94 protein-coding genes (1 of these 94 running past the window's edge) are annotated in these 115,343 nt (G+C 45.2%); 35 read left to right on the top strand and 59 right to left on the bottom strand.

Annotated elements, in window-relative coordinates; genetic code table 11:
• From AAC033_RS01970 to AAC033_RS02010, 9 genes are all read right to left on the bottom strand, one after another.
• Positions 1-455 (bottom strand): DUF5777 family beta-barrel protein (locus AAC033_RS01970; RefSeq protein WP_339734813.1); only part of this gene is annotated, 455 nt, incomplete at its 3' end.
• A 22-nt stretch (positions 456-477) separates the two neighbouring features.
• Positions 478-855 carry a cytochrome c gene (locus AAC033_RS01975; RefSeq protein ID WP_339734815.1) on the bottom strand — a complete coding sequence of 126 codons (378 nt, stop codon included), beginning with the start codon at positions 853-855 and terminating at the stop codon, positions 478-480.
• A gap of 79 nt (positions 856-934) precedes the next feature.
• Positions 935-1,960, bottom strand: a complete 1,026-nt coding sequence (locus AAC033_RS01980; protein ID WP_339734817.1) for a hypothetical protein — start codon at positions 1,958-1,960, stop codon at positions 935-937.
• Positions 1,961-2,099: 139 nt separating this feature from the next.
• A complete protein-coding gene (locus AAC033_RS01985; RefSeq protein ID WP_339734819.1) occupies positions 2,100-2,771 on the bottom strand; it encodes a Crp/Fnr family transcriptional regulator in 672 nt (223 codons plus the stop codon).
• 381 nt (positions 2,772-3,152) lie between these two features.
• Positions 3,153-3,362, bottom strand: coding sequence for a zinc ribbon domain-containing protein (locus tag AAC033_RS01990; protein WP_339734821.1), 210 nt, complete (start codon positions 3,360-3,362; stop codon positions 3,153-3,155).
• A 58-nt stretch (positions 3,363-3,420) separates the two neighbouring features.
• Entirely contained in the window at positions 3,421-3,591 is a 171-nt protein-coding gene (locus tag AAC033_RS01995) for a DNA-binding protein (RefSeq protein WP_339734823.1), read from the bottom strand.
• Between the two features lie 105 nt (positions 3,592-3,696).
• Positions 3,697-4,542: an SPFH domain-containing protein gene (locus AAC033_RS02000; RefSeq protein WP_339734825.1), complete on the bottom strand. Its 846-nt coding sequence runs from the start codon at positions 4,540-4,542 to the stop codon at positions 3,697-3,699.
• Positions 4,543-4,637: 95 nt separating this feature from the next.
• The gene (locus AAC033_RS02005) at positions 4,638-4,874 is read right to left on the bottom strand and encodes a hypothetical protein (RefSeq protein ID WP_339734827.1); all 237 of its coding nucleotides are present in this window, start codon (positions 4,872-4,874) and stop codon (positions 4,638-4,640) included.
• Positions 4,875-4,937: 63 nt separating this feature from the next.
• Positions 4,938-5,531, bottom strand: a complete 594-nt coding sequence (locus tag AAC033_RS02010; protein WP_339734829.1) for a sigma-70 family RNA polymerase sigma factor — start codon at positions 5,529-5,531, stop codon at positions 4,938-4,940.
• Positions 5,532-5,692: 161 nt separating this feature from the next.
• Here AAC033_RS02010 and uvrA point away from each other — a divergent pair, with 161 nt between their 5' ends.
• Both uvrA and AAC033_RS02020 read left to right on the top strand, forming a co-directional pair.
• The gene (gene uvrA / locus AAC033_RS02015; protein WP_339734831.1) at positions 5,693-8,494 is read left to right on the top strand and encodes an excinuclease ABC subunit UvrA; all 2,802 of its coding nucleotides are present in this window, start codon (positions 5,693-5,695) and stop codon (positions 8,492-8,494) included.
• Between the two features lie 164 nt (positions 8,495-8,658).
• Entirely contained in the window at positions 8,659-10,440 is a 1,782-nt protein-coding gene (locus AAC033_RS02020; protein ID WP_339734833.1) for a hypothetical protein, read from the top strand.
• Between the two features lie 165 nt (positions 10,441-10,605).
• On the opposite strand, the gene AAC033_RS02025 is transcribed toward AAC033_RS02020, so the two are convergent.
• Positions 10,606-11,940: an MATE family efflux transporter gene (locus AAC033_RS02025; protein WP_339734835.1), complete on the bottom strand. Its 1,335-nt coding sequence runs from the start codon at positions 11,938-11,940 to the stop codon at positions 10,606-10,608.
• Positions 11,941-12,049: 109 nt separating this feature from the next.
• Here AAC033_RS02025 and AAC033_RS02030 point away from each other — a divergent pair, with 109 nt between their 5' ends.
• From AAC033_RS02030 to AAC033_RS02040, 3 genes are all read left to right on the top strand, one after another.
• On the top strand, positions 12,050-12,598 hold the full coding sequence (locus AAC033_RS02030; RefSeq protein ID WP_339734837.1) for a HEAT repeat domain-containing protein: 549 nt from the start codon (positions 12,050-12,052) through the stop codon (positions 12,596-12,598).
• An 18-nt stretch (positions 12,599-12,616) separates the two neighbouring features.
• On the top strand, positions 12,617-13,579 hold the full coding sequence (locus tag AAC033_RS02035; protein WP_339734839.1) for a hypothetical protein: 963 nt from the start codon (positions 12,617-12,619) through the stop codon (positions 13,577-13,579).
• A 111-nt stretch (positions 13,580-13,690) separates the two neighbouring features.
• The gene (locus AAC033_RS02040) at positions 13,691-14,665 is read left to right on the top strand and encodes a type IX secretion system membrane protein PorP/SprF (protein WP_339734841.1); all 975 of its coding nucleotides are present in this window, start codon (positions 13,691-13,693) and stop codon (positions 14,663-14,665) included.
• Positions 14,666-14,784: 119 nt separating this feature from the next.
• On the opposite strand, the gene AAC033_RS02045 is transcribed toward AAC033_RS02040, so the two are convergent.
• From AAC033_RS02045 to AAC033_RS02080, 8 genes are all read right to left on the bottom strand, one after another.
• Entirely contained in the window at positions 14,785-15,438 is a 654-nt protein-coding gene (locus tag AAC033_RS02045; protein ID WP_339734843.1) for a class I SAM-dependent methyltransferase, read from the bottom strand.
• Positions 15,439-15,610: 172 nt separating this feature from the next.
• The gene (locus tag AAC033_RS02050; RefSeq protein WP_339734845.1) at positions 15,611-17,074 is read right to left on the bottom strand and encodes a TRAP transporter large permease; all 1,464 of its coding nucleotides are present in this window, start codon (positions 17,072-17,074) and stop codon (positions 15,611-15,613) included.
• A gap of 4 nt (positions 17,075-17,078) precedes the next feature.
• Positions 17,079-17,558, bottom strand: coding sequence for a TRAP transporter small permease (locus AAC033_RS02055; RefSeq protein WP_339734847.1), 480 nt, complete (start codon positions 17,556-17,558; stop codon positions 17,079-17,081).
• A gap of 12 nt (positions 17,559-17,570) precedes the next feature.
• Positions 17,571-18,539 (bottom strand): TRAP transporter substrate-binding protein, encoded by a 969-nt coding sequence (locus tag AAC033_RS02060; RefSeq protein WP_339734849.1) that lies wholly within the window; start codon positions 18,537-18,539, stop codon positions 17,571-17,573.
• Between the two features lie 35 nt (positions 18,540-18,574).
• Positions 18,575-19,246 carry a bifunctional 4-hydroxy-2-oxoglutarate aldolase/2-dehydro-3-deoxy-phosphogluconate aldolase gene (locus AAC033_RS02065; protein ID WP_339734851.1) on the bottom strand — a complete coding sequence of 224 codons (672 nt, stop codon included), beginning with the start codon at positions 19,244-19,246 and terminating at the stop codon, positions 18,575-18,577.
• Positions 19,247-19,274: 28 nt separating this feature from the next.
• Positions 19,275-20,312, bottom strand: a complete 1,038-nt coding sequence (locus AAC033_RS02070) for a sugar kinase (RefSeq protein ID WP_339734853.1) — start codon at positions 20,310-20,312, stop codon at positions 19,275-19,277.
• A gap of 109 nt (positions 20,313-20,421) precedes the next feature.
• Positions 20,422-21,822 (bottom strand): glucuronate isomerase, encoded by a 1,401-nt coding sequence (gene uxaC / locus AAC033_RS02075; protein WP_339734855.1) that lies wholly within the window; start codon positions 21,820-21,822, stop codon positions 20,422-20,424.
• Between the two features lie 34 nt (positions 21,823-21,856).
• Positions 21,857-23,104, bottom strand: coding sequence for a tagaturonate epimerase family protein (locus tag AAC033_RS02080; protein WP_339734857.1), 1,248 nt, complete (start codon positions 23,102-23,104; stop codon positions 21,857-21,859).
• A gap of 258 nt (positions 23,105-23,362) precedes the next feature.
• Here AAC033_RS02080 and AAC033_RS02085 point away from each other — a divergent pair, with 258 nt between their 5' ends.
• From AAC033_RS02085 to AAC033_RS02125, 9 genes are all read left to right on the top strand, one after another.
• Positions 23,363-24,421, top strand: a complete 1,059-nt coding sequence (locus tag AAC033_RS02085; protein WP_339735038.1) for a substrate-binding domain-containing protein — start codon at positions 23,363-23,365, stop codon at positions 24,419-24,421.
• Positions 24,408-25,259 carry an SDR family oxidoreductase gene (locus AAC033_RS02090; protein ID WP_339734859.1) on the top strand — a complete coding sequence of 284 codons (852 nt, stop codon included), beginning with the start codon at positions 24,408-24,410 and terminating at the stop codon, positions 25,257-25,259. Before AAC033_RS02085 ends, AAC033_RS02090 begins: the two co-directional genes overlap by 14 nt.
• A gap of 100 nt (positions 25,260-25,359) precedes the next feature.
• A complete protein-coding gene (locus AAC033_RS02095) occupies positions 25,360-26,442 on the top strand; it encodes a PfkB family carbohydrate kinase (protein WP_339734861.1) in 1,083 nt (360 codons plus the stop codon).
• A gap of 81 nt (positions 26,443-26,523) precedes the next feature.
• Complete coding sequence (locus AAC033_RS02100; protein ID WP_339734863.1) at positions 26,524-27,813, top strand: lactate racemase domain-containing protein; 1,290 nt, start codon at positions 26,524-26,526, stop codon at positions 27,811-27,813.
• 163 nt (positions 27,814-27,976) lie between these two features.
• Complete coding sequence (locus AAC033_RS02105) at positions 27,977-29,014, top strand: Gfo/Idh/MocA family oxidoreductase (RefSeq protein ID WP_339734865.1); 1,038 nt, start codon at positions 27,977-27,979, stop codon at positions 29,012-29,014.
• A 72-nt stretch (positions 29,015-29,086) separates the two neighbouring features.
• Positions 29,087-30,211 (top strand): 4-phosphoerythronate dehydrogenase PdxB, encoded by a 1,125-nt coding sequence (pdxB, locus tag AAC033_RS02110; protein WP_339734867.1) that lies wholly within the window; start codon positions 29,087-29,089, stop codon positions 30,209-30,211.
• 127 nt (positions 30,212-30,338) lie between these two features.
• Complete coding sequence (gnd, locus tag AAC033_RS02115) at positions 30,339-31,793, top strand: decarboxylating NADP(+)-dependent phosphogluconate dehydrogenase (protein WP_339734869.1); 1,455 nt, start codon at positions 30,339-30,341, stop codon at positions 31,791-31,793.
• A 282-nt stretch (positions 31,794-32,075) separates the two neighbouring features.
• Positions 32,076-33,572: an IMP dehydrogenase gene (locus tag AAC033_RS02120; RefSeq protein ID WP_339734871.1), complete on the top strand. Its 1,497-nt coding sequence runs from the start codon at positions 32,076-32,078 to the stop codon at positions 33,570-33,572.
• Positions 33,573-33,718: 146 nt separating this feature from the next.
• Positions 33,719-35,260, top strand: coding sequence for an SLC13 family permease (locus tag AAC033_RS02125; RefSeq protein WP_339734873.1), 1,542 nt, complete (start codon positions 33,719-33,721; stop codon positions 35,258-35,260).
• Between the two features lie 5 nt (positions 35,261-35,265).
• Here AAC033_RS02125 and AAC033_RS02130 read toward each other — a convergent pair whose 3' ends face one another.
• Positions 35,266-36,006 (bottom strand): flavin reductase, encoded by a 741-nt coding sequence (locus tag AAC033_RS02130; protein WP_339734875.1) that lies wholly within the window; start codon positions 36,004-36,006, stop codon positions 35,266-35,268.
• A gap of 328 nt (positions 36,007-36,334) precedes the next feature.
• Here AAC033_RS02130 and AAC033_RS02135 point away from each other — a divergent pair, with 328 nt between their 5' ends.
• Both AAC033_RS02135 and rplS read left to right on the top strand, forming a co-directional pair.
• The gene (locus tag AAC033_RS02135) at positions 36,335-38,017 is read left to right on the top strand and encodes a C69 family dipeptidase (protein WP_339734877.1); all 1,683 of its coding nucleotides are present in this window, start codon (positions 36,335-36,337) and stop codon (positions 38,015-38,017) included.
• Positions 38,018-38,124: 107 nt separating this feature from the next.
• Positions 38,125-38,472: a 50S ribosomal protein L19 gene (gene rplS / locus AAC033_RS02140; RefSeq protein ID WP_339734879.1), complete on the top strand. Its 348-nt coding sequence runs from the start codon at positions 38,125-38,127 to the stop codon at positions 38,470-38,472.
• 214 nt (positions 38,473-38,686) lie between these two features.
• On the opposite strand, the gene AAC033_RS02145 is transcribed toward rplS, so the two are convergent.
• Complete coding sequence (locus tag AAC033_RS02145) at positions 38,687-39,106, bottom strand: STAS/SEC14 domain-containing protein (RefSeq protein WP_339734881.1); 420 nt, start codon at positions 39,104-39,106, stop codon at positions 38,687-38,689.
• Positions 39,107-39,277: 171 nt separating this feature from the next.
• Between AAC033_RS02145 and AAC033_RS02150 the strand changes: the two genes are divergently transcribed.
• Together AAC033_RS02150 and AAC033_RS02155 are read left to right on the top strand one after the other, a co-directional pair.
• Positions 39,278-40,201 carry a YitT family protein gene (locus AAC033_RS02150; RefSeq protein WP_339734883.1) on the top strand — a complete coding sequence of 308 codons (924 nt, stop codon included), beginning with the start codon at positions 39,278-39,280 and terminating at the stop codon, positions 40,199-40,201.
• Positions 40,202-40,286: 85 nt separating this feature from the next.
• Complete coding sequence (locus AAC033_RS02155) at positions 40,287-42,575, top strand: patatin-like phospholipase family protein (protein WP_339734885.1); 2,289 nt, start codon at positions 40,287-40,289, stop codon at positions 42,573-42,575.
• Between the two features lie 17 nt (positions 42,576-42,592).
• On the opposite strand, the gene AAC033_RS02160 is transcribed toward AAC033_RS02155, so the two are convergent.
• Complete coding sequence (locus tag AAC033_RS02160; RefSeq protein WP_339734886.1) at positions 42,593-44,008, bottom strand: glycoside hydrolase family 16 protein; 1,416 nt, start codon at positions 44,006-44,008, stop codon at positions 42,593-42,595.
• Between the two features lie 125 nt (positions 44,009-44,133).
• Here AAC033_RS02160 and AAC033_RS02165 point away from each other — a divergent pair, with 125 nt between their 5' ends.
• The 5 genes from AAC033_RS02165 (at position 44,134) to AAC033_RS02185 (ending at position 51,078) form a co-directional block, all read left to right on the top strand.
• Positions 44,134-45,237 carry a gamma-glutamyl-gamma-aminobutyrate hydrolase family protein gene (locus AAC033_RS02165; protein ID WP_339734888.1) on the top strand — a complete coding sequence of 368 codons (1,104 nt, stop codon included), beginning with the start codon at positions 44,134-44,136 and terminating at the stop codon, positions 45,235-45,237.
• Positions 45,238-45,301: 64 nt separating this feature from the next.
• The gene (locus AAC033_RS02170) at positions 45,302-46,876 is read left to right on the top strand and encodes a peptide chain release factor 3 (protein ID WP_339734890.1); all 1,575 of its coding nucleotides are present in this window, start codon (positions 45,302-45,304) and stop codon (positions 46,874-46,876) included.
• 80 nt (positions 46,877-46,956) lie between these two features.
• Positions 46,957-47,538, top strand: a complete 582-nt coding sequence (locus tag AAC033_RS02175; protein ID WP_339734892.1) for a DUF2179 domain-containing protein — start codon at positions 46,957-46,959, stop codon at positions 47,536-47,538.
• 181 nt (positions 47,539-47,719) lie between these two features.
• Positions 47,720-48,889 carry a phosphoglycerate dehydrogenase gene (locus AAC033_RS02180; RefSeq protein WP_339734894.1) on the top strand — a complete coding sequence of 390 codons (1,170 nt, stop codon included), beginning with the start codon at positions 47,720-47,722 and terminating at the stop codon, positions 48,887-48,889.
• 164 nt (positions 48,890-49,053) lie between these two features.
• Positions 49,054-51,078 carry a transketolase gene (locus tag AAC033_RS02185; protein ID WP_339734896.1) on the top strand — a complete coding sequence of 675 codons (2,025 nt, stop codon included), beginning with the start codon at positions 49,054-49,056 and terminating at the stop codon, positions 51,076-51,078.
• A gap of 107 nt (positions 51,079-51,185) precedes the next feature.
• Here the strand turns inward: AAC033_RS02185 and AAC033_RS02190 are convergent, their stop codons facing one another.
• From AAC033_RS02190 to AAC033_RS02205, 4 genes are all read right to left on the bottom strand, one after another.
• The gene (locus tag AAC033_RS02190; protein WP_339734898.1) at positions 51,186-52,193 is read right to left on the bottom strand and encodes an NAD(P)-dependent alcohol dehydrogenase; all 1,008 of its coding nucleotides are present in this window, start codon (positions 52,191-52,193) and stop codon (positions 51,186-51,188) included.
• 16 nt (positions 52,194-52,209) lie between these two features.
• Entirely contained in the window at positions 52,210-52,599 is a 390-nt protein-coding gene (locus AAC033_RS02195; RefSeq protein WP_339734900.1) for a nuclear transport factor 2 family protein, read from the bottom strand.
• Between the two features lie 489 nt (positions 52,600-53,088).
• Positions 53,089-53,856 (bottom strand): SGNH/GDSL hydrolase family protein, encoded by a 768-nt coding sequence (locus tag AAC033_RS02200; RefSeq protein WP_339734901.1) that lies wholly within the window; start codon positions 53,854-53,856, stop codon positions 53,089-53,091.
• Positions 53,825-54,394, bottom strand: coding sequence for an AAA family ATPase (locus tag AAC033_RS02205; protein ID WP_339734903.1), 570 nt, complete (start codon positions 54,392-54,394; stop codon positions 53,825-53,827). Before AAC033_RS02205 ends, AAC033_RS02200 begins: the two co-directional genes overlap by 32 nt.
• Before the next feature lie 1,076 nt (positions 54,395-55,470).
• Between AAC033_RS02205 and AAC033_RS02210 the strand changes: the two genes are divergently transcribed.
• Together AAC033_RS02210 and AAC033_RS02215 are read left to right on the top strand one after the other, a co-directional pair.
• Positions 55,471-56,988, top strand: a complete 1,518-nt coding sequence (locus AAC033_RS02210; protein WP_339734905.1) for a tagaturonate reductase — start codon at positions 55,471-55,473, stop codon at positions 56,986-56,988.
• A gap of 17 nt (positions 56,989-57,005) precedes the next feature.
• Entirely contained in the window at positions 57,006-58,493 is a 1,488-nt protein-coding gene (locus tag AAC033_RS02215) for an altronate dehydratase family protein (RefSeq protein ID WP_339734907.1), read from the top strand.
• 208 nt (positions 58,494-58,701) lie between these two features.
• On the opposite strand, the gene AAC033_RS02220 is transcribed toward AAC033_RS02215, so the two are convergent.
• Positions 58,702-59,892: an FprA family A-type flavoprotein gene (locus AAC033_RS02220; protein ID WP_339734909.1), complete on the bottom strand. Its 1,191-nt coding sequence runs from the start codon at positions 59,890-59,892 to the stop codon at positions 58,702-58,704.
• Between the two features lie 157 nt (positions 59,893-60,049).
• Here AAC033_RS02220 and mltG point away from each other — a divergent pair, with 157 nt between their 5' ends.
• From mltG to AAC033_RS02240, 4 genes are all read left to right on the top strand, one after another.
• Complete coding sequence (gene mltG / locus AAC033_RS02225) at positions 60,050-61,111, top strand: endolytic transglycosylase MltG (protein ID WP_339734911.1); 1,062 nt, start codon at positions 60,050-60,052, stop codon at positions 61,109-61,111.
• A 113-nt stretch (positions 61,112-61,224) separates the two neighbouring features.
• Entirely contained in the window at positions 61,225-61,743 is a 519-nt protein-coding gene (locus AAC033_RS02230) for a hypothetical protein (RefSeq protein WP_339734913.1), read from the top strand.
• 74 nt (positions 61,744-61,817) lie between these two features.
• Complete coding sequence (locus tag AAC033_RS02235; RefSeq protein ID WP_339734915.1) at positions 61,818-62,477, top strand: HAD family phosphatase; 660 nt, start codon at positions 61,818-61,820, stop codon at positions 62,475-62,477.
• A gap of 72 nt (positions 62,478-62,549) precedes the next feature.
• Positions 62,550-63,092 (top strand): hypothetical protein, encoded by a 543-nt coding sequence (locus tag AAC033_RS02240; protein WP_339734917.1) that lies wholly within the window; start codon positions 62,550-62,552, stop codon positions 63,090-63,092.
• A 22-nt stretch (positions 63,093-63,114) separates the two neighbouring features.
• Here the strand turns inward: AAC033_RS02240 and AAC033_RS02245 are convergent, their stop codons facing one another.
• The 10 genes from AAC033_RS02245 to pta all read right to left on the bottom strand — a co-directional run bounded on the left by AAC033_RS02245 (position 63,115) and on the right by pta (position 77,596).
• On the bottom strand, positions 63,115-63,978 hold the full coding sequence (locus AAC033_RS02245) for an alpha/beta hydrolase-fold protein (protein WP_339734920.1): 864 nt from the start codon (positions 63,976-63,978) through the stop codon (positions 63,115-63,117).
• Positions 63,979-64,241: 263 nt separating this feature from the next.
• Complete coding sequence (gene rhaB / locus AAC033_RS02250; protein ID WP_339734922.1) at positions 64,242-65,714, bottom strand: rhamnulokinase; 1,473 nt, start codon at positions 65,712-65,714, stop codon at positions 64,242-64,244.
• A gap of 100 nt (positions 65,715-65,814) precedes the next feature.
• Positions 65,815-67,089 (bottom strand): hypothetical protein, encoded by a 1,275-nt coding sequence (locus tag AAC033_RS02255; protein WP_339734924.1) that lies wholly within the window; start codon positions 67,087-67,089, stop codon positions 65,815-65,817.
• Between the two features lie 233 nt (positions 67,090-67,322).
• Positions 67,323-69,485, bottom strand: a complete 2,163-nt coding sequence (locus AAC033_RS02260) for a cation:proton antiporter (RefSeq protein ID WP_339734926.1) — start codon at positions 69,483-69,485, stop codon at positions 67,323-67,325.
• A gap of 168 nt (positions 69,486-69,653) precedes the next feature.
• Positions 69,654-71,768, bottom strand: coding sequence for an amino acid permease (locus tag AAC033_RS02265; RefSeq protein WP_339734928.1), 2,115 nt, complete (start codon positions 71,766-71,768; stop codon positions 69,654-69,656).
• 411 nt (positions 71,769-72,179) lie between these two features.
• Complete coding sequence (buk, locus tag AAC033_RS02270) at positions 72,180-73,271, bottom strand: butyrate kinase (protein ID WP_339734930.1); 1,092 nt, start codon at positions 73,269-73,271, stop codon at positions 72,180-72,182.
• A gap of 1 nt (position 73,272) precedes the next feature.
• The gene (locus AAC033_RS02275; RefSeq protein WP_339734932.1) at positions 73,273-74,178 is read right to left on the bottom strand and encodes a phosphate acyltransferase; all 906 of its coding nucleotides are present in this window, start codon (positions 74,176-74,178) and stop codon (positions 73,273-73,275) included.
• Positions 74,179-74,362: 184 nt separating this feature from the next.
• Positions 74,363-75,571 carry an acetate kinase gene (locus AAC033_RS02280; RefSeq protein WP_339734936.1) on the bottom strand — a complete coding sequence of 403 codons (1,209 nt, stop codon included), beginning with the start codon at positions 75,569-75,571 and terminating at the stop codon, positions 74,363-74,365.
• 28 nt (positions 75,572-75,599) lie between these two features.
• Positions 75,600-76,580 (bottom strand): 3-hydroxyacyl-CoA dehydrogenase family protein, encoded by a 981-nt coding sequence (locus AAC033_RS02285; protein WP_339734938.1) that lies wholly within the window; start codon positions 76,578-76,580, stop codon positions 75,600-75,602.
• 11 nt (positions 76,581-76,591) lie between these two features.
• The gene (pta, locus tag AAC033_RS02290) at positions 76,592-77,596 is read right to left on the bottom strand and encodes a phosphate acetyltransferase (RefSeq protein WP_339734940.1); all 1,005 of its coding nucleotides are present in this window, start codon (positions 77,594-77,596) and stop codon (positions 76,592-76,594) included.
• Between the two features lie 488 nt (positions 77,597-78,084).
• Between pta and AAC033_RS02295 the strand changes: the two genes are divergently transcribed.
• Positions 78,085-81,006, top strand: a complete 2,922-nt coding sequence (locus AAC033_RS02295; protein ID WP_339734942.1) for an FAD-linked oxidase C-terminal domain-containing protein — start codon at positions 78,085-78,087, stop codon at positions 81,004-81,006.
• A gap of 463 nt (positions 81,007-81,469) precedes the next feature.
• Here AAC033_RS02295 and AAC033_RS02300 read toward each other — a convergent pair whose 3' ends face one another.
• From AAC033_RS02300 to AAC033_RS02345, 10 genes are all read right to left on the bottom strand, one after another.
• On the bottom strand, positions 81,470-82,165 hold the full coding sequence (locus tag AAC033_RS02300; RefSeq protein ID WP_339734944.1) for a hypothetical protein: 696 nt from the start codon (positions 82,163-82,165) through the stop codon (positions 81,470-81,472).
• A gap of 12 nt (positions 82,166-82,177) precedes the next feature.
• Positions 82,178-84,949, bottom strand: a complete 2,772-nt coding sequence (locus AAC033_RS02305) for a phosphoenolpyruvate carboxylase (protein WP_339734946.1) — start codon at positions 84,947-84,949, stop codon at positions 82,178-82,180.
• A gap of 304 nt (positions 84,950-85,253) precedes the next feature.
• Positions 85,254-85,787 carry a CHRD domain-containing protein gene (locus AAC033_RS02310; RefSeq protein WP_339734948.1) on the bottom strand — a complete coding sequence of 178 codons (534 nt, stop codon included), beginning with the start codon at positions 85,785-85,787 and terminating at the stop codon, positions 85,254-85,256.
• Positions 85,788-85,942: 155 nt separating this feature from the next.
• Positions 85,943-86,731 (bottom strand): uroporphyrinogen-III C-methyltransferase, encoded by a 789-nt coding sequence (gene cobA / locus AAC033_RS02315; RefSeq protein ID WP_339734949.1) that lies wholly within the window; start codon positions 86,729-86,731, stop codon positions 85,943-85,945.
• A 58-nt stretch (positions 86,732-86,789) separates the two neighbouring features.
• Positions 86,790-87,617 (bottom strand): SDR family oxidoreductase, encoded by an 828-nt coding sequence (locus AAC033_RS02320; protein WP_339734951.1) that lies wholly within the window; start codon positions 87,615-87,617, stop codon positions 86,790-86,792.
• 11 nt (positions 87,618-87,628) lie between these two features.
• Positions 87,629-88,369: a uroporphyrinogen-III synthase gene (locus tag AAC033_RS02325; protein ID WP_339734953.1), complete on the bottom strand. Its 741-nt coding sequence runs from the start codon at positions 88,367-88,369 to the stop codon at positions 87,629-87,631.
• A 4-nt stretch (positions 88,370-88,373) separates the two neighbouring features.
• Entirely contained in the window at positions 88,374-90,071 is a 1,698-nt protein-coding gene (gene cysI, locus AAC033_RS02330) for an assimilatory sulfite reductase (NADPH) hemoprotein subunit (protein WP_339734955.1), read from the bottom strand.
• Positions 90,072-90,191: 120 nt separating this feature from the next.
• Entirely contained in the window at positions 90,192-91,988 is a 1,797-nt protein-coding gene (locus tag AAC033_RS02335) for an assimilatory sulfite reductase (NADPH) flavoprotein subunit (protein WP_339734958.1), read from the bottom strand.
• A gap of 5 nt (positions 91,989-91,993) precedes the next feature.
• On the bottom strand, positions 91,994-92,452 hold the full coding sequence (locus AAC033_RS02340; RefSeq protein ID WP_339734961.1) for a bifunctional precorrin-2 dehydrogenase/sirohydrochlorin ferrochelatase: 459 nt from the start codon (positions 92,450-92,452) through the stop codon (positions 91,994-91,996).
• Between the two features lie 5 nt (positions 92,453-92,457).
• Complete coding sequence (locus tag AAC033_RS02345) at positions 92,458-92,688, bottom strand: DUF2061 domain-containing protein (RefSeq protein WP_339734963.1); 231 nt, start codon at positions 92,686-92,688, stop codon at positions 92,458-92,460.
• 596 nt (positions 92,689-93,284) lie between these two features.
• Here AAC033_RS02345 and AAC033_RS02350 point away from each other — a divergent pair.
• The 5 genes from AAC033_RS02350 to AAC033_RS02370 all read left to right on the top strand — a co-directional run bounded on the left by AAC033_RS02350 (position 93,285) and on the right by AAC033_RS02370 (position 102,668).
• Entirely contained in the window at positions 93,285-93,704 is a 420-nt protein-coding gene (locus AAC033_RS02350) for a hypothetical protein (RefSeq protein ID WP_339734965.1), read from the top strand.
• Between the two features lie 72 nt (positions 93,705-93,776).
• Positions 93,777-94,982 carry an efflux RND transporter periplasmic adaptor subunit gene (locus AAC033_RS02355; protein ID WP_339734968.1) on the top strand — a complete coding sequence of 402 codons (1,206 nt, stop codon included), beginning with the start codon at positions 93,777-93,779 and terminating at the stop codon, positions 94,980-94,982.
• Between the two features lie 12 nt (positions 94,983-94,994).
• Positions 94,995-98,093, top strand: coding sequence for an efflux RND transporter permease subunit (locus AAC033_RS02360; protein ID WP_339734970.1), 3,099 nt, complete (start codon positions 94,995-94,997; stop codon positions 98,091-98,093).
• Positions 98,090-99,262 carry a TolC family protein gene (locus AAC033_RS02365; protein WP_339734972.1) on the top strand — a complete coding sequence of 391 codons (1,173 nt, stop codon included), beginning with the start codon at positions 98,090-98,092 and terminating at the stop codon, positions 99,260-99,262. Before AAC033_RS02360 ends, AAC033_RS02365 begins: the two co-directional genes overlap by 4 nt.
• 127 nt (positions 99,263-99,389) lie before the next feature.
• Positions 99,390-102,668 carry a PAS domain S-box protein gene (locus tag AAC033_RS02370; RefSeq protein ID WP_339734974.1) on the top strand — a complete coding sequence of 1,093 codons (3,279 nt, stop codon included), beginning with the start codon at positions 99,390-99,392 and terminating at the stop codon, positions 102,666-102,668.
• 224 nt (positions 102,669-102,892) lie between these two features.
• Here AAC033_RS02370 and dinB read toward each other — a convergent pair whose 3' ends face one another.
• From dinB to AAC033_RS02435, 13 genes are all read right to left on the bottom strand, one after another.
• Positions 102,893-103,966 (bottom strand): DNA polymerase IV, encoded by a 1,074-nt coding sequence (gene dinB / locus AAC033_RS02375; RefSeq protein ID WP_339734976.1) that lies wholly within the window; start codon positions 103,964-103,966, stop codon positions 102,893-102,895.
• Positions 103,967-104,107: 141 nt separating this feature from the next.
• Positions 104,108-105,163, bottom strand: coding sequence for a VOC family protein (locus AAC033_RS02380; protein ID WP_339734978.1), 1,056 nt, complete (start codon positions 105,161-105,163; stop codon positions 104,108-104,110).
• 31 nt (positions 105,164-105,194) lie between these two features.
• Positions 105,195-105,989, bottom strand: a complete 795-nt coding sequence (locus AAC033_RS02385; protein ID WP_339734980.1) for an SDR family oxidoreductase — start codon at positions 105,987-105,989, stop codon at positions 105,195-105,197.
• A gap of 42 nt (positions 105,990-106,031) precedes the next feature.
• A complete protein-coding gene (locus AAC033_RS02390) occupies positions 106,032-106,619 on the bottom strand; it encodes a CDP-alcohol phosphatidyltransferase family protein (RefSeq protein WP_339734982.1) in 588 nt (195 codons plus the stop codon).
• 78 nt (positions 106,620-106,697) lie between these two features.
• Positions 106,698-107,807: an SDR family oxidoreductase gene (locus tag AAC033_RS02395; protein ID WP_339734984.1), complete on the bottom strand. Its 1,110-nt coding sequence runs from the start codon at positions 107,805-107,807 to the stop codon at positions 106,698-106,700.
• A 67-nt stretch (positions 107,808-107,874) separates the two neighbouring features.
• Positions 107,875-108,549: a phosphatidate cytidylyltransferase gene (locus AAC033_RS02400; RefSeq protein ID WP_339734986.1), complete on the bottom strand. Its 675-nt coding sequence runs from the start codon at positions 108,547-108,549 to the stop codon at positions 107,875-107,877.
• A gap of 10 nt (positions 108,550-108,559) precedes the next feature.
• Positions 108,560-109,288, bottom strand: a complete 729-nt coding sequence (locus AAC033_RS02405) for a phosphatidate cytidylyltransferase (protein ID WP_339734988.1) — start codon at positions 109,286-109,288, stop codon at positions 108,560-108,562.
• Between the two features lie 19 nt (positions 109,289-109,307).
• Entirely contained in the window at positions 109,308-110,105 is a 798-nt protein-coding gene (locus AAC033_RS02410; protein ID WP_339734990.1) for a sulfite exporter TauE/SafE family protein, read from the bottom strand.
• Between the two features lie 11 nt (positions 110,106-110,116).
• Entirely contained in the window at positions 110,117-110,722 is a 606-nt protein-coding gene (locus AAC033_RS02415; protein WP_339734992.1) for a DUF6134 family protein, read from the bottom strand.
• Between the two features lie 64 nt (positions 110,723-110,786).
• Positions 110,787-112,223, bottom strand: a complete 1,437-nt coding sequence (locus AAC033_RS02420; RefSeq protein WP_339734994.1) for an arylsulfatase — start codon at positions 112,221-112,223, stop codon at positions 110,787-110,789.
• 206 nt (positions 112,224-112,429) lie between these two features.
• Entirely contained in the window at positions 112,430-114,106 is a 1,677-nt protein-coding gene (gene ilvD, locus AAC033_RS02425) for a dihydroxy-acid dehydratase (RefSeq protein WP_339734996.1), read from the bottom strand.
• Between the two features lie 81 nt (positions 114,107-114,187).
• Complete coding sequence (locus tag AAC033_RS02430) at positions 114,188-114,769, bottom strand: indolepyruvate oxidoreductase subunit beta (protein WP_339734998.1); 582 nt, start codon at positions 114,767-114,769, stop codon at positions 114,188-114,190.
• 11 nt (positions 114,770-114,780) lie between these two features.
• A protein-coding gene (locus tag AAC033_RS02435) for a thiamine pyrophosphate-dependent enzyme (protein ID WP_339735000.1) crosses the window boundary here: on the bottom strand, positions 114,781-115,343 show its end. 1,048 nt of this gene lie beyond the right edge of the window; the window shows 563 of its 1,611 coding nt (coding positions 1,049-1,611); the start codon falls outside the window, past its right edge; the stop codon is at positions 114,781-114,783.

Raw genomic sequence — 115,343 nt, forward strand, 5'->3', positions numbered from 1 at the left:
TTATATAGCTGAAGATCGTCCCGGTTCATTCCGTCAATGGCAGCATTGGCATAGACGGTAACAAAAACAGGCACTTGATTCTTTCTTGTTTGCTCAAAAATGGTCCACTTGGCATTGAAATCATTGTACATATTTTTTCTGGAAATTCCCCAGCCAATCTGTACGTTGTTAGCCACTACGTAGTTCAGTCCAAGCCTGATATTTCCGGCCGGAGCGTAAATTCCCCAAAGGTCAGAACTCCCATTATCAATAGAGCCAAATTTATGCTGAATGACCATTTCCAAGGTTTTCACCGTTGGAATTTGTGAGGTCTGCTGATCGATCAGCATTCCGCTCTCCCAGGCAAACCGAACTGGTTTATCCTTTTCTACCACTTCGGCTGATTCGTCATCCTGAGCAAACAAATTAGTGCAAACAAACAGACCTAAGAGGATATATAATATTGTCTTCTTCATAGTAGATTTCTTTTTATTTTCACTAATTATTTTGTGCGCCCTGCTGTATCCATACTAAAATATATTGTCCCTGGGTACCGGTGTATTGGGCATGTGTATGCGTCGAAGCTCCGGACTTAACAAATGAGTAGATCAGGCTCGATTCCGGGTTGTCCCGGTTGATATATTTTGCAGTATTGATGCTTTGGTAGGCATTGGCTGCGGATAAATCAGGTGCTCTTCCTCCCGCATTATGGCAGCTGGCGCAATTTGCAGTGAAGATTGGAAGCACGTCTGTCGCAAAACTTAGATCCTCCTCAATCGGTATATCTGGAATTTCCTCCGGAGCAACAAAATCATACTCGCAAGCACCAACGGCCAGAACAAGGAAAAGCCCCAGTAATATTTTAAAATTTTTCATATTGCGTGGTGTTTAGCTTATAAACGATTAAAAAAAAGCTTCCTCGTCAGAAGCTTTTCTTTAATTATATTTTCTCTGTTTATTGCAATTTTTCGATTGTATTGCGAAGTAGTGCTTCAGTATAGGCTGGATTGTGAACACCTTGACTATGATCATCATAGATATGCAAGTAGTTCCAAGCAGCACCCAACACATCAACAGATACATCAACACCTTCAACGACCTCTCCGTCTGCAAAAGCTCCTTCAGCTGCAAGTAACACTTCCAACTCTGTAACCAAACCGGCAATTTCAGTTAATTTACCGTTTACGTCAAAGTTGGTAGCACCACTGTGACACTGCGTACAAGCGCTGATCATTGGCGTAGTAAACTCGTGGTTGGAATCGCTCATATGACAAGAAACGCAACCAAGCTCAGCATGCGCGCTTGCGCTACTGCCCGATTCAGGATATGCTGTAGTACCTGCAAATTCGCGACCACCTGTTCCTACCAGCATATTGGTTTGAGAAGAATAGTGCGGACCATAATGGCTAGGAATAGTAGCAATACCATCACCGTCAGCATCGATATCTGTATAAGCTTTTCTTGACTGGTGGCAGTTTACACACGCATTGGAACCACTAGCCAAGCTTACTTCAATCGTATTGTCTGCCATCAAAGTAACCGCTTCATCAGTTCTTAAGAAAACAGGATTCCCTTCCCCATCTTCAAAAACTGGCGTTTCACCATGGGTGTGACACGTTTTACAGTCAATTGGTGATCCTGAAATATCAGAACCTCCATTCAGCCATGCAACAAATCCAACTCCTGAGTGACAGTTAGCACAGCCAGACCTGGTACCTGCATACCCTAGTGAGCTTCCTGCAGCATGACCTGAAGTCGCCCATTGGGCATCAAATCCATCCATTGTCGCCGTGTTGTGGCAATCAATACAAAATGCTACACCATCGGCACCATCAGCACCATCAGCACCGTCAACACCATCTATTCCGTCAGCACCATCAGCACCGTCCAATCCCGGAGGGCCTTCTTTTACACACGCGGGGATAATAAACAATACCAGCGAGGCTACAAACAACAACTTGGTTATTTCTCTGAGTTTCATACGCTTAAAAATTTAGTACATTCATTTAATCTGGAATCGCTTCCAACTCTTTAGTTTGAGCGTAAAAGTATAATTGAAAGGACTAATTTCTAAGACTTGCGGGGTGACATATTTCGAGAGAAAAATTGACAAATGTCAATCATCCATTTTTACTGATTTTTATCAGTTCCGGCTCGTTCAGAATCTCGATTTCATTTCGACTTTGCCTGAGAATTCCCGAGACCTCTAACTCCTTCATATTCCGAATGAAACTCTCTTTTGTCATGCCCGACATCTCTGCGAATTCCTGCTTGCTGAGTTTGTAATGGAATGGATTTGCCTGATAGATTTTGTTTTTTAAGTACAACAAGGTATCGGCTACCCGACCAGGCATATATTTTTGGGTTAAACCGATCAAAGTATTGAGCATCTCAATATTTTGCTTGTTGTTGTATTTTAGCAGTTCGTAGGCAAATTTACTATTGCGGGCCAAGATGGTATGTAAACGGGTAGAATCGATAAAGCAACATTCAACCGTCGTCAAGGCGGATACCGTAAAATGCCGAATATCGTCACTAATTACACCACCGGCAGTCACCAGACTATGGGTCGAAATCAACTTCAAAATTACGTTCTTCCCATTCGCACCTTCAGCCACCACTTTGGCCAAGCCCTCCTTCATACACACAAAATGCGTTGTCGAAGTGTTCTGCTTAATGATGGTTTCACCGGGATTAAAAACAACATTGCGCTTGCAATTCATTAAATAATCCATATCTTCCTTCGACAAACATTCAAATATGCTGGACTCCGCCTCGGGCAAACAACGCATGCAGCACGATTTAGCGCAGTTAATACAATCTTCTATTTGTGATTCTTTAAACATCCCTGTCAAAACTCGCTAATTAAAGAATAGTATATTTTCGCATAAATATATATATTAATATTCGCATGCATCATATTTTCATATCCTATTTTAATACTCGGATATAAGTCGGCATTTTTAAACCGCTTTAATATACTGACAATAGGTTAATTAAAAAAGAGATGAACTAAAAAAAATGTTGTAGAATATCCTCATTGGTTGCTTTTGACAAAAACTGAGCGCACGAGTACACTTTCGAGGTTTTTTGAAGACGCCAAGACCGGATAAATCCATCTTTTCGCTAATAAAAAAATCAGGAATTAACTGCGTGAACAAATCATAAAATCGCTAGTTCGTGATAAAATCCAGCACGCTGCTTGCTCCTGACGAGCGTATACCTTTATATAGCTCGGTATATCCACAGGCGCTGCACGAAACAGCGGTGAAGCGCCTGTTCTGAATATTAAAGTACTTGGTGAAACCTGATCCGGTCGTTCTTATTTCATCGATCTCGGCTTGTCTGACATTACACTTGGGACATACATAAACTTTTCTCATGAGCGTATCGGTTGGTTATTCAAAACAATTAATTCTAAATGAACAATAATTGATCAACTCACTTGCTGCCTGGTGTCTTTTTAGACTTCCGCCCGGCATCTTTCAAAGCTTTATTAATCAACCATTCAAGCTGCCCGTTAATGCTCCGAAAATCGTCGGCAGCCCAACGCTCCAGCGCTTCATAGTCATCCGGATTTAAACGCAATACAAATGATTTTTTCTTTGTCATCATATTCTCTTTCCAATCATTCTCAACTCTATCCAATCTTCCGGAGTATCATCACTCAGATTCTCCACACGAGCCACCCCACGGCGATCGTCGTTCAGCCTCGACTTAATAAATACTTCCAGTATTAACAACCGGGGTGGCTTCTTTATCTCCACAAAGCACCACCATCAAATTACTGACCATCGTGGCTTTCTTATCTTCGTCCAGCTCTACAATTCCCTTTTTGCCCAATTCATCCAAAGCCATCTCAACCATACCAACGGCTCCTTCCACAATCTTAAAACGGGCAGCAACGATGGCCGTTGCTTGCTGGCGTTTCAGCATAGCCTGTGCAATTTCCTGTGCATACGCCAGGTAATTGATCCGGGCTTCTATCACCTCAATGCCGGCGATTGCCAAACGTTCAGTTACCTCACGCTCAAGTTCCTCATTTACTTCCTCACCCCCACTACGCAATGTGATCTCGGCCTCATGATCTTCAAAATTATCATATGGGTAGAGTCCAGCTAACTTCCTGATCGCCGCCTCCGTTTGAATGGTTACAAAATGTTCAAAATCATTCACATCAAAAGCCGCTTTAAAAGTATCGCGCACACGCCAAACCAGCACAACCCCAATCCTTATCGGATTTCCAATTTTGTCGTTGACCTTAATTGGTTCACTGTCCAGGTTTCGCGCTCTCAGTGAAATCTTTCTCCTTATAAAAAAAGGATTCACCCAACGAAATCCATTCTTCTTGATCGTCCCGCGATAATCCCCAAAAAGAACCAAAACCGCACTTTCGTTTGGATTGACAATGGTAAATCCTTTGGCAAAAAACACGAAAACAATTATCAGTGAAACAGCGGGAATAGGTTTTTCGCTATAAAATCCGAACACCATAAGCACGAGCAGAATAATTTCCACAACAACAAAAACATAGCCTGAACCGGCACGATAAATTTTTTCCATTGCTTTGTAATTTAAATTGATATCATATTGATATCACTAAATTACATAAAAAAAGCATCCGGGTCAAGATGCTTTACAACTCATTTTTAAAAATCTTAGTTTTTAATCACTTCGATGTGAGCCGTCAGATTCGAGTCTAAAACCTCATACGATCTGGAGAAATTAAGAATTTCCTGAACTGACTTTTCAGAAGGCGAAAACAATAACTCGCTCAACTCAGAATCCATACTAACTTCCTTCTCACGACTTAAATCAATTTCTAGAGGAGCAAATTGATCAGATGGATGAGCATGAATAAAATAGATTAAGGTATAATTTTTCATCATAGGCATTGTGTGTAGTTTTTAATTCAAATAAAAAACGCCTGCGACGAAAGTTTATTGCCTGCCAAAGACTTAAATTTTTGTCAGGTTCATCCTATTTTTCTCAATCAGCTTACGTAAATTAATTAGGGCATAACGCATCCTCCCTAAAGCGGTATTGATACTCACTTCGGTTTGCCTTGATATTTCCTTGAAACTCAAGCCCATATAGTGGCGCATAATAATTACCTGTCGTTGATCTTCAGGCAATAAATCAATTAATTTACGAACATCCTCCGTAATTTGATCATACACCAGCTTGTCTTCGATGTTATCCTCAGCAAATTTTTGGGAGTTGAAAAGGTCTATTTCGGTATCGTCGTTCGATGTGGTATTTAACAGCTTTTCCTTGCGGAAATGATCAATGATGAGGTTGTGGGCAATACGTAAGACCCAGGAAACAAATTTTCCATTTTCGGTGTATTTCCCATTCTTGAGCGAACGAATAACTTTTATAAATGTGTCCTGGAAAATATCTTCGGCAAGCTGATGATTTTTAACGATCAGAACAATGTAGGTAAATACTCTGTTTTTATGCCGTCCGACAAGCTCTTCAAGAGCAGCCTGATCGCCTTGTATGAATTTCTGAACGAGCAAATTATCGTTCAATGTTTCAGTTTTGAACATTACTTTCTATTTAGTTTTCTTATATAAACAAAAGTAAAATTCTTCTATAGGCAATCAGATTTTATGTATGAGTAAAACAATTTGTTAATTTTGCACGGGGTAAAAATGACTGTTTTTTGGTTAAAAAACAAATTTCCATCCGCTAAAATGAAGACAGATCCATGACAAGCAATAAAATACCAGCATCAGAAATACACATTAAGGGAGCCAGAGTACACAATCTGCAAAGCATTGAGCTCAAGATACCGCGTAACAAACTTATGGTAATTACTGGATTATCCGGATCGGGAAAATCATCCCTGGCATTTGATACGCTATATGCCGAAGGCCAGCGTCGTTACGTGGAAAGTCTCTCATCCTATGCCCGGCAGTTTCTTGGGCGAATCAACAAACCCGAGGTTGACTTCATTAAGGGAATTCCGCCAGCCATCGCAATTGAGCAGAAGGTAAACACACGCAATCCCAGATCTACAGTGGGGACTTCAACCGAAATTTACGACTATCTTAAATTATTGTATGCACGCATCGGCAAAACAATTTCTCCCGTTTCGGGACAAGAAGTAAAACGCCACCGCGTAACGGATGTCGTCAACTACATGACCTCCTTTCCGGCCGAAACAAGGATACTTATTGGTGCTCCACTAACGGCCAAGAATGGTCGGTCGGTTCTTGCAGAAGCGGAATTACTGCTTCAGCAAGGTTTTTCGCGAATTGAGACTCCGAATGGCATTCAACGCATTGATCAATTACTGGCGGATAAAAATACGGATTTCTGCTCCGGAAAGTGTAATATCGTCATTGACCGCTTGCAAGCCAGTCAGGACGAAGATAATGTAAGCCGGATGGCTGATTCGGTTGAAACCGCTTTTTTTGAAGGACACGGCTCCTGCATCATCAAAATTTATGAGGGAGAAAATGTAAAAGAGCAGACTTTTTCAAGCCTTTTTGAAGCAGACGGAATGGAATTTGAAGAACCGACCGAGCACCTGTTCAGCTTCAACAACCCGGTGGGCGCTTGCCAAACATGCGAAGGCTATGGCAAAGTTATCGGGATTGACGAAGATCTGGTCATTCCGGATAAGTCACTTTCCGTTTACCAGGATGCTGTGGCTTGCTGGAAAGGTGATAGCATGCAGAAGTGGAAACTCGAACTCATCCAGCATGCCTCAAAATTTGACTTCCCGATACACAAATCTTATTACGAGCTGAGCGAAGAACAACGCCATCTGCTTTGGGAAGGAAATCGTTATTTTGAAGGCCTCGATTCCTTTTTTAAGATGTTGGAATCAAACAGTTATAAAATACAGTACCGGGTGATGCTTTCGCGTTACCGCGGAAAAACAAATTGCCCCGATTGCCGCGGAACCCGCCTGAAAAAAGAAGCCGGCTATGTTAAAGTTGGGGGACAATCCATTCAGGATTTGGTTTTACTGCCGGTGAATGAGCTGAAAGATTTCTTTAAGCAGCTTGAACTTAATGAGCACGAACAGAAATTAGCCAAACGTATTTTAATTGAAATCAGTAATCGACTCGATTTTCTATACGATGTTGGCTTGGGCTACCTGACCCTCAACCGACTCTCCTCTACCCTTTCGGGCGGTGAGTCGCAACGCATTAACCTGGCTACATCGTTGGGTTCAAGCCTGGTTGGCTCGTTATACATACTGGACGAACCCAGCATTGGGCTCCATCCCAAAGACACGGAACGGCTGATCAGCGTATTGCGGAAACTGCAGCGAATTGGGAATACGGTTTTGGTGGTGGAGCACGATGAGGAAATTATTCGTGCTGCCGACGAGATTATCGATATTGGCCCCAAAGCCGGAATTCATGGCGGAAAGTTGGTTTTCCAGGGAGATCATAAGCAATTGCTGTTGGCAAAAAACAGTCTGACTGCCGACTACCTGAATGGTACAAAAAAAATAGAACTACCCGAACGACGCAGAAAATGGAATAACTTCATTGAAATAAAGGGCGCCCGCGAAAACAACCTGAAAAACATCACCGTCAAGTTTCCGCTTAACACCATGACCGTGGTAACGGGCGTGAGCGGATCGGGAAAATCGACCTTAGTGAGCCGGATTTTATATCCTGCAGTTGCCAAGCTCTTTGGCGGATATGGCGAAAAAACAGGGCAGCATGACACCATTACAGGCGATTTCAAACGGCTGACATCGGTGGAATTTGTGGATCAAAACCCAATCGGAAAATCGTCGCGTTCCAACCCGGTGACCTACCTGAAAGCCTACGACGAGATTCGCAAGCTATTCGCCGAGCAACAGGCATCGAAGTATCAGGGATTCAAACCCTCACACTTTTCATTCAATGTTGATGGCGGGCGATGCGAAGAGTGCCAAGGTGAAGGCGAAATAAAAGTGGAAATGCAGTTTATGGCCGACATTCATCTGCAGTGCGAGAGCTGCCACGGCAAGCGTTTTAAGGATGAAATTCTTGAAGTCCAATTCAAAGGGAAAAATATTCATGACATCCTGGAGATGACTGTCAACCAATCCATCGATTTTTTCGGACAATTCAAAGGCAGCACCGAGAAAAAAATCGCCAAAAAGCTGCAACCCCTGCAAGATGTTGGGCTGGGCTATGTCAAGCTGGGGCAAAGTTCGTCTACCTTGTCGGGCGGGGAAAGCCAGCGGGTAAAACTGGCGGCTTTTCTTGCCAAGGAAAAAGATTCACCGGCCCTGTTCATTTTTGATGAACCGACTACCGGGCTTCACTTCCACGACATCAAGAAGTTGTTGGATTCATTCAATGCCTTGATCGCGCGCGGACATAGCATTATCATCATCGAGCACAACCTGGAAATTATAAAATCAGCCGACTGGATTATTGACCTGGGACCCGAAGGCGGTAAAAATGGCGGACATGTTTTGTTTGAAGGAACTCCCGAAGACATGGTGAGCAAGTCAGATTCATTCACCGCAAAAGCATTGTCGGAGAAACTATAGATCTCAAACATCACGGTAATCCTTGATTTTCTTTCAAACGAGATAAAAATCGATATCTTTACACGCAAATAAACGCGAGAACAAGGGTAGTTTAAACTGCAGGTTTCACAAATAAAAAATAGTCTGCAAATCAAAACGTTCCGATAACAATAAATACGCATTAAATGAGTTTAAACAAACACACATTCAGCATTCCGGTCATGGGATTGGGATATACCATAGACACTCCCGTCCGGGTAGCGCACTTTGGCATTTCATCAGTCATCTCGTTAGTTGATGATATTTTGATGGAAAAAATGCGCGAATTCTACAGCCAAAAGTTTGACATTCCATACCAAACAATTACAAACAAGGCAGAAGACTTTCGGGCGAAACGCATTACAGCTTACCTGAATTTGGTAGACGAGCTGGTGAACCGGAAATACGACGAACTGGTCAATAGCCTGCACAAAAAGGAAAGTGAACTGGAGAAATATTTTGAGCTGCTTCCCGACTCCAAACAAATTCGTGAGAAGTTTAACCATCTGATGGAAAACAAAAGCCTGACCGATGTCAAAAACTGGCTGCGTACCACATTGCGTCCGGGGAGTATTGATGTCAACATCATGACCAAGCTGGACAAAGCGAACTACCTGAACCGCGAGCAACTGCCTGCCGAATACAATGACGCACATGCCGCCTTGCGAGGATTTGCCAACAGCAAATTAAGCTCATCGCTGGTACTTTCAGCCGGAATGAACCCTCGACTATACAGCTACCTTGAAAATTTCAGCGATTTTTATCCGGATGAGAACGGCCAGCTTCGCAAAAAAATCACCTTAAAGGTGAGCGATTTTCGATCGGCTTTGATACAGGGACGCTTTCTGGCAAAGAAAGGAATCTGGATTTCGGAATACCGTGTTGAATCGGGCCTGAACTGTGGCGGACACGCTTTTGCCACCCAGGGATACTTGCTCGGCCCGATCTTGAAAGAGTTTAAAGAAAAACGGCAAGAGCTGATTGACGCTACCTTCGAAGTTTACCAAAGCGGACTAAAAGAAAAAGGACTGGCAGAATTGAGCCAGACCCCTGAGATAAGAATAACCGCACAAGGTGGTGTTGGAACCAATGAGGAACACCAACTTCTGCTTGAAGAGTACAACCTGGACAGCATTGGTTGGGGCAGCCCGTTTATGCTGGTTCCGGAGGCTTGCAACATTGACGAAGAAAGCCTGAACCTGCTCAAAAATGCCGGAGAAGATGATCTTTATTTGAGCGATGCTTCACCCCTTGGCGTTCCGTTCAATAATGTTAGAGGCGCCAGCCAGCAAAAGGCCATTCAGAACTACCTTGCTGAAGGAAAACCTGGTTTTCCCTGTACAAAAAAATACTTGGTCTTTAACACAGAATATACCGAGATACCGATCTGTACCGCATCAAAACAATATCTGAAAAAGAAATTAAACGAAGTGGAAGAATCGGAAATGGGCACGGATGAAAAGCAATACCAAAAAAGTAAGCTGACTGAAAAGGAATGCCTTTGCGAAGGGCTGACCAATTCAACCTACCTGGCTAACGGCCTTGAAACCGATAGCAAACGCACTGGCGTTAGTATTTGTCCCGGACCAAACATTGCCTATTTCAAACAAGTGGTGTCCTTGAAGGAAATGGTTGACCACATCTACGGAAAAATCAACCTGCTGAAGGGAGTAAAACGGCCAAATTTGTTTCTGAAGGAATTGCACATGTATGTGGAGTACCTTGAAAACAGGCTAAGGGAAGCTCGCGAAACCCAGGACAATAAACAACTGGCTTATTTGCGAAAATTCCAGGCCAACCTGAACGAGGGAATTAACTATTACCGGCAGTTTTTCGAAAAATATGAACACAAGCTTCAGGAAATGAAACGCGATGTTTTCAGCGAGCTGGAAGCTTTCACCCAAAAGCTGGAGAAAAACAAAATTTAAGCGAGGCCTCTTGGCTGGCAAACGACACACTGCAATGTCCGTTGAACGAGATTCGACGGACATTATTTTTTGTTTTAGCGGCTCACCAGGATAACTCCGAAGGAGTGGAATTTACATCACCCCGTGCGAGACTCCGAGATCAGCGGAAAAAGCCCAAGCGACAATTTAAGCCAGACGTTTCCATTCCTTTGAAATAAAATACGTGACAATCAAGGCCGAACAGGTATCGGCAATGGGCATGGAAATCCAGATTCCTTTTAAATCCAGAAAATCGGGCAGAATATACAATAGCGGAATTAAGACAATGACCTGCCTGAGCAACGTTAAAAGGGTAGCAATTTGTGCCCTCCCAACCGACTGGAAAAAGTTGCCCACCACCACCTGAAAACCAACCAACGGGAGGGCCAGCATAGCCAGCCTTAAGCCTTGCTTCCCGATGGCCAGCAGTTCAGGATCCGAAGAATTGAAAAGCCCGACAATTGCTTCGGGAAAGGCCTGAACCAGGACAAAAGCAACCAACGATATAACCGTAGCCGAAATCATAGCCAGGCGTAAGGTTTCTTTTACCCGGCTGCCTTCATTGGCACCATAGTTAAAGCCGATAATGGGCTGAGTCGCCATGTTAATCGCCACAATCGACATCACAATCAACGTGATGACCGAATTGATAATCCCCATCGCTCCAACCGCCAAATCGCCACCAAACCGAATCAGCTTGGTGTTGATCAACGCCTGCACTGCTGAGTTGGCGGTTTGCATAAAGAACGGCGCCATTCCGATGGCTAGAATCTCTTTCACAATGGGAATCTCCAGCCGAAAATATTTTGGCCGCAGTTTAACAATCGAACGACTACTCCGGAAATGCAGAAGCACCCAAACCGATAGGGCAATCATAGAGATTACGGTGGCATAGGCAGCACCTTTCACTCCCAAATCAAAAACAAAAATAAACAGGGGGTCAAGAATCATGTTCAGACCGGCACTCAGAATCATGGAATACATCGCAATTCGCGCATTTCCCTCGCTTCTGATGACATTATTTAATGAGAAGCCCACCACCTGAAAAACCGTTCCAAGCAAGATAATATTCAGATAGTCGTTGGCATATTCTATGGTTTCGGGCGTGGCCCCAAACATCTTCAGCATGGGCATTTTAATTACGAAACCAATCAGGGTGATTAAACCTGAAGCCAGGATCATCAATAAAAAGCTGTTACCCAACACGCGTTCGGCTTTATCCATATCACGTCGACCCATATTGATCGACACCAGCACGCCGGCGCCAATGCCGATCAGCATGCCAAACGCCATCATAATCAGCATGACCGGAAATATAACTGATACCGCACTCAGCGCCACGGCACTCACCCCCTGACCGATGAAAATCCGATCGACAATGTTATACAAGGCATTCACAAATACCCCGATGAAGGCTGGTATAAAATATTTCAGCATCAGACGCGGGATACTTCCCTCGCCCAACTCCTTGGTTTTATCCATCAAAAAAAAATTGTCTGCAAATGTACTTATTCGATTCAACAAATCGGCCATGGCCTCGTTCTCATTATTCTTTTGGAAATATTAAATTTGCAGCTTAAAGTAAAAGCACATGAGTACAGAGAAATCAAAAAAGATCAGCATACGCACCGTTGAACGTTTAAATTCAACCAATACAGATACGGCGGTCCAAGCCATTGAGGAACTCAAAGAAACGGGAAACGTCCATTATATTCCAGTATTGGTTGAACTACTCCATACAACAGACAGTCCTGAGGTTAAATCGCAAATCCGCATGCTTCTGGCTGAAATTAAGCAAAGCGATGCCATTCCCTTGTTCATTCAAGCCATTGAGAATAAAAAATATGCCAACGAATTGCAACCACTTGTTTCGGCCTGCTGGGAAAATGGCTTGGATTACAGCATGCACCTTTCCTTGTTTATTGACTTGGTAATTGAGCAGGAATTGCTGGTAGCCTTTGAAGCTTACACCGTGATCACTAACATGTCAGGACGAATTTCGAAAGAAATTGTTGAAAAGGAAAGCCGCAAACTGAAGGATGCCATGCTGCAGACCAACGATCAGAAGAAAGAACTGATGCACGATTTGTTGCACTTTCTTCCTGCTTTTGAAAGAGGCATTGAGCCCCAGTCATACTAATCATTAAAACGAAATTCTGTGAGTCGATTCGGAATGATCTTGATCTTTCTTGTGTTAGTAAGCCTCAGTCAACCTGTCAAGGCTCAAGAGTTTATCGACATTCAACGCTACACCACACCTATTTTGCTTAACCCATCGTTTGTTGGCTCAACCCGTGGCGACCGATTGATGGTGGCTCTGCAAAGCACCCGGCGCAAAGACACGCAAGCCTTATTGAAGTTGGCCAGTCATGACTTTTTTGTCCGGAAGAAGTCGCTCGGATTGGGTTTTTTGGGCGGAATTCGAATGGACTATACGCAAGACGTAGTCGCCCCTTTTGCAGAAGCCTCCATCGCCAAGTATTTTCCGATGGTCAACCGCCAGTATTTGGTTCCATCCGTCACATTGGGCTTTCAACAACCCTTGCAAGAACTGAGCATGTTTGTTTCTGAACGAATCCGACAATCAGGGAGTTCGGTGCCATTGGGCGGTTTTTTTGGAACCACCGAACTGGTTGCCGGAGCCGGAATCTTATTTTCAGACTACCATGGCTCCGTGGGCATTTCGGGCAAAGCCAGATGGTCGTACAAAAAAAATCCGCAGACCGATGAGTTCAATACATACGTGTATGACCTGTTACTTCATGCAGAAAAGATTTTCACCTGGCGCCAACGGGGACTTTTGTCACGAAGCTACTTGATTCGTCCCCGCGCAGTGCTGCATTACAGCAATGAGTTTGCACAAGCATTTGCCGAAGTGACGATTCAACGCAAGCAGCTTGAAGCCGGCCTCGGATTTCTTTCAAATTTCGATACCGGAAACAACCAACTCTCGCTCAACCTGGGTTACGACTTCGACGTCCTGAAAGTAAATTACCTGGGAGCAATTTTAAACCGGTCAGGCCAATTCAGCCACCCCATGCACAGTTTGATAATCTCTGTCATTTTTCCTGAACTAACCCGTTATGGCAAGGCGGTTCCTGCATTAATCCGCAATTTATAGACCGAATCAATTGCTGTTCTGCAACACGAAAAGGCGTTCCATCTGCCAGTTTCAAACTTAAATGTTACTTTTACCGGTCGTTAAAAAGGATGACTCAAATCTGAACTTCGTGTGAAAAAGGCTTTCTTTATTTTCATTCTTATAAGTTGTTGCATGCTGACCAATGGCCAGGATGCGGAGTATTCGCAGTTTTATGCCAACCCACTCTATCTAAATCCAGGATTTACAGGAACCTCAGCAACACCCCGGCTGGTTCTAAACTACCGCAACCAGTGGCCTCAAAAAGGGAACACCTATGTCAATTACAGCTTGTCGTACGATCAGTATTTTGAAAAGATGAAAGGAGGATTGGGGGCACAATTTCAAAACAGCACGGAGCTGAACGGATTGATTGAAACCTCATCGGGATATCTGTTCTATTCGCACCATGCAAAAGTCAACGAGCGGCTGTTTTTCGATCTCGGCCTTCAACTTGGAATGACCTACAAGAAACTGGATTACGGGCGGCTTATTTTTCCAGACATGATTGATCAGCTCACAGGCATTACCATTCCCGGTAATGAAGAGCAGCAAGAAAACGCAAGCCTGCTTTATCCCGATTTCGGAATAGGTGCGCTGGGTCAATACGATGCTTTCTTTTTCGGATTCAGCCTAATGCATTTAACCCAGCCCGACGAGTCGGTTTTTGTTGGCGATCAGAAAGGCCGCTTGCCCATGAAGATAACAATCCATGCCGGATCGCGAACCCACAAACTGCACCGGGGCTTATTGTCGCGCGAGTTTACCCTTTCGCCCAACATCATTTACCAACAACAGGGAACATTCAAGCAGATCAACCTGGGCTTGTACATGTTAGAAAAGTCGCTGGCCGGCGGACTTTGGTACCGTCAAAACCTGGGCGTACAACCTGACGCCGTGATTGCTATGATTGGGGTGATGAAAAACCGATTCAAAATAGGCTACAGCTACGACTATACACTGTCTAAATTGTCCAACTACTCCAGCGGGTCACACGAGTTCTCACTAACCTTTTTAATTGGCGAGAAACACAACAACCGCGATGCCCTCTTGATTCCGTCGCTGTAGGCGACGACGTGATGGAGTTATCGCTTGTCATTGATGGTGATTAGCCCTTCATCAGAACAGTTTGCCGGATGCTTGACACACAAGTACTTGGATTTTTGGAATTTGATACCTTCACACCCCTATTCTGCTTTTTTATAACTGATGGCCATACCGGCACCCCGGTCGTCAAGTGTAGTTTTGTAGTTCCCCAGTTGGCTGACGTACTCATAAAAGTTGTAGTTGTTGTGCTGGCTTACATTGTGGGTAACAAAACAGGCTCCCACTTCCAGCTTCGGATCCAGGTCTTTAAAATAGTTGATGTACCAGCTTTTGTCGGCATCGCTAAAAACAAAGTCGAACGGGCCTTCCAGAGCCGGGACGAGTTCATGCGCATCAGCAAGGCGCACATCGACAAAATCCAATACGCCAGCTTTCTTAAAATTCGCCAGCGCTTCGAGATACCTTCTTTTATTGATTTCAATGGTGATCAGTTTACCACCTGTTTTACTCAGCGCCCAGGCGATCCATATACCCGAATGACCTGTCGATGTGCCGATTTCAACGGCACGCGTGTAGTTATTCTCGATAATAATATCGTACAGAAGCTGGCCGTCCGATTCCGGCACATTCATGTCGCGCCAGTTGTTTTTGCTGCTTTCCAGAAAACTCTTCACACGCTGATCCAGCTTCTCCTGATTCCCGTTTTCCTGCGCACAGGCGGGCAGGGTTCCACTCACAAACAGCATTACCAAGCTGATAGAAAACAGGCATAAGACACTTCTGGAGCTTTTCATAACATTCCGCATTTCGGGGAATAATATTACGAAATACTTACATGACTAACAAGCTGATATTTTTTTGTTTCTTCAAAAAGCGACCAAGGCGTTGCTATTTTCATTCAGAAAGAAAAAAGCCAGAACTGTTCCGTGTGACAATTCTGGCTTTTCAACTTTATCTTTCACTAAATCAAAATCCAAATTTAGCAGGTAACCACAAGCTCAGTTGTGGCAAATAAGTCACCAGAAGCAACACGATTACCATCGCTAAAAACATGGGGATAAGCGGCTTGATTACCTTATCGATGCTTAAGCCTGCGACACTGCAACCGATAAAGAGCACAGATCCGACCGGTGGTGTACAAAGTCCCACACTTAGGTTGAGCACCATAATGATACCGAAGTGAATGGGATCAACCCCCATCGCCGTTACAATCGGCAGGAAAATAGGTGTGAAGATCAATACAGCCGGAGTCATGTCCATAAACACACCTACAAAAAGGAGAATCAGGTTAATCAGCAATAAGATGATAAACGGATTGCTTGAAATAGACAATAAGCCCTCACTAACATTTTGTGGAATATTTTCATACGCCATAATCCAAGACAATCCCAAGCAAGTGGCAACCAGCAGTAACACAATTCCGGTTGTTTTTACCGAACGCAGAATGATCAATGGCAGATCGCCAAAAGAAACCTGTCGATAGATAAAGGCCAGAATGACAGAATATAAAACAGCAATGGCTGAAGCCTCAGTCGCCGTAAAATAGCCGGCCACAATACCTCCAATCACGATGATCAACATGAGCAAGCTGGGAATGGCATCCAGAAGTTTCTTCGATCCATCCAATGCTTTCGCCTTGTTGTTTTTGGTCTTGATAAAGGCAAAAATAGCAAAGGCGATTAAAAAGAGGATAAATAGGACTCGATTGACAATCGGGTTAAACGTTGCGCGGGCCATCGAAATGCCCTGAAACGCCAAGACCAGTGCGACACCAATCAGTGCGGCAATTCCCAAAGCTTTTACGGCTGCCTTGGTCCCTTTACGCTTATATATCAGCATGGTGACCGCAGTAATGATAATTCCAAGCCCGGTAAGGATACCGGGAACGTAACCGGCCAGGAACAGCGCGGTAATGGATACACCACCACTAGCCAAAGAGTAAACAATCAGGATGTTACTGGGAGGAATGGATAAACCTGTGGTTGCCGACGTAATATTCACTGCCGCGCTGAAGTTGTCGGCATAACCCTCTTTCTTCATCTCAGGCCCCATAATACTACCGATGGCCGATGCTGATGCGGCTGCCGAACCGGAAATGGCTCCAAAAAGCATATTCGCCAGCACATTTACAATTGCCACTCCCCCGGGAATCCCGCCAACAAGCACACGGGCAAAGTCGATCAGGCGGATGGCAATTCCCCCGCTATTCATGATGTTTCCCGCCAAAATAAAGAACGGAATAGCCAGTAAGGCAAAACTATCCAGACCCGTGGCCATACGCTGCGAGAATGTTGTCAGGGCCGGGATCACATCAATACTGACCAACATGGTCAAAATTCCGGAAATCCCAATACTGAATGCAATGGGCACGCCGATGACCAGCAAAACAATAAAACTGAAAATGAGCACAAATATTTCAAGAAATTCCATAAGCTTATTTTTTCCGGTTTTCTTTAACCATGTTGTACATATTATCCACATCGAAATAAGCGATCAAAACACCGCTCAACGGCAATACCAGGTAAACAATTCCCAAAGGCATCCCCAAAGCAGCCGACTTAACCGACAGGTAAAACCGGGTATAAACCAGCCATGAACCACCAATAATCATCACCGTAATGGCAAACACAACAATAATGGCACTAATGATCATTTCGAGCTTAAATTTTCGTTGGGGCGAACTCTTTTGAATAAGCAGGTCAATGGCGAGGTGTTCGCGCTTGCCGGCAACATAAGCCGCGCCAAGTAAGCCCACCCAGATCAGTAAAAAACCTGCTAATTCATCGGTAAAACTGCTGGGTGAATTCATGATATACCGGCTAATAACCTGCCAGAGCACATCAACAACCAGGATACTCATCAAAAAGACCAGGATCCATTCCAGCGATTTGTCTATAAAATTTCGTACAGTCATGTTAATTTGATTTTATTCAACGGCTTGTATTCGTTTGATGTAGGAATAGATGACTGGTTTGTCCTTGTAACTTTCCAGCAAGGGTTGCACCTTTTCAATGAATGGGGCTTTGTCAGGATAGTTAATTTGAACACCTGCTTTTTGGACTTCTTCCAGCGATTCTATTTCGGATTCGGCCCAAAGTTTACGTTGCAACACAGCCGACTCATCCGCCGCCTGCTGAATCCACTCCCTCTCCTGCTCGCTCAATTTATCCCAAATAATTTGGCTGAACACCAACACATCGGGAATGGTAGTATGCTCATCAAGCGAGTAGAACTTACAAACTTCGTAATGCCGCGAAGTATAAAGGCTGGGCGGATTGTTTTCGGCGCCGTCAACCACACCACTTTGCAAGGCGGTGTACAATTCGCCCCACGAAATTGGAGTTGGCGAACCACCCAATGCTTTGGTCATTTCAACGGCTGTTATACTTCGCATCACCCGGATTTTCAATCCTGCTAAATCATCTGGATGGGTGATCGGTTTCGATTTGGTGTAGAAGCTGCGCGAACCGGCATCGTAGTATGTCAACCCACGAATCCATTTATTCTCGGTACTCAACAGGAGATCCTGCCCAATTTCACCATCCATAATCTTAAAAGCGTGTTCTTTTGACTTGAAGATGTAAGGCAGTCCAAAAACCTTGTAGTCGTCGGTAAAACTTTCCATTACGGCGGCCGACACTTTGGTAATCGCCAGGCTGCCGATTTGAAGCAATTCGACACATTGTTGCTCCGACCCCAACTGCTCGGCAGGATAAATATCGATGATCAACTTTCCTTCAGAAAGCTCAGCAGTACGTTCGGCCATAAATTCCATTGCGTGATGTACCGGATGGTCAACAGGTAATCCATGTGCCAGCTTCAGTTCTCTTTTGTCCTTTAGTGGACCAACGCAAGAGAACGTAGTCAGCAAAAGAATCCCACATAAAAATTTCACAAGTTTGCTATTATAAACCATATAATTGTCGTTGGTTATTTTTTGTATTTCTCAATGATGCCCAAGGCTTCTTGACATTTTTTTGTAATATAATCAAAATTACCTTGCTCCAAAATTTCTTTCGGGAACAATTGTGACCCCATGCCCACACAGTGAACTCCGGCTTTAAACCACTGGCTTAAGTTTTCCTCGTCGGGCGAAACACCGCCTGTTGGCATAATGCTCGCATAGGGCATTGGGCCCATCACTCCTTTTACGAAATCGGGGCCGCCAACCGATGAACCCGGGAAAATCTTGACCACTTCACAACCCAACTCGTGTGCGCGGCCAATTTCTGTCACTGAACCACAACCAGGGCTCCAAGCAATCTTGCGTTTGTTACAAACCTTAGCCATTCCTTCATCAATTAACGGCGAGACAATGAAGTTTGCACCAATAGAAATGTATAAAGCGGTGGTTGCCTCATCAACAATGGATCCCACGCCCATAATCATTTCCGGACACTCCTTAGCCGTCCATTTGGTCAGCTCGCCAAAAACCTCAGCAGCAAAATCGCCGCGGTTGGTGAATTCAAATACACGGACACCTCCTTCATAACATGCCTTTACTACTTGTTTGCATAATTCAACATCTGCATGATAAAAAACCGGAACCAGTCCGGTATTTTTCATTGTTTGTGCTACTTCTATTCTTGTAAATCGGGCCATAATTTCATTTCAAATTCCAAGTTTCAATTTATCGGGCTACACGGCCGGATGCATCTCCGCCCATCAGTTTTTTCACTTCATCAACCGTTACCTGGTTGTAGTCACCATAAATGGTGTGCTTCAAACACGAAGCAGCCACGGCAAACTCCAGGGCGTTCTGATCATTGTCAGGATAGGTCAGCAGGCCATAGATTAGTCCACCCATAAACGAATCACCACCGCCTACACGGTCAACAATGTGCGTAATCTGATACTGACGAGATTCATACAACCGTTTACCATCCCAAAGTACGCCGGCCCAGCTGTTGTGGTTGGCATTCACCGACCCGCGCAAGGTAGTAATTACCTTTTTACACCTGGGAAAACGGGCCATGATTTGTTTTGAAACGGATTCGTAAGCCGCACCTTCCACATGTCCACCGGTGACATCAACGCCTTCAGGATGAATATCCAAAACCATGGCGGCATCTTCTTCATTTCCTAAAACAACATCCGTTCCGGCAACCAAATCCGGCATCACCTCACCTGCAGTTTTACCATACTTCCACAGGTTCTTACGGTAGTTCAGATCGCAGGAAACGGTAACTCCTTTTTCATTGGCTTTTTTGATGGCTTCCAAACACACCTCGGCAGCTCCCTGCGAGATGGCTGGTGTAATTCCGGTCCAGTGAAACCATCCGGCTCCTTCAAATACCTCGTCCCAATCAATCATACCAGGTTTAATTTCAGCGATGGCCGAGTGTGCCCGGTCGTAAACGACTTTACTACCACGGCTCACAGCACCTGTTTCAAGAAAATAAATCCCGACACGGTCGCCGCCAGTTATAATCTTGTCGACGCCTACTCCATAGCTTTTCAAATCCATTTTGCAAGCTCGGGCAATGTCATTCTCCGGTAGTCGGGTCACAAAGTCCACCGGAATTCCGTAGTTGGCCAAAGAGACGGCCACGTTAGCCTCTCCTCCACCGAAAGTTGCTGTTAAACTATTTGATTGGTTAAATCTCAAGTATCCTGGTGTTGCCAGGCGCAACATAATCTCTCCAAACGTTACAACTTTTTTATTCATGTTCTAATTCTGTTTTTAGTTTCAGTGCAATCGATTGCAAAAATAGAAATCTTTACAATAAGAATCAATTCAAATAACATCGATCGGAACTAATTTTGAACCTCATGCTCTAAAACTTAAAATAATTTTTGGCGTTGTTGTAGCAAATGTTTTCCACCATCTCTCCGAGCAACTTCATGTCATTTGGTATTTCGCCATTTTCCACATCGTTGCCCAATAAGTTGCATAAGGCGCGACGGAAATATTCGTGGCGAGTATACGACAAGAAGCTACGCGAATCCGTTAACATGCCAACAAAGCGGCTCAGCAGGCCCAAGTTCGACAAAGCGTTCATTTGCTTCTCCATGCCATCCTTTTGATCGAGAAACCACCAACCGGAGCCATATTGCATTTTTCCGGGCACCGAGCCATCCTGAAAATTACCAATCATGGTCGCGTATAATTCATTATCGCGCGGATTCAGATTGTACAAAATGGTTTTCGACAATCTGTTTTCCATATCCAAACGGTTGAGTAATTTGGCCAGTGGTGCGGCAACGGGCACATCGCCAATTGAATCGAAGCCGGTATCGGGTCCCAGTTTCTTGAAAAGCCGGGTATTATTATTACGCTGTGCCCCAATGTGGAACTGTTGTGTCCAGCCCCGCGAGTGATCCATGATACCAAATTCATATAACATGCAGGATTTGAATTTTATGATTTCCTCATTGCTCAGTGCTTTCTGCAAGCGGATCTTATCAAAAATGGCATTGATCTCCTCCTCCGTATAATCTTCGGCAAAAGCTGTATCCAAACCGTGGTCAGACAGCCGACAACCATTATCGTGAAAAAACTGGTGACGCTTATCTAAAGCTACCATAAAGGCATCGAAACTATCAATTTCCACATTAGCTACTTCACCTAACTGGTAGACATAATCATTAAAAGTCTCTGTATTTTCAACCATCATGGCTTTGTCGGGGCGCCAGGCCGGCAACACGGCCACTTCAAATCCATCTTTTTTAATGGACTGATGGTACTCCAACGAATCAACCGGATCGTCTGTGGTGCAAATCGTATCGACATTGGCCATGCGAATAATATCGCGGCATGAATAATTGCCTGATGTTAGCTTTTCGTTACATGCATCCCAAATTTCCTTTGCGGTTTCCGGGCTTAAAACCTTATCGATTCCGAAGAATTTTTTCAACTCCAGGTGAGTCCAGTGATAAAGCGGATTACGCAAAGTATGGGGCACAGTTTCGGCCCACTTTTCGAACTTTTCCCAATCACTGGCGTCGCCCGTACAATAGCGCTCGTCTACCCCATTGGTACGCATGGCACGCCATTTATAATGGTCGCCGTACAACCAAATTTGTGTGATATTTTCAAACGACTTGTTTTCAGCGATTTCTTTCGGTGAAATATGACAGTGATAGTCAAATATTGGCATTTTGGCCGCGTGTTCGTGGTATAGTTTCTGAGCTGTTTCTGTATGTAACAGAAAATTCTCATCCATAAATTTCTTCATCAGTCTCCGTATTTTTCTCTTAAAAATTAAACTCTTATAAATTAAATAAGCGTTTCAAGTGTCTTTCATAAATATTCTCTTCAACGCAGGAGCCCACTACATCGGCATTTTTTTCAAGCAGTGAATAATACCGCTCGCCCATTTCGGCAGCAACTTTGTATCCCACATGAATCAACTGTCTAAAATTCAGATTATAATCCGGATGTCCCGGGATGTGGCGCAAGGTGTTGGCAAACTTTTCGCCCGACCAGCCATTCACTTCCTCTGCGGATGGCAAGAGGGTATCGTCAATATCAATCACGTCGGCGTAAGGCCCGCACAATTCGTCTTTTCGGCTCAGGGCGCTGGCATAAACTTCCTTGGCAGCCTCTAGCGCTTCGCCGCCGGCCAGAGCCAAACCAATCACTTCCTCAAGCCAGGTTGTTCCGGCTGTTTTTACATGAAGCCCCTTGTCGTGTTTCTTGATGATCTCGGCCATAATTGGGTAAATCGAGAACTTGTCGCTTCCCGAGTGCACACTCAGTTTCAAATCGGCCGGCAAACCAAATTCCTTTATCGCGTGTGCGATGACTAACACATCTTCTTCAAACTCTTTGGCAAACTGCCCCAAATCACCTACGTAGTCCACACCTTTATTAAAACGTCCCGTGAACTTTGGTGCAATGGTTTGCGCAGGCACACCCCTATCGGCCAACATTTTCAGAATAAAAAACAAATCAACTGGTGTTTGCGGAGTGTCCACTTCATCCATCGACACTTCGGTAATAAAATTACCTTTCCCTTTTTTCTCAACCAAGTACTGATAAATGCTGGCTGCCTGCTCTGTTGCAGCCAGAAACTTAACGGCGATTTCAATCAGCAACTCATCATCTACCTGAATTGGCTCAGAAATTCCCGGAATTTGAAGGGCGCCTTTGTATTTTTCACAAGAAGACAAAAAGGCTTCAATAGCCTCTTTCGAACTCTCATTACCGATAAAAGCCGCAACATCCAACGTGAAAAAATCGGATGCCTCCACAAAAGGAGCTACCGTTGTAAGATTGATGTGATCGGCATCAACAAAATAGCGGTCATTCCAACCCAACGCTTTTACAGCTGCATCAGCTTCTGTTCGAACATCATTTGGCGTTGTCTTTACAATCCCATGCTCCCGGTTCGACTTGTTCCAAACCGGACTCACATCAACACCTGACTTGTTCGCCTTAATAATAGCTCTCAACTGGGCTTCTCCTTGGTGTGAAAAACGGTCACCCACACCAAAACTATATTTGCTTAATTCCATGTTAGATATTTATTTGTTTTATTAATACAATCCAAATTAACGAAGGACACGGCCACTTCCGTGTTCGCACACGAAAGTAGAACATTTCTTTTGCAAATCCATAGAAAAAATCAAAAATCGATCGAAAAATGTTATAAAATAGTTTTTCCCGTGTTCGCACACGAGTCTAAAAAAAATTCCATAGCTTTGTTGGTCTAAGATTTTTTAAACTAAAAGAAAAAAGCTATCAAACCGATAAGAAGAATACGAATTAAGGACATTGCAGAGAAAGCAAATGTCTCGATTGGCACGGTTGATCGGGTGATTCATAAGCGAGGCGAGGTTTCACCTGCCACACGCGAAAAGATCATGCAAATTATTGAAGAGCTCGATTACCAGCCCAATATTCTGGCCAGCACGCTAGCTTCCAAGAAAGTTTATTCGCTGGGAGTTCTGATTCCTGAGCCTCAAACGGAAGAAGCATACTGGAGCAAGCCGCTGATTGGAATCAGACAGGCTTTTAACGAGATTCAGCAATACGGTATAGAAATTAAAATCTACCAGTTTAAGCAAACCGATCCCTTTTTTTTCAAGGAGAAAGCCCACGAACTTTTACAGGAGCAGCACGATGGTGTCGTTTTAGCACCGTTCTTCTCGCGCGAATCCAAGGCGTTTATTAAAAGCCTGGAAGAGCGCGAAATTCCGTTTGTGTTTATTGACTCAAACATTCAGGATAGCAGCAAGATCAGCTACATTGGCCAGAATTCGTTTCAAAGTGGCATGCTGGCGGCCAAATTGCTTGACTTTTCGGTGCCTGTTGACGCTTCAGTTTTAATCATTCATTTTGCCAAGGAAATGGACAACCAGAACCACTTGGTACAAAGAGAACTAGGCTTTTACGATTATTTCAAAAGAAAAGAAAAACCTTCAAAACGGCATATCACGACCATCGAGATCAATGACCCGGCCAGTGATGATTATTTTGCTCCGATTGAAGCCGGGATCAAAAAAGCTGGCGATGTGAAAGGAATTTTCGTGACCAATTCCCAGGTTTACAAAGTGGCCGAATACCTGGAAAAGAACGACTTGCATGACATCAGGCTGATTGGACACGACCTGATTCCAACCAACAGGGAGTATGTACGTAAAAATATAGTGGACTTCCTGATTTGTCAGCGTCCTGAAGAACAGGGCCATCAATCGATTATCACCTTGTTTCAACATCTCATTCTGAAGAAGACAGTAGCTTCAGAAAATTATACTTCAATTGATATTGTAACCAAAGAGAACCTGGATTTTTACCAGGAGTTTAATTCAAATAATTATGGAACCAATTAGTTTTAAAGATTTAAGCGGCAAAGTATGTGTCATTACCGGAGGAGCCGGCGTTATAGGACTTGAAATGGTGAAAGCCATGGCTTCAGTGGGTGTTAAAATTGCTATTGCCGATATTCAAAAAGATAGGGCTGAGCAAGTTGCCGCAGAAATAGCCGCCGAATTCAACGCTCAGGTTATCGGGGTTGAAGGCAATGTTCTGGATAGGGAATCGCTTGAAAAAGCCAATGAAGAGATTAAGGAAAAACTTGGCCCGGTTGAAATCCTGATCAACGGCGCTGGAGGAAACCATCCGTCAGCCACGACTAAAGTCGAACAAATACTAGAGGAAAATCTTGACAATTTGGAAGACACGTTTTATGGACTTGAAATGGACGGTTTCGACAAGGTTTTTGCCTTGAATTTCAAAGGTACGCTGCTGCCGTCGATGGTGTTCACCAAGGACATGCTGAAAAACAAAAAAGGGGTAATTTTGAATATTTCATCGATGAACTCTTACAAACCCCTGACAAAAATTCCAGCTTATTCGGCAGCCAAAGCATCGGTCAATAATTTCACTGAATGGCTTTCAGTACATCTTGCTAAAATGGGCATTCGCGTAAACGCCATTGCCCCCGGCTTTTTCATCACCAATCAAAACCGCTTTTTGGTAACCGATGAAAAAACAGGCAACTTCTCCCCTCGCGGACAAAAAATCGTAGACAATACACCTATGGGGAAATTTGGCGAACCTGAAGACTTGCAAGGAGCTACCTTGTTCCTGATCTCAGACATCTCCAGCTTCATCACTGGAATCGTGCTTCCTGTTGATGGCGGCTACAGCGCCTTTGGAGGGGTGTAATTTGGGCACTAGTCCATGGTCATTAATTATGAGTCATTTCTGATCAGCTAATGACTGATTATCCGGTCATCTAATATCCAGTAATCTAATTATCTAAAATATGAGTTTCGAATTAAAGAAAGATTGTAACTATTCCTTGTTGGTACCAACAAGTATGGGGGTACGTATTACCCCGATAAACGGGCAACCCGTGCATAGCAGCGACACGTTTAAAATGCAGGCAACAAGTGCTGAAACCAATGTAGCCAGCATTTCTTCGTACCTCGGACTTCCGGTGAAAGTGTTGACCACTTTTGTAAAAGGAAGTCCCATTGCACAATTTATCAAGAGCAACCTGAAAAGCCGCCACATGGACTATGAAGGCCCTGAAGTGGCCCAGGACGATCCTTGGGGATATCGCCACCAGTTTAACATTGCCGACAGCGGTTATGGCTCGCGTGGGCCCCGTGTACACAACGACCGGGCTGGCGAAGTTGGCCGCACGTTGAATGTCAAAGATTTTGATCTGGAGCGTATTTTCGGAGAAGAAGGCGTACAGATCGTACACCTTTCAGGATTGATTGCTGCTCTCTCTCCTGAAACCAGTACATTTTGTCTCGAAATAGCCCGGGCGGCGAAGAAGCACGGCACGCGCATTTCATTCGATTTGAATTACCGGGCTTCATTCTGGAAAGGCCGTGATCAAGAATTGCGTGACAACTTTACGGAGATTGCTTCCGTATCAGATATACTGATTGGTAACGAGGAAGATTTCCAGCTTTGCTTGGGAATCAAAGGCCCTGAGGCAGGAGGTAAAGGCATTGAAGCGGAGATCGACGGTTTTAAAGGCATGATTGGTCGCGTCAAAGAAGCCTTCCCCAACGCCTCTGTATTTGCCACCACCTTGCGTGAGGTTGTCAGCGTGAATGAGCATTTATGGGGCGCCATAATGCTGGAAGGCGAAAACAACTGGCAAGTCATTCAACCAAGAACAATTAACGTTCTCGACCGCATTGGCGGGGGCGATGGCTTTGTTGGCGGTTTGCTTTACGGAATCCTGAAAGGCTGGGATGCTGAAAAATGGCCACAATTTGGTTGGGCAACCGGCGCAATGGCAACAACCTTCCTGACTGACTACGCCCAACCAGCCGACGAAGACATGGTTTGGAGCATTTGGGAAGGCAACGCGAGGGTAAAACGATAAATGAGTTGCGAGTTTCGGGTTGCGAGTTATTGGGAACTCGCAACTTGTAGCTCGCAATCCGAAATCTTAAACTGTATTATCATGCTTTATTATGAAATAGGATCACCAGATCACGAGTTAACGGGCGAGGACCTTAAAAAGGGGTTATATGCCGCGTTTGATCAGCTGAAAGGTATCAACAAGGTGTTGGCCATTCCGCCGGATTATACACGACTGCCCAGCCGCTCCGGCGAGCTAACCGAATTCACGTGGCAGTACTATGGCGATAAACTGACGGATGTGCTGCCTGCCCTGGGCACCCACACACCAATGACCGACGAGCAGATTGCCCACATGTTTGGAAGCTTGCCCAAATCGCTGATCCGCGAGCACGACTGGCGAAATGATGTGGTCAATGTGGGCGAGGTGCCTGCTGAGTTTGTCAAAGAAGTATCGGAAGGAGCGGTTGACTTTCCCTGGCCGGCGCAAGTCAACAAATTACTGCTATCAGGCAATTTTGACCTGATTTTGTCCATTGGGCAGGTTGTTCCACACGAAGTGGTAGGTATGGCCAATTATAACAAAAACGTATTTGTGGGGACAGGCGGCGTAGAAGGGATCAATAAAAGTCATTTTATTGGAGCAGCTTACGGAATGGAGCGAATGATGGGTCATGCCGATACCCCGGTACGTAAGATTTTCAACTACGCGTCGGATAATTTCACCAACCACATGCCCATTCTGTATGTACAAACCGTGGTTGGACTCGATAAAACTGATGGCAAAGTAAAAGCCCGCGGACTGTTTATCGGCGACGATTATGAAGTTTTCGATAAAGCGGCCAAACTTTCGCTCCAGGTCAATTTTGAAATGCTTGACAAACCGCTGAAAAAGGTGGTGGTTTGGCTCGACCCAACGGAATTTAAATCAACCTGGCTGGGAAATAAATCGGTTTACCGCACCCGCATGGCTATTGACGATGGAGGTGAACTTATCGTGTTGGCACCTGCCCTAAAAGAATTTGGCGAAGATAAAGAGATCGACCGCCTAATTCGGAAATACGGTTACTTTGGAACGCCAGCCACACTAAAAGCCTGCGATGAAAACGAAGAATTGCGCCATAATTTAAGCGCGGCTGCTCACTTGATCCATGGGTCTTCTGAGGGTCGGTTCAGTATTACCTACTGCCCAGGCAAAAAGCCTGAAAATCTGACCAAAGAAGAAATCGAAGGCGTTGGATTTCACTATGCAGATATCGACGAAATCACAGCACGATACAATCCGGCGAAATTGAAAGACGGGTACAATATCCTACCCAATGGGGAGGAAATTTTTTACATCTCGAACCCAGCCATTGGCTTGTGGGCTTTTAAAGACCGGTTTAAGTATTGAAGGCCATCCCGACGTCTCCAAAGGAGAGCAGTCAGAGAGCAATAAGCATATGGCTCTGAGATGAGAAGCCTTATAAAGAAGAGCTGTTCTACCCCTATCCTTTGAATAGAAGTCAGTGTGGGTAAGGCTCGTGAAATTTGGAACTTGAAATTTGGAATTTTCAATGGAACTTACAGAAGTTAATTGGGGCATCATTGGTTGTGGAGATGTAACCGAAGTGAAGAGCGGGCCGGCTTTTCAAAAAACAGAACACTCCAGACTCGTGGCAGTCATGCGCAGGAACAAGGAAAAGGCGGCTGACTATGCCCGGCGACATGGCGTACCCAGATGTTATCATATCGCTGACGACCTGATCAACGACCCGGAGATCAACGCCATTTACATCGCTACTCCACCCGATACGCATGCTGGATATGCCATTCAGGCGATGCGTGCCGGAAAACCAGTTTATGTAGAAAAACCCATGGCACTAGACTACGCCGAATGCCGTGAAATGATTAAAGTGTCGAAAGAAACCAAAATGCCACTTTTTGTGGCCTACTACCGGCGTACTTTGCCAGCCTTTCTGAAAATGAAAGAACTCATTGACAACGGAATCATCGGTCAGCCGCTCAGTGTCGCGGTTACCCTCATCAAGAGCGCAACAGAGCAGGGGAAAGCTCCGGAAGCACATAATTGGAGGGTCAACCCGGAAGTGGCCGGCGGCGGACACTTTTTTGACCTGGCCTCACATCAATTTGATTTTCTCGACTTTCTTTTTGGCCCGGTTACCGAAGTTCATGGCATTGCGGTTAACCAAGCAGGCTTATACGAAGCTGAAGATACCGTAACCGGTGCATTTGCATTCGAAAACGGCGTGACGGGAACGGGCCATTGGTGTTTTGTTGCCGACGAATCCGCAACGAAAGACGATCTGGAAATCATTGGCACCAAAGGAAAAATAAACCTTCCGAGTTTCAGTCATGACGACTTGCTTTTAACGACTGATAAAGGAACCATCAGTTTCGGTTTTCAAAATCCTGAAAATATTTCGCATCACCTTATCAAACAAGTTGTTCAGGCTTTGCGCGGCGAAGGAGAATGTGTGAGCACCGGAGAAACAGCAGCACGCACCAATGCAGTACTCGATGAAATGGTGAAGAATTATTATAAAAACAAACCGTCTGAAAACACAAGAGAAAAAGGCAGTTGCCGATTCTAACAAAAACAAAGCGCTAAAATTCAACGAAGATTGATTTTTTTAACAAGTTAAAACTAAGGCAAAATCAAACCAATGAAGTTTATAATTGACGATAAAATACCATACATCAGGGGAGCTTTCGAACCATTCGGTGACGTGGTTTATCTTCCGGGAGCGAAAACCACTCCGGAAGTGGTGAAAGACGCCGATGCCATTGTAACCCGCACCCGTACCATTTGTAACGAACAACTGCTGAAAGGTTCTTCGGTTAAATTCATCGCCACGGCCACCATTGGATACGATCATATAGACACAGAATATTGCAAACAGGCCGGAATTGAATGGACCAACGCCCCAGGCTGCAATAGCAAGTCAGTAGAGCAATACGTCCTTTCTGCACTATTTGTCCTGGCTAAAAAAAAAGGTTTTGAGTTGGAAGGAAAAACCATCGGTATTGTTGGCGTTGGACAGGTTGGTTCCAAAGTAGCACGCGTTTGTGAATTACTGGGCATGGAGGTTTTGCTGAACGACCCGCCTCGCGAACGAAAAGAAGGGCCAGAGCAGTTTGTCAGCTTTCAGCAGATTATTTCCAAGTCCGACATCATTTCGTTTCATGTACCTTTGACCATGCATGGCGAAGATGCAACTTTCCACATGGCCGACACCCTATTTTTCAACGCACTGGAGCGCCAACCAATCATTCTAAACAGTTGTCGTGGCGAAGTAGTCGACACGTTTGCCGCGGAAACGGCCATTCAACGTGGACAAATTTCGGGTTCAGTTTTAGATTGCTGGGAACGCGAACCAAATATTGACCAGAACTTGCTTCAGCTGGTTGATATAGCAACACCACATATTGCTGGCTATTCGAAAGACGGAAAAGCTAACGGAACCACCATGAGCGTGCAAGCCATAAGCCGGTTTTTCAAGCTTGGAATTGACGATTGGCAACCGCAAGGGGTTGACTTGCCTGAGCAAACAATTCTTCAGTTGGACAGTTTGAATCGCGCAGAAGAAGAGATCCTTCGCGAAGCGGTTTTGTTCACTTACGATATTCGTGAAGACGACAAACGCCTGCGGGAAAATCCAGATGATTTTGAGACATTAAGGGGTGATTATCCCGTTCGAAGAGAATTCCCGGTTTTCACAATTCAACATAAACATACATCAAAAGAGACGTTAGAGAAATTGAAACAAATAGGATTTAAAATAGCATAATCACTCATCGTCATTGCTAGTCATTGATGGCCATTCATTGTTGGTGTGCCCGATGATTAATTGACTATTGAATGGCAACAAATGACAAAGAACCACAACAAATAACAACTATTTAAAGGAATAAAAAATGAAAAAATTAGCAGACATCGGTTTAATAGGATTGGCCGTGATGGGCGAGAACCTGGTTTTAAACATGGAAAGCAAAGGCTACACGGTAGCCGTATTCAACCGTACCGTTGATAAAGTAGACAAATTCGTTAATGGACGTGGTGCAGGTAAAAATTTCATCGGGGCGCATTCAATCGAAGAACTTTGTGCTTCGCTGGAAAAACCACGCAAAGTAATGATGCTGGTCAAAGCCGGTAAACCCGTCGATGATTTTATCGAATTGATCATCCCTCACCTGGAAGAAGGTGATATCATTATCGATGGCGGAAACTCGCATTTTCCCGACACCATTCGCCGGACCAAATACGTGGAAAGCAAAGGTCTGCTTTACATTGGAACTGGTGTTTCGGGCGGTGAGGAAGGCGCGTTAAAAGGCCCCTCCATGATGCCAGGTGGATCGCCTGCAGCATGGCCGGCGGTCAAAGAAATTTTCCAGGCCGTTGCCGCCAAAGTAGAAGATGGTGAGCCTTGCTGCGACTGGGTTGGTGAAGATGGCGCCGGACATTTCGTAAAAATGGTTCACAACGGAATTGAGTATGGCGACATGCAAATCATTTGCGAAGCCTACCAGTTAATGAAAGAAATGCTGGGCATGAGTGCCGATGAAATGCACGAAGTTTTTAAAGCATGGAACGACGATGTACTGGACTCCTACCTGATTGAGATTACCCGCGATATTCTTGGATTTAAAGATGAAGATGGCGAACCGTTGGTTGAAAAGATTCTGGACACCGCCGGGCAAAAAGGTACCGGAAAATGGACAGGCGTCTCGGCTCTCGACCTCGGAATTCCATTGACCCTGATTGGCGAATCAGTTTTTGCCCGTTGCCTTTCGGCTCAAAAAGACCTGCGCGTAGAAGCTTCAAACGTAATTAACGGACCAGTTGCCAAGTTTGAAGGCGACAAAGCCCAAATGATTGACGACTTGAAAAACGCTTTATTCGGAGCTAAAATTATTTCGTATGCCCAAGGTTATAACCTGATGATGGAAGCCGCCAAAGAATATGGCTGGAACCTGAACTACGGAGGTATCGCCCTAATGTGGCGCGGCGGTTGTATTATCCGCTCGGTTTTCCTGGCTGATATCAAAACTGCATTCGACAACAATCCGAACCTGGCAAACTTACTACTTGATCCTTATTTCAAAGAAAAAGTAGAGGCTGCCCAGGTGGGATGGCGACGTGTTTGCGCTACAGCCCTTTCAAATGGAATCCCTGTACCTGCGCTCACATCAGCCCTGTGCTATTTCGATGGCTTCCGCAGCGAGCGTTTGCCAGCCAACCTGTTGCAGGCTCAACGCGACTATTTTGGCGCACACACCTACGAACGCACGGACAAACCGCGCGGCCAGTTCTTCCACACCAACTGGACCGGACGCGGAGGCGACACCGCTTCGTCAACTTACGAAGTATAAAAGCTTTCCGATAGCGGAAGAGCAACGAAAAATAGCCAGCCTCTGAATTCGAGGAGCTGGCTCTTTTTTTTGTGGTGAGGTTTCAACATAAAGAGGAGCCCTCACCGCACATTTTTTATGTTGCAGTCCGTTATTAAGCGAACAACTTGAGTAGCCCACGATATAAATCGAGTCAACCGCTTAATTCATACAAATTATTGCTTGTTTTTAAACCAAAAGCTCCGGTTCTTTGTAAAAATATCGTAGTTTTGCGCAATTTTTCAATCCAAAAGCTGATAGATTATGGCCAAGTACTCAAACGAAGTTTCCAGAACCTTTAGTGAATATCTGCTGATTCCCGGACTAACCGATAAAACATGCCTGCCCGAAAACGTCTCATTAAAAGCGCCTTTGGTAAGTTTCAAAAAAGGTGAAAAACCAAGCATGGAGCTGAATGTTCCCTTTGTTTCGGCCATCATGCAATCTGTGTCCGACGACAATATGGCCATTGCCTTGGCGCGCAACGGCGGGCTTTCCTTTATTTTTGGTTCGCAACCCATCGACACACAAGCCGAAATGGTGCGCAAAGTGAAAAAATTTAAGGCCGGATTCGTTGTCAGCGATTCGAACCTGACCCCGAAACATACGCTGGCTGATGTGATTAAACTGATCGAAGAAACAGGCCACTCCACTTTGGGAATTACGGAAGACGGCTCGCCCAACGGCAAATTGCTGGGCATTGTCACCGGACGCGACTTCAGAACGACACGCGATCCGCTGGATAAAAAGGTAAACGATTTTATGACTCCCTTCGACAAGTTGATTACAGGCCAGCTTGGGATGACATTGAACGAAGCCAACGATGTGATTTGGGACCATAAACTGAACAGCCTGCCAATTATTGATCAGAATCAAAACCTGCAATATTTTGTCTTTCGGAAGGACTACGAAAGCCACAAAGAATACCCGAACGAACTATCAGATACGAACAAGAAACTGATGGTTGGGGCCGGAATCAACAGCCGCGACTACAAAGAACGTGTCCCCGCCCTGGTGGCGGCAGGAGCCGATCTGCTTTGCGTAGACTCATCTGACGGCTTTTCGGCCTGGCAACGGGAAACCATTGAATACGTCAAAAAAGAATACCAGGGTGAAATAAAAATTGGTGCTGGAAACGTGGTTGACAAAGATGGATTTTTATACCTGGCCGAAGCAGGGGCCGATTTTATTAAAGTGGGAATTGGCGGCGGATCGATTTGCATAACCCGCGAACAAAAAGGTATTGGCCGCGGACAGGCAACCTCCATTATTGAAGTGGCCCAAGCCCGCGACGAATACTTTGAAAAAACAGGAACTTACATCCCCATCTGCTCCGATGGTGGCATTGTGCAGGACTACCACATGGTGCTGGCGCTGGCCATGGGAGCCGACTTTTTGATGATGGGCCGCTACTTTGCCCGCTTTGACGAAAGTCCGACCCGTAAATTGATGGTCAACAACCGCTATGTGAAAGAGTACTGGGGAGAAGGATCGAACCGGGCACGCAATTGGCAACGTTACGACATGGGCGGAAGCTCCGGCCTTAAATTCGAAGAAGGCGTAGATAGCTACGTTCCCTACGCCGGAAAGCTGAAAGACAACCTCGACATTACTCTGGGAAAAATGAAATCAACCATGTGCAGCTGTGGTGCTATTTCCATTCAGCAACTAAAAGACGAAGCCAAAATCACGCTGGTGTCAGCAACCAGCATTGTCGAAGGCGGTGCACACGACGTGATTCTGAAAGATGCCAACATGTAAGCATAACCTATACAAGCTACAAAATCCCGGGCCACCACAATCGTCCGGGATTTTTTTGTCTTAAACTGACTTGATAAAGCGTGAACAATAAGAGGGTCAATCCGTTGAAAGTTTAGCTAAATTTAGACTATTTGACTGCTGCAACTATGACTAAACCAGAATCTAACCCAACCGTCAAATTCAAAATTATTTTTGCCGGCCTGATCATTTTCTTTGGAATCCTTTTTTTTATCGATCTGAAACCTGGCTCGCCGGAAGTAACCTACACCGCGGCCATTGCGGTGCTTATTGCCTTGTGGTGGGTCACCGAGGCATTGCCCATTGGCGTGACCTCCCTCCTCCCCATCTTGCTTTTTCCGGCATTGGGCGTATTGGACGGGAAAACCATTTCCAACTCGTACATCAATTACATCATCTTCCTGTATATTGGTGGGTTCATCATGGCCCTGGCACTCGAGAAATGGAATCTGCACAAGCGCATTGCCCTAAAAATCCTGTCCCTCACAGGAAGCAAGCCTATCATGATTTTGTTTGGTTTTATGTTTGCAGCCGCCTTTTTATCCATGTGGATGTCGAATACGGCCACCGCCATGATGATGCTTCCAATTGCTTTTTCTGTAATTACAGCCTTGACTGAGGTGGTCGGCGAAGAGCACATCCATCGATATCGCACCGGCTTGTTGCTCAGCATTGCTTATGCCTGTTCAATCGGTGGAATCAGCACCTTGGTGGGCACGCCACCTAACCTGTCGTTTGTCCGGATCTTTGAGATTATCTTTCCAGCAGGACCCGAAATATCCTTTGGACAATGGGCCCTTTTTGCCTTGCCGCTTACTATTGCCATGTTTGTAATTACCTTGCTATTCCTGTATTTCCGGTACAAACCCAGTCCGGAAATGTCAAACCTGAAGAAGAACTTCTTCATAAAAAGATACGAGGAACTGGGGCCGGTTTCCACCAACGAAAAACGCGTGCTGGCTTTATTTTGCCTGCTTATTTTTCTTTGGTTTTTCAGAAAAGAAATTGAATTGGGGAGTTTATCAATTCCCGGGTGGAGTGCCATTTTTAAGCACCCGCAATTCATTAATGATGGCACCATCGCCATTTTTGTCGCGGTGTTGTTGTTTGTTATTCCCTCAAAACAAAAAAATGAAGGGCTGGTTACCTGGGAAATCACGAAAAAAATTCCCTGGAACATTGTTTTTCTTTTTGGAGGGGGCTTTGCGCTGGCCAACGGCTTTATCGAATCAGGCCTGTCGGCCTACATTGGCAACCAACTAGCCGAAGCAAAATCCCTGTCGAACCTTGGGTTGATCGGAGTCGTCACCGCAATGATGAGCGGGCTGACGGAGTTCACGTCCAATACAGCAACAACCGAAATGATGCTGCCGATTATTTCGGGTTTGGCCACGGAAATCCAGGTCAACCCCCTGCTATTGATGATTCCGGTTACCCTGGCAGCCTCCATGGCTTTTATGTTTCCGGTGGCAACTCCCCCAAATGCCATTATTTTCAGCACAGGCAAACTATCGATGATGGAAATGATGAAGGCAGGTTTCGTCCTGAACCTGATTGCCATTGTTTTAATTACCTTGCTGACCTTGTTTTGGGGCCCTGCAGTACTCCCCATCGACCTGACGAGTTATCCTGAATGGGCGGTTGAGGGAGCCAAAACGATGGGCCACTAACAACCCTATACTTTCTTAAAATACTCTTTCGCCGCGTTACAAATCGGGCATTTATAATCGTCAGGCAAATCTTCAAACGGTGTTCCCGGGGGAATTCCCATGCTTGGATCCCCCACTTCCGGATCATAGGTATAACCACAAATCAGGCAAACATGTGGCTCAGCATCCGGTTTAGCAGCTACGTCAGGCTTCTGCTCCTCTTCTTCTTTCTTCGCTTCAGCTTCTTCCTGATCTAAGGTGTCCCGTTCAATGTAAGTCGGAGAATTCTTCGGTGAAAACATTTTATACTTCTCACGATAGACCTTGTAAGTCAAGGGCTCCTCGTCCAAAACCACGTCGCTGTCCACTACTTCACCAATAATCAGCCAGTGCGATCCCACATCAACGGTTTGGGTAACCTTACAGTCCAGCCAGGCCACACATTCGTCCAATACGATGGGCATACCGGTTTTTGCCGTTTGCGTTTTCACATCCTGAAACTTATCCATGTCGGTGCCCGACATAAAACCAAAGTTGCCAATCAATTTGACATCCAGTTCCTGCTTCAAAATGGACACTGAAAAAGCGCCGGCTTCACGAATCATATCAGTTGTTTGATTGCTCTTGTGACACGAAATGGCAACCTGTTCCGGAGAGTTTGTTACCTGAAAAGCGGTATTGGCAATGTAGCCCGATTTTTTCCCATTCAACTCGGTGGCTACAAGATACATACCGTATGACATTTTATGAAAAGCTTTGTATTTCATTCCTCTGTAATTTTAATCAAATATTCGTATTAACAATAAAAAACACACATTACTTTAACGATTGAATTCCCATTGATTTCTTTTGAGTCCCTAAATTTGGTGATTTTTGACAGACTTTCACAAAAAATAACTCGTTAAATGAGGCAGAAAAAGCCTGGCGTCCCTGATCGGTTTTAAGTCATCCCGTTGCAATCAGTCGATAAATCAATCGAAAAAGCAGAAATCGACCCGTTTTTGAGTTTACTCATTTTTAATTCAGCCTTTTTTTCGCTTTTTTAGGAGCCTTGATTTTGAACTCCCAAAACAGAGAAATTTAAAACGAATAATAATGAGAAAAAGAATAAGTGCAATTGCCTTTTTTATTTTGATTGGCTCAGTATACAGCTGGGCTTGTACCAATTTTCTGGTCACCAAAGGTGCTTCGGTCGACGGATCAACCATGATTACTTATGCCGCCGACTCGCACAGCCTATATGGCGAGTTATACTTCCAGCCGGCTGCTGACCATCCCGAAGGAGCCACCCGCCAAATTCACGAATGGGACACCGGGAAGTTACTGGGAGTCATTCCCGAGGTGGCACACACGTACAGTGTCGTTGGAAACATGAATGAATTTCAATTGGCAATAGGTGAGACAACCTTTGGCGGACGCAAGGAGCTGGGAAGCCAATCAGGAGCTATTATGGATTATGGAAGCTTGATTTACGTCACCCTTCAACGTGCAAAAACCGCCCGGGAGGCAATCGAAGTAATGACTGACCTGGTTGAAAAACATGGCTATTACAGTTCTGGTGAGTCTTTTTCAATTGCTGATCCAAATGAAGTATGGATTTTGGAGATGATTGGCAAAGGAGAGGGAGAGAAAGGTGCTGTGTGGGTAGCTGTCCGCGTTCCTGACGGATATATCAGCGGTCATGCTAACCAAGCCAGGATTACCACTTTCCCTTTAAACGATTCGCAAAACTGCGTGTACTCAAAAGATGTCATCTCTTTTGCCCGCGAAAAAGGATGGTATGACGGCGTCAATAAAGACTTTAGCTTTTCGGATGTTTATGCACCGGTTGATTTTGGCGGCGCCCGTTTCTGCGAAGCGCGGGTTTGGGCCGGGTTTAATAAAGTAGCGGAAGGAATGGACCAATACACCAACTACGCCAAAGGTCTGGTTGAGTACGATACAACTACCAACTACGCGACCAACCGCATGCCTCTTTGGATAAAGCCCGACAAAAAGCTATCGGTTAAAGATGTGATGGAAATGATGCGCGACCACTTTGAAGGTACGGAACTGGACATGACCCAGGATCTTGGAGCAGGCCCACATGCTTTGCCTTACCGCTGGCGCGGGCTAACTTGGGAAGTCGATTCAGTTGAATACTGCAACGAACGCGCTATTTCAACCCAGCAAACCGGGTTTTCGTTCGTTTCCCAAAGCCGATCGTGGCTGCCCGACCCCATTGGCGGGATCCTTTGGTTTGGCGTTGATGATACTTACAGCACCTGCTACGCGCCCATGTATTGCGGCATAACCGAAATTCCCGAGTGCTTTGCCGTTGGCAATGGCGATTTGCTGAACTATTCTGAAACATCAGCTTTTTGGATCTTCAACACAGTGACCAACTTTGCCTACTTGCGCTACGATGACATGATCAAGCACATCCGCGAGCGTCAGGCTGAAATTGAAGGCAAATTTATTGCTTACACTCCAGCAATTGATCAGGCAGCCAAACTGCTCCTCGAAAAGCAAGGCCGGGCCAAAGCACGCGAGTTTCTGACTCAATACTCCATGAATGAAGCCAACAACATGACCGCAGACTGGAAGAAGCTATCACATTACCTCATTGTCAAGTACATGGATGGAAATGTAAAAAAAGAGAAAAACGGCCAGTTCTTGAGAAATGAATATGGTTTACCGGCATCTCCTGATTTCCCTGGATATCCGGAATGGTGGTACGAAGCGATTATAAAAAGCACCGGAGATCATTTCAAGGTAATTGACGGCGCTTCACACTAAAAATAAAACATAAATGTTTTGCAGGACCGCAAATATTGCTAATTTTGCGCCAAATTATGCAATCTCTTACACTGCAGCTGTGTAACATTGCTTTAAACTTTAGAACGATGGATTTAATTAAAGTAGCCGAAAAAGCTTTTGAGGTTGAAAACAACCTACCAAAATTTAGCGCAGGTGATACCATCACTGTACACTACAAGATTAAGGAAGGAAACAAAGAACGTATTCAGGACTTCCGCGGTGTAGTTATTCAGGTGAAAGGTGCCGGAACAAACAAGACTTTTACTGTTCGTAAAATGTCGGGAAACATTGGTGTTGAGCGTATTTTCCCAATGACTTCTCCTTTTATTGAAGGAATTGACATTAACAAGACCGGTAGTGTGCGTCGTGCACGTATTTTTTACCAGCGTCAGCGTACTGGTAAAAAAGCGAGAATCAAAGAAAAACGATTCTAAGATTAGAATTTATGATATAAAAAGGCCTTCAATTGAGGGCCTTTTTTTGGTTATTTCCCCAGGCTTCCGGTCAGCTCCCATTCCATACAGAGTATCCTTTTTTTCACAGAAATAATGAATAAAAAAAGCCACCCGGCAAGAGGCGCGTCAAGAAAACTTTCACCATGAGAAACCTCATCTACAGGTGTGGCTATTTAACCACGCAGCAGGCCAATCATGATTGGAATGAAAGCCAGTTGAAAGCTTTTTCGCTATCCATAAAATATTGAACGTCAGACATGGGATTTTCCATAGAGAACCGGGCTGCCTCAATGGTGGCATGTACAAAAAGATTACTCGGAACAACCACGGCGATCTTTTTTACCGGCAAACCCTTTAATCGCTGAAACAGTGTATTTTCATACCAACGGATGTGCTCGCCCGAAGTATAGTAGGTGCAAGCTGAAAGGTCAGTCAGCATGGCCGACGGTCGATGTTTTTCGACGATGCGCTCAATCTTTCTTCTCTCGTAATCGATGTCAAGCTCCAATAAGTTACCGCAGGATTCAGAGAACCGGATAATCAATATGGAATTATCCGGATCGAAGAAAGCGTACACATTGGGGGTATTGAAATATTCTTTTTGCACTGTCATTTCTGTCAATTTTAAGTTTTTCCACCTCTTTACAAACAAAATTCACCCAAACATCGAGCCGCACTCAAAAACACCATAAATCACTCCACCAACCTACAAATGATGCTTTTGCTGATAAAAATCACTGCTTATCATCCGATACTCAGCTTAATTTGCATAAAACAGAAACGTATGGCATTCCTCCAAAAAGAAAAATTGTTTACCCTTCGCTGGTTCAAGGAATATAGTTTCATAACCATCGGAGCATTCATCCTGGCAGTTGGATTTGTTTTTTTCATTACCCCTCACAAAATTGTTCCCGGAGGCGTTTATGGTATTGCCATTGTTGTGCACTACATGACAGAAGGCGTGTTCTCGTTCTGGCCTGACGGAATTCCAATTGGATTGTTTGGGCTGGTGCTGAACATTCCGCTAACCATTGCTGGCATAAAAATACTGGGGCCGCGTTTCGGTGTCAAAACGGTGGTTGGCTTTGTACTTTCTTCTGTTTTCATGGATCTGATTACTTACCTCCGAATTGATGGCAGCGCGCCTTTGGTTGAAGATGTGCTGCTTTCATGTGTTTTCGGTGGCGTGCTCATTGGTTTCGGACTCGGACTAATCTTTAAATCCCGCGCTACTTCTGGCGGTTCTGACATCATCGCCATGATCATTGCCAAATACACCGGACTACAGTTGGGCCAATTGCTTATTTATGTTGATTCGGTGATCGTATTACTGGGACTTGCAGCTTTTGGCGAATGGCAGATTCCACTTTATTCCTGGCTGGTCATTTACATTACCGGTCGTGCTATCGACACCACTATTGAAGGCTCAAACTACAACAAAGCGCTGCTGATAATTTCAGACAAACACGACGAAATTAAACACAAACTACTGGTTGATCTTGAACGCGGAGGCACCTATCTAAAAGGAACCGGTATGTATAGTGGCGAAGAAAAAGAAATCATCTACACCGTGGTCAGTCGCCGCGAAGTAGCCATTCTGGAACAGTACATCGGGCAAATTGACCCCAATGCTTTTATTACGGTAATGGACACCAGCGAAATACTTGGGGAAGGGTTTCAAAACCTAAAAATGAAAATTGATTCCTGATTTTCATTTAGCTTTCCGATTATTCAGTAATTTAGCATTCATTTTAGTAATTTAAGAGGCCAAAAATCATTCGAATATTACTGCCATGAAAGCTTTTTTCCTGATCATCTTCATATCGTGTTTTGCAACTTTTACCAACGCACAATCGGTCGGACTCGTTCTAAGCGGTGGCGGAGCAAAAGGCTTGGCACACATTGGTGTAATCCGGGCGCTCGAAGATAATAATATTCCAATCGATTACATTGCCGGCACATCTATGGGTGCAATTATTGGCGGATTATACGCCGCCGGGTACACGCCCGATGAAATGGAAGAGCTTTTCCTTTCCGACCAATTCCGATTCTGGGCTACAGGCAAAATACAGGAAGAATACCGTTACTATTTCAGAAAGCTGGAACATACCCCCGCCTGGCTGAATCTCGACCTTCGAAGAACAGAAGATCGCCTTCGAATAATGCTGCCAACTAACATCATTCCCGAAGAACAAATAGACTTTGCCTTTATGGAGATGTTTTCTTCAACCAATGCCGTGTGTGGAAACAACTTTGATAATTTGATGGTTCCCTTTCTATGCATTGCCACCGATGTTTACGAAAATAAGGAGGTGGAGCTTCGAAGCGGCGATTTGGGAGAAGCCATTCGCGCATCGATGACCTTCCCTCTGTATTTTAAACCGATTTCGATTGATGGCGCCTTGGTTTTTGATGGTGGTATCGTGAATAATTTCCCGGTGAAAAATACTATTGAAGCGTTTAATCCCGACATTGTTATTGGCCATAAAGTAGCCAACAATTCCGAACGCGCACACGAAGACGATGTGATGGCGCAGCTGGAAAACATGATCATGCAAAAAACAAACTATGAAGTGCCGGAGGACAGAGGAATTTTACTGGAGAGCTCCTTCTCCAATGTCAGCTTACTGGATTTCAACAAGGTTCTATTGCTTGAGCAAGCCGGGTACGAAACAGGATTGGCACAAATGGACAGCATCAAAATGTTGATCAGCCGCAGAGTAAGCCAGAAAGCAGTGGATAAGAAGAGACATGAGTTTAATATAAGAAAACCCGAACTTCTATTTCAAAACATTCAGGTTGAAGGCGTTAGCGACCCAATGCAGCGAAAATACATTATTCAAAGCGTCAAGCACAAAAATGAAATCATCGATTTGGATCAACTACGCAAGGAGTATTTCAAATTGGTGGCCGATCCACAGCTGCGCTCAGTACGTCCGGTCTCTTTTTACAACAAGGAGACGGGTTATTTTGACATTCATTTGAAGGTAAGAAAAGAAAAAGCCCTCGAGATCAAATTTGGTGGAAATGTTTCAACCAAGCCTATTAATCAAGGCTTTTTAAGCCTCGACTACCTGTTTTTTGATAACCGGGCTTATACCCTTAGCACCAATCTTTATTTTGGCCGGTTTTACAGTTCGATCAAAGCTGGCGGAAGAATTGATTTTCCAACCAACCTCCCATTCTACCTTTCGGGTTATCTGACCCTTAACCGGTGGGACTTTTTTACGAGTAGCAATGAGTTTTTCTTTGAGGACGTAAGTTCTCCTTTCATCATTCAGGATGAAAGTAATGTCAGGTTCGAGCTCGGGTTCCCGGTAAAAACGCATGGAAAAATTACTCTTGGAACCAGTTATTCTTCTTCCATCGACTCCTACTACTTTAATGAATCGATCAAGCGGGACGACAATGCTGAAGAAACCAGATTCGATGCGTTTTCAAGCAGAATCAGCATTGAACGGAATTCGCAAAATTACAAGCAGTATGCTACAGAAGGGGTTGCTTCAGAGCTTAGCTTCACCCATACGCTGGGGAATGAGAAACATCACCCCGGATCAAATTCTCCGCTTAACAGGCCTTTTACCGGCTCCCATGGTTTTTTCACATTAAAAGGAAAGTACGACAACCACTTTCCCATTACCCGCCGCTCGACCTTAGGTCTGACGCTGGAGGGCGTTTACAGCAACAAAAAGTTGCTGAACAATTATTCGGCAACCTTGCTGGAAGCCAATACCTTTTCACCAACGCCGTTTAGTCAAACCATGTTCCTGGAGAATTACCGTGCCAACAAATATGTGGCTTCGGGTTTAAAATCGATCATTGAATTGAGCAGTCAAATGCACCTGCGAATGGAAGGCTATGCATTTTTACCCGTTCAGAAAATTATCAGGGGAGAAAACTATCAAGCCATCTATCATCCGGACAATTATTCGGAGATCAGTCTGATGGGGCTCGGTGGATTGGTTTATCACACCGCACTTGGCCCCTTGAGCCTGACAGTGAATTATTTTGAAAAACCCAACACCAAGTTCTATGTTGTTTTCAGCTTTGGCTATGTACTATTCAATAAACGCGGTTATTAAAATCGAACGTTAATCAATCAGGACTTTCGTTTTTGATAAAATCGAACCCAATCAATTTCAAAATTATGTGGCAGTGCATTGCTTTCATTAATCACCAGCGAGGCCAGATTAATAAACATCGGATAATCCGGGACCCTATCGTGAGTTGTAAAAAGCTCTTTATCATTTACTTTCCAGCTAATTTTCCCTTTATCCCACTCCATGCTAAAAATATAAAGCTTGCCTACAGACAAACCCGACAAAGAGAAGCTCTCTTCATGAATCTTTGTGTTTTCAGTTTTACTTAGACCAAACTGGGTCTTCACACCACCTTCAAACAAATTGACCCGAAGCGAGTTATCTTCACCAGCCAGGTAAAATACGTCTTGAAAATTTTTATCCGGATTGTATTTGATTTTCGCTTCCAGAATTCCGTATTGCGATTCAAATAGCCCCCCAGAGGTCAAGTTGTCGGACGAATAATCCATCTCGGTTTCAACAAATCCCAAAACTGGATTCCAAACCAGCGCGTTCAGCTTTTCCTTCTTCACCTGAATCTGAAGCCGTGCTCCTTTTAGGTGGATATTTTTTCCTTCAGTAAATGCCTGCAAATCCCCTGCCGGTGAAAAATTTTTCCCAACAGTCTTCGCCGCCCAGTAATTCAGCGGTTTCCATTTTGAAAGATCCAACACACCAGCTTCGAAACGATCTTCAAACACGATTTCCCATTTCTTAAAAAAATCCAGGGCAGAGGAGTTTTTATACTTTTGATAGAGACTAATTTCCGGTTGGTTTTTCAGTTCAAGGTATCGCTTTTCCATCTCGAACTCGGGGGTTTTCTCCCACTTCTTCGGATCTTCCAGATAAGTCTTCTTTTCTTTAAATTCATCCGATTCAACCGCATCCTTCAGATCTTCAAAACTTCGCTTTTCTTCGGAGTTCTGCATTCGCAGGTAATTTTTGTAGGCGGACGATTTGGGGTATTGAAGAAAAAATCGCACGGGCTCACTTGCTTTTAGCCGTTTGTATTCGGCTTGCGTTTCTTTTGCCCTTTCATCTGATTTATTCAATCCCTCCTGAATCAATTTTTCCAACTCAAAATAACGATTCAGGTCGCTTCCTTCCTTTAAACTTTCATAACGCTGCAAATCCTTCGAGCCGGTCGTTTGATAGTATCGCTCCAACCTTTTGTCTCGCTTCAGCTTCTCAAACTGCTTGAGCTGTCGCTCTTCAGGACTTCCTTTAAACTTCAAAGCAGCTAGTTCGGACTTACGCTTTTTGAACGATTCGGAAGTAACCTGCGGTTCCAAATCCAGGAACTCTTTCAGTTCGGCAGACTGTTGAACTTTTGAAAATACTTGGTAATCGTTCCAAAGAGATTCTTTTTCAGATTCAATTTTTGAAGTGGCTTTAATACCGCCAAAGGCATTTAGCAGAAACAGTTTTAGAGACATGTTAAGCGTTTTTCTTCGGGTTTATTCGATTTAAAAATAGCAATAAAAAAGTTAGTTGATAACATTTTTCAGCTTCTGTCAGAAAAATATTAATTTCAACTCGTCAAACCTACAATCTATATCTTATGAGAATGAATAAATTCGCTATATTATTTCTGCTCATCCTAAGTCTATTTGTTCATTTACCGGCGGCAGCTCAAGACTATTTCAAGAATGGTGGAGAACCCGGAAAAACCTACTTGCTCATGGCCCACCCCACTGTTGAAAACATCAAAACCATGAAATACTTGATCGATAACAATATTTTATTTGTTGGTGAAACCGAAATTGTCGGTATTTATTACAGCTTTGAGAACTATAACTACAATCAATCCATCGAGTATATCCGCGACAATGAGCTCAGTCGTTTTCACTTGCAGCATTTAACCGGGATGCTGAGACCAGACAATATTTTCACCGAAAACGATTTCTCTTCCAATTTCGAGATTCTGTTTCAACAAACCTTGGGGATCTTCTTTATGGGTGGCTCCGACATCCAACCCGAACTCTATGGTGAAGAGAATCAATATGCAGTTGTCACTGATCCATACCGTCACCTGTTCGAACTTTCGCTGCTGTTTCATCTGCTGGGCGGACCTCAAAATCCTGAATTTGTTCCCCTGCTCGAAAGCAATCCGAAATATTTTATAGCAGGCTTTTGTCTGGGCATGCAAAGCATGAATGTCGCCACTGGTGGATCCTTGATTCAGGACATTCCATCAGAGATTTATGAAATTGATGATCCTGCCGAAATTGTTCAACTCGATAATAACAAAATCCACCGTAACTATTGGCAAGAGATTTTTGAGAATGACCAGTTGATGACCACTAATTTTCATCCCTTACAATTGGCCGAAAATGGCTTTTTCAAAAACGATGTCAAATGGCGTTCAACAGTTTCGCCGCCTGTACTAAGCTCGCACCATCAGGCCATTGAAAATCTGAACGACTGCTGGGAAATCACAGCCTGGTCAATGGATAAAAAAGTCATTGAAGGCATCCGCCACAAAAAATACCCCAATGTCTTTGGCGTCCAATTTCATCCTGAAGTTACCGCCCTTTTTGAACCGGGCGATGCCCTAATTTTCTCTCCTTCTGATCAGCCTCGAACTTACTTTGATCGAATTGGTGAGGAAGGAGCAAAATTTCACAAACGATTGTGGCGTTACATCTCCAAATCCATTCAATAAACACAAACCCGGTTTATTCTCTTATTCTCCAAAAAATCCTATTTTTGCAGCTCAAATAAAATGTATGGGCTTTTTAGAAGAGATTAAACGCAGAAGAACTTTTGGTATTGTTAGCCACCCCGACGCCGGGAAAACCACTTTGACGGAGAAACTCCTGCTTTTTGGTGGTGCAATCCGTGTTGCCGGTGCCGTAAAAAGCAATAAAATAAAAAAGGGTGCCACCTCCGACTTTATGGAAATAGAGCGCCAGCGGGGAATCTCAGTCGCCACCTCGGTTATGGGCTTTGAATACCGTGACTACAAAATCAATATCCTGGACACGCCAGGCCACCAAGATTTTCAGGAAGACACCTTCAGGACACTAACTGCAGTTGATAGTGTCATCATCGTCATTGACGCTGCCAAAGGTGTAGAAGCCCAAACCGAAAAGCTGATGAATGTTTGCCGAATGCGGAAGACCCCGGTAATTGTCTTCATCAACAAAATGGACCGCCCAACACAGGATTCGTTTGAATTGCTGGATGAAATTGAAAATCAATTGCAGATTAAAACACGCCCGCTGAGTTGGCCAATCAACAATGGTCCCGATTTCAAGGGTGTTTACAATATTTACAACAAGAGTTTACGCCTTTTTGAGGCCAATGTGCAAGCGATAAAAGAAGGGATTGATTTTGAGGATCTCGACAGTCCGGAACTAGAAAAGTACATTGGCGAAGATGCTGAAGTTTTGCGCGAGGAACTGGAATTGGTCGAAGGTGTTTATCCTGAATTTGATCACCAGGAGTACCTCAAGGGGAATTTGGCCCCCGTATTTTTTGGCAGTGCGCTCTATAATTTCGGCGTGCAGGAACTGTTGGATGCTTTTGTGGAGATTGCCCCTTCCCCCCGACCAAGCATCACCGAAGAGCGCGAAATAAAACCCGAGGAAAGTGAATTCACTGGTTTTATTTTTAAGATCCATGCCAACATCGATCCCAATCACCGCAGTCGGATCGCTTTTGTAAAAATCTGTTCCGGAAAGTTTGAGCGCAACAAACCCTACAAGCACATTCGCAGCGGGAAACCGCTTCGGATTTCAAGCCCGACAGCTTTTATGGCCGCTCAAAGAGAAATTATTGAGGAAGCCTATCCAGGAGATATTATCGGTGTGCCTGATTCTGGCAACCTGGTCATTGGGGATTCCATTACAGGCGGTGAAGAAATTCACTTCAAAGGCTTGCCAAGTTTTTCTCCCGAATTGTTCCGGTACATTGAAAATGCCGACCCCATGAAATCAAAGCAATTGGCCAAAGGCGTTGACCAGCTGATGGACGAAGGAGTTGCCCAGCTTTTCACCAACCAATTTAATGGTCGCAAAATTATTGGAACTGTTGGCCAACTTCAGTTTGAGGTTATTGAATACCGTTTATTGCACGAATACGGAGCCAAGTGCCGTTTTGAGAATCTGCCGATGCATAAGGCCTGTTGGATTGAATGCGACAATCCCAAAACGCTCAGTGAATTTAAAAAACGGAAACACCAGAAAATGGCAGTCGACAAACGCGGCCGTGACGTTTTCATGGCCGATTCCAGCTTTATTCTGCAAATGGCTCAGGATGAGTTTAAAGACATTAAATTTCACTTTACCAGTGAATTCTAGTCGTTTCATTTGGCCGGCAACAGTTATTTGGCTTGAACGGATATTTTTCTAATTTTAGAAAAAACCTGGTACACTGAACTATGGAAATACTAAGCACTGACTTTTTTGAAGGCAATTTATTTTCCTATCTCATTCTGCCGCTTCTAATTTTTTTCGCTCGAATCAGCGATGTGACCATCGGCACCATGCGGATTGTCATGGTTTCAAAAGGGCAGAAACTCATTGCTCCGTTGCTTGGCTTTTTCGAAGTGATTATCTGGCTGGTTACCATGAGCAAAATCATCCAGAATATTGACAATTGGGTGGCTTACGTTGCCTATGGAGCAGGATTTGCAACCGGTAACTACATTGGGCTGATCATTGAAGAAAAGCTGGCGGTTGGCATTGTTCAACTTCAGATTATCACTCGCAAAAGCGCCCAAAACTTAATTGCCAAGCTCAAAGCCGGCGGCTATGGTATTACCCACCACGAAGCGCAGGGAGCCAACGAAAAAGTGGCGGTCATTTATACCATTATCAAACGGAACGAAGTCAACAAAGTACTGGAAATCATGCGAACCTATAATCCGAACGCTTTTTACTCCATTGAAGATGTGAAATCCATCAGCCGGCCAACATCCAATTATTTCAGACCGAACCTGCGCTGGAGAAAAGGCAAATAATCAGTTTATATTCCACGCCTTATAAAATTCAAGGTATTTCGCACAAATACTGGCTCACTAGTTCGAATTCATAAAAAAAGGAAACCGAAAAATATCAATTCTTAAATAAAATTCTGATCTTTGTCAGACTTTTTATCTTCTCATTAAAGGCAAAAATCAATTTACCAAAAATTAGATACATATGTTTAAGATTCAGACCTTAAATAAGATTGATCCCGAAGGCTTAAAAAACTTCTCCTTGGATCAATACGAAATCGCCAGTGAGTTTTCAAACCCCGACGGAATTATTGTTCGTAGCATGAAAATGCACGACATGGAATTACCTTCGAACCTGAAAGCGATTGCTCGTGCAGGAGCTGGTGTTAATAATATTCCGATTGACAAGTGTACCAACCAAGGTGTTGTTGTTTTTAACACACCGGGAGCCAATGCCCATGCGGTGAAGGAACTCACCATTGCCGGATTACTGCTTGCATCGCGCGATGTAGCAGGAGGAATCGAATGGGCAAAAACCTTGATAGGAAAAGGGGATCAGGTTCCCGCATTAATTGAAGCTGGTAAAAATAACTTTGCCGGGCAGGAGATCCGGGGTAAAACACTGGCTGTGATTGGACTGGGAGCAATTGGCGTATTGGTCGCAAATGCTGCGCAAGCCCTTGGAATGAATGTGCTGGGATACGACCCCTTCATTTCAGTAAAACACGCCTGGAAACTGAGCCGAAATGTAAAACACGCCGAAGGAATGGAGGCCCTGCTGGCTCATGCTGATTATGTGACTTTGCAAATTCCGCTAACCGAAGAAACCAAAGGATTTATCAACAAAGACAAATTCAAGTTGATGAAAAATGGCGTGCGCCTGCTGAATTTTGCCCGGGGAGGACTGGTAAATAATACCGATTTGGCAGCGGCAATCGAATCGGGTAAAGTAGCGCGGTACATCACCGACTTCCCCGACGAAGAAACTCTAAAAATGGACAAAGTCATTTCAATTCCTCACCTCGGTGCATCAACAGCCGAATCAGAAACCAATTGTGCCATCATGGCCGTTGACCAAATGAAGGAATTCCTGGAGAACGGAAACATCATCAACTCAGTGAATTTCCCGGCCGCCGAAATGGAAAATACCGGTGGAGCACGAATTATTGTAGCCAACAAAAACGTTCCCAACATGGTGAGCCAGATTTCGAGCTTACTGGCAAGCGAAGGCTACAACATTGCCAACATGCTCAACCGCAACAAGGCTGAAATAGCTTACAACATTATTGATGTTGACCGCAAAGAAGCAGACCCGTCACTTGCCGACAAAATTGCGGCGATAAACGGAGTCATTATGGTACGAATCTTACAATAAACTCTTGCCTTACAACACAGATACCGGTCGATGTTAAGCTTTATGCTTTCTTCGTCCGGTATTTTTGTTTTTATTCTTGCTCCTTGGCAAATAATTTTATTTTTGCAAACGTTTGAAAAAACACAATAAAACTTGATAATTAAATTCTGGCAAAAAACTAAATCATGAGTAACAAGTTGATTGAAAAAGCTGCGGATAATGTCCGCATTCTTTCTGCCGCAATGGTTGAAAAAGCAAAATCCGGCCATCCTGGTGGTGCCATGGGCGGAGCCGATTTTGTAAGTGTACTTTATTCTGAATTTTTGAATTACGATCCAACGGACATGAGCTGGCCCAACCGCGACCGCTTCTTTTTGGATCCGGGGCACATGTCGCCCATGTTGTATTCGATTTTATCGCTAACCGGAAAATTCAACATGGAAGACTTGAAAAACTTCCGCCAATGGGAAAGCGTCACACCGGGACATCCGGAACTGGATGTTGAACGGGGCGTAGAAAATACCTCAGGTCCACTGGGACAAGGACACACCATGGCTGTTGGTGCTGCCATTGTAGAACGTTTCATGGTTGCCCGTTTTGGCGAATGGATGGCTCACAAAACCTACACCTTCATTTCAGATGGCGGTGTACAGGAAGAAATTTCACAAGGTGCGGGCCGGATTGCCGGGTTTCTTGGATTGAACAATTTGGTGATGTTTTACGATTCGAACGACATCCAACTTTCAACCGAAACTGATAAAGTATCGACCGAAGATACGGCGAAAAAATATGAGGCATGGGGATGGCAAGTCATCACCATTGAAGGCAACAACCAGGATGCTATTCGCGAAGCGCTAAAAGCTGCCAATCTGGAAACAGAAAAACCTACCCTGATTATTGGTAAAACCATTATGGGTAAAGGCGCCTTGAACGATGCCGGTGAGAGTTTCGAACGCAAAGTTTCAACCCACGGAATGCCGCTGGGTGAAGCTGGTGGCAATCTGGCTAAAACTATTGCCAACTTGGGTGGTGATCCGGAAAATCCTTTCCAAATCTTTCCTGAAGTCGAAGATTTCTTCACCAAAAGGAACAAAGAACTGGAAGCAGCTGCTGCAGTAAAAAAAGCGGCACAAGCTGAATGGGAAAAAGCCAATCCTGAACTGGCCAAGAAATTGAATCAGTTCTTTTCAAAAGAAATGCCGGATTTTGATTTCAGCAAAATCCAGCAAAAAGCAGGCGTGGCATCGCGTGCAGCATCATCAACCGTATTAGCAGCATTCGCTGACGAGCTTGAAAATATGATTGTTGCCTCAGCTGACCTTTCCAACTCGGATAAAACCGACGGATTCCTGAAGAAGACAACTGCCTTTACAAAAGGTGATTTCTCAGGCGCTTTCCTTCAAGCTGGTGTTTGCGAGCTGACCATGGCGGCCATCATGAATGGTATGGCTTTGCATGGCGGTGTGATCCCGGTTTGTGGTACCTTCTTTGTATTTAGCGACTACCAAAAGCCTGCCGTTCGTTTGGCTGCCTTAATGGAGTTGCCGGTGAAATTTGTGTGGACCCATGATGCATTCCGTGTTGGCGAAGATGGCCCAACTCACCAACCCGTTGAGCAGGAAGCACAAATCCGCCTGCTGGAAAAACTAAAAAACCACAAAGGCGAAAATTCAACGCTCGTCTTGCGCCCGGCTGATTCGGAAGAAACAACCGTAGCATGGAAACTGGCCCTGGAAAATATCAAGACCCCAACAGCTTTGATCTTGTCGCGCCAAAACATTCCAAACCTTCCCGGAGAAGACCGGTATGCTGAAGCCCTGAAATCAGAAAAAGGAGCTTACGTTGTCACCGACACCGCAGGAACACCCGATGTAATTTTACTAGCCAGTGGCTCGGAAGTAGCCACCTTGGTCGCCGGAGCTGAATTACTGGCGAAAGACAACATCAAATGTCGGATTGTTTCAGTTCCTTCTGAAGGATTATTCCGCTCACAAAGCGCCGAATACCAGGCTAAGGTTTTACCCGCCGGAGTGAAAAAATTCGGATTAACTGCGGGCTTACCAGTTACCCTCGAAGGTTTGGTTGGTGCAGATGGAACAGTATTCGGAATGGAATCGTTTGGATTTTCGGCCCCCTACACTGTGCTGGATGAAAAACTGGGTTTCACCGGGCAAAACGTTTACAAGCAAGTGAAAAAGCTTTTGGCTTAACCACTTCATAAATACGTCAGAAAAGGCCGGGTTGACCGGCCTTTTTTGTCTCTTAATGTTTTAGCAATGAATTGACGACAATCACTTTTTCGATTGTCATTCGATTCCTATCGTTTCAAAACAACACGGTAGCGGGCTTTTCCTTTCTCCAAATGTTCAATTGCTTCGTTCACCTGTTCCATAGGAAATTCTTCCACCACTGGATAAATGGTATGACGCTTACAGAAATCAAGCATGGTTCGAGTCAGCGCAGGACTTCCCAGCGGACTTCCGCCAACCGACTTCTCCCCCATGATCAACGAAAAAGCAGGTATGGCCATGGGCTCCAATACGGCTCCTACCGTATGAAATTTCCCTTTTGGCGCCAAGCAGGTTAAATAGGAATTCCAGTCAAGCGTTACATTGGTCGTATTTAGGATAAAATCGAGGGTTCCGGCAATACTTTCCAACTCCTTCGGATCGCGTGAGTTAATCACGCTTGTTGCTCCCATGGCCTTAATTTGTGCCTCTTTATCAGGATGGGAACTAAAAGCCACAACTTCACAGCCCCACTTATTAAGGAACTTCAAAGCCATGTGCCCCAGTCCTCCGATTCCGATTACCCCCACTTTATCTGTCGGTTTTATATTCCAGAGTACAATTGGATTGAAAACCGTTATTCCACCGCACAACAGTGGTCCGGCTTTTTGAAGATCCACCCCCTCAGGAATGGCAATGGCCCACGACCAATGGCACCTCACGTAGTCCGCAAATCCGCCGTGACGGCCGACAATGGTCCCTTGGACGCTATGGCACAAATGATGGCTGCCACTCATGCACTGATCACAATGCATACACGAGCCCGAATTCCAGCCCAGTCCGACAATATCCCCTTCCTGCAGATTTTTCACCTCACGCCCAACGCTGACCACTTCACCAATCACCTCGTGCCCCGGAACAAAAGGGTACTGGGTCATTCCCCAATCGTTGTTGAGCATACTTAAATCAGAATGACAAATCCCGCAGTAATGAACTTGTATATCCACCTGGTCCGTGCCGATATCAGGTAAGTTGTAAGAAAAAGGCACGAGCGTTCCTCCGGGTTCACTCGCTGCAAATGCATTTACTTTTCTCATAACAGGAATTGGTGATTTACGGATTAATGATGGTTGCCGAATCAACTGCTTGGAAAAAATGGATGGCTTTGCCATCTTTAAAAGTCCACGTGTGTGTGGCATTGGCCTTGAATTTTTTTCCTGTAGCTTTCCACGTTCCCGTGTAATGGCCAACCATCACAATCTTGTCACCACCGTCAACAAAGTCAGAGATTTGAATCTTGAAATTATCGTAATGCTCTGGTATGGGCACCAAAACTTCATTCAACACAGTCTGTGAGCCAACGTACTTTCCATCATCACTCACATAAGGAAATCCAGCACATTCTTCCCAAACAATGTCTTTATGCCAAGAAGAAAGAACCCCTTCGATGTTACCAGTTTCAAAATCCTGGTAGCCTTTTTTTAAAATCTCTAAATTACTCATAATGCAATTTTTAAAATTATTCATACTAAATCTGATTCGTTCTGACTACTTGATGTAACCATTTATCGGTTGTCAATTTAACTCGAATCAACAAGGACTGGCTGGGTCTATTTCTTGCATCTTCCGGATCAATTTGAAGCATTTACATTGAAAGAACGCATCATTCAACCAATAAAGAAAAGCGATTTTTGGCAGAGGGATCTGATTTTAGGCGATAGCTAGTTCGAGAGAGAACGGGTTATTAATCAACCCCACGAGATTTCAAAACGAACATTCAAGTTACGCCTTATCCAAATTAATTCAAAATAATAAACTGATTTATTTTGAGTAAGATAGAGGTAAAATAGACTAAATTATTCATGAAACAATCATCCGGAAAAAGACAATAAAAAAAGGCCGGGATTTCCCCGACCTCGCTATAACATCTTATGCCCGCAAACCATGCACCAACGCATTGTCACAAAGCCTCCTCAAAATAACTCGATGATTCTACTTCACCACTTTTAGCCAGGCGCTGGCCATGAGTTGAGCACCGGCCATCGATGGGTGAACCCCATCGGGACTCCAGTAAGCAGCAGGAGCATGCTTCAATGCTTCCTCAAAAATTTGCTGGTAGGGCACATAAAAAGTGTCAAACTCTTCAGCCAGCTTTTTAGCCGCCTTCTGATAAGGAGCAAACTCATCCATCCAGCCCTCGCCTATGGCTGTTCCGCCGGGCACTGAAAAAGGTTCACAAATCACCAGTCTCACGTTCGGAAGCGCCTCTTTGGTCTGCTTCAGCAAAGCCCGAAGATCAGTTTCATACACCTCAGGTGTTCCATCGTAATTTCCATTGCGCTTGTGCCAGTAGTCATTCACACCAATTAAAATACTCAGCACGTCGGGTTGCAGATCCAGGCAATCTTCGTTCCATCGGTCACGCAACTGGTACACCTTGTTTCCACTAATTCCGCGGTTGTAAATCGTTAGCGTTTTACCAGCCAGTTTCTCCAGCAAGCTGGCTCCGGCCATTAAGGCATAACCGTTTCCGAACGAACTGGCGTCGTTGGGCAACTGGCGCTCCTTGTTGCGTCCGGCGTCGGTTATCGAATCGCCCTGAAAGAGCACGGTTCCATCACCTGGAAAAATAGAAAACCGGTCTTTCTTTTTTTCTTTCTTTTCGGGCAAAGTAGCCGACAAAATCATGGGGATACTGGCGATTCCGGCAGCATGAACCACCGAACGCCTAAAAAATCTTCTTCTCGTTAAACTCATCATTTAGCTTTGTTAGATATTGTTGAATAAATTCCATGCGCTTCGAAACAGTCGTCAGTGGTAATTCAACCAACTGATATTCCAGCTCATGGTATGTTTGAACGATCATTTCGTGTATCTGGCACGCTTCTTCAAAAGACTCCGTTCTTATTTGATCCTGCCGGTAAATTTCTTTCCAGGGTGGCGCGACAAACACCACCGGAAAGTAGCGATATTTTTTAGCATTTTCAACCAATACCCGAGGATTCTGAAATCCACGATACCGTGCAAAAGCCAGCTGGTCGGGTATTCCGCGGTCTGAAAATGCCAATTCACCTTCGGTCACAGCGTTAAAGAAAGCTATTCGGCGCCTGATCACTTCTTGTTGAAAAGCCTTCCCGTTTTTCCAGGGCAAGCTCTCTCCTCCGACAGACAACTGCTCGTCAATCAATTCGCGGGCAACTTCTCCCCCAACCCGGTACCCGGTTCTGCCGAACGCGTTTACAAGATTGGTTTTGCCGAATCCAGGACCTCCTGTAATAATAACAATCCATTTCTCCATCGCCTTTCAATAAAATTTGTTGCGCGAATAGAACTACGTTTCGCCTATAATTTATCAGCAAGCAAGCAACACGATTATTGGAATTAATTTTAATAAGCCTATTTTATTCAAAAAACATACAATCGTCACCTCTTCGATTATTTTATATTTTTGGAGTACAAACTGCAAAATACAGAAATCACCCATATCAATCTCGAAAAAAAACAAAATGACAAAAAAGTACTCATTGCTGATGCTATTCGCAATACGATCATTAAGCGCCTTATGTCAAGAAAAACAAACAAAAGTCAGCTTTCATAACGGAGATCGTCTATCGTTAAGTCTATTCATCACCAATAAATTTTTCCTGAAATTCAAGTAGAAAGGAATCATCTGGAAGTTCAGGGTGCCAGCTATACGTTCCTCATCCGGAATGATATCCCTGTAAAAGAACGCGCTCTTTCCTGGGGAATCGGCTACAAGTACTCTGATCGATATGAAACCTGCTTTGTGCTGCCAGTTGAGCTGCGGAAAGCAAATGTCTTTAGCGAGCATGTGTCTTTGTCCATTGGTCTTGAACTGGCCGGCGACCTGAGCGAAAAAAGCAGGGTGAAGCTCCTAACTGGTGTGTTTATCAAGTTCTAAATCCACTTCGCGACAAGAACCGCCATGCAGATAACTCGCATGACCATCCATTCCTTAGCAAGACAGTTTCACGGTCGAAACAATTGTGCGAAGGAATAACTGTATACTCCCGAACAGAATCCTGGCAACCTCCCGGATCAAAACGCTTCACCCTTTAGTCATCTGCCAGCATGACACGCACTGGTAATTTCTTCAATTCTACAGCATCAGTGAGTTAAAATCGCCGTACGAGTTGAACAGAAAATAATTCAGCGAACATCATTCCATCCCGAAATTTAGAATCAATCTAAAATAGACTGGTTAATAATTATTTAACGTGCGGGTTATGCCTTTCATTAGGCGGATTTCGAAAATAATTATACTTTCGCCGATCAAATCGTGTGCGAACACGGTTTTTTTAAACACAAATTCCGTGTACGACAACGGGAACTTCAAATTGAAAAAGACTAGATATGAAACTGAACAGATCAACCGTTAAAAACGCAGCACAATATCCTACGCGGATCCTGCAATTTGGCGAAGGAAACTTTTTAAGGGCATTTGCCGACTGGATGGTTCAAAAAATGAACAATGAAATTGATTTCAACACCGGAATCGATGTCGTTCAGCCTCTTCCGGGTGGAATGATCAACTTGATTAACCAGCAAGACGGCTTATACCATGTTTACCTGAAAGGGATTAAAAATGGTGCGCCAGTTAAAGAATACGAATTCATTCAATGTTTGAATAAGGGGATCAACCCCTACACAGAATTCGACGCTTACAAAGAATCGATTCTTAACCCGGATTTACGTTTTGTGATTTCGAACACAACGGAGGCTGGCATCACCTTTGATCCGGCCGATACGCTGGACATGCAGCCGCAGAATTCCTTTCCAGGCAAAGTAACGGCACTGCTTTACGAACGTTTCAAGGCTTTTGACGGCGCTGCTGACAAAGGCTTGATCTTTTTTACCTGCGAGCTGATCGACCGCAATGGCGATATGCTGAGAAAATACGTTTTGCAACATGCCAAAAACTGGAACCTGGGCGAAGCATTCATCCAATGGACAGAAACCGCCTGCGCTTTCTGCAATACGCTGGTTGACCGCATTGTGCCGGGCTTCCCAAAGGATGACATCAAAGAAATTCAAGGCGAGCTGGGTTGCGAAGATAATTTGGTGGTTGTGGGCGAATATTTTCACCTGTGGGTGATTGAAGCGCCCGAGTGGGTGGCCAATGAATTCCCTGCTGCCAAAGCCGGACTCGATGTGAAATTCGTGAAAGACATGACCCGTTTCCGCGAGCAGAAAGTGCAGGTGCTGAATGGATGCCACACCGGAAGCTACGCCGTTTCGTACCTGAGCGGAATTGAGACTGTTCGCGAAGCCTATGAAAACCTCGAAACCGGTAACTTCATGAAGGAGCTGGTTTACGACGAAGTTCTATCGGTACTGGATGGCTCGGAGAAAGAACTGAAAAATTTTGCCGGCAAAATCTTGGAGCGCTTCTCCAATCCTTATATCCGGCACCAGTGGCAAAGCATCGCGCTCAATGCTATGTCGAAGTGGGAAACACGCAACCTCCCCTCGCTGCTCAACTTTGTGAAAGCGCACGACATGCTTCCGCAAAAGCTCGTTTTCTCCCTGGCCGCCATGATTGCCTACTTTAAAGGTGAAACCGAAGGCAAGTGCTACAACATTCAGGATGACGAGTGGATTTTGGAGTTTTACAAGGAAGCCTGGGCTGCCTGCGATGGCCGGCCAATTTCGATTTACCAATTGGTTGAAAAAGTATTGAGCCTGGACAAAGTCTGGAAGCAAAATCTGAATGAGATTCCAAACCTGACGATTACCGTCAGCCACTACCTGTTCCTGATTCAGCAAGTTGGCATGAAAAAAGCGGTGAAAGCCGTATTAAGCGAAAGCAACCCACTGATGGAAATGACCATAGAGGGAAAAGCCAAACGAGCGTTGGCTGCAAATTCATAACACGAAACAAAAAAACGATGGCAAATTCGATTCAAATTCATGCATTGGACAATGTGGTGATCGCCCTAAAAGATTTTTCAGCAGGAGAGATTCTTGAAGTGGATCAACAACAACTCACGATTTCGGCAGAAGTGCCCCGCGGGCATAAAATCGCCCTGCGACCCATTGACCAAGGCGAAGACGTGATTAAATATGGCGTCCCGATTGGGCATGCCACCCAAGCCATTCAACCGGGTGAACATGTTCATGTGCACAACGCGAAGACCAACCTCTCGGGCACCATGGAATACACCTTCAACCAAAAGCTGAACACCCTTCAACACGAAAAACAGGACTTAACGTTCCAGGGTTTCCGCAGGAGAAACGGCCAGGTTGGCGTTCGAAACGAGCTATGGATTGTGCCAACAGTTGGTTGTGTGAATGGGCAGGCCGATTTGATCATCAGCCAGTTTAAAGCTGGCAACCCAGCAACGGATATTGACAATGTGCAGGTTTTCAGGCACAGCTACGGCTGTTCGCAGTTGGGCGACGACCATGAAAACACGCAAAAGGCCTTGGCCAACCTGATCAATCACCCAAACGCCGGTGGTGTGTTGGTGATGGGGCTGGGCTGTGAAAATAACCAGATCAGCCAGTTGAAAAAATTCATTGGCGACTACGACGACAAGCGGATCAAGTTCCTTGTAGCGCAGGAAGTGGAAGATGAGGTGGAAGCAGGCTTGAAACTACTGGAGGAGCTTTACGAAACCATGCGCTACGACCAACGATCAGCATGCCCGGTTTCGGAACTGAAGATCGGCCTGAAGTGCGGCGGCTCCGATGGACTGTCCGGCATTACAGCCAATCCGCTGGTAGGTTCTTTTTCTGACTTTTTAGTCGCGCAAGGTGGAACCACCATCCTCACCGAAGTGCCCGAGATGTTTGGCGCTGAACAAGTACTGATGGAACGTGCTGAAAATCAGGAAGTATTTGAAAAAACCGTCAGCCTGATTAACAATTTCAAAGAATACTACATCAAACACGATTTGCCGGTGTACGAAAACCCATCGCCCGGAAACAAGCAGGGCGGCATTACCACGCTCGAAGACAAATCGCTGGGCTGTACCCAAAAAGGGGGAACCGCCACCATTGTTGATGTATTGAGCTATGCAGAGCCGCTGAAGAAAAACGGACTCAACCTACTCTCGTCGCCCGGCAACGACTTGGTAGCCGCTTCAGCCCTTGGTTTTAGCGGATGTCAAATCGTTTTATTCACCACCGGTCGCGGAACTCCGTTTGGCAGTTTTGTGCCCACCATGAAAATTGCCACCAACACGGCGCTTTACGAAAAGAAAAGAAACTGGATTGACTTTAATGCCGGAAAACTGCTTGAAGATTGCACCATGGAACAACTTACAAACGAATTATTTAACGAAATTATAAACATTGCCGAGGGCAAAAAGTTGAAGCATGAGCTTAGCGGGTTCAAAGAAATTGCTATCTTTAAAACCGGAATAACCTTATAATTAAAATATCCCCTCGGGAAGGGGTAGTTAGTAGTAATTGAGTAGTAGTAGTAAAAAAACCCTTCGGCATGCCGAAGGGTTTTTGTGTTTTAGAGTTGTGTATTCTGAATAGCTGCGAAGGAGTTCAATAGCTCTGTCCGCTTAAGAATCCCGAAACAAGCCCGGGATGACTACTAAAAACTGATTACGGAGACTCAACACTAGCCCTTTATTCCGCCAGCAACTTATCAGCCATGGCATTGGCTAGTTCAATGCATTGCTGGTATTTATCCTTTTTCAGGGCACCTTTTTCTTCTACCGGCTCATACACCAAATCCCATTTAATATTATCGGCAAACTTCACCAGGTTCTTTACACCGCCCCCGTTCCATGCGAAATTCCCAAACACACCCAGGTAATGATCTTTAATGCCCATGTGCTCAATGGTGGTCAGCAAGGTCTGCACATTCGGGAACATGGCATTATTGTAGGCACAACTTCCGACAATAAAACCTTTGTATTTGAAAATATCGTTGATAATGTACGAAGCATGAGTCTTGGACGAATCGTACACACGGATGTCTTTAATGCCGCGCTCACTTAGCTGGCGGGCAATCACCTCGGCCATTTTTTGCGTATTTCCATACATCGAGCCATACACAATGATCACCCCCTTATCTGTATCATAGGTGCTCCACTTGTTGTAACGGCTCAACACCCAGTCCAGATCAGTTCGCCAAATGGGCCCGTGAGTAGCGGCAATCATCTGAATGTCGAGCGGTGCCAACTTTTTGATGGCGCGTTGCGTGTGCGGACAATATTTTCCGACAATGTTGGTGAAATAACGCATGATCTCCACTTCGTAAAAATCAAGGTTAATTTCATCGTCAAAAACACCACCATCCAGCGTTCCGTAACTTCCAAAGGCGTCGCCCGAAAACAAGATTTTATGCGTCTCATCGTAAGTAACCATTGTTTCGGGCCAGTGAACCATCGGGATCATCTGAAACTGCAGCCTGACCTTTCCGAGATCAAGGGTGTCGTTATCGTATACTTCCAGGGTATTGTCTGGTTTGAAGTAAAAACTCTCTACAAATCCGAAGGTCTTTTTGTTTCCAACCAACGTGATGTTTGGATATTTGGTTTTAACAGCTTTAATTGCTCCCGAATGGTCGGGCTCCATGTGATTGATGATCAAATAATCAACCTGCCGGTCGCCAATAATTTCCTCAATCTGGTCGAGGTAATCGTCAATAAACTGGCGCTCAACGGTGTCAACTAAAGCGATTTTCTCATCCACAATCAAATAGGAATTGTATGAAACGCCATGCGGAATGGGCCAGATATTCTCAAACAAATTGGTCCTGCGGTCGTTATAACCCAGATAGTAGATATTTTCAGCAAGTTTAACCTGATGCATAATTTTCGATTTTTTTTGAATGACTTCCGGCCACGAAAATACAGATTTTCGCTTAGATCGGTGCCCGACTGTTTTCAATTCTTTAAAAATTAAGGTAAAACTCACACAACTGTAAAACCGCAGAAAAGTATATTTTTGTAGCTCAAATTGAAAACACATGAATGTAAACTCAAATAATCGCTTGCATCTTTTTCCAAAGCTCAATAAATGGCTGATCATTATTTTTGCCGTCGCCTTCATCATTGCCGGACTGCGAGGCTACCAGCTTTTTCAATATGTCTTCGAAGAAAACATTGACCACCCCGGAAGTATCACCATTGACAAGGAAGCCACTTACCAGGATGTGCTGGATTCGCTGAATTCGCGCGACATTATTGAAAATGAAAAGGCTTTTCGATGGGTGGCTAAAAAGAAAAAGTATCCGTCCAATATCAAAGCCGGGAGGTATGTTTTTGAAAAGGGGATGAACACCAACGAAATTGTGAACCGGCTGCGGGCGGGCGACCAGGAACCGGTAACGGTCACTTTCAACAACCTGCGTTTTATCGATCAACTGGCCGGGTCGGTTGCGCGAAAAATTGAACCCGACTCGCTGGAGCTACTCCAGTATCTGAATGACAGTATGGTAATCAGCAAACACGGGTTCGACCAACATTCTTTTCACGCCATGTTCATTCCGAATACGTACGAATTTTACTGGACCACAAGTCCGGAGCAATTTGTGGACCGCATGGCGTCGGAATACAGGCGTTTTTGGAACGCTGACCGGATTGCCAAAGCCGAGGCACTTGGGTTAACTCCTGTCGAAGTATCAACCGTGGCATCCATCGTTCAGGAGGAAACCATTAAGGCCGATGAAAAAGCGCGGGTAGCGGGCCTTTATCTCAACCGGATCAAGCGGGGCATGTTGTTGCAGGCAGATCCTACCGTCAAGTTTGCCTTAGGCGATTTCGGAATCAAGCGGGTGCTCAACGTCCACTTAAAAATTGATTCTCCTTACAACACATACATTTATGCCGGATTACCTCCGGGGCCAATCAACTTCCCCGAAATATCGAGCATTGAGGCGGTGCTAAACGCCGAAGAACACGCCTACCTATACATGTGCGCCAGCGACGAATTTAATGGCTACCACAATTTCGCAAAGACCCTGCGCGAGCACAACATCAATGCCCATCGTTACCAGGAAGCACTAAATGCGAACAAAATATGGAAGTAAGAGGCGCGTCAATTTCCAACAGCTTTTAACGCTATTTAAGACTCTTTCTTTAATCTTATCATGAATTAAAGAATCTTAACAGAGCCAGGATGTAGCTTTACGATCAAAAAACGATGAGGCTCCTCCTGCTTTATTTCCTCCTGGTCAGCATCCTACCTGTCGCTGGTCAGGAAGTCCCCGAAACCATTGTTTTCACCGGTTTTATTTTCTCTGAAGACTCCGTTCCGGCAGAAAATGCCCATCTGATCAATTACCGCGATACCAAGATTGTAGCAACCGACAGCACCGGCCGTTTTACCATTTTTGCACAAGAAGGCGACTCGCTGATGATTAATCATATTTCCTTACAGGCACGTGTGATACACGCCAACAAACTAAAAGCCGGCGCAAACAAAATCTATGTCGGCTTCCGCACCTACCAGCTTGATGCAGTTGCCACACGAGGCTTTGAACGGGATTACCACAATTTTGAGCAAAACATGAAAAAACTTAACCGCGAGCTTCAAAATCTGGGTTATGGTAAAGCACAAACCGCAAGGGGTAATTACGATAATCCTTACAACCCTCAGAAAACAAATCCCGGCCTTACCACAACCGTTGGTGAGCTGATTCGCCTGTTCAAAAAGAAGTAATTAAACCCGGCAATTCTTATCTTTGGAACTTCAATAAAACAGTTTGCAGAGCGCAACTAATAAAATAAATGATCATGGCAATCAAGGGAGTAATTTTTGATTTTAACGGAACATTATTTTGGGATACACCTTTCCATAACACGGCCTGGGATCGGTTTCTGGAAAACCACCAGATTGAACTGACCGACCAGGAGAAAAACGAAAAAATTCACGGAAAGAACAACCGAGATATTTTCACCGGCTTGTTAAACCGGGCAATTGAGCCGGAAGAACTCGAACGATTTATCGACGAAAAAGAACAACTATACCGCGACATCTGCGTGAAAGAGCAACAACCCCTGGCCGACGGAGCCATCGAATTATTCGAATTCCTAAAAGTGAATAATCTCCGTTACACCATCGCCACCGCTTCGGGACCAGAGAATGTAGGTTTCTTTTTTCGGCAATTCGATCTTCACCATTGGTTTGATTTTGAACAGGTGGTTTACGATGATGGTTCCATGCGGGGAAAACCCAATCCCGACTTCTTTTTGAAAGCCATGGAAAAGCTGCAACTGAAACCCGAAGAGTGTCTGATTTTTGAAGATTCCATTGCCGGGATAAAAGCAGCGGAAAATGCAGGTGCCGGAAAAATCATCATCGTCAATTCAACCCAAACAGACTACGGCCAGTTTGGGCACGAAGTCATCCGCACTTTTCGCGATCCAATCAGAGGGTGGTTTGAATCAACTTAGCCAGGTTTAGCCGAACCTATTGGCTCAACCATAAAAATGACCTAACTTTATTCAAAAGAAAACCCACATCCCATGAACCATAGAATCAGCATGACCAACGTAAGCTTTGCGTTCCTGAAAAGCTCGCCCGACTTCCTCAACCTGGTTTTAAACAACATTAACTCATGTGTTTTACTTCTCGACAAAGACATGCGCTTACAGGCATTTAACGACGCGACAACCGCTATTTTTTTAAGAAATAAGGCAGAGGACATCCAATATGTCCGCTGCGGCGAAGCCATCGGATGCGCATATCAAGTGGAGAAAATGAAAGACTGCGGGCGAACACCCCACTGTAACCGTTGTCCGCTACGCGAGGCCGCATTGATTTCCTACTCGGAAAATAAACCGGTTTATAGAGAGCATATCGCACGCGAATTTTATATGAATGATGGAAAGAAAGTCTTAAAACACCTCCAGTTTTCAACCCGGTCTTTTCATTTCCAAAAAGACCGGTATATTTTGATGATCGTTGACGATATCAGCGAAATTGTGGAAACTAAAAATAAGCTGGTCGAAAAAGAAAAGCAATTTATCAACCACATGGCCAATCTGAATAGCGGACAGAACCACTAGCAACGAAAACAAAGCAGACGTTTCAGTATTGGTGAAAAGCATCGGACACAAACGAAAGGACTGTTGGTAACGATTCGCGCCAGTAAGTCCAGGTATGTCCTCCCTGCCGGATGCGGAATTCGTGGGGAATTTCCTTTTTTCGCATCGCGATATGCAGCAGTGAATTGCCCTCATACAAAAAATCATCGTCGCCACAATCAATCAACCAGCGTACGGCCTTTTTCTGGTCGTCAGGCATATTCTCAACCAAGACCAAGGCGCTGTGTTGCTCATAGTAGGCTTCAATCTCGGCATCCGAGGCACCGGTTTGACCCCAGCGTTCGAAGTACTTCCGCGCATCGGCTTTAGAAAGCGGCCCGGTTGCGGCGCTCAGGGGACAGGCCGATGAAAATAGTTCCGGATGATGAAGCGCATACATCAAGGTTCCGCCACCACCCATCGACAGGCCGGCAACAGCTCGGTAGCGCTTGTCTCCTTTAATCCGATATTCCTTTTCAACGTGGGGCATCAGTTCTTCAAAGAAGAAATCCTCGTAGCGCCACTCCCCTTGGATGTCGTTAAAATACCCCCGCTTACTGGTATTGGCATCGGGCATTACGATGATCATCGCGGTGGCCGAACCGTTTCGAATGGCTTCGTCGGTGATGCGCAGCACCTCGCCAAACTGCACCCATCCCGTTTGGTCGTCACCAGCGCCATGCAGCAAGTACAGTACCGGATAAGTCCGCTCCGACGTTTCATAATCGGGTGGCAGATAAATAGCAAAGTGGCGGTCCATTTTCAGGATTTCGCTTTTCATGGTGAGCTTGTCGAAGACTTTTCCCGCTTGGGCAAACACGGAAGCGGAGACGATGCACAGGGTCAGGATGGAGAACAGTTTCTTCATTGGATCTTATTTCGTTGGTTCAAGGAACTAAAGATACAACTTCGGGACAGAATAAACCATTGCAAAACGCGACACAACCGGCGAAAACACAAAAAAAACCAGTACAAAACGGCACTCAAACTCATCAAAGCGGCATACCCGGAGGACTTTAAATCAGATACGCTGGGGGGATAACCCAAGTCTTTGTTAATAAAAAGCGTTGAAAAGGGACGCATCCACCTCAAAAAGGCATTATGCTGCGTCAAAAGGCGTCCGGCAATAAATTACTGCACGAGGCTTTTGTACTTTTCATAGGCTTCATCCCAATCCAGGTCGGGATTCGGAAGGAACTCCTCGACTTCGAATGAGTTGCGGACGACTTCGCGCATTTCGGCAAGCGAATGCAATGCTCCCATAGCTTTGGCCTGCACCAAAATATTTCCGGTGGCCGTTGCTTCTGTAGGGCCGGCAATGACCTTCAACTTGGTAGCATCGGCAGTGAGTTGATTCAAAAAGCGATTGTTCGCCCCGCCACCAATAATGTGAATTTTCTCGATGGGGAGTTCACTGACGGTGCGAATTTGTTCCAAGGTGTATCGGTATTTCAAAGCCAAACTGTCGTACACGCAACGAATAATGCCCGCATGGGAATCCGGTGTCCCCTGCCCGCTTTTTTCACAATAATCGGTAATGGCTTCCGGCATATTTCCTGGATTCAAAAACACGGCATCATCGGGATTGATCAAAAACCGAAAAGGCTCGGCATCTATGGCCAGCTGCACCATTTCATCCCAGTTGTATGCTTTACCCTCAATCCAGGCCCGGCGGCACTCCTGGATGAGCCACATGCCCATGATATTTTTCAGAAATCGCGTGGTTCCCTCCACACCGCCTTCGTTGGTGTAATTCATTGCCAGGGTTTTTTCCGAAACCAGTGGCTTGTCGCTTTCAATCCCCATGAGTGACCAGGTGCCCGAACTGATGTAGGCGTAGTTCTTGTCGCTTGCAGGCACAGAAGCAATTGCCGAGGCCGTGTCGTGACCCGCAACCGCAATCACCGGCACCTGCGTGCTTCCGGTTTCTTTGGCGACATCCGCCTTGATTTTTCCGATAATGGTGCCCGGATCTACTAAATCGGTTAAAATGGAAGTAGAAATTCCGGCTTTTTCTATCAAGTCTGCCTGCCATTGCGTTTTGCCCGGCACAATCATCTGACTGGTGCTGGCAATCGAAAATTCAGTCACTGCTTCACCCGAAAATAAGTAATTCAGCGCATCGGGCATAAACAAAATTTTATCGGTAATCTCCAGCAACGACGATTGATCTTTCACCATCGAAAATAACTGAAACAGACTGTTAAACTGCATAAACTGAATACCCGTTTGCCGGTAAACCTCTTCTTTCGGAATCAATTGAAAAAGGTCGTCCATCGCCGTGTCGGTGCGCGAATCGCGGTAGGCAAAAGGCAGGGAAATAATCATGCCTTCCTTATTCAAGTGTACAAAGTCGACGCCCCAGGTGTCTACACCAATCGAATCGGGCTGAATCCGATGCTCCTGGATGCATTTTTTCAAGCCGGTTTTCAGTTCATTAAACAAACTGAAAATGTTCCAGAAGAAATGACCGTTGACTTGTTGCATTTGGTTTTCAAAACGATGAACCTCGGTAAGCTCCAAATTGCCGTTCTCAAGAGTCCCTAAAATTGCCCGTCCGCTTGATGCGCCCAGATCGAAAGCCAGAAAGTGATTTTTCTTCATATGTTTTTGCGTTAGATGATTTTATCCGAATAAGAATCAAATGAATGGAAAATAATTAACACAGCTATCCTGCTCAATCCTGAGTGTTCGCCTGAGCCTATTATTCTTCCTTGGTTAACTGCTTATTCGCAAAATCAATAAACTGCCGCCAATCGTAGCTTGTTATGTTGTGCTCTCCAGTGCGGATATGGTAGGCAATCGTTCCCGAAACCGGGCTGTCGGGCTGTGGGATTTCGCTTACAGGTAAACCTTCAAGGTCATAGAGCTGGTATACTTTTCCAGCTTCAACAGCCGACAAAAACTCGCCTTTAGGGTCGGCCCATAAATCTTCGGTGGCGCTGGTAACATACAACGGACGAGGAGCCACCAAAGCCAGCAACATATGCTGGTCGACCGGCAGGTTTTCTTCGCGTGAAGCGTACTTGTTCAGATTTTCGCAAAACCAATGGGGAAATGCTTTGGTAATGCTGCCCACCGTTTCGCCAAATTGGCGACGTGACAGGGCGGCACCCATGCAACCGGAATTATTGGAAATGCACATGGCAAACCGTTGATCCAGGGCGGCTGCCCATAAGGCCGCTTTTCCAAGTCGCGAATGTCCGAAAACAATCACGCTGGACGAATCCACATCAGCAACGGTAGAGAGATAATCCATCGCTTTGGTCAGTCCCCAGGCCCAGGCGCTGATTGTTCCCCATTCATCATACCCCGGCCGGAATTGTCCCAGTTGATATGAAAAAGGGTGAATCCCATCCTGAAAATTATCGCGGTCCGGATCCACGTCACCACAATACATCGTGGCAATGCCGTAGCCTGCCTCGAGAATCTCCTCAATGGGCCACCGTTCTCTGCTTACCCCACGCGACTGTTCCGTCACCTGGTTGTGCACGATTCCCAATGAAGGGTTATCTCTGACCCACGACTCGGTCAGGCGAATATCAGGATCGTCGGCCACGGTGTGGTTACCATTAAAATTATACCCAATAAAAACTGGTACGTCGTTTGAATCTTTGGGGAGGTATAATAATAATTCGACACTCAGCTCCTGATCATCTTTTCTGAAAACCAGCTCAACCTGCCGGCGTATGGCTAAACCGTCAAAAGCCTCACCTGCCTCTTCGTGGACAATAACATCAGCAATTTCAATCTCCAATGGAATTTTCCCATACACTTCCCGCCCAAACAGTTTCAGAAGTTCCGGTCGCCTGATCTTCTCCCAACGCTTGGTGTTCTTTATCTTCCGGCCATTTTCAGAAACCAGTAAACGCGGCAAAGTATAGTTTGGCACCTCATTTTCATCGTAGTTTACGACTTTTTGCTGAGCGAATAAATTTAGACTGATTAGCAATGTTATAGTTGAAACTAAATACTTCATCCAATTGTCCATTCTTTTAAGCGATTTCAGGCTGTTCTTTCATTGGGTTATCAATGTATTACCTCCCTAAGATTCATTCGTATTCACACCGAAATGGCTATATCACGTCCGGAAGGCCTCCGGATTCATCGCAATTTTCAATTTCTCCAATCTCATATCCCTTGACCAAAAATAGAATTTTTCTTCAGAAATCGGGAATCTATTCCGTAATTTCTGATTTCTGGGTTGAAAGGCTATTTCTTTTTCAGAAACTGGCCAATCATTTTTCTGAAATTGTCGAGATGCTGAACTTGTTCCACGAAAGGTTCCATCATCGAAGGGTTACGCATGTTGATTAAATGATAGTCCGCCACTCCAAGCTGCATGGGAAAAACCAGGATGTAACTGTTCTGACCAAAGTACTTGTTCAAATAGGACGGAATTTTAACCATGGTATCATTGTATGACGGATGTGTTCGGCGACTCATAACTATCAACAGATTATCATCTTCCCGCACATATCGGCTAAAAACCAAAAAGTCTTCCCAATCAGTAAAACGATTGAACTCCGCCTCAATAGCCTGTTCGTTCTGCATATGTTCGAGAAAGGCCATCGTTTCTTCCGAAGAATAAAACACCAGCTTAGCCCCCGTATTCACGCCCATGTTCCAAACCCGAACCAACCAAACGAAGAAGCCAATTTCCTTCTCGGCATTCGGTGGAATAACAACAACATGCCGTTTGATCGTCGCCAGGGGCTGAAAGGGTTTATAAATCATGGTTGTGGTGTTACATTTAGTCAGAATACCTTCGGTCAGCATCCCAAAGAAGGAGTCAGAAATTCCCTTCTTTTCATGCAGGCCAATGATTAAGTCAGTAATCTTATGTTCTTTAACGACATTGGAAATTCCATTTACGATGTTCAGGTCGTAACGTAAGAGCGAGGTCAGGTGATTATCCGTTGCCGCAGCGGTTACCACAGCTTTGTCGATAATTTTTTGGGCATCTTTTTCGGCAGACTCGTTTACGTTGCCACTGGTAACAACATTCAGTGCAATCAGCTTGCTATGCTTAGTCTTCGATTTAACAGTCGTGCTCAAATTAATCAGTTCTTCCACATTCCGCTCGTTGCTCAGCGGAATCAAAATACGCTCCTCAATTTCATTTTTTGGTTTATCATCTTCTTCCACATTTTCAGCGCGTGCAATGTTCTGTGCGCCTTTTTGGGTAACAAATGAAGCGATTGTGCAGGTAACCAGGATCATCAAAATGGTTCCGTTTAAAACTGCATCGTTCAACAGGCGAATCGGATCACCGGAAGGATCCTGTCCAATAATAACATTATACCCAATCAGCACGGCAGCCAAAGTTGATGCCGCCTGGGCATTGCTCAAGCCAAAAATTAGCCTGCGTTGGTCGGCGGAATAGCGAAACGTTTTTTGGGTGATCCAGGCTGCCAAATATTTTGAAAGCGTCGCAACTACAGTCATAACCACAGCTACTTTAATGGTTTCCCAATCGCTGATAAATGCCCGGTAATTGATTAACATGCCTACTCCAATCAGGAAGAACGGGATGAACAAGGCATTTCCCACAAATTCAATCCGGTTCATTAGGGGCGAAGTTTTTGGGATTAGGCGGTTAAGCGCAAGTCCGGCAAGGAAGGCCCCCACAATGCCTTCGATACCCACAACCTGGGCCAAAAAAGCCCCCAGAAAGACCATGCCCAGAACAAAAATATACTGCGAAACGTTGTCATCGAAACGTTTGAAAAACCACCGTCCGATCACCGGAAAAACAAACATAATGAATAAAACGAATGCGGAAATCGACGCGCTAAGTCCCAACCAAAACGTCTGCGAAATTTCGCCGGTCTCCAATCGTACAATAACAGCCAGAACCAACAGGGCCAGCACAGTAGTTATCAACGTACCACCAATACTTATCGTAACAGCTTTATTCTTGGTGATTCCTAACTTGCTAACAATTGGGTAAGTAATCAACGTATTGGAGGCAAACATACTGGCCAATAAGATCGAGGTATTCCAGCCAAAGTCAAGTAAATACAGGCCCGAAGCGATTCCAAGCCCCATGGGGATGATAAAGGTGTATGCGCCGAAAATAATGCTCTTCCACAAACTTTTCCGGAAATCAGCCAAGTCAATCTCTAACCCGGCCACAAACATGATGTACAACAAACCCACCGTACCAAACAACACAATACTGCTGTCGCGAGCCATCAGATTCATGCCATAGGGACCGATCAACACTCCGGCAATGATTAATCCAATCAAATGCGGTATCCTGATTTTGTTTAGTACGATCGGAGAAAACAGAATAATGAAAAGGATCATGGTAAAAATCAGGATCGGATCCTCCAAGGGCAAATTCAAACCAAAAACTTTTGATAAGATCATAAAATAGTTCTTTTGCAGGTGAGAGACAAACAAATCAGCTCGCCGCTCCCCTCCCATTCAGGCTGACAAGATACAAACAAGTCCGTTATTATTTCAAGACAGATAATGACTATTAAGTTTCTTTTTGATGGGTTGATGGAAAATTGAGAAGAATGATCCAAAAATAGTCTAGGTCGTGCTCATATAAAGATCAAACAATTGTTTGATGGACCGCGGTTCACCAATAATTGTCAACACATCATTCTCCTGCAAAATGGTATACCCATGAGGGGCAAACGACCGTGCATCACGCTCAACAAGAGCAACAAGCACATCCTCAGGAAGTTTTATCTCCTTCAGCTGCTTGCCGATCATTTCGCTTTGCAAGGTTTGCGGCATCAATTTAACGGTAATAAATCGCTCATTATGAAGCAGGTATTCTTTTATTTCGCGGTCACTGTTTTGTTCCAGCATACTTTTGACAAAATCTTCGCGTTCCACAATATTCATCAGGCGAGACAGCATGCGCAACTGCAAGCGGGATTCATTGGCCGGATTCACTAAAAAGAAAAATACTTTGATATTATCTTCGGATAAAATATCCGCTTTCCCAACAGGTTTTAAAATCCCTTTCTTCGAACGAACAACATGAAGCGACGGCTCACCGATACCGGCATATTTGGCATACAACACCGAAACCTCGGGTGTAACCAGTGCAGGATCAATCGCCGAGATGGTATGAAATTCTGAAACGAGCGAATCTTTATTGATATGAATTTCTTTGGAAAATAACCCCGAGACATGATCAACCAGCCCATTAAAATCCATGCTTTCTGCAGCATTGATAATTCGCGCTTTCATGATTGTGGTATCGAATGGATCTCCCTGACGAAGTCCTTTTTCCTTCAAAATCGTCATAAATTCATTTTCCAAATCAGGATGCTGATGCTTTCCTAACAGGGCAAACCAGTGAAAAATGGCTCCCTCGCGCTTCACTTTGCCTTTAGCGTAGTAGTTAAACCACAGCACCGCTACCAAAATGATGAATGCACTAAATAAAATGGCCATCCAGCCCATGTAAATGATCAATACCACTGAGATAATAATTCCTGCGATCTGCATGCCAGGGTACAAAGGCGATTTAAAACCGGGGTCATAGGATTCAATGTGGCTGTTGCGGAAAACAATCACGGAAAAATTTATCAGCATCAGTACGATCAGATTGAAGGTACTGGCTAATTTTGCAATTCCTTCTTCCGAAAGAACCAAGATGAAAAAGATGATTAGTCCGGTCGTAAATAAAATCGAAGTCACCGGAGTTCCCTTCTTTCCGACCTTAGAAAATCCGGGAGGAAAAAGTTTGTCACGCCCCATCGCAAAAGGATAGCGCGAAGCTGACATCATCCCTGCATTGCCAGTGGAAGCGAAGGCCGCCATGGCAGCACCGATCATCAGGTAAGCGCCCATATCCCCAGGCATCCATGTAAACAGTTGCTCAACTGCTGTAGCCGCCGGAGCCAAGTCTTTGGCAAACTCCGTGGGATCGATAATAGACACCATGATAAATACGCCAAGCACATAGATCACGCCAGTGACAACTAGCGACAAAAGCATCCCCAAAGGAATATTCCGCTCCGGGTTTTTGATCTCCTCGGCAACACTCGCAATCTTGGTTAGTCCCAAGTAGGATACAAAAACAAAACCAACGGTTGTTATCATTCCTTCAAACCCATGGGTTAAAAACGGCTGGAAGTGGTTATTCTCTGATGGCTGATCAATTCCAATGGTAAAAAACACACGATAGAGTCCATCGATAATAAAAGTGCCCAGCACAATCAATAAAAAAATGACAAAGTAGTTTTGCAGCCGTGAAGTATTTTTTGCACTGAACAGGTTGACTCCCATAAACAGAAAGGTACCAGCTATGGCAATGGTTTTAACCGGAACTTGCCAAAAGAAAGCAGCGTAAGCTCCAATCCCCACAATGGCAAAAGCCGTTTTAAAAACCAGGGCAAGGTAAGTGCCCAAGCCACCAATTGTGCCCATAAGTGGCCCCAAACTACGATCGAGAAAAAAATAAGCTCCGCCCGACCTTGGCAGCGCTGTTGATATCTCGGCAATGCTAAACATGGCAGGCAGGATTAACAAGCCAGCTACCAGGTAAGCAACAAAAACAGAAGGCCCGGTGAACTGCGATGCCAGACCGGGTAAAAGAAAAAAACCGGAACTGAACATTGCCCCCGTACTGATGGAAAAAACATCAAACAAGCCCAGCTCTTTATTTAATCGTACCTTATTCGCCATATTTTTTCATTCTGGTTTTTTGCCGAATCCTATACTCATTCCATATTTTTAACCGGCAAGAATCCCCTAAATATACAATTTCTTCGGAATACTTAGCCCTCGATCCTGGCTGACAACCGATGAAATCTTTCAAAAGCTCTTTTGTTTGGCTGGCAGATCTGAACGGTGTTTCAGGCTAAACATTTCATCACCTGTGTCAAACCACAAAGCAATGGGTGGACTTCGACGTGCTGTTTGAATCAGATGGCAGGGACAGAAAATCTTAATCTTTGTGCTGGCATTCAAGTTGAACGGGTGTTAAAATTCAAACTCAAATAGTCCCAACTGTTTTCAATCGAATAAAACCGATTCGAAGTTAATTGGTATAGCAGAAACGACAAATTTAAGCCTTTTATATTTTTGCAGGAAGGATTAAGGCATTTTAGGATTATACCTCTTAGCCTGCGTTTCATTCCGGGCTACCCGCAAGGCATTATGCGCCAGAGCATCCAGTTCATCTTCTCCGGGATACACGAAAACCTGCGCTAAAAAACCGACCTTCTTTTCAATAAAATCGGTCAGGTATTGATTGTAAGCAACGCCTCCTGTCAAGAGAATTCCATCCACATTTCCATTCAGCACTACCGCCATTTCACCAATTGTTTTGGCGACCTGATAGCCCATGGCATCCTGAATCAACCGGGCCTTTTCGTTTCCCAGCCGGGCCAGCTCTTCCACTTCTTTGGCATTATTTGTTTTCAGATAAGCCACATAACCACCTTCGCCAAGCACCATTCGACGGACGTCCGACTTGGTCATCTGACTGTCGAAACACCAGTCGATCATTTGGCCGGTTGGCAAACCCCCACTCCGCTCCGGACTAAAAGGGCCATCACCATCCAGCCCATTGTTGACATCTACGACCCTGCCCTTTTTGTGAGCGCCCACAGAAATGCCGCCACCGAGGTGTGCTACAATCAAATTCAGGCTTTCGTATGCTGCACCTAGCTTTTTTGCATGCAGCCTGGCCGTTGCTTTCTGGTTTAAGGCATGAAATATCGATCGCTTCTCAAAAGCAGGATGTCCGGTAATTCGGGCAATTTCATCCAGTTCATCCGTCACTACCGGATCGGCTATGTAGGCTTTGGCTCCCGGAATCTGGTTAGCAATAAAGTCGGCGATGAGTGGGCCAAGATTGCTGGCATGCTGTCCATAAATCCCTTCGCTGGCATGTTTCAGCATCAAATTATCGACCAGATAAACACCCGATTCCAACGGATAAGTTAGCCCCCCCCGCCCAATAATATATTTCAGGCTATCCACCTCAAAACCTTCTTCCATCAGTGCATCAATGATCATCCCCTTACGATAATCGAACTGCTTTAAAATGCTTTTGTAGCTCGACAATTCATCGATCGAATGGCGCAAGGTTCGGTTAAGCTTGCATTCCTCGTTATAGTAAACGGCGAACTTGGTCGAGGTCGAACCGGGATTGATGGCTAATATTCGGTATTCATTGATCATATTAACGAGTCATTAATGTGGCCAAAACAATGGAATTCAACTTGGTTTGAGCGCTATCGCCTCGCGATGACAAAACGGCCGGGACCTTTGCCCCGACCACCACCGCAGCTTGTTCGGAACGGCAGAGCCTGGTATTGGTCTTATAGAAAACATTGCCCGAATCGATGTTCGGAAAGAGCAGACAGTCTGCATCGCCGGCCACGTCAGACTGAATATTCTTTATCCGGGCTGACTCCTTGTCCAGAGCCACATCCAGGGCCATTGGCCCATCAACCAGACCACCGGGGAAATGTCCGTCAAGAGCCATCTTTTTCAGTCTTCCCGCATCGGCGCAAGCCGGAATTGATTTGATAATCTGTTCGGTAGGCGCAATCATGGCCACTTTGGGCAGAGCAATTCCCAACTTCTGACCCACCTGAATCAGATACCGGATCATGATTTCTTTTTGCTTTAATGTTGGTAAAGGAATAATCGCCACATCGGTTACAATTAATAACTTGTGATAGGCCGGATTATCAATCAGCGAAACATGTGTCAGCAAACCTCCGGGCTCAACCAGACCAAATTGCTTGTTTAGAATGGCTCGCATGTATTTATCGGTATTAATTAAGCCCTTCATCACCAGACTGGCCTTTCCTTCCTGAATTAGCCGAACGGCAGCCAAGGCTGCTTGTTCATCTGTTTCGGCATGAAGAAGTTCGAAATTTCCCACATTAACTCCAAGCTGTTTGCAAGTTTCCTCAATTTGGGATTGATCGCCTGTTAAAATTACATCAATAATGCCAAGTTTACGGGCTTGCTCGGCTGCCTCAATACTATGACCATCCACGCCGTTCACCACAACCATTCGTTGTTTGGGGCGATCTTTCGCTGACAAAACCAGGTCGGCTAAATGTTTTGCGTTCATTCTTTCGTTTTATGGAGGTGAAAATACAATAAGAACAGTTGAATTTACAGAACAAATATCAATCTAAAAAAATGTTTTTAAACCCCTGAAAAACAAAACATCCGACACATTACTGTATCGGATGTCAAACGGAAAATATTTTTAACCCTGAACTTTCGGATTACGACCTTAGCGCCCGAAAAACTTACGATTTGGCAAGTTCGAGAACTTTCTTTTCCGTATCCAAGGCGATCATTAATTCTTCATTTGTTGGAACGACCATAATTTTTACAGGCGAATCGTCCGTACTTATAATTCCTTCCGAACGGAAGCCTTTATTCTTCTCTTCATCTAAATGAATGCCGAGAAATTCCAATCCGCTAGCCACTCCAAAACGGGTTGTATCAGCGTTTTCTCCAATTCCTCCGGTCAAAATCAGAATATCCAATCCCCCCATCGCGGCAATGTACGAACCAATATATTTTTTTACCCGGTAATTATAAATATCCAAAGCCATTTTAGCGCGTTCGTTGCCCTTGGCTTTTGCGTCTTCTATTTCGCGCATATCCGATGAAATACCAGACAATCCGAGCATACCGCTGTGCTTATTGAACAAAGTGCTGGCTGATTTTGTGCCCAATTCTTCTTTCTCCATGATGTAAGTGGCCACTCCAATATCCAAATCACCTGAGCGGGTTCCCATCACCAATCCTTCCAGTGGAGTGAATCCCATGCTGGTGTCGAATGACTTACCATCTTTTACCGCGGCGACCGAAGCGCCATTTCCCAAATGGCAGGAAATAATCTTTTGGTTTTCGAAATCACGTCCCAGTAGTTCGCAGGCCCGTTTGGTCACGTAGCGATGGCTGGTGCCGTGAAAACCGTAACGGCGAATTTTATATTTTTCGTAAAGCACGTAAGGAATTCCGTACATGTAGGATTGTGGTTCCATCGTTTGATGAAAAGCGGTATCGAAAACACCAACCTGAGGAATTCCCGGAATCAGTTCTTCCATGGCGTTGATCCCTTTCAGGTTTGGTGGATTGTGCAAGGGAGCCAAATCAGTACACTTCACCAGCGCTTCAATCACTTCATCGGTAATCAGCTCACTGGCATGAAAATATTCACCTCCATGTACGACACGATGACCAACCGCGTCAATCTCTTCCAGGTTATTCAGGCAACCATATTTTTGGCTGGTCAGAACTCCCAAAATATATTCCACCCCACTTTTGTGGTCCAAAATTTCGCCTTCAAAAACAATTTGTCTTCCATCCTCATGATGGTGTTTTAAAAATGAGCCTTTCATGCCCAGTTTTTCAACCCCTCCCTTGGCAACCACAAGTTGGCCATCCATGTTGAAAAGTTGATATTTTATGGAACTGCTTCCGCAGTTAAGTACCAGAATCTTCATTCCTTCAATATTTTCGTTGAGATTGTTTTTAACAGATGGTTGAGCTGGTTGCGCTGTTCAAAATCCGGTTGCCTTCTCCATCGTATTCATAAAAGCCTTTTCCGGTTGATATGCCAAGCTGTTTGGCCCGGACCAAGCGTTTGATAATCGGTGATGGCTTAAAATGAACATCACCAAACTCGGCATAAATATTCTCCATCCAGCGAACAATTTTATCCAGTCCCATCTTATCGGCAACTTCAAATGGTCCCAATCTCATCCCTTGTCCTATTTTCATGGTGGTATCAATATCTTCCATGGTGGCTACGCCTTCCATCAAAATTTCACAAGCTTCATTGAGCAAAACCACAAAAAGGCGAACACTGACCAAGCCTGCGGATTCTTCAACCGGAATTATTTTCCGGTTGATTAAACGGACAAACTGACAAACTTTCGCGTAAGATTCATCGGAAGTGTACAATCCTTTGACCACTTCCATAATCCGGGCTTCGCGCGATGAAACCGAAAAATGAAAGCTGACACAGCGATCCTTGTATTTCATCTCCGACGAAAGTTCGGTAATAATAATGGTGGTTGAGTTCGTGCCGATAATGCAATCACGATCAACCACTTCTTCGACCTTCCGGAAGATTTTCTTGCGTTCCTTGATTTTGCCTCCCCGATTAACTGCTCGGATGGATTCCACCACAAAATCACAACCTGCTAAATCCTTGTAATCAAGGGTTCCTTTTATCCTTGAAAGAATAGCTCGTTTCTCACCTTGGGTCAACCCCCAATGTTCAATTCGATGATCGAGAATTTTTTCGATATTGCGATAGGCATCTCTGATTTTATCTTCGCTAACTTCAATAAAAACTACCTCAATACCATAGAAACTGGCCACTCGGGCAATGTTTTGTCCAACAAGCCCACAACCAACAATTCCAATTTTTGAGAATAAGGCTTTGGAAACCTTTTTCTTAATTAAACCAAATTCTTCAATTGGTTCATAAATCACTTCACTAGCCATTTCAACTTTATTTACTCGAACGAGGCAGCAGCCTGGTTGGAGGTAATTGCTACCATATTTACAATATCGCTCACCGAGCAACCACGCGACAAATCATTGATTGGAGCCGCCATACCCTGAAGAACCGGGCCAATAGCTTCGGCTTTTGCCAGCCGCTGCACCAGTTTATAACCAATGTTGGCTGCTTCCAAGCCTGGAAAAACCAGGATATTTGCCCGGCCGGCCACTTCACTTTCTGGAGCTTTCAAGCGGGCCACTTCTGGAATTAAAGCCGCATCCAGCTGTAGTTCACCATCAATTTTCAAGTCGGGTGCCATTTCTTTGGCAATCCGCGTGGCGTTCACCACTTTATCGACCCGTTCGTGCTGTGCACTTCCCTTAGTCGAAAAACTGAGCATGGCCACACGTGGTTCCATACCTACGATTGCTTTCGCCGTTTTGGCTGTTGTCACAGCTATTTCAGCCAGCTCGCGCTCATTCGGATCAGGCATTACTGCACAGTCAGCAAACACAAGAATTCCATCATGTCCAAAGTGCGGATCGTTCATGAACATCAAAAAAGCTCCGGAGACCACACTGACTCCCGGCAAGGTTTTCACAAACTGGAAAGCCGGACGCAACACATCCCCTGTGGCATTCACGGCACCGGCAATTTCGCCATCGGCATCGCCACTCTTAATCATCAATGGGGCAAACACCAGCGGGTCGTTCAATAAATCAAGCGCCGCTTCTTTGGTTAAGCCTTTCGACTTTCTGATTTCCACCATCAGGTCAGCATACTGCGACCGGCGTTCATCTGTTTTTGGATCAATCAGCACGGCTCCTTTGATGTTGACGCCACATTCTCCGGCGGCCTGCATAATTTCTACCGGATTTCCCAATAAAATAATCCGGGCAATATTTTCATTTAAGATAATTTCTGTGGCTCTCAAAGTCCGGGGTTCTGTCCCTTCCGGGAGTACAATCCGCTTTTGATAGCTCTGCGAGTTTTTGATAATACGTTCAAGTAATTTCATTCGAAAAAAACTTATCTGATTTATTTAATATCTGCTGATTATTCGGCTCACATCCTTTTCAAAGAAGAAACCGACACACCAACAATTTTTCTTTTCCACTTTTAACCTCCACACAAACCGCTGCCTCCTGCCATACTGCTATCTGTTACGGTTGTCTTCAACTGAAAGTTTAAGATTTTTAACTTTTGAGTAAAAGATTCAAAATGCAAAAGTAGCTAAAATAACGTGTTAATATTCGCCGAACAGGTTAATTATTTGTCAATCCTGAGAAATATGAGCCTCCATATATACTGCTTTCTGGCAGGAAACGATTGATTTTGCAATCGATTGCATTAATCCGCCTTCCAGTTTAAGAAATTCATAAGATTGCTTTTTTCTGTCTCGTCGCAGTTGACTCAATCCGTATAATTCTGTAAAACCATCATGCGAAAGCTTGTCTGTCACGAAAATAAATTGATATTTTTGTTTGGTTCGAAACTTGTTCAACTATGAAATCAACCGATCCATTTTATCTTCTGAAACAATCGCTCGAAGGTGAGGTATACACCAGCAATGTACAGCGGATTATCTATGCAACCGATGCTTCATCATACCGTGAAATTCCGCAGGCTGTGTGTAAACCCAGGTCGGACGAAGACCTCTCCAAGATTATCGCTTTTGCAAGCGAGCATCAAACGTCGGTGATTCCGAGGGCTGGAGGCACTTCACTGGCCGGACAGGTTGTAGGAAAAGGGATTGTGGTGGACATTTCGAAGTACCTGAATAGAATTGTGGAATTCAACCCTGAAGAACGATGGATAGTGGTTGAACCCGGCGTTAATCTAGCAGAACTGAACCAGTTTTTGGAACCTCATGATTTGCAATATGGCCCGGAGACATCGACCGCTAATCGCTGCTGTATTGGCGGCATGGTAGGCAACAACTCCTGCGGATTGCATTCCTTGATATACGGCAGTGCCCGTGATCATATTCTTGAAGCTGACTGCCTGCTTTCTGATGGGTCGTCCGTTGTTTTCAAAGCCCTGTCGACCGATGAGTTTCACGCCAAGTGTTCCGGTAACCCGGAAAGCCTGGAAACCAAAATCTATCAAAACCTCAAAGCAACACTCTCAAATCCATCCAACCAGGAAAGCATCCGAAGTGAATACCCCGATCCAAAAGTAGTGCGAAGAAACAACGGATATGCACTGGATGCCTTGCTCGAAACCGATCCTTTTACTGGAAACGGCAAAAAAATAAATGTTTGCAAACTACTGGCCGGAAGCGAAGGAACGCTGGCTTTTTCAACGCGGTTCAAACTCAACCTCATCCCGCTCCCACCCAAACACAAAGGTCTGGTATGTGCACATTTCAATAGCTTACAGGAGGCCTACCGTGGAAACCTGGTGGCCTTGAAGCACCAACCAGGAGCCATTGAACTGATGGACGATATCATTATGAATTGCACCAAGGAAAACATTGAGCAACGCAAAAACCGTTTTTTCATTCAAGGTGATCCGAAAGCCATGCTGATGATTGAGTTTGCGCGTGAAACCGAGGAAGAAATTCATGCTATCGCAACAAAGCTGGAAGCTGATTTTCGTGCGGCTCATCTGGGATATCATTTTCCATTGGTGCTGGGGAACGACAAAATCAAGCGAGTATGGGCCCTCCGCACAGCAGGACTTGGCTTGCTGTCCAATATTCCCGGAGACAGACGAAGCGTAACCGTTATTGAAGACACCGCTGTCGCTCCCGAATATTTACCGGACTACATGGATGAGTTTGACCAAATTCTGGCAAAGTACGGACTGAGTTGTGTAAAATACGCACACATCGCCACGGGCGAAATCCATCTGCGCCCGCTTCTAAATCTAAAGGATGAAGCCGATGTTGAACTTTATCACACTATTGCTGCTGAAATTGCCACCCTTGTAAAAAAATACAAAGGCTCGTTGAGTGGGGAGCATGGCGACGGACGGCTTCGAGGTGAATTCATTCCATTTATGCTGGGTGAGCAAAACTACCAGCTAATAAAAGAACTCAAGCGAACCTGGGACCCCAACAATTTGCTGAATCCTGGAAAAATAGTGGATACGCCACCCATCACGGAGAATTTGCGTTACCAGATTAGCCAGACGCGGGAGTTTGAAACCACTTTTGATTTTTCGGAGCAGAAAGGATTCTTACGAGCAATTGAAAAATGCAATGGCTCGGGCGACTGCCGAAAAAGCGTCGCCATTGGCGGCGGCATGTGTCCCACGTTTATGGCCACCAAAGATGAAGACAAGACTACCCGAGGCCGCGCCAACATTTTACGAGAATTTCTAACTCGGTCTGATAAGGCCAGTCCATTTGATCATGAAGAAATATACGAGGTGCTGGATTTGTGCATTTCGTGTAAAGCCTGCAAGTCCGAATGTCCTTCGAACGTGGATATGGCCAAGTTTAAGGCTGAATTTCTACAGCACTATTATGAGCTTCATGGCATTCCTTTCCGAACTCGTTTGATCGCCTATCTTCCACGATTAAACCAATTAGGACGGATTGTACGGCCACTCACGAATTTCATCATCGGAACAAAAACCTTTAAAACACTCATCGGCTTTGCTCCTGAACGTAAAATTCCAAGCCTATCCAAACTGAGCTTACGGGAGTGGTATAAAAAACCCATTCTTTTGAATGGCACCAACACACGAAAAGTGTACCTGTTTGCCGATGAATTCACGAATGAAAACGAAAGTGAAATTGGCATTAAAACAATCTTATTACTTAACCGGCTGGGCTACGAAGTGGCCATTCCAAAGCATCACGAAAGCGGGCGCACCTTCCTGTCGAAAGGCCTGGTAAAAACTGCCAGGCAACTGGCCAACAAAAATGTCCAAAACTTGTATCCCATCATAGGTGAAACCTCCCCACTGCTTGGAATTGAACCATCAGCTATCCTGGCATTTCGTGACGAATATCCAGAACTCGTTGATGCCAGCTTGAAAAATCAAGCCTTGGAACTTTCAAAACACACCCTGATGCTGGATGAATTTATTGCTGCGGAATTTGATCAGGGCAACATTGACGCTTCACTGTTTACCACCGAGATCCGGGAGATCAAACTGCATGGACATTGTCAGCAGAAAGCGGTGGCATCCACAGCTCCAACCAAAAGGATGTTGGAAATTCCGATCAACTATACTGTTTGCGAAATTCCAAGCGGTTGCTGTGGTATGGCCGGATCATTTGGATATGAGAAAGAACATTACGAACTGAGCCAAAAAATTGGGGAGTTGGTTTTGTTGCCTGCTGTTCGCCAAACGCCAACCGAAACCATCATCTCAGCTCCGGGAACATCCTGCCGACATCAAATAGTAGAAGGTACCGGGCGTCGAGCCTCGCACCCAGTCGAAATCCTGTATGAAGCATTAAAGGTCAGGTAAGCGAAGATCAAGCGAGCTTCTTATAGGCTGATAACCGGCTGGATTGAACGATCAGAATTTTTTGACCGCACAAGCCGGATCTATTAATATATTTCCGGCACTACAATCAAAATCTACTTATGCAGGTGGAGAGATATGGTCCTATCAGTATGTCAAAGCAGCCAGCCAGGTCATTTCGTTTGTATTTTATTAAAGAAGTTTCGCGCCGGTCAAACTATACAGCTCGAACTGTTACTTGTGATTCTGATAATATCATTTAATATCCTCATCATAATATATCAATATCAAATATGGAAAACGGCAAATAGAAGGGATGTGTTTCATTATTAATACCTTTTCCAAAGTTCAAAACGTTAAAATTGTTCACCCGCAATCGACGGCTTGTTGGATCAACTGAGGGGATGACTTCGAGTCTCCAGCTCAGTGACTGCTGCCGGTTCAGTGCGTTTCCCCTGCTTTCAACTTACAGCGTTTCAAAATACTTTACCTGCAAATAATCGGGCATGTTCAGGGGGGTGTTCAACACCAGAGCCCCTAGTAGGATGACTCTTTCGGCCTGAAATTTCTCTTTGATTCGTCTTGATTGGCTAACCACAAATGCATGACTCTCCTTAAACAAGATGTTCAGCAACACGCGTTCTGGTTCGTGACGAGGAATGGTATCCAACCAGGGAGCAATCATTTGTCTCACCCTCGCTTGCTGATAATCATCGGGTTGCTGATCGGGCAAAACCTGATGGCCATCGAGCAGCATTTGGTAGGCAGCCAAAGCTGCACCACACGAAAGGGTATCGCGCGCCTGACCTGGCCGGTGCAAATAGCCCAGCCGCTCTTCATTAATCGCCAAGTGCGGCCCAAAGAAAATAAAAGCAGTTCCGGCATCCGGAATGTGGTCGCCAAAAGCATTGAAGCCGGTTTCGCCGGTAAACGGATAGCCAGTTAAGCCACCCAAATGAAAAACATGGCCGAAAAAATCGCGGATTTTTTCAATGACCGGGTTATTCAGCTCATCGGGGCAAAGCGATACGGCCGCGATCGTTTGATTCACATCCAGCCCATACTCTTGTGTCATTCGCTGGTAATAACTCGCCAGCACTTGTTCAAAAGGCGCTGCATCAGGAAAAAGCGTTCGGATACGCTGGTCAATCGTATTACTCATTTTCAATCGTTTCTATCCGGTTGAACCAAGCGCGTTGGCAATCGCGTTGACGCATTGGAGCAAAGCAAAAAGGTGTTCATCTTCTCCGGGCAATTGCTTGCTTCGGCTGTTACGCCACTTTCGGAGCAACTCTATTTGGGCTTCGTGCAAGTGATTCAGCGCTTCAGCCCTCAAGAGCGTTGAAAAGTAATGATTTTTTCTCCGTTCCTGAAACGGTTTCTTAAGCAAATCCGACAACATCTCGCGGGTCAGGCTTAATTCCGCCATAATTTTGCCCATCATCCGGTCGCGAATCGCCGGATCTTCCACCAAATCGGCATATTTGGCCATGATGCGTTCATCAGTGGCGGCCAGACTCGAATCGAGGTTGGTCACGACGTACCGAACAAACGGATGGTATTTCACCAGCTTGCCCAATTGCTCATATTCGGGTGTATTTTTCGTTTGCATTTCTTTGAGGGTCGATCCCACACCATACCAACTGGTAATGTTGAAGCGCGACTGTGACCAGCTAAACACCCAGGGAATAGCACGCAAATCTTCCATGGTCCGCTTGCCGGTCCGTCGCGCCGGCCGCGAACCAATCTTGCTCGACTCAATCACATCAATTGGGGTGGCCTCGGCAAAAAAGCGAATGAAATCGGAATCGCCAATTAGCTCACGATAAAAGTCGCGCCCGCGCTCACCCAACTTGTGAAAAAGCTCGGCCACCAAGTCATTTTCGCCCGGAAAATGTTTGTGCAAAAGTGTTTGTGCCGTTACGCTGGCCAGCATCAACTCAAGGTTATAGGCGGCATTTACCTTGTGTGCGTATTTTCGCTCGATGGTTTCACCCTGCTCGGTTATCCGCAATTTCCCGTTGATTGATCCCTGGGGTAACGTTTTCACAAACCAGTGCGATGGCCCCGAGCCCCGGCTGATACTGCCGCCGGTACCATGAAAAAAACGGATGATCACGCCATGCTTCTGCCCCACTTTGGTTAGCGCCTGCTGAGCTTCGTGCAAAAACCACGAGCTGGCCAAAATTCCTCCGTCCTTATTACTGTCGCTGTACCCGATCATTACATCCTGGTAAAGCTTTTCGGTTTTATTCCGATCACGCTGGTATTTCAGGCTGTTCATCACCACCGGATGGCTCAGATAATCATCTATAATTTTGGTACTGGTCTGCAAATCTTCAATGGTTTCGAACAGCGGAACTACCGGTAGTCTTGCCGCCAGAAAATCTCCGTATTTCAACGTCATGCCCGCTTCGCGCATAAACAAGTAGACTGTCAGCAAATCTTCCGTATTCCGGGTCATGCTAATAATCAGCTTGCCAATGGATCGGCGACTGTATTTGTTGATGTGATCGCTGACCACCTGGAAACTTTCAATCACGTTACGGGCTTCCTCTCCCGTACCCGAATGATCGACCAAAAAGGGTCGGTTGATTTTCAGCTCGGCATCAAGGAAGGCGCGCTTAGCCTCCGGCGTCGCCTCCATCCGACTTTCCCCGCTCTCTCCGAGCGAGGCCATAACCAGCTGCGAAAGCGCTTTTTCGTGGTACTGGCTGTTTTGCCGGATATCGAGCTGTGCCAGGTGAAACCCAAAAACTTTGAGCAGCCGTTTACAACGGCCTACATCCACCTGCGCCACTTCCGGAATTCCATAATTTTCAAGCTCTTCGGCCAAAAAGTTCAAATCCTCCACCAGCTGGTCCGAGTTTTGGTAACTGTTCTCACGATCTTCCAGCGTCATATTGTATTCCTGACTGAGATCAATCGGCAGTTTATGAAGCAACAGAAGCACGTAAGCCTTAAAAATTTCCTTGTTGTGTTCCTGAAGAATCTGTTTGCCATCCGTTGACAGTTCCTTGGCCAGGTGCGCGACCCGGTCACGAAACGATTTTCCAACTTCCTGGATATCGAGGTAAATGCTGAGTTTTTGAGCCAGTGCAAGCAGCTCTTTTTTCACGATGATAAAGGCATGGATCCGCAACTTATTCAAAGTCATCCGGGTTATTTCGGCGCTCACCAACGGATGGCCGTCGCGGTCTCCCCCAACCCAGTTTCCAAACGACAAGCCGGGAAACAGGTCCGTGTCGTTCAATAAATTGGTATCAAAGCCCGATTCTTTCCAGGCTTGCTTCAGTCGCTTATCCAAAAAGACAACCACATCCGGAAAAACGTCGGTCAAATAATGCAAAATATTATCTAACTCCGATTCAAGCCGGGGTTTTTCAATGTAGATTTCGCCAATATTCCACAGGCGATGAAGAATTTGTTTGATTTCGTCGCGGATGTCTTCGCGCTCTATGCGCGTATACATCCGGTTTTCGCGTTTCACCAACAGTAAATACAACTTACGGTATTCCTGTAGGACTACAGAGCGCTTGGCCTCAGTGGGATGTGCGGTAAGCACGGGCTCAACCAGCACCCCGGGCAAAACATCCAGAATCTGCTTTTCCGAAATCCCTTTTTCTTTTAACATCTGGAAGTTGATGGCCCACAAGCCATTCACACGGCTCATACTTTCTTCTTCCTTAGCGCGACGGCTTTGCACCGCCCCATTGACTTCAACCAGGTTGAGCATCTGGAAACACATGGAGAGCAGGTGAATGTAATCATTGCTCAACAGCAGGTTTTCGGCGGGCTGCCGTGGCGAATTGATCCATGGTATCAGGTTCACCAACTCTTGCTTATCACTTTCGGCTAATACTTCGGCAAAACATTTCAGCAAAAACTCCAAATCATCGTAAGGTTTTCCCAAGGCATTTTGTACTTGCGTGAAGACTGATTTCATATGTTTATCGTTTCTAATTAACTTTGTATAATTCTTCTACTAAACTTCATCGCTTTTTTGTGAACATCGACGTATGGAACTCGCCGATAAACATTCCCTTGGGAGCAAACAGTGGTTTCCATGGCTCGTTTCATCGTCATTTTTTTATTCTTCCAGCAGTTAAACAGCTACAAGGAAGCATCAGTTCAAAAAAAGACGAACTAATCCACGGGCAATCGATAAAGAATTGGCAAACCATCCGCGTCTCAAAAAAACAAAGCCCCCCAATTGCTTGAGAGGCCCGACAATCGTAAGCCGTATTCGCTTACTTTCCACCACTAATCTGCCCGCGAATTTCTCCTCCAGGATACATTACTGTATGCACATTGACGTAGGTCTGTCCCCACTCCATCTTATCAAGAAGATCTTTAAGCTCCATTCCAGCCAAAGCGCCGACGAGGTCGTCTGCTGTAATCTCACCTTCAGCTAAAATCCCGTTCGTTGTTCCGGGAATCAGCTGCGGTGGCGGTCCGGCAGGATACAACCAAGCCACAACCCCTCCACTCGGTATGAGGTGAATGTGTGCCATCCGAACATCTTCAATGTTGGCTACAATCAATTTATAACTGAGCGTTTCTCCATCCTTACTCAGTTGAAAAGTCGCCTGACCGGTAGCCAAGGATTCAACAGGAGGGACTTCCTGATCCGAAGAGAGATGCGCCCTGAAATTCCGCGTCATTTTCATGTGGGCACTTTTTAGTTCAACATCCGTCTGGAAATCTTCCTGCAACTCAGTTTTCTCACACGAAGAAGTAAAGACCAAACTCAAAGCAAGCAAAAACAAATAGACTTTATTCATAACATTAAGATTTAGATGTATTTATAAAGTTCATACTATCTAAACCCATGAAATGTTTCGAATTTAAGATCGAAATATCTTTTTCTTTGTGAGATAAATCGACACAGCATTCAATCCAACAACATACGCCTATCTACCAATGCATTACAAGACTCTTACAGAATGGAATTACTGTTTACTTGGTGAGCATGAGTTCCTATAAGAATGACAGAAGGCATGGGCGGATCGATTCGTTTGAGGTCCGACTCAATTTTTCCCAGACTGGAAGTGAAGAGTTGCTGATCGGGGTGCCCTGCCCGACTAACAATTTGCATGGGCACATCGGCCGGCACATGGCGGCTCATCAATTCGTTCGATAAAAGCACCAGATTTTTCAAGCCCATGTATACCATCACGGGGGCATTGGCTTTGATGATGGCCGCTACTTCATCCATGTTCTCAAAACCCCCATTACGCTTATGCCCGGTGTAAAACAGAGCCATGCTATTCACATTGCGCAGGGTAACGGGGATGTGAAAACAGCTCGCAGCCGCCAAACCCGCTGTAATACCGGGGACCACTTCGACACGGAGGTTTTCCTGTAAACAAAATGCCAATTCTTCGGCTCCCCGCCCAAAAATAAAGGGATCGCCAGCTTTCAGTCTCACCACGCGTTTGCCTTCAGCAGCAAATTGTTTTAGCTGGCGATGAATTTTATCCTGACGTTCGGTTTGATGTTGCCCATCCTGGTAATGCTTGCCGGCGTAAATCTTTTGCGTGTCCGGGCCCGCCAAATCCAGAATGTCGGTTCCATGCAGGGCATCGTATAAGATCACGTCAGCCTGTTCCATCCGCCGTAAAGCACGAACGGTAAGCAACTCAGGATCACCTGGGCCTGCTCCCACAATCGAAATCAAATGTGCATCGGGTTGCCGTTCTGGAATTTGGAATTTGGAATTTGTCATTTATATATTGTTACCCAGGTACCCCAGTGGACACCTGAAATAAGACACGGAAATAGCATTATTCAGCATTAACTAAGTTCAAATAATCCAGCGGGCTTGGGTATTTGAACTCATAATTCAGGACATGGATAAGTTTGCTGCTGTCAACCAGCTTAAAGGGTACCTTTTCACCGCTGAATTCTGGAGCTGGAATGCCCGAAACCTTCGAAGCACGCTCATAAAAATCCTGTCGTGTGGGATGCGCCGGACAGCAGGCATTGAAGGTTTCGCCCCATGCCTCTTGATTGATAATTTTCAAAATGATCCCGATGCAATCGTCCTGATGAATGAGGTTGACAGGCTTCGTGCCACTGACAGCATCAACTTTACGACTCAGGAAGCGCGCCGGATTCCGGTCGGCACCAATCAGCCCGCCAAAGCGCAGCACCGTCGTTTTGAAGTTCCGGTTTTGGGTTAGCAGAAGTTCAGCCATCACCAAGGCTTTTCCCGATGGCTTTTCCGGTAGCAAAACATCCTCCTCGGTCGCCTTTCCTCCCAATTCATTGTAAACTGACGTGGATGAAATAAATAAAACCCGCGGCACCCGGTGTTCTTCAAGCAGGCGAACCAACTGCTTAATTTGAGCCGGGAAAATGGTCTCAATGAAATCAACCCGCCTGGGAGGAATAGCCACGATGACCAAATCGGTATCGAAAAAACGCGGGTCTTTGAGTTGCACTTTTTCTTCATCCAGCGACAGGCAGTATGGTTCGATGCCCGCAGCACTTAATTTCTTGAGTTTCGAACGGGTCGTTACCGAACCTTTCACCTGGATCCCGTCAGCCAATAACTTTTCGGCTAAAGGAAACCCCAGCCAGCCGCAACCTAAGATCGATATTGTTTTCATGCTACTCGCGTCTATTCAATGATTATCCGGTGTTTTGGTTCCGGCTCATTTAGTTTTTCGGTAATTCGTCGGATGGCATATTTCACAAACGACAGTTCTTCCTCCTCATGGGATTCGAGCACTAAGTTAGGAAATTCAGCCCAGGCCGCCTGAGCAGTCCGGTTTCCATTAGCCAAAACCGGTGCTTTGGGCGGCGGAAAATTACCCGAGGCCTTGTAACTCTTGATGGCGCTTTCGCTGAAAAACAGGTAACCGTCAAACATTTCATTCATCATGATTTCGATGGAAGTATTTTTATATACTTCAACCGAATGCCAATCCAACTGGTTCTGATCCAGCAGTTCGGGAAGCGGATTCAAAGATTTGTCACCACGCAGGTAAATCACTTTTGCACCATCCTTCTGATTGACCAGCAATTCGGCCAGCGAATAGGCGTTCAACGATTTTGGGCGAACAACCCTTACGCCACATTTCGTTAGAATCCGCTCTTGTTTTTCGGAAAGGCAATAGACCAAGTCGTCCTTTTTCATGCCTATTTTCAAGGCAAACCGCAAGAGCCAGTGAGCCGCGTAAGAGCTGGTGACCACCCATTTTTTTTCCGAGTTGCCTATCGAATCGAAAAAACGAACATCCGGTCTCCGATAGGTAATCCGAACCAATGGCTGTTCAATAAATTTTATCTGTTCGCTAACCAACCATTTTCGGGTTAACGTTGATAGTTTTCTTCCGATAAATATTGCCGGTAGTTCCATATTTTCAATGTTTAAAATCTTTTCCTTGCTTTGTTTCTGTCACATATTCTTTCCGAATAACGAAATCTCCGAAACCTTCTCCTTCATTCCTGCTCTGAGCATAGTCTGCAATGATCGGTCTTAATTCAGCGAGTATTTCTTCTTCTGAAAGTGTTTCTTTGTAGAGGGTATTCAATCGTGTGCCGTTGAAATTTCCTCCCAAATAGAGGTTGTAATGGCCAAGTGACTTTCCAATAAAACCAATTTCGGCCAGGTAAGGTCTTCCGCAACCATTAGGACAGCCGGTCATTCGAATCACAATTTCCTGTTTGGTCAAATCATGTTCAGCCAAAATCGTTTCAATTTTTTCCATCAGTGTGGGCAGGTAGCGTTCAGCCTCGGCAAAGGCTAGCCCGCAAGTATTCAAGGCCACACAGGCAATTGAATTTTGCCGTAACCCAGACAGTTGAACCGGCCACACGCCATATGTTTTCAAAATGCGGTTCACTTTTTCTTTTTCACTGGTGTTACCAATAATCAAGTTCTGATTGCCGGTCAGGATAAACTGTGCATCGCCTACGCTTTCGGCCACTTCGCGCAAAGCTTTTTTTAACTGAAGGGTTTCGGTATCTTTTACCCGGCCACCTTCAATAAACAAGTTCAGGCTCCACCTTCCATCGGTTCCTTTTTTCCAGCCGTAGCGATCTCCATTACGCGTAAACTCGAAAGGTTTCGCTGGTTGAAGTTCGTAACCCAGATACTTGTTCACCTCAGCTTTAAACCAGTCCAGTCCGTTGCGGTCGATCGTATATTTTAAGCGCGCTTGCTTACGATTGGTGCGGTCGCCGTTGTCTTTCTGCACCAGCACGACCTTTTCTGCCACTTCAATCACCTGCTCGGGTGTGCAAAAGCCAATGACATCGGCAAGGCGCGGATAAGCTTCGGGAATACCAAATGTCGAGCCTAAACCACCTCCGGCTGTTACATTGTAGCCAATCAGCTTTCCTTTTTCTTCAATAGCAATAAATCCCAAATCCTGCGAGAAGATATCCACGTCATTATACGGAGGAATGGCCACGCCAATTTTGAATTTCCGAGGCAGGTAACGATTGCCGTAAATGGGCTCAACCTCGGTTTTGCTGTCTGCCACTTTCTCCTTATCCAACCAAATCTCGTGATAAGCTTTTGTTTGTGGCATCAAGTGAGCCGACAGCGCACCGGCCAACTCATAAACCGCCGCATGCAGCTCCGACTCAGCCGGGTTGGCATGCGACATCACATTACGGTTCACATCACCACAGGCAGCAATCGTGTCCAGCAAAGCCTCATTGATTCCCTGAATGGCAGGCTTCAGTTTCTTTTTGATCACCCCATGCAACTGAAAAGCCTGACGGGTGGTCAACTTCAATGTGCCATTGGCATGCGTATCAGCCAAGCGGTCCATCTGAAGCCATTGCTTTGCACTCGTCACGCCTCCAGGGAGGCGGACCCGAATCAAAAAGGAAAAAGCCGGTTCCAGTTTTTGACGTTTCCGCTCCTTTTCCACGTCACGGTCATGCTGTTGATAAATTCCATGAAATTTCGACAACTGAGTATCATCGGCAGCAATTGCTCCTGTCACCGGGTCAGCCAGGCTTTCGGCCAAGGTTCCCCTAAGGTAATTGCTATCGTATTTTATTTTTTCAACTTCTGCCAGTTTGCTCCAATCAATTGTTTCGCTCATTTTCTCAACTGTTTTTTTGTATTCAAAGCACCCTTGGTATTAATACCTACTACCAATACGCTTTTATACTTATCAATGTTCAAATAAAAATTCAAAAATCTTCTAACGTCTTTGTATCCTTTAATACACGTCGGCCATAAAACGCTTTTCCTTTTTTAGCTTTTTGAAATAGCTGCGGGCTTTTTTATCCGTCATTCCGCCTTGCGTTTTAATGATGTCCAACAAAGTAATCTGGACATCTTTGGCCATATACTTCATATCGCCGCAGAGATAAAAACTGGCGCCATTTTCAAGCCACCGAAACAGTTCTTCTTGCTGCTCTTTGAGTTTATGCTGAACGTAGACCTTCTCTTCCTGATCGCGCGAGAAAGCCAGATCAATCCTTTCGAGAAAACCTTTTTGAAGGTACTTCTGCCATTCAAGCTGGTAAAGAAAGTCAGAAGAAAAGCGCCGCTCGCCAAAGAACAGCCAGCTGTTCCCCTTTTGGTTAGCGGTTTCGCGCTGTTGCAAGAAGGCCCGGTAAGGCGCGATACCGGTTCCGGCTCCAACCATAATAATGGGACTGCCATTGGCAGGCAGCCTAAAATTTGGGTTCTTATCAATGTAAATCAGCACATCGTCATCTACGTCCAAACGGTCGGCTAAAAAAGTAGAACATGCACCATAGCGCTGCCGGCCTTTGTTCTCGTAACGTACGCGTGACACGGTGATGTGTACCTCATCTTCAAAAGCCTTCTGGCTGGACGAGATACTATACAAACGAGGCGGAAGTGGCCGAAGCAAATCCAGAAACTCGGTAGCTGTTAGTTTCGCAGGAAATTCGTGCAACAAATCCAGCACATCGTGACCGAACAGGTAATGATCCAACTTCGCTTCATCGTCAGTGATAGCCTGAACTTCTTTGGAGCCCGTCTTCTCCGCATATTTCTGAATCACATCGCGCGTCAGCAGCGTAATTTCGTAGTGATGCTCCAATGCTTCATTGAAAGGCAATTTGCCGATTCGGGTCTCCACCACTTCATTATCGATAACACCTAAGGTAGAGATGATTTCCTTGACCAATTTGGGTGGGTTTTGAGCAATAACTCCCAAGGCATCGCCAGGTTCGTAATGAATGCCCGAACCCTCCAATGACAGTTCCAGGTGATATACTTCTTTGTCGGATTCGCGACCGGTAATGCGGACTTTATCAAGCACTTTCGACTGAAACGGATTTTTTCTCGAATAAACCTCAGCATCATTTGCCGAGCTCACTTCAGAAACTGCCTGCGTTGGAGTTTCGGGCTGAAATTTTGCCAGTTCGCCCAGCACATCCGTGGTCCATTTAGCGGCATCCTCTTCGTAATCCACATCGCACATCACGATAGGAACCAACTCATTTGCTCCAGCCTTTTTCAGGGCCTGATCGATGTCAATACCCGTTTGGCAAAAAAGTTTGTAACTTTTGTCGCCTAAAGCCAGCACAGAATAGTTCAATCCCTCCAGTTTGGGTGCCCGTTTGCCGGTTATAAACGCATGAAAATCTTCAGCCATTTCTGGCGGTTCTCCTTCGCCGTGGGTACTCACAATCACCAAAAGGTTCTTTTCATCTTTCAAATGCTTAGGATTGTAATCATCCATCGGCTTTAACTGACAAGTGATATTCTGTGTACTTCCTTGTTCGCACAAGGCTTTGGCTAAGGCTTCGCTTCGTCCCGTATGGGTGCCATATAAAATGGTGAGTGGTAATTTCTCTGTGGGAGCTGCCGAATCAAATTGGCCGGCACCAGTTGCCGCGAGCGATCCCAAGGTGGCACTTCCGGCCAGTCCCTGAAAATAGCCGCTCAACCAAATGACCTGCTCCGGCTTTGCGCCCTGGGTTAATTGCTCCAAAGCTTTCAACTGGACTTCGTTTAAGGGGGATAGTTGAATACTCATCTCGTCTAATCTTTATGTGTTTTGGTTTCTAAAAATTCTTTAATCTCATTCCGAATGCGGATCGAGGCATAAACATCTTTGGCATTGGAACTGACCGCTACACGAATATCACCATTCTGATAGATGGCCGGCGATACAAACTGACACAAGGCCGGCTGGTCGTGAATATTTACCAGTATGCCCACTTCCTTGCCGTCGCGGGCAATGTGAGCATCCAGCTCCGGGTTGTTGGTACATGAATAAAACATCAGAAAGCCTTTCAAGTCCGACTTCTCATAAGCCTTGACCGTATAGGGAACACCGCTGTTTTTGATTTCATCACACACCTCGAGGGCAATGACTTCAACATCAGCATCAAATCGTTTCAAAATCTTAATCTTACTCCAGGCCGATTGTCCTCCGCCAATGATCAGGATCTTTTCGCCGGCTATATTGAGCGCTATGGGCAGGTAATTCTTTTCCATTTCTGCTAGATTTGATATTCAATGTCCGAATCGTTCATCCTTCCAAACTTAATTTTATTCCAGGTGCGTTCATGGAAATAATAGAGTACCATTTTAGTAAACAATTCAATACCACCAATGGTAACCGCAAATTCCAATTTTCCAATTACCAACCATGCAATCATGATGGTATCCAGGGTTCCAACAGTCCTCCACGAAATTGTTTTAACTACACTGCGATAAGCCTTATCTCTCATTTTATTCGGATGTTTATAGTTTAAAGCATAAAAAAAGCCCTTCTGGGTTACAGAAGGGCTTTTCCTATGATGTTATTTCAACTTATAATAAGTTCATATCTTTTTCCCCTTCTGCATAAAAAGTCCACAACACATACACATCATAGTACATGTCATATTCATCATTTTATTTACAGAAGTATGGAATTTCATTTCTTTATTCTTAATTCAAAATTTTTAATGCAACCACCAATGACCGATTATACTTCGCTTATGATGGCATTCGGTTCGCCCTGTTTAATTATCCTAGCTTTCCACTTGCATTTCGGTTCAAAAATAGCGACATCTTTTTCAAAACAAAAGCTTTCGAAGTATTTTTTTTCATCAAATCTGCGTCAATAATCATAAACAACTACAAATCAGCCTTTTTAGTTTCAAATTATCAGTAAAAATTATCTTGCAGCTTCAAATTGTAATCCTGGAACCGGTCATGCGTTTCATGAAAAAACATTTTCGGTATGTATTGAGCAACACATGCCGTAGGTTTTGGCCTCAATTTTCTTTAAAACTTTCAAGTTTCGATGAAAAATGTATTTTTGTAGATCAGATCTAATTCAATGGTTAAGACCGGCAAACATATTGGAAGCTTTTTTGTGTGGATGGCCATGCTCGTGATTATGGGGCACAGCATTATCCCGCATCATCATCATACTGATGTGGTGACCTGTCAGCAAAGTTGTGAGCATGAAAACAATACCGAGCGCGATGCTGAACCGGCTTCCGAAGTTGTTTCCCTAACCGGACATCAATGCGAAACATCGCACCAACACGAAGATTGCGAATCGTGCCAGTTTGAAACCTCGGCAACCACTCCCCTTTCGAAAATTGTTGTTCACGATTCGCTTTTTGAAAGCCAAAGGCTTCAACTGGCCGTACTTCCTAAAAGTCCGGTTGTTTATTTTGATTCCTGGTTGAACCACTATTCGTTCGATTTCTCCAAACACACTTCATCGCGCGGACCACCTGCGCTGGGATAATTCTCACCCCTCATCTTTCTACAACGAGTTTGGTTCGGTATCAACTGAGCCAGAATATTAATTTCAAATGAAATGAAAAAAATTATTATCCCATTTTTTATCGTGAGTTGTTTGTTTTTTGGAACCTCATGCACCAACAACCACGATTCGCAAGAACATGATCATAAGGACGAGCTGACGCAAGTGCACACTGATACAGAAGGTGATGATCACGGACATGATCATGAAAACGACGATAACCACAATCACCAGGAAGAAGCTCATGAAGCTGAACAGGAGCACGATGAAACTTATGGCGTAATCGAAATTCGCCCACAGGATTTTCAGGAAGTGATTCATACCAGCGGCAAAATCATGCCAGCGCAAGGCGATGAAATCACGCTAACGGCCACGCATGATGGCGCTGTGGTATTTGGAAGCAAAGCCCTGTTTCCGGGCGAAACGGTAAGTGCAGGCGAAAAGCTGGTAACCATTTCAGGTCGGAGCCTGATTCACGACAACATTGAAACGACCTTTCTGGATGCAAAAACAGCTTACGAAACCGCCAAAGCAAATTATGAGCGGGCCAGACTGCTGAATGAAGACAAAATTACGTCGGACAAAAATTTGGCTGAAATAAAAATGGTATTCGAAAAAGCCAAAAATAATTATGAGATTATCCGGCAAAACTATTCCGCCGGAGGCCAAAATGTAACTGCCCCAACCCATGGCTTTGTTAAAGAAATCCTAGTTACCGAAGGGCAGTTTGTCAATACCGGTCAGCCACTTATAAGAATTACCAAAAACAAGCGACTCGTGGTACAGGCCGACGTTCCGCAGCGCTATTTTTCCATGCTCAGTAAAATCCAATCAGCTAATTTCATTACACCGTATGATCAAAAATTGCACAAATCGGAAGAATTGAACGGCCGGCTGATTTCGTATGGCAAATCGACCGGCGACAATTCGCTTTTCACTCCGATATACTTTGAGGTGGACAACGTGGGTAATTTAATGGCCGGTTCCTTTGTCGAAATCTACCTAAAAACTGTCACCATCCCCAATGCGATCGTAGTACCAAAATCGGCTTTACTTGAAGAAGCCGGCCGCTACTATGTTTTTGCTGAAGGAGAAGAAAACTTTGAGAAGCATTACCTCACGATCGACTGCAACGATGGCGAAAATTATCATATCACCGGGGGGCTGGAGTTGGGTAATCATATAGCCACAAAAAACCCCTACCTGATTAAACTTGCTTCCATGTCCACGTCCTTGCCTGCCCAAAGTCACCAACACTAATCCTGATCGATTATGCTGAATAAAATTATTGAATATTCGCTGCGAAATAAGCTGGTGGTACTCATCATGGCTACGCTAATACTGGGCGCTGGCATTTTTGTTACCACCGAAATGGAGGTAGATGTATTTCCTGACCTGAACGCACCCACGGTTGTCGTTTTAACCGAAGCACACGGCATGGCTCCCGAGGAAGTGGAGCGTCTGGTCACCTTCCCAATCGAAACGGCGGTGAATGGGGCCACCAACATTCGTCGGGTGCGAAGCTCATCAGCTATGGGTTTCTCCATTGTCTGGGTTGAGTTCGACTGGAACATGGACATTTACAACGCCCGGCAGATTGTGAGCGAAAAGCTGGCTACCATTGCCGACCAAATGCCAACCGGAGTTGGTTCGCCTACCCTCGCCCCACAGTCATCAATTATGGGCGAAATCATGATGATTGCCCTAACCTCCAGCCAAACCACCCCAATGGATTTGCGCACGCTGGCAGAATGGAACATCCGCCCGCGCTTGTTATCGGTTGGCGGCGTAGCTCAGGTAGCGATTATCGGGGGCGAATTTAAAGAGTTTCAGATCCTGGCCGATCCCCTAAAAATGAAATTTCACGGAGTTTCCTTTCACGAGCTCATCGATGCGTGCCAGGCTTCAAATGAAAATGTATCAGGCGGTTTTCTGAACGAACATGGGCAGGAATACCTGATCCGCGGTATGGGTCGGAGTAACAACATCGCGGAGATTGGCAACAACCTCATCAAAGTAAAAGATGGCACTCCTATAAAAGTAAACGATGTGGCCACCGTTAAAGTCGGAGCCGCTCCCAAAATAGGCGATGCATCGTACCGGGCTGAAAAGGCCGTGTTGCTAACGATCACCAAACAGCCCAATATCAACACGCTGGAGCTAACTGAGAAAATAAATACCTCGCTGGTTGATTTAAAACAGACCCTGCCATCGGATGTCAAAATTCACACCGATATTTTTGAGCAGGCACAATTCATTCAAACCTCGGTGAACAATGTTCAAAAAGCACTGATCGAAGGCGGCATCTTCGTGATCATCATCCTTTTTGTTTTCCTGATGAACTACCGCACCACCATCATTTCAGTGCTTGCAATTCCGCTCTCCTTACTGGTTGCTGTTTTGGTCATGAAGTGGATGGGAATCTCCATCAATACCATGACCCTTGGAGGAATGACCATTGCCATTGGTTCGCTGGTTGATGACGCCATTATTGATGTGGAAAACGTCTTCAAACGCCTGCGCGAAAACAGCGGCCGGCCGAAAGAGGAACAACGCCCCCATTTCAATGTGATTTACGAAGCATCGGTTGAAATCCGGGCTTCGATTCTAAATGCCACCTTGATTATCATTGTTGCCTTTGTGCCGTTGTTCTTCTTATCAGGCATGGAAGGCCGCATGCTAAAACCGCTTGGAATTGCCTACATCGTTTCGCTGTTCGCCTCTTTGTTTGTGGCTTTAACCGTAATTCCGGTATTGAGCAGTTTCCTGCTGACCAACGAAAAACGCCTGCAAAAACAAGCCCAGGGGAGTCGCATCGAACGCTTTCTACGTCAGCACTATACACAAACGCTGAGCACCGCTTTGAGGCACCGAAAAATCGTGGTTGGTATTTCTGTGGGTTTATTCCTTGTTGCGTTGCTGTTGATCTCCGGTTTCGGACGAAGTTTTCTACCACCCTTCAACGAAGGTTCGCTAACCATCAATACCACCACCATGCCCGGCATCAACCTCGAAGAAAGCAACAAACTGGGCACGATGGCCGAGCAGGCGTTGCTGGACATTCCCGAAATCACTTCCGTTGCCCGTCGAACAGGGCGAGCCGAGATGGCCGAACATGCCTTTGGCGTTAATGTTTCGGAGATTGATGCACCATACGAATTGCTCGACCGGTCGCGCGAAGCATTCTTGCGGGAAGTGCGCGAAAAGCTGAACAGCATCGAAGGAATCACCGTTGAAGTGGGGCAACCCATCAGTCACCGGATTGATGCCATGCTCTCGGGCTCAAAAACCAACATTGCCGTCAAGCTGTTCGGTACCAACCTGAATGAAATGTTTCGGCTGGCGAACCAAATTCGCAGCGAAATTCAAGATTTGGAAGGGATTGGCGACCTGACCGTTGAGCAGCAGATTGAGATTCCGCAGCTTCAGATCAAACCCAACCGGGAAATGCTGGCGCGTTACGGCATCACAATAAATGAATTCCTGGAATTTGTAGATTATGCCTTCGCAGGTGAAAAAATATCCGATGTTTTTGAAAATGAAAGGGCTTTTAACCTCGTGCTGCGTTTTGACGACGCGCACCGCGATCAGATTGAAGCCATCCGGAATGCCTTGATTGACACACCCGACGGACAAAAAATCCCCCTTTACTATGTCGCGGACATTCAATCGACTTTTGGCCCCAGTACCATTGGACGCGAAAATGTGATGCGTAAGATTGTGGTGGCCGTAAACGTAGCCGATCGCGATGTGCGCAGCGTAGTCAACGATATTCAAGACCGGATTGATGAACATATCGTGCTGCCGGAAAACTACCACCTTGAATATGGTGGCCAGTTTGAAAGCGAAGCGGCGGCCAGCCGAATATTGTTGATCGCCTCACTCGGCGCATTGCTCATCATTTTCCTGCTGCTCTATGTCGAATTCAAAAACACGAAACTGGCACTCATCATCCTAATCAACCTGCCACTCGCCCTGATTGGCGGCGTCTTCGCAATCTGGTTCACTTCCGGGGTCATCAGCATTCCGTCCATTATAGGCTTTATCACCTTGTTTGGAATTGCTACCCGAAACGGCATCCTGCTCATCTCCCGATTTCAGAACTTAACAGACCAAGTTGACAGCTTGCAAGATCGTATCATTAAAGGATCGGCTGACCGGCTGAACCCGATTTTAATGACCGCGCTGACTGCGGCTTTGGCACTGATCCCTCTGGCGCTGGCTGGCGAAAAGCCAGGAAACGAAATCCAGAGTCCGATGGCCATCGTTATTTTAGGCGGACTGCTGAGCTCAACATTACTGAACAGCTATGTGGTGCCTATCATCTACTATCTATTTCAGAAAAAACAAGAAGAAAAAACAGCTTTATGAAGATCCTAATGATTATCCTTTCCAGTTTGATATCGACTGCAACCCTTGGCCAACAAAGGGTGAACGATTTTCTAAAACTAGTGGAACAGAACAATAAAGAACTGCTTGCTGCCCGAAAATTATCGGAAGCGGAAAAATCCGGCTTTCAAACCGGGCTCACACCTGACAATCCGACCATCGAGTATGGTCATTTCCCTGGAAACAACCATGTCATTGGCACCAAAACGACCTATGGAATCAGCCAGTCGTTTGATTTTCCAACGGTGTATTCGGCAAAGAAAAAACTGGCTGCCGGCCAAAGTAAACTCAGCGAACTGGAATTTCAGCTTTTCAGGCAAGACAAGCTACTGGAAGCGAAGCTAAAGTTCTACGACTACGCTTTTCTTCTTAAAAAGAAAGCAGAATACCAACGGCGAATGGAGCATTCCACTAAGCTTTACCAATCATATCAAACCAACTTCGACCAGGGAAATACTTCTGTTCTTGACCTGAACAAAGCAAGGCTCCAGAATTTGAAAATCAAAAGCGCCTACCAACTTGTGTTACAAGAACTCGAAAGCGTGCATCAAGAACTGGAATTGCTGGCAGGTGGCACGCTGAATCAGGCAAACGCCATTCAACTGTCCGGCGAGGAGCTACCGCCACTTGTAGCGATTTTGGAAGAAGTTCAGGCCAACCAGCCCGAGCTTATCTATTTGACTCAAGCGCAAAAAGTTGCCGAAATGGATGTCAAACTTAGCAAGCAAGACTGGCTGCCCAATCTGGAGCTCACCTACGAAGGAGAAAAAGTTCCCGAAGGCACCTACCGCGGGGTTCGGGCCGGAATTGCCATCCCCTTGTGGAAAGAAAAGAACACGGTACGCCATGCTCAAGCCCGCGCGTGGTTTGAAGAAAGTCGCTACCAGGCGCGAATCAGTTCGATTTTAAATGAAACAACCAAACACTACCAGCAAGCCGCAGCCTACGACAGTATTCGGCGTGAATATGAAACAACTCTGGAAGAGGCGGCCAACAATATTTTTTTGGACAAGGCTTTGAACCTGGGGCAAATTTCTGTGATCGAGTATTTCAACGAGTTGACCTTCTATTATGAAGCCATGGATGCCTATCTGGAGATTGAAAAGAACTATTACCAGACCTTGGCGAAACTCCAGGCATTCCGGCTATAACAGCTGATCACCAACAAACTTTTTGGTCAAACTTGATTTATGTTAGTCGCTAATTAAAATAATCTTTCTATTTTGGCTCCCTGATTTTGGAATCGAATTGGGATAAGGAAAGAAAAAGGAGAAGGATATGTGGGAGAATGCCCAACACACAAACGGACAGGCAGATTTAGATGAGACAATAGACCAACTAAGGCAACAACTCGAACTTGAAAGAAAAAAAAATGTGGAGCTGACAAGGCAACTCATTCTTTTGGAACAAGGAAAACGAGACTCATCGCGGGAGAATCTATTGAAGCCAAATCATTGGAGTGAACTCGAAATGCCAAAAGAGAGTAACCAACCGATCATGCTTTGGGAAGAAGATTTCTCACCAGCATTTAAGTTTATTTCGGCCTTAAATCGGAGAGGAATTACTGATCTGCGGGACTATTTCCGGTCAAGGCCGGATGAGATGGAAAATTTGCTTCGAAAAATTTCAGTTACTCCCTTAAATCATGTCAGCCAAACCCTTGCTGATTCACGGAAAGCACAAAATCTGCTTGAACTTCTTCATCCAAACACCTTCGAACAGATCATTGATTTCTTTTATGCCATCCAGAAAAAGCAATATTACCTGAACTCGAAAACTTCCTTTCAAACGAAGCATGGGAAAACAGCATTTTTTTCAGCACAACTAACGGTAATTAGTGGCTTCGAGCACGACTACAGCCGGGTAATTGTTGCCGTAACAAATATCACTGAAACCCGGCAGACCGAACTCAAGTTACAGGAAACCAACCGCCAGCTAACCAATTTAATTGGCAACTTGAACGGGATGGTTTATCGATGCCTCTACGACCAAAACTGGACGATGCTTTTCGTGAGTAATCCTGTCGTCGAATTGACGGGCTACCTCTCACAGGAAATTCTTTACAATAATAAGATATCCTATGCACAACTCGTGCACCCCTGCGATTTGGTTCGGGTTTCCAAAACCATTCAAACGGCAGTGGAGTCAGATCAACGGTTCACCGTCGAATACCGGATCAGAACTAAATCCGGCGAAGAAAAATGGGTTTGGGAGCAAGGAATCGGCCTGAAAAATAGGGAGGGAAAACTTGAGATCCTCGAAGGGTGTATATTGGATATTACCGACCGAAAAAATGCTGAAGCGGCAAGAGTGGAAATTGAAGAAAAATTTAAGAAATCATTTCAATTCAGCTCTTCCTTGATCCTGATTTCTACCGCTGACGAACATTCCAGAATACTGGAAGCCAACGAACGGTTTGAACAAGTTACCGGATGGAAAAAGAAAGAGTATTTGAACATGTCAACGCTAGATATAGGAATCTGGGCTGATTTGAAAGACCGGGAAGAATATATCCATTTGCTCAAAACCGAAGGAGCCGTCAAAAACAAAGAATACGATTTTCGCCTAAAATCTGGCGAAGTTCGCAACGGGCTTGTGTCCGGTCAGCTGATGCATTTAAAACAAGGAACTGTAGTACTGGGAATAATTACCGATATTACCGAACAAAAGAATGCCCGGATCAAGTTGGACAATGAGCGTTTACACTTGCGAACCGTTATCGAAACCATTCCTGATTTAATCTGGTTAAAAGACCTTGACGGCAATTACTTGAACTGCAATCCCCGTTTTGAACAGTTCTTTGGTGCCAAAGAAGCCGAAATTATTGGGAAAACCGATTATGATTTTGTGGGTAAGGAACTGGCTGATTCTTTTCGAAAAAATGACTTGGCAGCCATGCACGCTAATCAACCAACTACTAACCTGGAGTGGGTTACCTTTGCAAGCGATGGGCACCGGGCATTTTTGGAAACCGTTAAAACACCCATGCGCGACGCAAATGGCAAGCTGATTGGCGTGTTGGGCATTGCTCGTGACATCACTAAAACCAAGCAGCAAGAGGAAGACCTGCGACTGAGTAAAAACTGGTACAAAGCCATTTTTAACAACACCGGAACAGCCACGTGCATTATTAACAAGGACTCCGAGATTATTTTGATGAACGATATGTTCATGCAATTGACAGGGTACACCGAAACGGATCTGGCAAACAAAGTAAAGTGGATTGAATTTATAGCACCTGAAGATTTGAAACGCATGCAGCAATTTCATCAGGACCGTCGTGAAACCGGGAAAAACCCACCCAAACAATATGAATTCAAGCTGATTAGCAAGCACGGCAACCAGCACCAGATTTTGCTCAACGTCGACCTGATTCCCGGAACAAGCATGTCGGTGGCATCCTTGCTTGACATCAGCATCCGTGTGAAAGCCTTAAATGAACTGAAGCAAAGCCAGGAAAAATACCAGAATTTAGTCGAGAATATCAACGATGTCATTTATGAGCTCGATGGCAATTGGAGGATCACTTACATCAGCCCTTCGGTGCAAGCAGTCACCGGATTCAAACCGGAAAGCTACCTGGGAAAATATTTCATGGAAGTTGTTGTTCCTGAAGATCAAGCCAGCATACAGGAAATTCATATAAAGTTTCTTGAAACTAAAACAATTGGTCCTTTTACCTTCCGCATTCAAACGAAAGACAAGCAATTGGTTTGGATCCGGATCTCCGCACGACCTGTTTTCGAAGGCGGTCAATTCATCGGCTCACGGGGAGTAGCCATGAATGTGACGAAACAAAAAGCCATCGAGGCCGAACTGATTCAAGCCAAGGAAGAAGCAGAACAAGCCAACCATCTGAAATCGGCCTTTTTGGCTACCATGTCGCACGAGCTGCGCACGCCGTTGAACGCTATTATCGGATTTAGCCAACTGATGGATCACACGGTTCCCCAGAAAGACATGATCGAAATGGGCCAGATCATTTTCAACAGTGGAAACCACCTGCTATCCATTATCGAATCCATTCTTAACCTGACCATGCTTCAGTCGCGTCGGGTCAAACGGCGAACGGAAACGTTCTTCCTGAGTGATTTGCAAAAAACCTTGCAGTTTTACCTTGAAAGTGAGCTGAGCAAGCACAAAAAGCCTCAACTAACCAGCCAGTTTCAGCTCCTGGAGGACAGCCAGAAAATTGAACTGACCACCGATAAAACGAGGCTTACCCAACTGCTGACCAACCTCATTGGTAACGCCGTTAAATACTCCGAGAAGGGAGTGATCCGGTACACCTACAAAGTGGAAGATCAAGACATTGTTTTTTGTGTCGAAGATGAAGGAATTGGTATTCCTCCTGATAAACTGGACATCATTTTTGACCGCTTCCGACAGGTTGACGATACCAGCACCCGACGACACGGCGGTGTGGGCCTCGGACTGGCGATCTGCAAAGAGATTGCCGAATTGTTGAAGGGCGACATCTGGGTGGAATCAAAACATAGACAAGGCTCATCGTTCTACTTCCGACTTCCAGGGGTGGTGAAAAAGATTGGTCATTAGTCCTTCGTTAATCCTACAGCCATAGCGGTTCTTCTGAAAGACTAAAATTCATAAAATCCACGATAGGCACATAGAACCAGAAAAAGTTGGTTAATAATTGGTGATTGGATATTTGATCATTCGTTGTGATGACTGGAACTGACCTTTTGCGGCTTTTTAGGGGAATGCCTGATCCGCCAGTGGGTGGACAGACTCAAAACCCGGAACTCAAATCACATAGCCGATCAAAACTCCAGCGTGAGCTGAACCGCTTCCTGATGTGGTTCATCAAAGTTGGAAATCGTGAGCCCCAGTAAACGGACACCTTTAACAAAAGGATCCTCATTCTTGAGCAACTGCATGGCAGTTTGGTGCAACACAACCTCTGAGTCAAGCTTACCAATCAGGGTTTTGCTGCGGGTGATTTGCTCAAAATCGGAAAACTTAATTTTCAGCGTCAAGGTGCGGCCGTACTTTTGGGCCCGCTCCAAGCGCCGCCAAAGCTCCTGCTCAATTTTTAGCATTTGCTCGGTCAAATCGCGCAGCAAATAATAGTCGGTTCCAAAGGTGCGCTCAGCGCCCAGCGACTTGCGTTCGCGCGAGGAAATCACCGGGCGGTCATCAATGCCCCTAACGATGTTGAAATAGTACAGGCCTGACTTGCCGAACTGCCTGATCAATTCCTGCTGGCCGAGCAGTTTGAGGTCGGCCCCAAAGTAGATGCCTTGCCGATTCAGCTTTTCAGCCGTCACCTTACCAATGCCAAAGAATTTACGCACCTCCAGTTTATCAATAAACGTTTCGGCCTCAGCCGGTGTAATTACAAACAAGCCATCCGGCTTTTTCTCGTCCGAAGCAATCTTAGCCAGAAATTTGCAATAAGAAACCCCGGCCGATGCCGTGAGCCCGGTTTCGGCCTTAATACGCTGCTTGATTTCGCGGGCTATCAGCGTAGCCGAAGGTTTGCCCTTTTTAACGAAAGTCACATCCAAAAAAGCTTCATCGAGCGAAAGCGGCTCCACCCGATCAGTGTACTCGAAAAATATCTCCCGGATCTGTTGGCTCACTGCCTTGTACTTTTCGAAGTTGCCCCGCACAAAAATCAGATCGGGACACCGGCGCCTGGCTACCACCGACGGCATCGCCGACTTCACCCCAAACCGACGTGCCTCATAGCTGGCAGCAGCTACCACACCCCGGTTCGAGTCGCCACCAACCACCACCGGCTTACCACGCAAGTCAGGGTTGTCGCGCTGCTCAACCGATGCGTAGAACGCGTCCATATCTACGTGAATGATTTTGCGTGCGGGTGCCTCCATTTTCTAATTCTTTGATCCCAAGAACCAGTCAAAAGTAGGAAAAATTACAGATCCTAACTTTTTCGACGTTCAAGATCTCAAAAATTTCGAGATCCTGGTCTTTCAAACGGATCTATAGGAAGTCGCTATTCCGCTGTTGAGTTAGTCTTTAACCCGGCTAAAAGCCAATGTTCTCACCATCCAGTCGGGCAGTGATTTTTTCGGGTCTCTTCCCTTGAGATTCATGAACCAGCCAAACTTTTCTATAATTGGAAGTTTATGCGTCTCCACAAACTCAATGGGTGTACCATCCGGATCGGAAATGTAGGAGAAATGCCCGGCAGCAGTACCCATATCAAAACTATCGGCGCTGTTTACGGTAAAGGGAAAGCCTTTTTGTTCGCATTCGTCTTTTAACAAATCCATGCCAACAATGTCGAAGCACAGGTGGATGTATCCGAGTTCGCCCCAGATGCGATCCTGGTAAATCTTCTTGGGGTGCCTGTCAATTGGCTGGATTAGTTCAATTTGTGTTGGCCCCAACAACTTGCTAAACGGGCCAGTTCGAGGCTTGTGCTTCAATAAAACACGCCGGTATTTTTGTTCTCCGCCTGGCAGGCCCTCCAGATCAACAAACTGGCCGACGTCATCAAAAACCACTTGGTCATAACGAAGAATATCAACATAAACTTTTTTGGCTTCTTCCATATCCGACACGCCAATCACCACACCGGCCACACCGCCGGTAACGGACTTTTGCTTCCAATAGTGATTTTCTTCTTCGACCACCTCAAAAATGTTATTATAAGGATCGCGGAGGTAATAGTGCCAATGATCTTGCGGGTCACGAGTCAATTTGCCCAAAATATCCAATCCTTTAGCCTGGTGTTCTTCAAACGCTTTCTGAACATTCCGGCACTTCATTTTACAGATGAATATACCCGTGTCGCCCAACTGAACGTCAAAAACAGGGGGTTTTGGTGCGATGTTGGTGTGCTGCCAGATTTCAAATCCACCGCCACCTTCCATGTTCATGGCCAAGGCAGCATAGCGGTCACATTGCTGTCCATTGGTGTAGGGCAGCATGAGTTTAGCCGTCGCGGTATCTTCAAACACGTTGATGTCCATTCCAAATACGTCCCGATACCATCTCCACGCCTCTTGCGCGTTTTTCACTCCAATTCCGACTTGTTGAATGCCACAAATATTCTTTTCCATATCATCTTCTATTTTCGTGAAGCTTTTTATGCTAGTTCTTGATTTTTGTAATGAGTCGATGAAACAAAGCCGGCAAAAAACGTCGGATGTACACCATAGCAATTTCCTTTTTTCCAACCAACAGCTCCTTTCTGTCGTGCTTTATCGCACGTACAATCTGCTCAGCACATCGATCGGCAGGCAATCCATTGGCCTGCCCGTCATCCATTTTATTGTATGACTGCCCATCTTTTGTCAGCGCATTTCGGGAGATGTTGGTTTTAATACGCCCGGGAGAAACAATGGTAACCTGAATATGATCATGGACCAACTCTGCCCGCAATGCTTCGAAATAGCCCTGAACGGCATGCTTAGAAGCTGAATAAGCTGTCCTCATGGGAACCCCAAATTTGCCGGTAACACTGCTCACCACCACCAGGTGCCCTGACTGCCTTTTCAGCATGTGTGGCAAGACCAATTTGGTGAGCGCCACCACACCAAAGAAATTGATCTCCATGATATCCCGGTCATTCCGAAGAGGCGTTTCCCGGGCCAGTGAGCGTTGGCTGCGTCCGGCATTATTGATCAAGATATCTATCTGTCCAGCTTGTTCCAGTACAACGGAGACCAGCTCATCCAACTGCTCGATGGCGGTCAGGTCCATTGCCTGAACCCAGCATTTTGGAGTGAATTGCAGGCAGCGGATTTTTACTTCCTCGAGCTTCGCGGCGTTTCGCCCCGAAAGCACCAGAAATGCTCCCTCTCTGGCCATTGCATAAGCCACCGCTTCTCCTATTCCGGATGATGCACCCGTGATCCAGACCACCTTTTCTTTAAGACACTTCATCGGTAAACACTAAGTTTAACAATTAGAAATTTTCACCTTAAGCTAGTTCTCTTCCTTCATCAACCAGTAAAGGCCTTTTACACCGATTCGGATATCGTCGAGCTTCAACAATACAAAAATCTTTTCGATGTAAGCAATCACTCCCCAGCCAATGGCCAGGTAATACATCCAGGGATAAAACCCGAAAACAAACAGCACGAAAAAAAAGATGCTTTGCACGTATCCGGCCGAAACCGCAGAGTAAAGGTGCAAGCCGGGTATTTTTCCAAAGCGGTAAAAAGCCACCAGATAACTCAAAACAAATACAGAAAGAAACAAATATAAGAACCACGCGTGAGGAGCAATATCTGTCCATTTAAAAATAAACAAGCCAAGCAGTGCCATGGCGTAAGTGAAAATATCGGCCAGGTTGTCGAGCGCTGCTCCAAAATTGGTTTGAAGCTTATAGATCCGTGCAATATTTCCATCAAGCACATCGCTGACTAAACTGATACACAAAAGCACGACAAACCAGCTCTCGCGACCGGTAAGCGCCATAAACAGGATGACTGGAAAAACAAGAAGCCGGTAAAGGCTGATCAGGTTGGGAACATTCAAGACATTTTCCCCATTGACTTGTATTTGTTTCATTTTGAGTTTTTAAGATTCTTGCAATGTATTTATTAAGGTGCTGGGGGATTGGAAACGCGCCTCGATCTGTCGATAAAGTTAAACTGCAAACCCCAGTTTTTGCTTCCCCTTTTTGTCAGACAAGCTGACAATAAAATAGCGAAGCATGCTTTCGATTGCCTGTTCATCAACCTCATTATTGATCCCAGCCATCACCGAATCCAGATTCTTGGTGTCGAAGGTCAGGTTGGTTTCGGCATAACCAATGGTGAATGACATGCCTTTGGAAATGATTCGTTCAAAGGCATCCATCTCGGATTTGGCCAACCCTTTGACAGGAACTATTTGAATGGGCAGAAGCGCATTGAGACTATCGGCAATCAGCCTGTTCTTGATTGAATTCTTTGCCACAAAATTCATAACTACCGGCACCTGTTCAGTTTCCACGGTTCGCACCAAAAAATTAACTGCGGTGTCAATGGGAATCAGATTTTGTGTTGAATCCGGATCAACGCCAACCCGTATTGTTTTATTAGGGTAGCGTTTAGCCAGGCTGTATACCCGTTTTGCAAAATCGAAAATTCCGTAATCTGTTTTGGTCACCCCCGTTTCACTGTGTCCGACAACTTGAGACAGGCGCAAGATGTAGCCGTTTAAACCGGCTTCATCCCGATATTTGTTTATGATGTTTTCAGCCAATCGTTTCGACTGTTCATAGTAATTTCTGAAACTTGATATTTCGGCATCCGGATAAAATTTTTCTTCAAACAGGCCGGTAAATTTTCCGCACGAATAGGCGGTACTGATAAAGAAAAATCGGGAGTCTTGTCCGGTATTTTTTAGAAATACCTGAATGGAATTCTCAAGTCCTTTGAGGTTGGTTTTAAAGATTTCAGTCTTCGATCGGGAGTCGTATTTCAAGCTGGCCGCAAAATGCAAATAATCCACCTGCCCGTCAAAAATCTGAGTCAACTCATTGACAGGAATTGCAAGGTTTTCGTCATCCAAACCATAACCATATACCTTCAGATTCTTGGTAGCCACCCGTTCTCCGCCATTCATTTCCACAAGCATCGTATGCATCCTTTCTTCCGGCGAATGCTTGTTTGCTCTGACAAAGGCAATCACCTCATAATCGTTTAAAAGCAGTTGATTGATAAAATTAGCCGCAACATACCCATTTGCTCCATTAATAATTATTTTTCTCATGCTTCTTATTTTTATTCTTTTGTCTCCACGTGTCTTTAGGCTTAAATTTAGGCCATAAAATTGAATTTTACAGAAACAACACCAACATTAATACCACACTTAAGGGAATCGTAAGGTTATCAGACCCTCTCCAGCTAATCAGTTCTGCCAGCGTACCAGCTATGGCAATCGATAGGGCCAGCCAAAATATTTTCAAATCGAACAATTCCCGGTGGAAATAAAGTGCGATGATGCTGACAATAAAACTGGTTACCAAAAATGCCCCTGACCCCAGCCATGTTTTATTTAGTTTTTTCCCAAATAGTTTAATTCTTCCATTATATTCTTTGATATTGATACCGAGGATGGCTGCCATGGGATCGCAAATCGCGAGAATCAACATGGGCAAAATAAACAGGAATTTGTCTTCCATTAGGTCGGCGATCAAAAATGTAATATAAATTGAAAGGGGCAGCAGGTAACTTCCAACCGATTTCCGCTTAATGTCATGAATGGATTTCAGCAGCTTGCTGTATTGTGTAATAAAGAGTGCGGCAAAAAACAGCAAGGCCAGCACCAAAACATACCAATGCGATGGAAAGATGTAAGGAAACGGCACAACAGCCAGGGTTGCCGTAAAATGGGCGAACTTACGGGTGATTTCACCTTTTAGCTTAAGCCGCCTGTAGTTGATCTCGTTGAATACGAGCAAAAGAACGATTCCGACCAAATATACAAATGATAAAACAACGACATTCCCCATACGCTATCTCTTAGAAATTTAGAATATAAACACAAAACGTGACCCAAGCTCCTCCGGCAATCAGGCTGTCGAACCGATCAAGAAAGCCACCATGTCCGGGAATTAAATTTCCAAAATCCTTTTCCCTGAATTTTCGCTTATAAAATGAAGCGGCCAAGTCACCGGCAAAGGCAAAAAAAACAATGCCTACAGCCAATAAAACCGACATAAAAAGCGTGCCTCCGTACAACCGACTCAGCAGCAAACTGCTTGCAAGTGCCACAATGGCTCCCCCGATTAATCCCCCGACTGTTTTTGCCGGACTGACGGTCGGAAAAAGCTTTTGTTTTCCCCAAAGCTGCCCGGTTATTTGACTGAAACTATCGAATATGGACAGAACCAAAAACGAAAACAAAATCAATTCTTTCTGAAGTCGACTGAAAAAAAAGAATCCAGCAGCCAGGGAAATAAAAACAACTAGTGCAACTAAAAAGAACCGTTTTTGTTTAAATCCATCGTTCCAAAACAGTTTCAGCAGCTCAAAAAGACCAGCAATAATAATTACGACGGCCAGATAGTTGAACAGAACAGGTCTTAAAACGATACTAAAAAACAGTAGGTTAATGATGAAGAAGTAGGTCGCGAATTTTGTGTAACTTTTTCGGGCGGTCGCGGAGTCTTTCTTTCGATTGATAAGATAGAAACCAATTCCGCCAAGAAAGAAATAGATGAGAATGATCAGGTATATTGTTTGAATCATCTTTTTGGTTTTAATCAGATTAGCGAACAATCATCAAAATACCGATAGCTGCCATGACCGCTGCATACAAGTACCTGACTTTGTTCTCGGAACGATCCGTTTTTACCTTCGTTAAAATTCTGGGGCCCAAAATGGCTCCGGCGATTGATCCGGCTGTTAAAAAATAAACCAGCATCAGGTCGATTCGTCCAACCAAAAAATGCGCTCCAACCGCAAACAGCGTGTTCACCAGGACCACCATCAGCGAAGTGCCGATAACCAGCTTGAATGGGATTCGCATGGAAAACAAGCCCGCCAGAACCGGAGCTGTTCCGCTTGTTCCAAAAGTACCTGTGATGAAGCCCGCAAACAATCCGAAAATTGATCCTTTCACCTTTCTTCGCATTCCGGAGTCTTCGGACCGAAGCACCTTACCGGCCTCGGATCGCTTTTTTTTCCAGGTACCATGAACCATGTTCAACGCAATAAAGATTGAATAAATACCAAAGCCGGCTTTTAGTTGTTCCGGACTAACCATGCCGGTAATACGGGCTCCCGCAAACGCACCCAAAATACCAGTGAGCGAAAACATCAGTCCAATCCGAAAGTTGATATTGGTTTTCTGGTAGTGGCCCAACGCGCCAACCATACAAATGGGCAGGGTAGCAACCAACGAAGTAATAACAGCCGTTTGAACCGGCACGCCAATTAGAAGTGTCAGAATGGGCAGAAAGAAAAAACCTCCACCGCCTCCAAGCATGGTTCCAAACAGACCAATCAGAAAACCAACCAGTGGAAGGATAAAATAAACAGGCTCAATGGAGGAATGAAAAATCATAAACTTCAGTTTTAGTCGGTACGCTCCATATAAATCGTCGCGATCGGGTGCTCAAGGATCGCTGTCTCCAAAACTCCATCTTTATACCGATATTCGTTTGTTCGACGACCTTTGCGATCAGTGATCGCATAGGTATTTTCAGCGATGTATTGAATCGATTTCATTTCTCCGTTTCGCTCGTTATACATCAGCGAATCCTGTTTTGGCTCGTTGAAATACAACAAACTTCCGCTGTATGTAATATTTTTGTTCACCCATGTCGAATCTCCATCCTTGATCAAAAGGTAGGCTTCGTCCATTCTTTTCAGTTGCGTATCAGAGTTAATGCTGCCATTCTTCAACGTTTGCACACGATACTTCAATAAATTACCATTCTGGTAATGGCTTTGTTGTGTGTATTTCACCTTGTAAGAAAAAACGATTCGGATTTCAATATCAGTCACTGCATCAATACTTATTTCGTTGTCCAACTTTGTCTGATTGACGGTAAACTCTCCAATATTCATCCCTAAAGCCCGAATCCGGTATTTGGCTTCTGAAATCGCGGGCTGCGCAAAAACAGTTCCCCAAAAAAAGAATCCAATTAGAAAGGTCCAAACGTATTTTGTGTCTCTCATCCTGCTATCGACTATAAATTCAGTGATGAACTTCTCAATTTCCAAAACCTGTGAAGTGGCCTACTTACTCGTCTCCAAAAGGAAACGGCTCAGAAGGCACGCGGGCATCAGCCAGAAGCGCTTTCATTTCTTCAACAATTTCTGGATGTTCACTGGCCACATTGTTTTCTTCGCCCAAATCAACCGACAAATCGTACAGTTCGAAAGTCTGCTTTTCGGGATTAAAAACCTGATAGGTGACAAATTTCCAGTTATCTTTCCGAATAGCCTGACGTCCACCCTGCTCATGAAACTCCCAATACAGCTGATCGTGTTGCTGCTGATCCTCCTCGCCAAGCAAGGCAGGCAAAAATGAAATACCCTGAATATCTTGTGGAGCCTCTGCACCTGCCATTTCAGCAAAAGTTGGCAGCACATCCCAAAAAGCCGAAACATGATCAGATACACTGCCGGCAACAATATTGGCCGGCCAACGGGCAATCATCGGCACGCGGATGCCTCCTTCGTACAAATCGCGTTTGTAACCTTTCAAGGGGCCATTGCTGTCAAAATAATCCGGATCGGCACCACCTTCCAGGTGCGGACCATTGTCTGAAGTGAACACAACGAGGGTGTTTTCTTCGATCCCAAGTTCTGCCAGCTTCTTCATTACGTCACCAACCTGCTGGTCCAACAGGGTTACCATGGCTGCAAATGCGGCATGCGACTCTTCCTGATAGCCGTAAGCTCCTTCGCGAAAGCGTGCATCACCCGGTTCCGCCCCGTCATAGACGCGTTCAGGTAGATATTTACCTCTGAATTCGGCCATATATTCTTCCGGAATCAGCAATTCGGCATGCGGAATCACATTAGGATAAAACAAAAAGAACGATGTATCCTTGTTGGCCTCGATAAAACGCAATGCTTGTTCATGAATCAACGTCGGTGCATAAGTTTCAAACTGATCCCCGGCATTGCCTTCCAATTCAATTTTCTCCTGGTTATGCCACAAATGCCCGGGATAGTAATTGTGTGCCAAACTCTGGCAGTTATACCCGTAAAACTCGTCAATCCCCTGTTTGTTTGGATCACCTTCGGTATCCACGAAGCCAAGCCCCCATTTGCCAAAAGCGCCGGTCACATAGCCAGCTTCTTTTAGGATTTCGGGCAAGGTGAGCGACTCAGCTGGTAAAGGCCACTGCCCTTCGGGATCCCAACCTTTGTTCCCGCGAATCGGCGTATGCCCGGTATCCAGTCCGGTCATCAGCGATGAGCGCGACGGAGCACAAACCGTCGTTCCAGCATAATGCTGGGTAAACAGCATCCCCTGACTGGCCAGCCTGTCAATATTCGGTGTTTGAAATTTTTGCTGTCCGTAACAACTTAAATCGCCATAACCCAAATCGTCGGCCAAAATGTAGACAATGTTGGGTTTTGGTGCTTGCTTTTCCTTTTCGGGGGAAGTCTGACAGGCCGTAAAAACAGACAAAGCGGCCAAGCCACTGAAAATCGTTTGATTCATTTTTTCAAGTTTGATTTGAGTAGTAGATTTCTTTTAGCGTGACCAAAATAAGCAATAATGCCCCAACAACAAAGCTGCCGGGGCAATATCCATTAAAATGTTTGTCCGCTTACTTCCAATTTATGCGATTCTGGCTGTCAATCATCGTCATTTGTGGTCATAGGCCGTTTAAAAACAACTTAATGACCAGCTAATGACAATACTGCTTAAACCGTCACACAGCCTTCGGAAGCGTTCGATACCAGCTGCACATACTTTTTGAGAATGCCGGAAGTCGCTTTGCTGGCTGGCTTCACCCAGGACTTTCGGCGTTCGGCAATTTCCACTTCACTCAAGTCAACCGAAAGTTGGTTTTGGGTGATATCGATGGTGATCATATCGCCATTCCGGACCAGTCCAATCAGCCCACCTTCAACAGCTTCGGGAGTGATGTGCCCCACCACGAATCCGTGTGAGCCTCCTGAAAACCGGCCATCGGTAATCAGCGCCACATCCTTGCCCAGGCCGGCTCCAATCACTGCGCTGGTTGGCTTTAGCATCTCCGGCATGCCCGGCCCGCCTTTGGGCCCCGAATTCCGGATTACAATCACCTCGCCTTTTTGAACTTCAGATAAAATTCCCTTAATGGCTAGAAATTCATCTTCGTACACCCGCGCCGGGCCGGTAAACGATTCGCCTTCTTTACCCGTAATCTTGGCTACGGCGCCATCTTCAGCCAGGTTGCCATACAAAACCTGCAGGTGCCCGGTCTTTTTGATCGGGTTGCTCAAAGGCCGGATAATTTTTTGATCCTGATCGAGGTCTGGCACCCGATCGAGGTTTTCACCCAAGGTTTTTCCGGTCACCGTCAGACAGTTTCCATCCAGAAAACCTTCTTTGAGCATAAACTTCATCACCGCCGGCACACCACCCTGATCATGCAGGTCTTCCATCAGGTATTCGCCGCTGGGTTTCAAATCGGCCAGGTAAGGTGTTGTGTTGCTGATTCGTTGAAAATCATCAATCGTCAAATTGACCCCCACTGCTTTAGCCATTGCAACCAGGTGAATCACCGCATTGGTCGATCCTCCCAGAATCATAATCAGGCGAATGGCATTCTCAAAAGCAGTCTTGGTCATGATGTCCCGGGGTTTAATGTCTTTGAGAAGCAATTCGTTGATCGCTTCGCCCAACTGAACGCACTCCGATTTTTTTTCCTTGCTCAAAGCCGGATTTGAAGATGTATAAGGCAAGCTCATTCCCATGCATTCAATGGCAGCAGCCATGGTGTTGGCCGTGTACATGCCCCCGCAAGCGCCGGCTCCCGGAATACAATGCTGAATGATTCCCTTGTAGTCATCGTCGCTCATGTCGCCTTTGATGCGTTCTCCATAGGCTTCAAAAGCCGACACAATATTCAAATCCCGGTTTTTCCACCGTCCCTTTTTCACCGTTCCTCCGTACATCAAAATCCCCGGACGGTTCAGCCGCCCCAAGGCAATCATGGCTCCCGGCATGTTTTTATCGCAGCCCACAATCGGGATTACCGCATCGTAAAACTGCGCGCTCACTACGGTTTCAATCGAATCAGCTATAATTTCGCGCGAGGGAAGCGAATACTTCATGCCTTCGGTGCCATTAGTAATGCCATCGCTGACACCAATGGTATGAAAAATCAATCCATACAAATCCTTTTGAGCATCCACTCCCCGCTTGACCGCATCGGCCAAACCATTCAGGTGCATGTTGCAGGGATTCCCCTGAAAGCCCGTACTCACAATTCCCACCTGGGCCTTTTTGAGGTCACTTTCGCTCATGCCAATGGCATAAAGCATGGCTTGCGATGCGGGAAGCGTCTCGTCCTGGGTAATTTTTTCGCTATATCGATTCAATTTCTTTTCCATAACAATTTCATTCAGGTCATTAATACTGATTTGTTAACGTTTCCTGTCGCATATTGTTTGGAAGAGAAAACTGCGCGCGGTCTATTTATTTTCCTCGGAGAATTGCCGGCCTGCGCGAATTGCTTTCAGGTTGACTTCAACAATCTGCTCTCCTTTTCGGGCAAAAACCTCGCGGATACCATCCTCCAATTTTGCAAAATCGATGTCGATAAACGGGCTGGCAGCGCCGAGCATCACCATGTTTGACGCGCGGGCATTGCCGGCTTCCTTCGCGATCCGGTCGGCATCGATGGCAATAAAGCGGGGAAGCTTGTGAATTTCTTCCATCACCTTTTCGAACTCCGGATAGTTGGGAATATTCACAAAAGGCGTGGTGTTCGTCACCAGATAGCCAACTGCCGAAAGGAAAGGCAGATAACGAAGCGACTCCATCGGCTCGACCGATAGAATCAGGTCGGCAGTTCCCATCTGAATCAAATCCGAAGCTATGGGTTTGTCGGAAATACGCATATGCGAAACCACCGCTCCACCGCGCTGGCTCATGCCATGTGTTTCAGCTTGTTTCAGGTACAGGTTGTTTTCGAGGGCGGCTGTTCCCAAAGCGGCGGCAATGGATAAAATTCCTTGTCCGCCAACTCCGGCTAATATGATGTTTGATTTCATTTTTTCAGTTTTTAATGGTTGGCATGACGGCTTACGTTTCTCTTGCGGCGGCTGGCCCGCTGAATACATTCGCGGCGTGGGATAATAACCGAAACGCCATCGTATTCCAGCTCCTCGCGAAACAGTTTCACCAGTTCGGCATGATTCTTTTTCAGTGGAACAATCACATGAATGTGCGCCGGGTCAACACCCAAACCTTCGCAAATGCTTTCAATTTTACCGAAGGCTGAAGAATCCTGTCCGCCAGTCATGGATACCGATTCGTTATCGGAAATTACCACTGTGATGTTTGACTTCTCATTCACCGCATCGAGCAAACCAGTAATTCCCGAATGGGCAAAAGTGGAGTCACCAATAACAGCTACTGCGGGAATCAATCCGGCATCAGCCGCGCCCTTCGCCATTGTAATAGAAGCTCCCATATCAACACATGAACTGATGGTTTCGTAAGGAGGAAGAGCTCCCAGCGTGTAGCAACCAATATCGGAAAACACGCGGCCCTTTCCATAGTCGGCCAACACTTCGTTCATGGCTTCGTAAGCATCCTGGTGGCCGCAGCCCTGGCACAAAGCCG

This window comes from uncultured Sunxiuqinia sp., assembly GCF_963974515.1.
GTDB lineage: Bacteria > Bacteroidota > Bacteroidia > Bacteroidales > Prolixibacteraceae > Sunxiuqinia.

Excerpts from the sequence above, each read along its gene's own strand:
- AAC033_RS01975 (WP_339734815.1), bottom strand. The coding sequence starts at position 855 with ATGAAAAATTTTAAAATATTACTGGGGCTTTTCCTTGTTCTGGCCGTT.
- AAC033_RS02400 (WP_339734986.1), bottom strand. The coding sequence starts at position 108,549 with ATGGGGAATGTCGTTGTTTTATCATTTGTATATTTGGTCGGAATCGTT.
- AAC033_RS02165 (WP_339734888.1), top strand. The coding sequence starts at position 44,134 with ATGAGAATGAATAAATTCGCTATATTATTTCTGCTCATCCTAAGTCTA.
- AAC033_RS02090 (WP_339734859.1), top strand. The coding sequence starts at position 24,408 with ATGGAACCAATTAGTTTTAAAGATTTAAGCGGCAAAGTATGTGTCATT.
- AAC033_RS02070 (WP_339734853.1), bottom strand. The coding sequence starts at position 20,312 with ATGAATAAAAAAGTTGTAACGTTTGGAGAGATTATGTTGCGCCTGGCA.
- AAC033_RS02045 (WP_339734843.1), bottom strand. The coding sequence starts at position 15,438 with ATGAAAAGCTCCAGAAGTGTCTTATGCCTGTTTTCTATCAGCTTGGTA.
- rplS (WP_339734879.1), top strand. The coding sequence starts at position 38,125 with ATGGATTTAATTAAAGTAGCCGAAAAAGCTTTTGAGGTTGAAAACAAC.
- AAC033_RS02265 (WP_339734928.1), bottom strand. The coding sequence starts at position 71,768 with ATGGCGAATAAGGTACGATTAAATAAAGAGCTGGGCTTGTTTGATGTT.
- AAC033_RS02340 (WP_339734961.1), bottom strand. The coding sequence starts at position 92,452 with ATGGAAAAGAATTACCTGCCCATAGCGCTCAATATAGCCGGCGAAAAG.
- AAC033_RS02300 (WP_339734944.1), bottom strand. The coding sequence starts at position 82,165 with ATGAGTAATACGATTGACCAGCGTATCCGAACGCTTTTTCCTGATGCA.
- AAC033_RS02120 (WP_339734871.1), top strand. The coding sequence starts at position 32,076 with ATGGCCAAGTACTCAAACGAAGTTTCCAGAACCTTTAGTGAATATCTG.
- AAC033_RS02100 (WP_339734863.1), top strand. The coding sequence starts at position 26,524 with ATGCTTTATTATGAAATAGGATCACCAGATCACGAGTTAACGGGCGAG.
- AAC033_RS02345 (WP_339734963.1), bottom strand. The coding sequence starts at position 92,688 with ATGAGAGATAAGGCTTATCGCAGTGTAGTTAAAACAATTTCGTGGAGG.
- AAC033_RS02410 (WP_339734990.1), bottom strand. The coding sequence starts at position 110,105 with ATGATTTTTCATTCCTCCATTGAGCCTGTTTATTTTATCCTTCCACTG.
- AAC033_RS02195 (WP_339734900.1), bottom strand. The coding sequence starts at position 52,599 with ATGAGTAATTTAGAGATTTTAAAAAAAGGCTACCAGGATTTTGAAACT.
- AAC033_RS02275 (WP_339734932.1), bottom strand. The coding sequence starts at position 74,178 with ATGAACGCAAAACATTTAGCCGACCTGGTTTTGTCAGCGAAAGATCGC.
- cobA (WP_339734949.1), bottom strand. The coding sequence starts at position 86,731 with ATGACAAATTCCAAATTCCAAATTCCAGAACGGCAACCCGATGCACAT.
- AAC033_RS02200 (WP_339734901.1), bottom strand. The coding sequence starts at position 53,856 with ATGATGAGTTTAACGAGAAGAAGATTTTTTAGGCGTTCGGTGGTTCAT.
- AAC033_RS02010 (WP_339734829.1), bottom strand. The coding sequence starts at position 5,531 with ATGTTCAAAACTGAAACATTGAACGATAATTTGCTCGTTCAGAAATTC.
- AAC033_RS02245 (WP_339734920.1), bottom strand. The coding sequence starts at position 63,978 with ATGAAGAAACTGTTCTCCATCCTGACCCTGTGCATCGTCTCCGCTTCC.
- AAC033_RS02065 (WP_339734851.1), bottom strand. The coding sequence starts at position 19,246 with ATGGCCCGATTTACAAGAATAGAAGTAGCACAAACAATGAAAAATACC.
- AAC033_RS02420 (WP_339734994.1), bottom strand. The coding sequence starts at position 112,223 with ATGAATCAAACGATTTTCAGTGGCTTGGCCGCTTTGTCTGTTTTTACG.
- AAC033_RS02095 (WP_339734861.1), top strand. The coding sequence starts at position 25,360 with ATGAGTTTCGAATTAAAGAAAGATTGTAACTATTCCTTGTTGGTACCA.
- AAC033_RS02055 (WP_339734847.1), bottom strand. The coding sequence starts at position 17,558 with ATGACTGTACGAAATTTTATAGACAAATCGCTGGAATGGATCCTGGTC.
- AAC033_RS02355 (WP_339734968.1), top strand. The coding sequence starts at position 93,777 with ATGAAAAAAATTATTATCCCATTTTTTATCGTGAGTTGTTTGTTTTTT.
- AAC033_RS02005 (WP_339734827.1), bottom strand. The coding sequence starts at position 4,874 with ATGCCTATGATGAAAAATTATACCTTAATCTATTTTATTCATGCTCAT.
- AAC033_RS02080 (WP_339734857.1), bottom strand. The coding sequence starts at position 23,104 with ATGGAATTAAGCAAATATAGTTTTGGTGTGGGTGACCGTTTTTCACAC.
- AAC033_RS02430 (WP_339734998.1), bottom strand. The coding sequence starts at position 114,769 with ATGAAATCAAACATCATATTAGCCGGAGTTGGCGGACAAGGAATTTTA.
- uxaC (WP_339734855.1), bottom strand. The coding sequence starts at position 21,822 with ATGAAGAAATTTATGGATGAGAATTTTCTGTTACATACAGAAACAGCT.
- AAC033_RS02145 (WP_339734881.1), bottom strand. The coding sequence starts at position 39,106 with ATGACAGTGCAAAAAGAATATTTCAATACCCCCAATGTGTACGCTTTC.
- AAC033_RS02320 (WP_339734951.1), bottom strand. The coding sequence starts at position 87,617 with ATGAAAACAATATCGATCTTAGGTTGCGGCTGGCTGGGGTTTCCTTTA.
- AAC033_RS02405 (WP_339734988.1), bottom strand. The coding sequence starts at position 109,288 with ATGATTCAAACAATATACCTGATCATTCTCATCTATTTCTTTCTTGGC.
- dinB (WP_339734976.1), bottom strand. The coding sequence starts at position 103,966 with ATGGAGGCACCCGCACGCAAAATCATTCACGTAGATATGGACGCGTTC.
- mltG (WP_339734911.1), top strand. The coding sequence starts at position 60,050 with ATGAATGTAAACTCAAATAATCGCTTGCATCTTTTTCCAAAGCTCAAT.
- AAC033_RS02370 (WP_339734974.1), top strand. The coding sequence starts at position 99,390 with ATGTGGGAGAATGCCCAACACACAAACGGACAGGCAGATTTAGATGAG.
- AAC033_RS02335 (WP_339734958.1), bottom strand. The coding sequence starts at position 91,988 with ATGAGTATTCAACTATCCCCCTTAAACGAAGTCCAGTTGAAAGCTTTG.
- ilvD (WP_339734996.1), bottom strand. The coding sequence starts at position 114,106 with ATGGAAAAGAAATTGAATCGATATAGCGAAAAAATTACCCAGGACGAG.
- AAC033_RS02360 (WP_339734970.1), top strand. The coding sequence starts at position 94,995 with ATGCTGAATAAAATTATTGAATATTCGCTGCGAAATAAGCTGGTGGTA.
- AAC033_RS02020 (WP_339734833.1), top strand. The coding sequence starts at position 8,659 with ATGAGTTTAAACAAACACACATTCAGCATTCCGGTCATGGGATTGGGA.
- AAC033_RS02395 (WP_339734984.1), bottom strand. The coding sequence starts at position 107,807 with ATGAGAAAAATAATTATTAATGGAGCAAATGGGTATGTTGCGGCTAAT.
- AAC033_RS02155 (WP_339734885.1), top strand. The coding sequence starts at position 40,287 with ATGAAAGCTTTTTTCCTGATCATCTTCATATCGTGTTTTGCAACTTTT.
- AAC033_RS02210 (WP_339734905.1), top strand. The coding sequence starts at position 55,471 with ATGAAACTGAACAGATCAACCGTTAAAAACGCAGCACAATATCCTACG.
- AAC033_RS02135 (WP_339734877.1), top strand. The coding sequence starts at position 36,335 with ATGAGAAAAAGAATAAGTGCAATTGCCTTTTTTATTTTGATTGGCTCA.
- AAC033_RS02130 (WP_339734875.1), bottom strand. The coding sequence starts at position 36,006 with ATGAAATACAAAGCTTTTCATAAAATGTCATACGGTATGTATCTTGTA.
- AAC033_RS02280 (WP_339734936.1), bottom strand. The coding sequence starts at position 75,571 with ATGAAGATTCTGGTACTTAACTGCGGAAGCAGTTCCATAAAATATCAA.
- cysI (WP_339734955.1), bottom strand. The coding sequence starts at position 90,071 with ATGAGCGAAACAATTGATTGGAGCAAACTGGCAGAAGTTGAAAAAATA.
- AAC033_RS02255 (WP_339734924.1), bottom strand. The coding sequence starts at position 67,089 with ATGAAGTATTTAGTTTCAACTATAACATTGCTAATCAGTCTAAATTTA.
- AAC033_RS02190 (WP_339734898.1), bottom strand. The coding sequence starts at position 52,193 with ATGAGAAAAGTAAATGCATTTGCAGCGAGTGAACCCGGAGGAACGCTC.
- AAC033_RS02235 (WP_339734915.1), top strand. The coding sequence starts at position 61,818 with ATGGCAATCAAGGGAGTAATTTTTGATTTTAACGGAACATTATTTTGG.
- rhaB (WP_339734922.1), bottom strand. The coding sequence starts at position 65,714 with ATGAAGAAAAATCACTTTCTGGCTTTCGATCTGGGCGCATCAAGCGGA.
- pdxB (WP_339734867.1), top strand. The coding sequence starts at position 29,087 with ATGAAGTTTATAATTGACGATAAAATACCATACATCAGGGGAGCTTTC.
- AAC033_RS02030 (WP_339734837.1), top strand. The coding sequence starts at position 12,050 with ATGAGTACAGAGAAATCAAAAAAGATCAGCATACGCACCGTTGAACGT.
- AAC033_RS02230 (WP_339734913.1), top strand. The coding sequence starts at position 61,225 with ATGAGGCTCCTCCTGCTTTATTTCCTCCTGGTCAGCATCCTACCTGTC.
- AAC033_RS02170 (WP_339734890.1), top strand. The coding sequence starts at position 45,302 with ATGGGCTTTTTAGAAGAGATTAAACGCAGAAGAACTTTTGGTATTGTT.
- AAC033_RS01980 (WP_339734817.1), bottom strand. The coding sequence starts at position 1,960 with ATGAAACTCAGAGAAATAACCAAGTTGTTGTTTGTAGCCTCGCTGGTA.
- AAC033_RS02325 (WP_339734953.1), bottom strand. The coding sequence starts at position 88,369 with ATGGAACTACCGGCAATATTTATCGGAAGAAAACTATCAACGTTAACC.
- AAC033_RS02180 (WP_339734894.1), top strand. The coding sequence starts at position 47,720 with ATGTTTAAGATTCAGACCTTAAATAAGATTGATCCCGAAGGCTTAAAA.
- AAC033_RS02240 (WP_339734917.1), top strand. The coding sequence starts at position 62,550 with ATGAACCATAGAATCAGCATGACCAACGTAAGCTTTGCGTTCCTGAAA.
- gnd (WP_339734869.1), top strand. The coding sequence starts at position 30,339 with ATGAAAAAATTAGCAGACATCGGTTTAATAGGATTGGCCGTGATGGGC.
- AAC033_RS02125 (WP_339734873.1), top strand. The coding sequence starts at position 33,719 with ATGACTAAACCAGAATCTAACCCAACCGTCAAATTCAAAATTATTTTT.
- AAC033_RS02310 (WP_339734948.1), bottom strand. The coding sequence starts at position 85,787 with ATGAATAAAGTCTATTTGTTTTTGCTTGCTTTGAGTTTGGTCTTTACT.
- AAC033_RS02305 (WP_339734946.1), bottom strand. The coding sequence starts at position 84,949 with ATGAAATCAGTCTTCACGCAAGTACAAAATGCCTTGGGAAAACCTTAC.
- AAC033_RS02105 (WP_339734865.1), top strand. The coding sequence starts at position 27,977 with ATGGAACTTACAGAAGTTAATTGGGGCATCATTGGTTGTGGAGATGTA.
- pta (WP_339734940.1), bottom strand. The coding sequence starts at position 77,596 with ATGAAATTACTTGAACGTATTATCAAAAACTCGCAGAGCTATCAAAAG.
- AAC033_RS02350 (WP_339734965.1), top strand. The coding sequence starts at position 93,285 with ATGGTTAAGACCGGCAAACATATTGGAAGCTTTTTTGTGTGGATGGCC.
- AAC033_RS02220 (WP_339734909.1), bottom strand. The coding sequence starts at position 59,892 with ATGCATCAGGTTAAACTTGCTGAAAATATCTACTATCTGGGTTATAAC.
- AAC033_RS02025 (WP_339734835.1), bottom strand. The coding sequence starts at position 11,940 with ATGGATAAAACCAAGGAGTTGGGCGAGGGAAGTATCCCGCGTCTGATG.
- AAC033_RS02385 (WP_339734980.1), bottom strand. The coding sequence starts at position 105,989 with ATGAAGTGTCTTAAAGAAAAGGTGGTCTGGATCACGGGTGCATCATCC.
- AAC033_RS01985 (WP_339734819.1), bottom strand. The coding sequence starts at position 2,771 with ATGCGTTGTTTGCCCGAGGCGGAGTCCAGCATATTTGAATGTTTGTCG.
- AAC033_RS02365 (WP_339734972.1), top strand. The coding sequence starts at position 98,090 with ATGAAGATCCTAATGATTATCCTTTCCAGTTTGATATCGACTGCAACC.
- AAC033_RS02295 (WP_339734942.1), top strand. The coding sequence starts at position 78,085 with ATGAAATCAACCGATCCATTTTATCTTCTGAAACAATCGCTCGAAGGT.
- AAC033_RS02050 (WP_339734845.1), bottom strand. The coding sequence starts at position 17,074 with ATGGAATTTCTTGAAATATTTGTGCTCATTTTCAGTTTTATTGTTTTG.
- AAC033_RS02380 (WP_339734978.1), bottom strand. The coding sequence starts at position 105,163 with ATGGAAAAGAATATTTGTGGCATTCAACAAGTCGGAATTGGAGTGAAA.
- AAC033_RS02150 (WP_339734883.1), top strand. The coding sequence starts at position 39,278 with ATGGCATTCCTCCAAAAAGAAAAATTGTTTACCCTTCGCTGGTTCAAG.
- AAC033_RS02260 (WP_339734926.1), bottom strand. The coding sequence starts at position 69,485 with ATGATCTTATCAAAAGTTTTTGGTTTGAATTTGCCCTTGGAGGATCCG.
- AAC033_RS02415 (WP_339734992.1), bottom strand. The coding sequence starts at position 110,722 with ATGAGAGACACAAAATACGTTTGGACCTTTCTAATTGGATTCTTTTTT.
- AAC033_RS02160 (WP_339734886.1), bottom strand. The coding sequence starts at position 44,008 with ATGTCTCTAAAACTGTTTCTGCTAAATGCCTTTGGCGGTATTAAAGCC.
- AAC033_RS02390 (WP_339734982.1), bottom strand. The coding sequence starts at position 106,619 with ATGAAACAAATACAAGTCAATGGGGAAAATGTCTTGAATGTTCCCAAC.
- AAC033_RS01990 (WP_339734821.1), bottom strand. The coding sequence starts at position 3,362 with ATGAGAAAAGTTTATGTATGTCCCAAGTGTAATGTCAGACAAGCCGAG.
- AAC033_RS02205 (WP_339734903.1), bottom strand. The coding sequence starts at position 54,394 with ATGGAGAAATGGATTGTTATTATTACAGGAGGTCCTGGATTCGGCAAA.
- AAC033_RS01995 (WP_339734823.1), bottom strand. The coding sequence starts at position 3,591 with ATGACAAAGAAAAAATCATTTGTATTGCGTTTAAATCCGGATGACTAT.
- buk (WP_339734930.1), bottom strand. The coding sequence starts at position 73,271 with ATGATCAATGAATACCGAATATTAGCCATCAATCCCGGTTCGACCTCG.
- AAC033_RS02175 (WP_339734892.1), top strand. The coding sequence starts at position 46,957 with ATGGAAATACTAAGCACTGACTTTTTTGAAGGCAATTTATTTTCCTAT.
- AAC033_RS02185 (WP_339734896.1), top strand. The coding sequence starts at position 49,054 with ATGAGTAACAAGTTGATTGAAAAAGCTGCGGATAATGTCCGCATTCTT.
- uvrA (WP_339734831.1), top strand. The coding sequence starts at position 5,693 with ATGACAAGCAATAAAATACCAGCATCAGAAATACACATTAAGGGAGCC.
- AAC033_RS02000 (WP_339734825.1), bottom strand. The coding sequence starts at position 4,542 with ATGGAAAAAATTTATCGTGCCGGTTCAGGCTATGTTTTTGTTGTTGTG.
- AAC033_RS02285 (WP_339734938.1), bottom strand. The coding sequence starts at position 76,580 with ATGGCTAGTGAAGTGATTTATGAACCAATTGAAGAATTTGGTTTAATT.
- AAC033_RS02215 (WP_339734907.1), top strand. The coding sequence starts at position 57,006 with ATGGCAAATTCGATTCAAATTCATGCATTGGACAATGTGGTGATCGCC.